Below are 113374 nucleotides of genomic sequence, written 5' to 3'. Positions count from 1 at the left end.
AGGAAAACGCGGGCTCGTCGGAGTCCCCGGAGGTATCCAGGAGGGGTTCCGGCTGCGGCTCCGGGCTTTTGGCGCGGGCCGGTGTTTCGTCTTTCACAGCAGGTCACTTCCGTCGAATGTCCGCGCCGGGCAGGGGTCAGCAGGCGCGCTTTATCTGTTGACGAGCCTACCGTCCGCGCCTTCTGCTGGGCGAGGAACCACCCCGGACGGATTACAACGATTCAGGCAGCGATTTCCTGGTAGCCCGCGTCCTCACGCCGCAGGTCCCCGCGTTCTCCGGCCAGGTAAGCCGGCCTGCCCCACCTCAGCACGTAGAACCAGTACGCGGCCAGGACTGCGGCGCCGATGGCGATCTTGGCCCACACGGGCAACGCGCTGGGGGTGACGAATCCTTCCACCAGGCCGGAGACAAACAGCACCAGCACCAGGCCCAGTGCCACGGTGATCAGGGACCGGCCTTCCTCGGCCACCGCCCTCCCCCTGGTACGCGGGCCTGGCGAAACCATTGCCCAGAAGATCCGGAGGCCGGCGGCGCAGGCGATGAAGACCGCCGTGAGTTCCATCAGTCCGTGCGGCAGGATGTAGCTGAAGAAAACGTCGCTCTTGCCGGCAGCCGCAAAAATCCCGGCGGCAATTCCCACGCCCTGGGCGTTGCCGAACAGGATCATCGGAACCCAGAAGCCCGTGATCCCCAGGGCCACAGCCTGGGCACTGATCCAGGCGTTGTTGGTCCATACGGCGCCTGCGAAGGACGCAGCGGGGTTCTCGGAATAGTAATTGATGAAGTCTTCCTCGACGTACTGCCGCGCCGCCGCCTCCGAGGCTACTGCCCGCAGCGCTTCCGGGGACGTGCCGATCCACAGGGCATACGCCGCACCGATGAGGGTGAACGCCGTGCCGCAGGCAAGCGTCAGCCAGGTCAACCGGTAGAACGCGGCCGGAAGAGCCACCACGAAAAACCGCGCCAGGTCCGCCATGGGGTTGGACCGGGCACCGGTGAAGCGCGTCCTGGCCTGCGCAAGGGTGGCGGACAGCGAGGCGGAGAGCCCGCTTTCGGGCGCAACCGAGCGGATCAGGGAGAGGTGCGCGGACGTGGACTGGTACAGGGTCAGCAGTTCATCAGCCTCGCGGCCGCTGAGCCTGCCCTTGGAGGCAAGCTCGTGCAGCCGTGCCCACTTGTCCGCGTTGACGGCGGAGAAGGCGTCAATATCCACGGGACCAGCCTAGCGCCACCGCACTAGACTGTGAGCGACCACACCGGAAGCCTGGAGGAACGGGAAAGATCTGTGAGTTCGATTGTCACCGGCGAGGCCGTGGTGCTGGAACTGCGGCCGGCCTCCTTTGCTGCCCGTGCCCTTGGCCTGCTCCTTGATGTTGCCTTCAACGCCATCCTGCTGGTGGCGATCCTGTTTGGTTTGGCCGCTGCCGGTGAGGACCTGGACCAGGCGGCCGCGCGCGCCCTGGCCCTGGTGGGCGTGGTCTTTTGCCTGGTGATTGTTCCGGTGGCTGTTGAAACGCTGAGCCGCGGCCTGTCACTGGGGAAGCTGGCCACCGGCCTCCGGGTGGTCCGGGAGGACGGCGGGGCCATCCGTTTCCGGCATGCGGTAATCCGCGGGCTGACCGGATTCCTGGAGATCTACCTGACCTTCGGCGGGATTGCGCTGACTGTTGCGCTCTTCAACGACAAGTCGCGCCGGCTCGGTGACCTGATGGCCGGAACCTACGCGGTCCGTACGCGCGTCCCGGTGGAGCAGCCGGTTCCGGTCTTCGTTCCGCCACGGCTGAAGGGGTGGGCTGCCGCTGCTGATATTGGAAGGATTCCCGATGCGGCCGCGCGCCGGGCCACGCAGTTCCTCCGCCAGGCCGGGAGGATGGCTCCCCTGTCCCGTTCGGAAATGGCCGCGTCCATCGCCACGGAACTGTCCGCCCACGTGGCTCCGCCCCCGCCGCCCGGGACCGGGCCGGACGACTACCTTGCCGCCGTCGTCGCTGAACGCCGCAACCGGGAGCTGACCCGGCTGGCGCAGTCGCGCCGGCGGAACACCGAGACGGGCGAGCGGCTGCAGCGGCTGCCATTCGGCAGCTGACCGCTAGTTGTCGTACTCACTCCACGGAATGTTCCAGTCTCCGAACCCGTCGTCGTGGGCGGCGTAGTCGCCCTCTGTGTTCACGATCTGCACTACATCCCCGGTGCCCATGTTGTCGAAGACCCAGGCAGCGCCGTCGGGAGCGAAACCGATGCAGCCGTGGGAGACGTTCGCGTTCCCAATGAAGGGGAACGCCGACGGCAGGGCCTGGTGGATGTAGGCGCCGCTGAGGGTGAGGCGGATGGTGTATTCCACGTCTACGTCGCCGTAGTAGGCCGGATCGTCGGGCTTCAGGCCGATGCTTGAGGCCCGGAAGTGGTCAAAGCGTTTCTTTTCCATCAGCACGCCGTAGCCGCGGGCTGACGGGAAGCGCTTGTCCCCCATGCTCACTGGCAGGGTCTTGACCACCTGGTCGTTGACGCTCAGCGTGAAGGTGTGGGCGGCGGCGTCGGCAACCGCCACCTTCTTGTCGCCGATGGAGACGTTGACCTTCTTGTTGAAGTTGGCAATCTGGCCGTTGCCCAAGTCCACCCCGAAAAGCTTCATGTCCATGCTGATGGTGGAGTTGGCGGCCCAGAAGTTCTCTGGCCGGTACCGGACCATGGTGTCGCTGTACCAGTGGAACGCACCAACCTGGCCGGCACTGCTGGTGATGGTGATGGCCTTTTCCACGGCGTCGCGGTTGACCACGGGCTCGCTGAAGATGACCTGCAGCGGCTGCCCGACACCGACCTTCATGCCATCAAGCGGGTAGATGGCGGCGTCCGCCTCATGCGTGCTGGATACGGTGCTGAAGGACTGCGTTGTGCTTGTTTCGCGCCCTGCTCCGTCCTTGACGACGTACGTGTAGCTGTAGTCGGTGTTGAATTTGAGCGGTCCGGACGCGGACCAGCCGGTGCCCTCGGCGTCGATGCGGCCCTCGACGATTTCACCCGAAGTGCTGGTGAGGGTGACCCGCTCGATGGTGCCGTTGGTGACCTTCAGCGATACCGGGGCTGCCGGGTTCACCTGCTTCGCACCGTCGGCCGGCGTGGCGTCGGACTTGACGGGAGGAACAACGGGCGCGGCGATGCCCGGGGAGGTCCTGACGGCGGATCCGGCCTCGGATTCGATGGCACCGCGGGCAATGCCCGGCGCAACCGCCGCGAAAACGCCGCCCATGGCGGCGAGGACGCATACGGCCACCACGAGGAGGACTTTCTTGAGGGTTCCCGGACGGCGGGACTGGACTTCGGGCTCCATATGTAGATCCTAGGCGCAGAAAGTAACGGCCCGGGCGCGCTGGGCACCCGGGCGCTTTACTTCTTAGTAACGATAATGCTCGGGCTTGTAGGGGCCGGCGACGTCAATGTCCAGGTACTCGGCCTGGTCCTTGCTCAGCTCGGTCAGCTCAACACCCAGGGCATCCAGGTGCAGGCGGGCCACCTTTTCGTCCAGGACCTTGGGCAGCACGTAAACCTGGTTTTCGTATTCGCGTTCGCCCTCGGGCTGGTCCTTCTTGGTCCACAGCTCGATCTGCGCAATGGTCTGGTTGGCGAACGAGTTGCTCATGACGAAGGACGGGTGGCCGGTGGCGTTGCCCAGGTTCAGGAGCCTGCCTTCGGAAAGGACGATGATGGACCGGCTGGCCTCGCCTGTGGCAGGGTCCTCCTCGAAAACCCATTCGTGGACCTGCGGCTTGATTTCGACCTTCTTGATGCCGGGCACCTTCGCAAGCCCGGCCATGTCGATCTCGTTGTCGAAGTGGCCGATGTTGCCCACAATAGCCTTGTTCTTCATGCCCGCCATGTGCTCGGCCATGATGACGTCCTTGTTGCCCGTGGTGGTGATGAAGATGTCGCCCTGGGCAAGGACAGACTCCAGCTTGGCCACCTGGTAGCCATCCATCGCGGCCTGCAGCGCGCAAATGGGATCGATTTCGGTGACGATGACGCGCGAACCCTGGCCGCGCAGCGCTTCCGCTGCGCCCTTGCCGACGTCGCCGTAGCCGCAGACGACGGCGACCTTGCCGCCCATGAGCACGTCCGTGGCGCGGTTGATGCCGTCCGGGAGGGAGTGGCGGATCCCGTACTTGTTGTCGAACTTGCTCTTGGTGACGGAGTCGTTGACGTTGATGGCCGGGAACAGCAGTTTGCCCTGCTCGGCCAGCTGGTACAGGCGGTGGACGCCCGTGGTGGTTTCCTCGCTGACGCCCTTGATCGTGGCGGCAGTCCGGGTCCACTTCTTCGGGTCCGCTTCGAGGGAGCGGCGGAGGACCTCAAGGAAGATTCCGTATTCTTCGGAATCCGTGGGATCGGCGGACGGCACGTTGCCCACTGCCTCGAACTCCACACCCTTGTGGACGAGCATGGTGGCGTCGCCGCCGTCGTCCAGGATCATGTTGGGTCCCAGCTCAGGATTGGACTCGGCGCCCGGCCAGGTGAGGATCTGTTCGGCGGTCCACCAGTACTCCTCGAGGGTTTCGCCCTTCCAGGCGAACACCGGCACACCCTGGGGGTCTTCCACGGTGCCCTTGCCAACCACCACGGCGGCAGCGGCTTCGTCCTGGGTGGAGAAGATGTTGCAGGAAGCCCAGCGGACCTCCGCGCCCAGGGCGGTGAGGGTTTCAATCAACACGGCCGTCTGCACTGTCATGTGCAGCGATCCTGCAATCCGCGCGCCCTTCAGCGGCTGCGTGGGGCCAAACTCCTCGCGCAGCGACATGAGCCCGGGCATCTCGTACTCGGCAAGGCGGATCTGGTGGCGGCCGGCTTCCGCCAGGGAAATGTCGGCAACTTTGTAGTCAAAAGTCATGGATGGTCCTTAATTCGTGCCGGAGGCTGGGTCATGTTGGTCGGATCCTGCCGCGGAGGCTGCTGCCAGCAACTCGGGGGGCAGGAGCAGCGGGATGCCGTCCTCGATGGGATAGCGGGGTTTGATCCCGGATTCCGCAGCGACGGCGGCAACCAGTTCCTCGCCTTCCTGCACCAGGGGCGAACCGGTCACGGGACAACGCAGGACGGACAGCAGTTCGGGACTGATCTTGGGCATTTCTTGGTGCTCCCTGGCGGGCGCGCTCGCGCCGGTAGCGGACTAATGTGCAGCTTCCAGCCTACCGTCACATGGCTGTCAGGAGGGTTCACGCAGGACGCGCAAGTGTCCCCTGCGGGTGCCTTCGGCGCCGGCCGGCGCTTCAAGGGCTGAATGGGGGCCGCGCTGCACCGGCGGCTGCTTCGCCTGGTTGGGCAGGGCAGCAGCATCCCGGACGGCATTGGCAAGGGCGAGCAGGTCGTCCGGGCCGGGCTGCTGGGGGGTGGACGGCATGGCCAGCCGCAGCACCTCCCAGCCCCGCGGGACGGTCAGGGAGCCGGCATGCTGCTCGCACAAATCGTAACAATGCGGCTCGGCGTAGGTGGCGAGCGGACCGAGGACTGCGGTGGAGTCTGCGTAGACGTACGTCAGGGTAGCCACCGCTGACTGGCGGCAGGCAGATCTTGAACACTGACGGATAGCTCCCACGACATCCCAGACTACTCCGTGCCACCACCAAAACAGCGCATTGCCGCCCCGGGCCGACGCGTGCCTGCCGTGCTGGGAATGTATCGCGTAAATGTTCCCCCGGGTTTACAGTCGATGTATGCAGTCATCGAACCAGAAATCAGGTTTTACGGTCCGGTTGGCTGACCCGGATGCCCGCAGGGATTCGGCCGCCGGCTCCTCGGGCAAAAGCTTCGCCATGCGCCGCCGCAACCGCCACGGGCGCGGCCTCCGCGGGGAAGTGATGCTCCCAACCCATCCCGGCTACCGGACCCGCTCGGACCGCTTTGATGACATGGTGATGGATTCCGCCCAACGGCTTCACGACATCTGGGGCAAGACGCTGGATGGGGTCCGCTTCGGCGTCGATGAGATCCCACCGGACCTGGAGCAGCTGGCGGCCAACCCGTCGCCCGTGCCCATGGGCTCCTACACTCCCGCCGCCGGCGGGGAAGGACCCATGATTACGGTGTACCGGCGCGTGGTGGAACAGGCGAGCCCCGGCCCGGAAGAGCTCCAGGACCTGATCCACGACGTCGTGGTGGAGCACACCGCGGAAATGCTCGGAGTGGCTCCGGAGACACTGGACCCGGTTTACCGCCGCCGGTACTGATCCGGCCGCAGCAGCAGTCCGCCCAGCCTAGTGGCTGAGCGTCACGGGCACTGTTTCCTGGCCGGCGGCCGCGGCCAGGAACGCCAAGGTTGAGACGTCGTTCCTGCCGTCCTGCTGGACCAGCACCGCGCCGTAGGCGGCATCGCCGGAGGCGGAAACCACATAGCCCACCACATCAGCGTCCTCGACCTTGGCCGGCACAGCAATGGAAGACGTGGTTCCGCCCGCGATATCGGCGGAGGACGGGGCCCGGACTTTCCCGTCCGAGGTGATGGCGGAATAGGTGATCGTTGCCCTCGCGCCCAGGGCACCGAAGACCAGGCTGCTGTTGGCGCCCTGGGGAACCGGAACCACATGCTGGCTGCCCAGCCGCACTCCGGACGCTGCCCAGGCTACGTCTGACGGCTGGTCCTCCTGGAGCCCGCGGGTGGTCCGCGCCGCGGCGACAAACGAGACATCCGAAGTCGCCGCCACCGTGTACTGCCCGGCGGGAACGCCCGCGAGCGAAACTTCCGTGACGGCGCCGGCCTTTGCCGTGATGACGCCGCCGGAGGGCAGCGCTTTTTGGCCGTCGCGGCCGTAGAGCTTGACCTCCACCACTGCGTCCGACGGGCCCGGAACCGTCAGCTGGAGCGCCGGACCGGCGTCCTCATATCCTGGCTTCCCGGTCAGCTGGGCCACCCCTGCGGGGTCCTGGATGTCCACGCCCGTCATCACCTGGCGCACCGCGGGAGCCGCTCCCGGCCCAATGAAGTCCACTCCCCCGGGGGTGAGTCCGCGCAGGACGCCCTGCTGGATCACGGCCGCGACAGGGCCGCCGGCGCTGCGGACATGGACGCTGAGCTGCGGCTCCCCTGGCGCCAGGCCGGCCAGGACCACGGATCGGGAGGTGCCCGGGGCGACCAGCAGGCCGCGGCTGCCGGGTGCCTGGATCTGCCCTTGGGCGCCGAAGAGTTCCAGGCTTACGGTTGCCGGCGTGGTGGAGGCATTCGTCAGCACCAGGACGGAGGCACGGCCCACGGTTGTGCTGGCCCCTGCAAGCCATTGGTCGTTGGAGGGCTGCTGGCAGTTGGATGCTGCGGTGCCCTGGAGGTCTCCGTCCGTGGCAGTGAACTTCATCGCCGCTGCGGCAGAGGCTTTCTGGTTTGCCAGGGCATCCGCGCTGAGTACGGTGGCCTGCGTTACCGGGCGCGCGGCCACCACTCCAGCGAGGAGTTCCTGGGCGGGGCCGGCAGGTCCGGCCTGGCCGGGTTCCTTTGAGATTTCGACGGCGGTTGTGCCGTCAAGCTGGGACAGCCGGCTGGCGGGCAGCACCCCCGCCGAGCCGAGGACAGCGCCCGTGACAGCGGTGGCGGCCGTAGCTGACACCGGGCTGAATTGGGGATCCGTTCCTGCCTCGGTGCCTTCCAGCAGCCGGGCCGGGCCCGGGCAGACACCCAGGCTTGTCCCGGCAGGGACAGCTACTGCCGGGGCGGCCACCGCGCGGCTGGAATCCGCCTGTGGCAGGAGCGATCCACCCGCCACCACGGCCCCTGCTGCGGCAAGGATCACTGCGGCCGAGGCGAAGCCCACCAGTGCCGCGTTGCGGCTTGGGGTTGAAACACGCTGGGGAGCCGGCTGGTCATTGTCCGAGGTGTGTTCGGCGCCAGTGGCGCCCTGAGCACGGCCGGCGGCTTCCGGCGCTTCAGCGGACGTGGTGTGCTCATGCATTCTGGTGTTCCTTACGCAGGGAGCCCTCGTCCCGTGAAAGGCCGGTCCGTGCCCTCCGGGCGGGCATCGGGATGGCGAGCAAGACCGTCAGGCCAATCACCGTGACCTGCGCAATGGCCGTCCACAGCGCCCAGGGGTTCTCATAGCGGATGGTCAGGTGCCCTCCGGAGGCGGGGAGCGTGAAGGCCTGGGCCCAGCCGGAGGTTGTTGCCGTGAGCCTGCGTCCGTCGATCCAGGCGCTCCAGCCCGGGTCCGCGCGTTCCGCCAGGACCACGAGGCGCCCTTCCGGGCCGGCGTCCACAGGAGCGTCGACATCGGTGTAGCCGGAGGGAACCAGTCCAATGGCAGCACCGCTTGCGTCCACGATCCGTACCCGGTGGGCAACATCCGCAGCTTGCAGTACCGGCTGGTTCAGCGGCGAGATCCGCCAGAGCCATCCCACGTCCGTCTGGCCCACGGCCACAAGTCCGGGTACGGCGTCCATCCTGCTGGCTGTCAGTTGCGCCGCGGTGTCCGCCGACCGGAGCACGAGGAACCCGACGCCCAGCTGTTCGAGGTCGTTCCGCGGGTCCACGCCCTGGCCGGCAACAAGGGTGGCCACCACGCGGCGGACTGCAGCGGCAACGTCATCGTCGTCGCGTACCGATTCTGCCCCCGGCGCGCCGATGATGTTCCGTGCGGACGCAATGGCCGAGAAACTGTCCAAGGTGGTGCCGGCGCCCCGCATCAAGGTTGCATCAAAAGTGCCGTTGTCCCGCGTACTGATCAGCAGGGTGCGGGTCTGCTCCGGACCGGTGCCCCGGTCGATGGCGGTGGCCGGGAGGGTCCGCGGGTTGGCGGGCTCCACCAGGCGGGGGGTTCCCAGCGCATCTGCGGCGTGGGCAACGCCGGTTTCCGTGGTGCCGGCGTCCGCCTGGGCCGTCCCGGCGGCACTGGCAGGACGAAGCAGGTTCTGCGCCGACCATGCCGCCATCCCGGCCAGGGGCCCGGCCAGCAGCAGGACCATGCTGACGGCAGCAACTGCCCGCAGGGCCGTCTTGTGCTTGGTGGTGCCGGCCACGGCTTTGTCGGTGATGGCCAGGAGTTGCTCGGCTCCCAGGATGCCTGCGGCCAGGAGTGCGAAGGCCGCGGCTGAGACGGCCGGGCCCGTGAAGGGGGTCACCAGGGTCTGCGCGTTCAGCCCGGTGGCCACGTGGCCGGCCAGCCAGCCGCAGGCCAGGGCAATGACGCCCGCCACCCAGAAAGACCTGACTGTTTTGGCTCGGTGTCCCGGGAGCAGCAGCCCGGCAACGGCCAGGGCCAGTACCGGGACGGCCAGAAGCAGTGCAAGCAGCAAGGCCCAGGGAAAAGCGCCGCCGGTGAAGTAGGGAAGGCCCGCCAGGCCGCCCAGCGGATCGAACTGCAACGGCTGGCCCAGCAGCTGCTGCCACAAAGGGGCGGCGTCAAAAGCCAGCGGGGGGCCAGGATCAGCCAGCAACGCCCTCGGCCTGTCGAGCACGGACACGCCGAAGGGAATGAACAGGGCTGCGGTGGGCAGCAGGGCCCACCAGACCGTGCGGCCGCGGCGGCCAAGCAGGAGGCCGCAGAGCACGATGACCACGGCGGCCGGGACCAGGAGCGACGGTGCTGATGCAACAACAACCGCCAGCGCAAGGCCCGCGGCCGCGGCAGCCGTCCAGGAGGGCGTGCCGTTGATGCCTGGCCTGACCGGCGGCCTGTCGCCAAGGCGCCTGTCGGCAGGGGCAGGCAGGGTGAAACGGCCGTGCCCTACAGCCGAGCCGGTGGCGCGCAGCAGCGCAAGGACCAGTAAAGGAAGCATGATGTGGGCAACCAGGGCACCGGCCCGGCCCTGGTTAAGCGCCACCTGGAGGGCTGGGGCGGCAGCCCAAAAGACTGCCGCGGCCAGCCGCAGCCGGCGGCGGACCGTCAGCCCGCCCGCAGCGAACCATGCCGTCAGCCCGGACAGCGGAGTTGCGAGCAGCAGGAGCCAGGCGATGGCAGGGTTGGCGTCGCCTCCGCCGAGTACGCCCAGGATCCACAGGACGTATCCAAACGGGTCTCCGCGCCCCGGCAACCCTGCGCCGAGCGTGATCCACCAGCTTGAGGCGTGGTGCCACAGATCCCCGAGGTTGCGGGAAACGGGAATGAGGGCGCCGCCGGAGACGGCGTCGGCGCGGAAAAGTCCCGTAAGGGCAAGCAGGGATGCAACGGAGGCGATGATGACAGTGGCCAGGGCTCCGTTGCCCACCCAGCCGCGTTTTGAGGTGGCTAGTGCCGCGAAGTCGTCCGACGCGTCCCCCGTGGGCTGGTGGGCCAGCGGATCCTGTTCAAGCTCGTCGGTGGGTGAATTGTCCGAGCCGAGCGCTTCCATCAGGGACCGGCGGTGGCTCCAGACTTCGCGCCTGGGGGTTTGGAGCTTGCGGATCACGGACCGGCGGATCCGGCGTGTCCGGCGGGCGCTCCGGCGGGCCTTGGCCACTGCGCGGGGCCTGCCGAGGGCGGCGCAGGTGGCAACCAGCTGGGACAATCCGTGGCCGGGATCCTTTACCAGGATGCTGAGCACCAGCTTGAACAGGCTGCCCAGGAGTGCCCCGGCCCCGTGGACGGGGACCATCCACAGCGGTGAGTGCTTCAGGCGCAGATGGACCTGGGCTTTCCGGGCGGCCGCGGCGTTGCCCAGTGCCTGCGGCCGGTGTGCAACATGGAACATCCTGGCCGAGGGCACCACCACAACACGGTGCCCTGCCAGCCGGTTGCGCCAGCAGAAGTCGACGTCGTCGCCGCTGCCGGGAAGGGCAGGATCAAACCCGCCCAGCTGTTCCCAGATGTCGCGGCGGATCAGCATGCCGGCTGAGTTCACGGCAAAGGTGTCGCTGCGTCCGTCGTACTGCCCCTGGTCCAGTTCGTCAGCGTCGATCAGGGTGAGCCTCTCGGCCCACCGGCTGGTGGAAAGGCCGACGTCGATCAGCTTGCGTCCGGCGTCCCAGTCCAGCTGCTTGCAGCCGGCAACGGTGACCGAGGGCGCGCGTTCGACGGCGCTGAGCAGCTCGGCGAGTGCTTGCGCGGCGGGCGCTGCATCGTCATGGAGCAGCCAGATCCATTCCGCTTTGCCGCCTGCGGTGCCTCCGCGCCACGGCGCCAGTTCGGCCAGGCCGGCCAGTACCGCGGCCCCCATGCCGCCTTTTCCCCGCTGCTGGCTGACCACGTGGGCCGCGCCCAGGGCCCGCTGGAGGAGGGCCTTGGAGTCGTCCCGGGAGCCGGTGTCGACGCCAATGGCGTAGTCCACGGGCCGGGTCTGCTCCGCCAGGGCTGAGAGGGTTCTGGGCAGGTAGGCACTGCCGTTGTGGGCAACCACAACGGCAGTGACATGGACATCCTGGTGAATTAGATTGCTCGCTTCCTAAGCCGCCGGCGCTCGCGCTCGGAAAGGCCTCCCCAGATGCCAAACCGCTCGTCGTTTGCCAAGGCGTACTCCAGGCACTGCGAACGCACGTTGCAGGCCCCGCACACCTTTTTCGCGTCGCGGGTGGAGCCGCCCTTTTCGGGGAAGAATGCCTCGGGGTCAGTCTGGGCGCACAGGGCGTCTGTTTGCCAGCCCAGCTCGCCTTCGTCGTCAAAGTCCTGCTGGAAGGGCAGCCCGATCCATACGGGCTGGGTGGAGCCTGCCGCGGCAAGCTCCATGGGAGGGTCGAGTTCATCCTCCGGCTCGGCGCCGCCGTCCAGCAGGGCCTCATGCGCGGCGAGGAAGGCAGTGGCCTGGTCTTCCAGGACGCCCCCCGCGTTCCTGTTGTATCGCTCGGCGGCATGGGGATCGGCCGGGTCGACGTACCAGTCGCTCGGCACCCCCCGGGCGCGGTATCTTGCCGTAGCCTGACCGGCCACGACGGCATCTTCCTGGATACGCTCTGCTTGCCCCATGGCGACCCTCCTGATGTTGCAGCCCCTGCCTGGATACGTGGCACTCGGTTGTGTGCCGGCATTTACGCAGTTGCCTTTAGTTATCTAATTACACGTGTGTAACTTGGGCGAGTCAAGCCGCTGCCGGATAATAATCACTGTGGATGATGAACAAGGCGTACGCCACGCCCGCTAATTTATTACGGGCGCGCAGCGCTCCCCTCCCGAACCGCGGACCAGGGGTCCCGAACCCCGGGATTTCCGCCAATTGCGGGCAAACTACCCGGAGCGGCAGGAAATAGCAAGCAGGCTGAGTATCTAATGTGAGATATGTCACGTCCAGGTTTTTGCCGCAAGGTGGTGCGTTGGGCTGCGGAGCCGGGGAACCGTGTCCAAGGACCGTCCCCGGTGGCAGGATGTAGCCATGACCAATCCGGCAGCTGACCTCATGGCAACCCTTCGTTCAGGCAACTCCACCGCCCCGCGCCTCACTTGGTACGGCCCCGGCGATGAACGGGTTGAGTTATCCGGCAGGGTGCTGGACAACTGGGTTGCCAAGACCAGCAACCTGCTCCAGGACGAACTGGACGCCGCTCCCGGCATGCGCCTTCGCCTGGAACTGCCGGCGCACTGGAAATCCATGGTCTGGGCACTTGCCGCGTGGCAGCTCGGGCTGCAGACCGTGCTTGACGGCAGCACGGCGGATTACCTCGTCACCGCTGATCCGGAAACAGTTGAAGGGAAGTACGACGCCGTCGTCGCCGTTGCGCTGCCGGCACTGGCCATGCGCTGGCCGGGTGAGCTGGGCGCCGGGTACATCGATTATGCAGCGGACGTCCGCTCCCACGGGGACGTGTTCATGGCCCACGCCGAAGCTGATCCTTCAGGTTGCGCGATTGTGGCCAGCGACGGCCGGCGCCACCTTCACCAGGACCTGCTCGACGGCTTCGCGGTGCCCCATGACGAGGGCGTGCGGCTGCACATTCCTGCCGGGAACGGCCTTGAGGCAGCCCTGGCCAACGCCCTCGGCGCCTGGCGGCGCGATGGCTCGGTGGTGGTCACCCATCCGGACGTACAGCTGACGGAAAAACTGCTCACAGCAGAACGCATCCACGGCAGCTGACCCAGCTGCCGGCCAGGCCGGTACGGCTAGGCCTTGCCCTGGCCTTCGGCCGAGGTTTCCCGTTCGGCCGAGGCGTCCCGCTCGCCGGCGACGGCGTGCTCTTTGTGGTGGTGGTGCAGCTCGATGAGCTCGTGGTCGTGGGAGAACTCCGGCTCCTGGTCCAGTTCCTGGTTGAACACCAGGAACCGGTAGGCGAAGAAACGGACAACAGTGGCCACCAGGATGCCCACCACTCCCGCGAAGAACAGCATGTTCTTGTCCGTCACGCCCATCCCGTACTTGGCGAGGGCGGTGAAGCCGGTGGAGATGCCGATGCCGATGCCGTTGATGAGGACGAACATCAGGAATTCCCGGAGCACATTTGCCTGCCGCCGGTGCCGGAAGGTCCAGAGCCGGTTGGCGATCCAGGAGAAGACCGTGGCCACCGAGGCACCGACAAACCGGGCCTTCGCCTCGCTGTCGGTCATGGGCCCGTGCATAAGGTAGTAGGTGAGGCCGTTGTCGATGACGAACGCAACACCGCCCACAGCTCCGAATTTGGCTACTTCACGCCAAAAAAGGGACGCGAGTCCCCGGATACGGTCTGCAAGTGCGGTAAACATGGCCCTCCATGGCTGTCTGAAATGTGGGCCATCGGGCCAGACGCCCATTTTAGCCCCCAAACCTGCGTGGCAGCCTCCCTAACCTGCGCCGGGGGCTGGCGGCGGCCGAAACACTCTTACCCGCCGGGGACAGGAACGTGGGATACCGGGCTGTCTTCGGTAGGCTGGCCAATGTGACTTTTCCAGTAATAGGCGTGGTGGGCGGCGGCCAGCTTGCCCGCATGATGGCCCCGGCCGCTACCGCACTCGGCTTTGAACTCCGCGTCCTGGCCGAAGGTGATGATGTCTCCGCTGTTTCGGCAGTGCCCTCCTCGCCCGTGGGTGACTACAAGGACCTGCAGACACTCCTGGACTTCGCTGAAGGCCTGGACGTCATGACCTTTGACCATGAGCACGTCCCAACAGCCCACCTTCGTGCCCTGCAGGACGCCGGCGTCAACATCCAGCCCGGACCCGATGCGCTCGTCAATGCCCAGGACAAGCTGGTGATGCGTGCAGCCATCGACAGGCTGGAACTTCCCAACCCCGCCTGGGCCTCCGTGGAGGATGTCCCCGAACTGGTCGGCTTCGGGGAGCGGACCGGCTGGCCGGTTGTCCTGAAGATGCCGCGGGGCGGGTACGACGGCAAGGGCGTCCGCATTGTTGGCTCAGCGGAGGAGGCTGCGGACACAGGGGAATGGTTTGATGCGATGAGTCCCCTCCTCGCCGAGGCAAAGGTCGAGTTTACGCGCGAGCTGTCTGCGTTGGTTGCACGGACGCCGGACGGCGAAGCCCGGGCCTGGCCAGTGGTGCACACCATCCAGGTGGACGGCGTCTGTGACGAGGTCATAGCGCCCGCCCTGGACATCCCCGTGGAGGTTGCCGCGGCAGCGGAAGACGCCGCCCTGCGCATTGCCGGCGAGCTGGGGGTGACCGGCGTGCTGGCCGTCGAGCTCTTCGAGACTCCCGGCACGGGGGCGGGGTTCCTGATCAACGAGCTCGCCATGCGCCCCCACAACACCGGGCACTGGACGCAGGACGGCTCCGTGACAAGCCAGTTCGAGCAGCACCTCCGCGCGGTCCTCAACCTTCCCCTGGGCGCAACCGACATCCTCGCGCCGGTGGTGGTGATGAAGAACTTCCTGGGCGGTGAGAACCAGGACCTGTTTTCGGCCTATCCGCTGGCGCTTGCGAGCGAACCTGCCGCGAAGGTGCACTGCTACGGCAAGTCCGTCCGGCCTGGCCGGAAGATCGGCCACGTGAACCTGGTGGGTTCATCAACCGCTGACGTTGAGTCTGTCCGCCGCCGTGCCACCATGGTGGCCAGCATCATCCGCGATGGGCGGGTGGCGGCGGAGGAAACGCCCAGCACTTTCGAGGAGAACGCATGAGCGCCCAAGCCACCCCAGCCACCGCTTCGGAGACAGCGCCCCTGGTGGGCCTGGTCATGGGGTCCGACTCGGACTGGCCTGTCATGGAAGCCGCTGCCGACGCGCTGGCGGAGTTCGGCATTCCGTTCGAGGCCGACGTCGTGTCCGCCCACCGGATGCCGACGGAAATGATCCGCTACGGGCAGACTGCCCATGAGCGGGGTTTGCGGGTCATCATCGCCGGCGCCGGCGGGGCGGCCCACCTGCCGGGCATGCTGGCCAGCGTTACCCCGCTCCCGGTCATCGGCGTGCCCGTTCCCCTGAAAACCCTGGACGGCATGGATTCATTGCTGTCCATCGTCCAGATGCCGGCCGGAGTTCCAGTGGCCACCGTTTCCATCGCCGGGGCACGCAACGCCGGACTCCTGGCCGTGCGGATGCTGGCGGCCGGCACGGACGAGCTTGCGGCGTCGCTTCGAGCAGACCTGCTTGACTTCGCCGCGGACCTCAACGCCGTCGCTACCCGCAAGGGCGCCAACCTGCGGCAAAAGGTCAGCGAGGTCTTCGCTGAAGGCAACGGCGCCCTGCGGGGCAGCCGCTAGGCGGCGCGTATGTCCAGCAGCAAGCTGCAGCAGTCTGCTCCCGGCGCAATGACGGACCCCGTCCGGTACCCGGCCAGCGCTTCCCCGCCCGTCCGCACCAAGCGGGCTTTTGTGCTTATCCTCCTGACCCTCCTGGTCCCGGGCAGCGCCCAAATCGTGGCCGGCGACCGCAAGCTGGGCCGCGCCGCACTGACCGTGACGCTCTGTGTCTGGGCGGTGCTGGCCCTCACCGTGCTCCTGCTGCTGCTCAACCGGACCCTGCTGATCAACATCATTGCCAACCCCTTCGCTTCCCTGGCGATCGTGATCCTGCTGGTTGCCCTGGCCATCGGATGGGCAGCGCTGTTCATCAACACCCTGCGGCTGATCCGGCCCGTACTGCTGGCACCATCGGTCAGGCCCGCCGTCGTCGTTGCCCTGGTCCTGGCGATGGTGCTGGGCAGCGGCTCGCTCGGCTATGCGGCGTACCTGCTCAACGTCAGCCGCAATGCCATCGGCAGCATTTTCTCGTCCGGACCCGCGATTGATCCTGTGGACGGGCGCTACAACTTCCTGATGATGGGCGGTGACGCCGGTGAAGACCGCACCGGACGGCGCCCGGACAGCCTGTCCGTGCTGAGCGTGGACGCAGAAACCGGGCAGACTGCCATCATTTCCGTCCCGCGCAACCTGCAGAACGCACAGTTCAGCGAGGACTCGCCCATGCGGTCCATCTACCCCGACGGCTATGACTGCGGCGACGAGTGCCTGATCAACGCGATCAACACGGAAGTCACCAATGAGCACGCGGACCTCTACCCCGGAGTGGCCGATCCCGGCGCGCAGGCCACCATGGAGGCGGTTTCCGGAACCCTCGGCATGGAAATCCAGGCCTATGTCCTGGTGGACATGCAGGGATTCTCGTCGCTCATCGACGCCATGGGCGGGATCAGGATCAAGGCCGGCGGCTGGGTACCCATGAGCGGTTATTTCGACGATTTCAGCCAGACCCACGGCATGCCGCTCGGCTGGATCCCGGCAGGCGAGCAGACGCTCGACGGCAACCAGGCGCTGTGGTACGGCCGGTCCCGCGAGTACGTGGATGACTACTCCCGGATCCAGCGCCAGCAGTGCGTGCAGCAGGCCATGCTGAAGCAGCTGGATCCCACCACGCTGCTGGCCAAGTTCGAGGACATCGCCAACGCGGGGACCAAGGTGGTGGAATCGAACATCTCCTCCGCGCAGCTGGGCAGCTTCGTGGACCTTGCCATCAAGGCGAGGGGCCACGACGTCAAGCGGCTGACCATCGGACCGCCCGACTTCGACGCCTCCTTCTCCACGGTTCCGGACTTCGACCAGATCCATCAGCGCGTGGACCAGCTGCTGGCATCGGCCTCCGCCCGGGGCGCCCAGTCAGCAGGAACTCCCGACGACGCCATCGCCGTCCCGAAGGCGGGTGCCGGGCGCATCCAGGCCGCCGGGGCCTCCCCCGCCGCCCTGCTGGCCGGCAGCAGTACAGCGCCGCAGCCCTCGCCGTCGGACTTCACGCCGGTGACCACAACGCCCGACGGTGAACCGATCACCGCAGAGCTGCTGAACCAGCTAAAGCGCAATGGCGATGAAGAGGCCATCCGCCAGCTGGTGGCCACCAACGGCCAGTGCGCCCCGCTCTAGCAACCCACGAAGGAACGGAACGGTTTTTGTACCAGATTGACAACGTCCTGCGGGACTACGCCTGGGGTTCGACGACGGCCATCGCCGCCTTGCTGGGGCGCCCGGAGTCCGGCGGCCCCGAAGCTGAACTATGGATCGGCGCGCACCCCGATTCGCCCTCGGTCGCCAGCGTCCCTGAGGACGGCTCGGCGACCACGGCCCTGGACGCCCTGATCGCGCGCGATCCGGAACATTTCCTGGGGGCGGACTCCGTTGCCCGCTTCGGTCCGCGGCTACCGTTCCTGGCCAAGATCCTGGCAGCAGCCCAGCCGCTGTCCCTGCAGGTCCATCCGAGCCTTGAACAGGCGAGGGCGGGCTTTGCGCGGGAAAACGCCCAGTGCCTCGCCCCGGACGCTGCCAACCGGAACTACCGGGACGACAACCACAAGCCGGAAATGATTCTCGCCCTGACGCCGTTTGAGGCGCTGTGCGGTTTCCGTCCGGCAGCCCGGACGGTGGAGATCCTGCGCCACGTGGCCGCCGCCTTCGGCTCCGTGGAGGGCGAGGCGCCCGCGCTGGTCAATGCCCTGCTTGCGGACCTCCAGTCAGGCGACGAGGGCGCGGGCCTGCGCAAGGCCTTCGAGCGCCTGATCAGCGGCGGCCAGTCCGTGGCTGATGATACGGCGCTGGTGGTGGCGGCGCTCCTCTCCGGGGCGCCCCTTGCCCCGTATGAGGCCGAGCTCAATACGGTGATCAGCCTGAATGAAAAGTACCCCGGCGATCCCGGGGTCCTGATCTCCCTGCTGCTGAACCGCATCTCGCTGGCACCGGGTGAGGCGGTCTACCTGCCAGCCGGCAACGTCCACGCGTACCTGCACGGCCTGGGCGTTGAGGTGATGGCATCCTCGGACAACGTCCTGCGCGGCGGCCTCACGCCCAAGTTCGTGGATGTGCCCGAACTCCTGCGGACCGTTGACTTCCAGCCCGTCGCCGTGCCCATGCTCGCTGCCGAACGGACAGTCCTGGACCAGGAACTGTTCCGCCCGCCGTTCGAGGAATTCCAGCTGCAGCGCATCGTGCTCCCACCCGACGCGGGACCCGTTCCGCTGGCACAGTCCGGCGCGGCAGTGGTGATAGTCGTGGCCGGGGACATTTACCTGGATTCGCCCAAGGGCGACCTGCAGCTCTCCCGCGGCGGCAGCGCCTTCCTGGCCGCCGCCGAGGCTCCGGTCAACGTCCACCCGGTGGCCGGGAGCACTGAGCCTGCGCTTGCTTTCGCCGTGACCACGGGCCTTTCGCCGTCCGCCGCCGGCAGCTAGCGGCTCCGCCAGCAACAGTAAAGGGCGACGGCGGCACCCCACTCGGGTGACGCCGTCGCCCTTTATCCTGGCTGGCTGCGCGTTGCGACGGCTGCGTTAGCTGCCCGGGCGCAGCTTCCGGAGCACGGGGCGGGCCTTGCCGGCAGCAGCCTTCAGCAGCCGCCGGCCGGTCTGCAGCCCGCGGCGCGCCAGCGGCATGGCCTGGGCATAGGCGGGGTAGAACGGCGAGAGCGGCTTCTCCCAGGTGCCCAGGAGCATGTTCTCGTGCTTGGCGAACTGCTTCTTGAAGTCCGAGATGCCGTCGTTGAGCAGGCCGTTAAAGTCGTAGCGGGAGCAGCCGTCCTCCCGCATTGCCTGCAGCGCCGCCCACTTCACGCCGTAGTTGACCCGCTGCTTCTGCCCCTCGGCGGAAACGCCGCCGTAGAGCTCGAAGGCGGTGGAGGCGCTCCTGGCGAGCCAGACGAACGCCAGCAGCTGCTCGCCGTCGAACGCCCCGATGATTGGCGAGCCGTCCCCCATGTTCCTGAAGATGTCCCGGTAGTACTGGTCCTCGTGGATCCCGAATCCGGCACGCTCCGCCGTCTCGTGGTAGATCGCCAGCACCTGCTCAAGCTCCGCGTCGTTCTTCACCTTGCGGAACTCCACGTCGCTGCGCATGGCCTTGCGGATGTTGGCGCGGGTGGACTTGGACATGTCCGCCATGAGTTCGTCATCAGTCCGGGTGAGGTCAAGGATCAGGGTCCGCGGGATCAGCACCGTATTGCTGGAGGGCCGGAAGCCTGCGGCCGCCACAGCACCGGCGAAGACGGAATCCTGGTCCCAGTCAGGTTCGATGCTCAGGGCCACTCCGCGGTGGCGGGCGGCGGCATGCCCGGCCAGGCTGTTGAGGACCGCTTGGGCATTCTCCGGCGCACACATGGGGCCACGGGGAATGTACACCAGCGCACGGAACGGAAGGGGCAGGCGCCGGACCAGCAGCTGTGCGCAGCCAATGGTGTTTCCGCCCTCATTGATGAGCACCCGGTCCACGGACCAGCCGTGCATTGCCTTGGTCTCGCCCCACCCCCAGAGCTGTTGCGGATGTCCCTGGAACCGGTCAACGTGGTCATCCCAGAGGGCGCGGTCAGTACAGGGCACAACAGCAGGAATCATGGCTTCAACCCTATACCAACGCCTTAACGGGAGAGCCCGGAGTGCGCTGTGCACTCCGGGCTCTCGGGCGGGGCCGGGCTGGACGTCAGCTCTTGCGGGCGTACCCTTCCCACTTGTCGGCGCGGTGCTCGCCGTCCACGAAACGGATGGTGCCGGACTTGGAACGCATCACGATGGACTGCGTGAGGACCCTGTCCTTGGAGTACCGCACGCCCTTGAGCAGGTCGCCGTCGGTGATGCCGGTGGCCGCGAAGTAGCAGTTGTCGCTGGAGACGAGGTCGTTGGTGGACAGGACCCGATCAAGGTCGTGGCCGGCGTCGATGGCCTTCTGCTTCTCTTCGTCGCTGGTGGGCCAGAGCCGGCCCTGGATCACGCCGCCGAGGGACTTGATGGCGCAGGCCGCAACGATGCCTTCGGGGGTGCCGCCAATGCCCATCAGCGCGTCAACGCCGGTGCCGGACCGGGCAGCGGCGATGGCGCCTGCAACGTCGCCGTCCATGATGAACTTCGTGCGCGCGCCTGCCTCGCGGATTTCCTCCACCAGCGGCTTGTGGCGGTCGCGGTCAAGGATCATGACGTTGAGCTGGTTGACCTTGACGCCCTTGGCCTTGGCGATCAGGTGCAGGTTCTGCTTGACCGGGAGGCGGAGGTCCACCATGTCCGCGGCTTCCGGCCCGGTGACCAGCTTCTCCATGTAGAACACGGCGGAGGGGTCGAACATGGAACCTCGCTCGGCGACGGCAAGGACGGCCAGGGCGTTGTTGATGCCCAGCGCGGTCAGCCTGGTGCCGTCGATGGGGTCAACGGCGACGTCGCATTCGGGGCCGGTACCGTCGCCAACGCGTTCGCCGTTGAACAGCATGGGGGCTTCGTCTTTTTCGCCTTCGCCGATGACCACAACGCCATTGAAGTGGACGGTCTGCAGGAAGGAGCGCATGGCGTCGACGGCGGCGCCGTCGGCCTTGTTCTTGTCTCCGAAGCCAACCCAGTGGCCGCCGGCAATGGCAGCGGCTTCGGTCACGCGGACAAGCTCGAGGGCAAGGTTGCGGTCCGGCTCATCGTTGCCCACTGCAAGGGACGGGGAGAGCGTGGAGTACTTCTGGGTCATGGACGCTGGTGACACGTGAACCTCTTCTTCGAGTGGCGATCATTGAACCCACCCAGCCGGTGCAGCAGGGCGGTGATTCCTCTGATACCGATCATAGTCGCGGCACCGCCTGCCCGGCGGCGGATGACGCAACGGCGCAATGTGCCAGCAGGCCGATCCAGCGGGCCGACGGCGGCCAAATGGAAGTTGGCTGCCGGCATGGGCGACTATAGAGGGGTGAATGACATGCAGGAAAAGACCACTCCCACTCCCGAGCCGCACGGATCCGGAGGCAGCAGCGGATCCGGCGCCACGGCAGGGCAGGGGCAGGTTAAGCCCGTCATTCCGGCCGCAGCCGCCAAACGCGCCAACGCCTCGGTGCTTGGCATGGTCATCGCCTTGGTGGTGAGCATTGCCGCGTTCCTCCCCATCATCCTCATGAATCCGCTCCCCAAGAGCGACGGCTACCGCCCGAACATCGACGTGGCGGCCAGCGCGCGGAACGCCACTGATGTGGCGGGATTCACACCGGTGGCGCCGGATACCGGCAACGCTTTCCGGCCGAACTACGCCCGGTGGGAAGCCGGAACCGGAAGTGGTGTCCCCACGTGGGAAGTCGGCTACCTGACGCCCAAGGAGTCCTTCATCGGCCTGGTCCAGACCCGGAGCGCCAATCCCACCTGGCTCCTGCAGCAAACCAGGAACGCACCCGTCACCGGCTCCCGGAACGCCGGCGGGCAGGACTGGCAGCTTCGGGACACCGGAAAGGGCGAAAAGTCCCTGGTGCTGGATTACCGCGGCACTACCGTTGTCCTGTCCGGGGAGGCCCCACTGGACGAGTTCGCCGCCCTGGCGGACGCCGTCGTCGTGGCCCTGGAAAGCAACCCGGCTGTCACAGTTTCACCCTCCGCCGCCGCCGCCCCGTAAGGTAGGCGCGTGGCTACCTATCTGACTCCCGCACTCGCCTGGCGCCGTCTGCGCGAAGGAAACGAACGCTTCGTCAACGGCGAGACCTCCCATCCCAACCAGGACGCCTCACGGCGGTCCTCCCTCGTGGAGAACCAGCACCCCTTCGCCGTGATCTTTGGCTGCTCCGATTCGCGGCTGGCCGCCGAGATCATCTTCGACGTGGGGCTTGGCGACGTCTTCGTCGTCAGGACGGCCGGCCAGGTCATTGACGACGCCGTCCTGGGGTCGCTGGAGTACAGCGTGGCAGTGCTGGGGGTGCCCTTGATCGTGATCCTGGGGCACGACAGCTGCGGCGCCGTCAGCGCCACGAAGTCCGCGGTGGAAACCGGTGAGATGCCGGCAGGCTTCATCCGGGACCTGGTGGAGCGGATCACCCCGTCGGTCCTCACTTCCCTGCGCAACGACGAAACCGAGGTCAACGACATGGTGGTGGAGCACGTCAAGCAGACCTCGCAGCGCCTCGTGGACAGCTCCCGTGTGATTTCCGACGCAATCGGCTCCGGCCGGACCGCGGTGATCGGCCTTTCGTACAGCCTTGCCGAAGGCCGCGCAAACCTTGTTTCCGGAATCGGTGAGCACTAGGAACTCCGCAAAACTCCCGTGGCCCGGGGGCTCGTAGCAAGCAGTTCACGGTTTTCGATGCGGCGCCCGTGCGTCCTAAGCTAGCCCCATGACTTCCACTGAAGAGTTCCGCATTGAACATGACACGATGGGCGAAGTCCGCGTCCCCGTGAACGCACTGTACCGCGCGCAGACGCAGCGGGCAGTGGAGAACTTCCCCATTTCCGGCAAGACCCTGGAACGTGCGCACATTGAAGCACTGGCCCGGGTCAAGAAGGCTGCCGCCCAGGCCAACGCTGAACTGGGTGTGCTCGACGGCGAGCTGGCCAAGGCGATCGCAGGCGCAGCCGATGAGGTTGCCGCCGGCAAGTACGACGGCGACTTCCCCATCGACGTCTTCCAGACGGGCTCCGGCACGTCCTCCAACATGAACACCAACGAGGTCATCGCCGAGCTTGCCTCGCGTGCCCTCAAGGCCGCCGGCAGCGACAAGGTTGTCCACCCGAACGACCACGTCAACGCCTCGCAGTCCTCCAACGACGTGTTCCCCACGTCCGTCCACGTAGCTGCCACCTCAGCGCTGATCAACGACCTCATCCCGGCCCTCGGCTACCTGGCCGAGTCCTTGGAGCGCAAGGCTGTTGAGTTCAAGGACGTGGTCAAGTCCGGCCGCACCCACCTTATGGATGCCACCCCGGTGACCCTCGGCCAGGAGTTCGGCGGCTACGCCGCGCAGGTCCGCTACGGCATCGAGCGCATCAACGCCTCGCTCCCCCGCGTCGCCGAGGTTCCGCTCGGCGGCACGGCCGTGGGCACCGGCATCAACACCCCGGCCGGCTTCCCGGAGCGCGTCATCGAACTGCTGGCAACGGACACCGGGCTTCCGCTCACCGAGGCCCGCGACCACTTCGAGGCGCAGGCCAACCGCGACGGCCTGATCGAGGCGTCCAGCCAGCTGCGCAACATCGCCATCTCCTTCATGAAGATCAACAACGATCTCCGCTGGATGGGCTCCGGCCCCAACACGGGCCTGGGCGAGATCGCCATCCCGGACCTGCAGCCCGGATCCTCGATCATGCCCGGCAAGGTCAACCCCGTGATCTGCGAGGCGTCCATCATGGTCTGCGCGCAGGTCATCGGCAACGACACCGCCATCGCCTGGTCCGGCACCAACGGCGCCTTCGAGCTGAACGTCGGCATCCCCGTCATGGCCGCCAACCTGCTGGAATCCATCCGCCTGCTGGCCAACACCAGCCGGGTCATGGCGGACAAGATGATCGACGGCATCACCGCCAACGTGGAGCGCGCACGCTTCCTGGCCGAGGCTTCCCCGTCCATCGTCACCCCCCTGAACAAGTACATCGGTTACGAGAACGCGGCCAAGATCGCCAAGACGGCCGTAGCCGAGGGCCTCACTGTGCGCCAGGCCACCGAGAAGCTGGGCTTCGTCGGTGACGGCGAGGGCCAGGTCTCCGAAGCGGATCTGGACAAGGCACTGGACGTCACCACCATGACGGCCCCTGCCCACAAGGCCAAGTAAACAGCCCAGGCCCCACGCTAAAGCACGACGGCGGCCGGTACCTTTTGCAGGAAAGGTACCGGCCGTCGTCGTCCCCAGCACGGCGGGACTCAGGGTTCGAAGTGGGCTGCTTCCGCCGGAGCCAGGGCACGGCGGATGCTGGTGAGGTGACCGGCCATGAGCTCAGGCAGTTCATCAATGCCGAACCAGCCGACGGCAACGGATTCGTCGTCGTTCACCCTGGCGGTTCCGGACACGTAGCGGCAGAGGAACACCACGTCCAGGAACTCGCACACGTCGCCGTTCGGGTAGGTGAAGGGGCCAACCGCCCCTACGGAAACAACTCGCTCGGGTTCGGCCACCACCGCCGTTTCCTCGAAGATCTCCCGCACCAGGCCGCGTGCCGGCTGCTCCCCGGGCTCCAGCATCCCGCTGACCAGTGCCCATTGACGGTTGTCCGCCCGCTGCGCGAGCAGGACGCGGCCCAAAGCGTCCACCACCACGCCGCGGACCCCCGGGACCCAGAGGGGATCGTTCCCGATTTTCTTACGGAGTTTCAGGACATAGTCAGGCGCTGGCATGCCGCCAGCCTACCGAACTGCCGGGCAGGATCAGGCCGGAAGCAGCATGGCCGCAGCAGTTCCGGCGAGCATAAACGGCCCGAACGGGATGGAGGACTTCAACGTCCCCCTGCGTGCAGCCAGGAGCATGATGGACCACAAGCCGCCCAGCAGGAAAGCCAGGAAGGTACCGGCAAACAGGTGGCCCCAGCCGAGGTAGCCGAGGTACATGCCCAGGACTCCTGCAAGTTTTACGTCGCCGAATCCCATTCCGGGTGGATAGGCCGCCCGGAGGATGAAGTAGAAGAGCCACAGGATGGCGGCTCCCGCCACCACCCGGAGCACCGGAAGCGCCAGGAGGCCCGCGGGGAATCCGGGAGGGCCTGGGTCCGCGCCGGTACCGGTTCCGGGAAAGGCCGACGCCGCGAGGAGGAGCACACCGGCAACGGCGTAGGACGGGAAGACGATCCGGTTTGGCAGGAGGTGGTGGCGGACGTCAATGACCGTGAGCCGCACGGCCATCACCGCGAAGTAGGCGCAGGCAGCCAGCACCAGCCAGAAGGCCAGCGGGGTATGCTGCCACAGTTCGCCCAGTCGTTGGATCACCCTCGGATGCTACTGGATTTCCGCTCCCCGGCAGTACTGGCCGCGCGTAAACTGTGGATATGGCGACGTGGGAATCCCGGCACCGGCCGGATCCGGGCAGTAGTGCTGCCCCCACAGAACTCGCAGGGATGTTCCGGGACCTGTGCCGCTCCTCCCCCTGGAAGTGGCAGTCGTTGCGCTTTGAATACTGGGACGAGCCCTTCGCGGAGGCTCCCAGTCCCGCAGCTCCGCTTGTCCGCGCGTGGCTGCGCCGCCCCGGGGCACTCCGCCTCGAAAGCCCGGACGGACTGGTCCTCCACAGCACCACCGGAATCAATGATTCCAGGGACGGCTTTTACACCAGCTCCACCCGGAAATCGTGGCTCCTCCCGCCCCACCTGGTGACGCCCGTCTATGACGACCTGGGCCTGGTGCGCCGCCGTCCGGAGGCAGCCTACGGCGAGCCGGGATTCGGCAACGGCCGCTTCTCCGCAGCCCTGGACCCGGTGGAACTCGCAGGCAACGCCCCCGTGCCCCTTGAGTTCCCGGGCAGCAACGCCGTAGAGATCCACGAGGTTGGCCGCCGGGAGCATGAGGGCCGGCCCGCTCTTGAAGCTGTTGTGTCCCCCACCGCCGCCTACCACCCCGTGGATCCCGCCGCTCCGCTGTGCCTGCCGGGCCGTACCCGGATTCGCGTGGACCTTGGGACAGGGGTCTGCGTCTCCAGCCGCTCCCTGGAGTCCGACACGGACCAGTACGGGCACTGGCTGCGGATCATCGCCGTCGACGAATACATGCTGGACGACCTGTTCCTTGCCCAGTCCATGAACCTCACCGACGTCCGCCGCCACATCAGCTGGGATGTCTCAGCCTGACCGTGACATGCCAGGCTGCGGTCCTTCGGCTAGGCTTCGCTGATGATTCCACTGAACGACGTCTGGCCGCTTTTCGGCCTGCGGCTGACCACACCACGCCTTGAACTCCGCCCCATCCGGGACGAGGACATCCCGGCGGCCGTCGAAGCCGCCCGCAGCCGCATCCACGAGCCCGGCCTGAACCCGTTCAGCACCCCTTGGACCGAACTTCCTGCCGATGAACTCGGCCCGAACATGGCCCGCTGGTACTGGCGCTGCCGCGGTGAATTCACACCCGAATCCTGGACCCTGCTGCTCGGCATTTGGCACGAGGGCGGGTTCATCGGCTGCCAGGACATCGGTGCCAAGGACTTCGCCGCGCTCAAGACCGTCTCCACCGGGTCGTGGCTGAAGCAGTCCGTACAGGGCCGCGGCCTCGGCAAGGAGATGCGTGCCGCCGTCGTCCTTTACGCCTTCGACTGGCTGGGCGCCGAAGTAGCCGAGTCCGAAGCGGCCCTTTGGAACGAATCTTCCATCGGCGTCTCCCGCTCCCTCGGCTACGACCTGAACGGCGTGACCCGCAAAGCGTGGGGCCCCAAGGTTGAGACCGTCCAGCACGTCCGTCTCACCCCGGAGACGTTCAAACGCCCCGACTGGGAGCTGCGGGTAGAAGGCCACGAAGCAGCAGTGAAGTTCCTCAAGGCCACCTGAGTCCGTTTCCTCGGCTGGGTTCGTTCGGGGGCCGTGGCCCGGCAAACCGGCCACGGCCCCCTTGCTTAGGCGGCTTATCCTTCGAGCAGTTCTGTCACCAGTGCTGCGATCGGCGAGCGTTCGGAGCGGGTCAGGGTGATGTGGCCGAAGAGCGGGTGTCCTTTCAGGGTTTCGACGACGGCGGCGATGCCGTCGTGGCGTCCGACGCGGAGGTTGTCGCGCTGGGCGACGTCGTGGGTCAGGACGATCTTCGAGTTCTGGCCCATGCGGCTCATGACGGTGAGCAGGACGTTCTTTTCCAGGGACTGGGCTTCGTCGACGATCACGAAGGCGTCGTGGAGGGAGCGTCCGCGGATATGGGTGAGGGGCATGACCTCGAGCATGCCGCGGTCCATGACCTCCTCCACTACTTCCTGGCTGACCAGTGCGCCGAGGGTGTCGAAAACCGCCTGTGCCCAAGGGTTCATTTTTTCGGACTCGGAGCCGGGCAGGTAGCCCAGTTCCTGGCCGCCCACGGCGTAGAGGGGACGGAACACGATGACCTTGCGGTGCTCGCGGCGTTCCAGCACCGCTTCCAGGCCCGCGCACAGGGCAAGTGCGGACTTGCCGGTGCCTGCCCTGCCGCCGATGGAGACAATGCCGACGGCGGGATCCATCAGCATGTCGATGGCCAGCCGCTGCTCCGCGGACCGTCCGTGGAGCCCGAACACGTCGCGGTCACCCCTGACGAGCCGGACCTGCTTGTCTGCGCCCACCCGGCCCAGCGCGGAACCGCGGTTGGACAGCAGCACCAACCCGGTGTTGACCGGCATCTCTGCGGCGGCGGGAATGAAGACGGGCTCATGGCCGTACAGCGTGGAGATCTCCTGTTCACCGACCTCAACTTCGGCGACGCCGGTCCAGCCTGAATCCTTCACCAGCTCGTTGCGGTATTCGTCGGCCGTGAGGCCCATGGCGGAGGCCTTGACGCGCATCGGAAGATCCTTGGACACCACGGTGACGTTGCGGCCCTCATTGGCGAGGTTCTTCGCCACTGCGAGGATCCGGCTGTCATTGTCACCGCTGCGGAATCCCAGCGGAAGGACGTCCGAGGAGATGTGGTTGAGCTCCACCATCAGGGAGCCGCCGTCCTCACCGATGGGGATGGGCTGGTTGAGTCCGCCGTGCTTGACCCGGAGGTCGTCCAGGAGCCGGAGCGCCTTCCGGGCGAAGTAGCCCAGTTCCGGATCGTGCCGTTTAGCTTCGAGTTCCGTGATGACCACCACCGGCACAATCACCTCGTGTTCCGCAAAGCGGAGCAGCGCACGGGGGTCGGAGAGCAGGACGGAGGTGTCAATGACGAAGGTGTTAATGGTGGCTTCCCTTCCGGAGACAGCAAAACCGGCCGCAGCATTTTCTGCCGCACCGGTTTGTGTGGTGGCTCGCATGGCGCGAGAGGTAGCTTTCTCTCCCTGGTCGAAAAGGACCTCGGGCAGTTGTTCAGAAGTAGCCACATCGACTCCAGCCCCGGGCGCCAGCCCGGATTTGTTATTGGTGAGGCGGCTCGGCCACGAGGCCGGGTCCGGCCTCCCATACAACCGGTGCGATGCTTCGCTCCATGTACTGGCCTCCCCGATCAGCCGGCGGTTTTGCCTGCTGATGGATATAACGTAAATCCACGCCAAGTAATTTCCGCAACCATTACGCGGCGATTCCTGTTGCGGGACTGTGAACTCGTAATTAACCGGACATGTCAGGAGCCGAAGCGGCGCTGCCGGCCAGCGTAATCGCGGAGGGCGCGCAGGAAGTCCACCTTGCGGAATGCGGGCCACAGGGCCTCACAGAAGTAGAACTCGCTGTAGGCGCTCTGCCACATCAGGAAGCCCGAGAGCCGCTGCTCACCCGACGTGCGGATCACGAGGTCCGGGTCCGGCTGGCCGCGGGTGTAAAGGAACCGGGAAATGTCGTCCACGCAGAGGTCGTCCGCCAGTTGCGAGATGTCCGCTCCCCGGGCTACGGCGTCGTGGAGGAGCTCGCGTACGGCGTCGACGATCTCCCGGCGGCCGCCGTAACCCACGGCCACGTTGACGTGGATCTTCTCCTTGACGGGCGTCCGCGCGGTCAGTTTGTTGAGCCGTTCCGCCAGATAGTCCGGAAGGAGCTCCGGCGCGCCCATTGCGTGGACGGAGATGTTGGCGTCCTCGTCCAGGCGGTCAAGGGTGTTGGCGATAATGCCCATAAGCAGGTCCAGTTCCTCACTGGACCTGTTCATGTTGTCCGTGGACAGCATGTACAGGGTGACCACCTTGACCCCAAGCTCCTGGCACCAGCCAAGGAACTCGTGGATCTTGTCTGCGCCCGCCTGGTGGCCCTGGCTGGTTGGCGCATTGAACTGCTTCGCCCAGCGGCGGTTGCCGTCCACCATCACGCCGATGTGGCGGGGTATCCGGTCGCGGGGAAGGTCCTTGAGCAGCCTGCGCTCGTAGAAGCCGTAGAGGAACCCGGGCAGCTCCACGCGCTCACTCACCTGACTTCCTTGCTCTACCTACTTGCCACATCCTAGGCTACCGTCCGAAGCGGCCAGGACCTGCCGGCGTTCGCTGCAACACCCTCCAGCGCCCTACCTACTCACCGGTAACTTACTGCGCCGTAGGTTATTCTGGGAGCATGAACAGCGACACCCCGGACGCCCCGCGGACGCCGCACCGCAAAGAGAGCAGCAGCGCGGAGGCCGGCCACGAAACGAGCGCGGTGGACGAGGCCGCCGTCCGGCTGGCCGAGCTCCTGATGATCAAGCCGAAATGGCGGGGCTGGATACACACAGTCACCGCGCCGCTCGCCCTGATGGCTGGAATCGTATTGGTGGTGCTTGCCCCCACGACGGACCGCAAAATCACGTCCGCCGTTTACGCGGCCACGGGCGTCCTCCTGTTCGGAGTGAGCGCGGTGTACCATCGCGGCAACTGGTCGCCCCGGGTGAAGATCGTCCTCAAGCGCCTGGACCACACGAACATCATGCTGGTGATCGCCGGCAGCTACACGCCGCTGGCCTGGACCCTGCTGGAGCCGCCCCAGGCGGTCCTCCTGCTGTGGGTCATCTGGTCCGGGGCCATCCTCGGGGTACTGTTCCGGCTGCTGTGGACGGATGCCCCGCGCTGGCTCTACGTACCCATCTACATCGCCCTGGGCTGCGGCGCACTCTTCTACCTGCCGCAGTTCTTCCAGGCGAGCATTCCGGCCGCTGTCCTCATCTGCGTGGGCGGCATCCTGTACATCACTGGCGCTGTGTTCTACGCGCTGAAAAAGCCGAACATCAGCTACCACCACTTTGGCTTCCACGAGCTGTTCCACGCCTTGACCGTGGTGGCTTTCGCGGCGCACTTCACGGCCATAGCCATGGCTGTCCTCAGCTAGCCGGCCGCCCCTGGCGGAACCGGGGGCGGCTACCCGCGCCGCGGCAGGTGCCGCTGTGTCAGTGGCGCTGGTCCCCCTGCACGGGCCCGGTCCCGCCGTCGGACGTTCCATGTACGGTGCCAGGCCCCTGCCCGCCGGACGCACGCTCGGCGGCGTCCGCCGCCTCCACGTCGGCAGCGGCCGCGGCCGCCAGCCGGTCCTCCTCCGCCTGCGCGCGGTACCGCACCCTCCGGATGCGGCGCACCATGTCCACGATCAGCAAGGTGGTGGCGATGACGAAGAAGGCCGTCATGATGAACCCCCACAGCCCCGGGGTTACCTGGTCCTCGGAGATCCCCTCACGCAGCGTGGGCGAAGGCAAGGGCGTAGGGGTGGTGGCCAAAGTGAGGAGCAGATAATGCACGGTTGTATACCTTCTGTGGTGCGGGTGGCAGCGGCCGCGGCCGGGACGGCGAGGCGCCGGGCCCTATTCTTCTAGGCGGCAAGCTTCTACAGGATGTGTCTTCGACGGATGTTTTCTTTTGTAAGACGCATCTTCTACGGGGCATAGAAATTGCCGGTTGCTTCTATCTTAGCCCCGCGAACAGGTCCCGCTCGGGGAGCTCCGAGGGAACCCTGGAGTGGATCAGGGAGTAGTCCTCCCACGGCCAGGCCCGGCGCTGCATCTCGGGCGAGACGGCAAAAAAGAACCCCAGCGGGTCCACCTGGGTCCGGTGGGCCCGGAGGGCGTCGTCGCGTACTTCGAAGAAATCCCCGCAGTCCACCTGGGTGGTGGTGGGATGGGTGGCGGGAGGCGGAGTGTGGCCCTCGGCGTCCGATTCCAGCCAGGCTGCCAGTCTTTCAGCGTACGGAGACTGGAGGCCGGCCTCCTCCAGGGCAAAATGCAGCGCCCGGAACCGCTCCGGACTGAATGCCCTGTCGTAGTAGAGCTTGCTGGGTTCCCAGGGCTCACCTGCGTCCGGGTAGCGGGAGCCGTCACCGGCGGATTCGTAAGCTTCCACTGCCACCCGGTGGGCCATGATGTGGTCCGGATGGGGGTACCCGCCGTTTTCGTCGTAGCTGAGGATGACGTGCGGCTTGAAGGACCGGACCAGCCGCACCAGGGGTGCCGCAGCGTGGTGCAGGGGCAGAGTGGCGAACGACCCGGCGGGAAGGGGCGGAAGCGGGTCACCTTCGGGCAGGCCCGAGTCCACGAAGCCCAGCCACCGCTGCCTGATGCCCAGGATGGCCGCTGCCCGTTCCATTTCCAGGCGCCTGGCGCCTGCCATGTCCCGCTTGGGGTGCGGTTCACCCTCGACTGCAGGGTTCTGGATGTCCCCCCGGGAGCCGTCGGTGCACGTGGCTACCAGGACGTCGACGCCCGACGCGGCGTATTTGGCCATCGTCGCAGCGCCCTTGCTGGACTCATCGTCCGGGTGGGCGTGGACTGCGAGCAGCCGTAGCGGCGCCGGTGAGGTGCTGGACGCTGTCATCGAAGGACGGCTCCTTGTTCTTTTCTGCTGCCTGTGGGCGCTGGACGGATTACTTGGGCGGGCGGACGCTGACCCGGGGCTGGGGCCAGCAGGCCTCCGCCCGGAAAGGGCACTAAACTGGTCTGGTGACTTCCCCGGACCAGCCGGCCCAATCCGCGCCCGCAGACACTAGCCTAGCCAATCGCTATGGTGCTAAAAAGCGCACGCTCAAGCCCGGCGCCAGGCGCGCCATCGGCGGGGCGGCGCTGGCCGCAGGAATCGGGTTCCTGGCCTGGGTTTCCACCTCCCAGTCCCTGTCCGACGTCTCGTTCAAGGACATCGGCTACAGCACCACCGACGCCACGCTTGCGGAGGTCGACTTCCAGGTGACGCGGGAGCCCGGAACCGCCGTCAAGTGTGCGGTCAAAGCACTTGATGCCAAGTTCGCGGTGGTGGGGTGGAAGGTCGTGGACATTCCGCCCGCACAGGCCAACGGAACAGCCGACGGCGGCCGCACAGTCGCGCAGCGGGTGGCCGTACGCACGGAATCGCTTTCCGTCTCCGGCGTTGTGGACAGCTGCTGGGCTGCCGGCGCGTAAGCCAGGGCCCGGAAAAGACGGCCGGAGCATGTGACGTGCACCGCTTCCTTGTTGGGTTAACTCCAAGGGATTGACTACAATGGAGGCATACCTTTACCCCGCTGAGCTGGTTACTGTTCCACAAGTGGCCACCGTGGCGGGGTCTTTTGCATGTAGGACCACTAGAGGAGAAGTCCGTGTCTACCACCAACAGCGCAGCTGCAGCCTGGCTCACCCAGGAAGCTTTTGACCGCCTGAAGGCAGAGCTGGACCACCTTTCCGGCGCTGGCCGGGCAGAGATCGTCCAGAAGATTGAAGCAGCCCGGCAAGAGGGTGACCTCAAGGAGAACGGCGGCTACCATGCAGCCAAGGAGGAGCAGGGCAAGATCGAGGCCCGCATCCGCCAGCTGACAGCGCTGCTCCGCGACGCCCACGTCGGCGCGGCCCCCGCGGACGACGGAATTGTGGAGCCCGGCATGATCGTCGTCGCCAGGATCGCCGGAGACGAAGAAACTTTCCTGCTCGGTTCCCGCGAAATCGCCGGCGATTCCGATCTTGACGTGTTTAGCGAAAAGTCGCCCCTGGGGGCCGCCATTCTTGGACACAAGGAAGGCGAAACCCTGAGCTACGTGGCACCCAACGGCAAGGACATCAAGGTGGAGATCCTCTCCGCCAAGCCTTACGCTGCATAGCCGTCCTGTTTCGAGGAAACGCCGGCCGCCCCGCAAGGGACGGCCGGCGTTCCGCTTTTAAGCGGCAGGAACCTAGGGCGGGCCCATGACCCGGGTGCGGCGGCGAAGCAGCAGGGCGGCCACCACTCCCCCGGCCGCCCCGCCGAGGTGCGCCTGCCACGAGATCGATCCCGCCACGATGGGCAGGATCCCCAGCAGGATGCTCCCGTATCCCATGAAGAGGACCACGGCCAGGAGGATCTGCCGCCAGCTGCGGTTAATGAATCCCCGGACCAGGAGGAAGGCAAACAGGCCGAAGACCAGGCCTGACGCGCCCACGGTGATGCCGCCGTCGCCAATCAGCCAAACGGTGAGGCCTGAGCCCAGCCAGCTGAAGGCCAGGGCAGTCAGGAATACCCGGAGGCCCGAGAGGAACACCAGGAAACCGAAGATGATCAGCGGCAGGCTGTTGGAGAGGAGATGGTTCAGGTTCGCGTGCAGGAGCGGGAAGGTGAAGATGTCCAGCAGCCCGTCGGCGCTCCTGGGCCGGAGTCCGAACGTCGCGTTGAGCGAGCGCAGCATCACCATGTTGAAGAGTTCGATGACAAAGAGGAGCACCACGAAGCTGCCCAGTACCAGCAGCCCGCCCTTGGCCCGGGCAGCAACCGTCCGCCGCTGCCCGAAGCTTCCGTTTCCCGTCAGTCCGGCCACGGAGCGTCCTAGTGCACCACAATGGGCTGGAAGCCCTCGGCACGGAGGGCGCTGAGCACCTGTTCCCCATGCTCGTGGCCCTTGGTTTCCAGGTTCACCGTGATGGACACGTCCCCCATGCTGATGGAGCCGCCCACCCGGGTGTGGTCCAGGCCGGTGACGTTGGCATCGTTCTCCGCGATGATCCTGGCGATGGTGGCCAGGGAACCGGGGCGGTCATCGAGCATCATGCGGACGGTCATGTAGCGCCCGGCCGCGGAAAGTCCCCGCTGGATGACCTTGAGCATAAGCATGGGGTCGATGTTGCCGCCGGAAAGGACCACCACCGTGGTTCCCGGGTTCTCGATCTTGCCATCCATCAGCGCTGCCACGCCAACCGCTCCGGCCGGCTCCACCACCATCTTGGCCCGCTCCAGCAGGAAGATCAGCGCACGCGCCAGGGAGTCTTCGCTGACCGTCACCACATCATCCACAAGTTCGCGGATGATGCTGAAGGGCAGCTGCCCGGGCCGGCCGACGGCGATGCCGTCAGCCATGGTGGAGACCTTCTTCAAGGGCACCAGGGCATCGGCGGCGAGGGACGGAGGATAGGCGGCGGCATTTTCGGCCTGCACCCCGATGATGCGGATGTTCCGCCCCAGTTCCTTGGCCCTGGCCTTGATGGCGACGGCGACCCCGGCCAGGAGCCCGCCGCCGCCGACGCCCATGAGGATGGTGTCCACGGTGGGAACCTGCTCGAGGATTTCCAGGCCGAGTGTGCCCTGGCCCGCGACGACGTCCACGTTGTCGAAGGGGTGGACAAAAACGGTTCCCGTCTCGTTGCTGTAGCGCTGGGCCTCCGCGAGCGCCTCATCCACGTTGTGGCCGTGCAGGATTACTTCGGCGCCATGGCTGCGGGTGGCGGCCAGCTTGGGCAGCGCTACGCCGAGCGGCATGTAGATGCGGGCCTTGATGCCCAGGCTCTTGGCCGCAACGGCTACCCCCTGGGCGTGGTTGCCTGCCGAAGCGGCCACCACTCCGCGCTTCTTTTCCTCGGGGGAAAGCCTTGCCATGCGCACGTACGCGCCGCGGACCTTGAACGATCCGGCCCGCTGGAGGTTTTCGCACTTGAAGTAGACATTCCCGCCAACCATGGCCCCAAGGGCGCGGGATGATTCCACCGGTGTCCGCGCAATAATCCCGTCGAGCAGCTTCTGCGCCTCCAGGACATCGTCCAGCGTGACGGGAAGGGTTTCAAGGATGTTCACGGACTATTCTCCTCTGGATTCGGCCCCGGCGCCCCCATCCGCAGCGGGAGGGGCATCAGGTTGTTCTGCTGTTGTGCCGGCGGCGGCGCCCTTGCCGCGTTTGAGTGCTGCGGGCGGCTGGACATCCCGGATGGTGTTGTCCACTCCGGCGCCCGCCGTCAAAGGCTCTCCGGTCAATGCCGGCACTTGTTCATGTTCCCACGTTCTGGCGGCGATGTAGCGAATGGCAGTGTTTGCGACGGCGAGGATGGGCACCGAGAAGAGGGCGCCCGGGATGCCGGCAAGGTAGGACCCCGCGGCCACCGAAAGGATTACCGCCACCGGGTGCAGGGCCACGGCCTTGCCCATGACGAGCGGCTGGAGGATGTGGCTTTCCAGCTGCTGGACGAGCAGCACGATGCCGAGCATGATCAGGGCGTTGATGGGGCCGTTCGCCACCAGGGCAAGGAGGACTGCGATTGCGCCGGTCACCAGGGCGCCCACGATCGGGATGAAGGAACCGATGAAGACGAGCACGCTCAAGGGAAGCGCCAGGGGGACGCCGATGATCGCGGCGCCCACGCCGATGCCCACAGCGTCAACGAACGCAACAAACATCTGGATCCGTGCGTAGCTGACCATTGATGCCCAGCCCTTGCGCCCGGCCCCGAACGTTGCCGCCCTGGCCTTCCTGGGGAGCAAACGGACCAGGAACGCCCAGATCCGGTCCCCCTCCAACAGGAAGAAAATCAGGATGAACAGCGCCAGGATGAGGCCGGCGGCAAAGTGCCCCGCCGTACTCCCGAAGGACAGGGCCCCGCTGACAATGCTGCTGGTGTTGCTTTGCAGGGCGGCGGTGGCCTCCTTCAGGTACTGGTCCATCTGGTCCGCCGTGACATGGAGCGGCCCGTCAGCCAGCCAGTCCTGGATCTGCTTGACGCCGGTGAGCGCCTCGGACCAGAGTTCGCCGAACCCCGCGACCAACTGCCTGCCCACCAACGCCAGGGACCCTGCGATCAGGCCGATGAAGCCCAGCACGGTGATGGCAACAGCCAGCCCGGACGGCAGCCGCTGTTTCTTGAGCCATCCCACCACCGGACTCAGGAGTCCCGCCAGCAGGGCAGCCACCATCACCGGGATGATCAGGAAGCTGATCCTGCTCAGCAGCCAGACCAGCGCACCTCCCACCAGGAGGATCAGGCCCACTCGCCAGGCCCAGGACGCCGCGATCCGCACGCCGTAGGGTATGTCCCGGTCCAGTTCACGGTCCGCAAGGACCCTCAGGGGCTGGTTCGTGGCAGGCAGTTGCCGGCCTGGCGAAGGGCTGGGGGAGGTAGCGGCATCCTCTGCTGGCGTCATAGCCTAATACTTCCCCAGCCGCGGCCTATTCGGAAACCGCTACCCTTCGCTGCCCGGAGTGTAGTCAATCCCCCACTCGATGGTGAAGGATTCACCGGGGTCCAGCCAGCGCAGGCCATCACCGGAGTTGAAGGCGTTGGCCGGCCCGGTCATCGGTTCAACGGCCACCGCCCGGCTGCGTCCCGGGTACTCCGTGCTGACGAAGACGTGGACATACTGGCATGCTTCGTCCTGCCAAAGGCTCACCTGCCGGCCGTCCGTTGCCGCGAGCGTGTGGCGCGCTTTCCCCGCTTCGAAGTGCAGGCCCGTCAACGCCACGTCCACCGCGAGCGCCGCGATGTTCAACCCCGCCCGAAAGTCTGTATCCCCCTGCACCGGTGCGGTGCTGCGCGGGATGAGGCGTTCGTCGGCAACCAGGCGCGTGCCAGCAGCAACGGTCAGCACCAGCTCCTCGACGGGCGTATCGCCGAGCCGCAGATAAGGATGGGCGCCCAGGACGAAGGGCGCGGGCTCCTTGGCATCATTGAGCAGGGTTTGGCGGACCACCAGCCCCAGGTCCTCCCCGAGCTGGTACTGCACGCGGTGCCGCACCAGGAAGGGGTACCCGTGCTGCGGAAAGATGGTGGCCTCCAGGGTGACGGAGTGCTCCGACTCGTCCACAAGGGCATAGGCCGAATTGCGCAGCAGTCCGTGGCTGGCGTTATTCCTGGCCACCTCGGTGATGTCCAGTTGCTGCTTTTTCCCGTTCAGGAACCACTTGCCGTCCTCGACGCGGTTGGCCCAAGGAGCCAGGGTGATGCCTGCGGCGCCCGGTGCGATCTGGTCGTCGCCGTAAGTCTCGGTCAGGAGCGTTCCTCCCCTGGTGAAAGACCGCAGGCCGGCGGCAAGCTCGGTGACCACGGCCAGGGCATCGCCCCGGCGGAGCTCATACTGCCTGCCGGTGGCACAGCCCCGCAGGGCGGGCGCGCTGTTGGATTCATGGGGAGAACTGGAAGTCATGGGCAACACCGTACCCCGGCCGGACCCCTGCCGGCAGCACCCGCTGATGTTAGATTTTGTTGTTAACTATTCTTTTTTGATCGAACGTGTCACACTTTTTTGCATGACAGCTATCACGAGCACCAGGCTCTCCGACGGCAGGGAGCTCATCTATTTCGACGACGCCGCGACTCCCAAGCCGCGCTCCGCCGAATTCACCACGGACCACCGAGGACTCCCCCCGCGGGGAGAACCGGGCGAGATCCGCTACGACGCGCTGGCGGACGAATGGGTTGCCGTCGCGGCGCACCGGCAGACCCGCACCCACCTCCCGCCTGCGGACCAGTGCCCTATCTGCCCCACCACCCCCAGCAACCCTTCTGAAATTCCGGCCTCAGACTACGACGTTGTGGTGTTTGAAAACCGCTTCCCTTCGCTGGGCCCTGCGCTGGGACCGATACCGGACGAGCCATCCTGGGGTACCAAGGGGCCGGCGTACGGGCGCTGTGAGGTAGTGGCGTTCACCCCCTTACACACCGGATCCTTCAGCGAACTGGGCGAGGAGCGGTCCCGCACCGTCATCGAAGCCTGGGCGCAGCGCACGGAGGCCCTGAGCGCGCTGCCCGGAATCAAACAGGTCTTCCCATTCGAAAACCGCGGCGCGGACATCGGCGTAACACTCCACCACCCCCACGGCCAGATCTACGCCTACCCGTACATCACCCCGCGCGCAGGCGTCCTCGGGGCCGCGGCACGAAGGTTCTACGATGCGAAGGGCGGCACCGCCACCCTCACCGGCTCCCTGCTGCGTTCCGAGCGGGAAGACGGCAGCAGGATGGTCCTGGAAGGGGAGAACTTCAGCGCGTATGTCCCCTTCGCCGCCCGGTGGCCGCTCGAAATCCACCTGGTGCCCCACCGCCAGGTCCCGGACCTGGCGGCGCTGAGCGGTGAGGAGAAGGACGAACTCGCTTCCGTCTACCTCGACCTCCTCCGGCGGGTGGACGGCCTCTACCCCACGCCCACCCCGTACATTTCCGCCTGGCACCAGGCTCCCCTGGATCCGGTGCTGCGGCCCGCCGGCTACCTCCACCTCCAGCTGACCTCCCCCCGGCGGGCGGCCGATAAGCTGAAGTACCTGGCAGGATCGGAGGCGGCCATGGGCGCCTTCATCAATGACACCACCCCGGAAAGCGTGGCCGAGCGTCTCCGCGCGGTGACCCTTCCGCCTTCCACGACCCCCGCTGTCCCGGCAGCTGCACCTGAAGGAGCCCACGCTTGAACTCCGCACCAGATCCCCTGACCGCGAGCGCACCTGCCGGGACCGAGGACCTGGCGGCACGGTTTTCGCGGGAGTTCGGCAGCGCTCCAGACGGAATCTGGCAGGCCCCGGGGCGGGTCAACCTTATCGGCGAGCACACAGACTACAACGAAGGCTTCGTCCTGCCCTTCGCCATCGACCGCACTGCCCGGGTGGCCATCAGGGTCCGCCCCGATTCCTCGGTGCGCCTTCTCTCCACCTACGGCGACCAGGGCCTGGTGAGCACCACGCTGGATTCGTTGGAGCCGGGCTCAGCCAAAGGATGGACCAAGTACCCCCTCGGCGTGATGTGGGCCCTGAAGGAACGTGGCGTCACTGTCCCGGGCGTTGACCTGCTGCTGGACTCAAACGTCCCCCTGGGTGCGGGGCTGTCCTCCTCCCACGCGATCGAATGTGCTGTCATCTCGGCGCTGAACGACCTGGCCGGGGCGGGACTGGAGGCCCAGGAAATGGTGCTGGCCACACAGCGTGCCGAAAACGAATTTGTCGGCGCTCCCACGGGGATCATGGACCAGTCCGCCTCGCTCCGCGGGTCGGAGGGCCACGCAGTCTTCCTGGACTGCCGGGACCAGAACGTACGCCTGGTTCCCTTCGAGACGCGGCCGGCGGACCTGGTGATGCTCGTGATCGACACCAAGGTCTCGCACTCGCATGCCGACGGCGGTTACGCCTCCCGGCGCGCATCCTGCGAACTCGGCGCGGAGGTGCTGGGGGTCAAGGCGCTCCGTGACGTGCAGATGGGCGACCTGGAGGAAGCCAGCGGCCTCCTGGATGAAGTCACGTTCCGCCGCGTACGCCACGTGGTCACGGAAAACGACCGCGTGCTCCAGACCGTGGAGCTCCTCGCAAACCAAGGGCCTGCCGCGATCGGTCCCCTGCTGGACGCCAGCCACGCGTCCATGCGGGACGACTTTGAGATCTCCTGCCCCGAACTGGACCTGGCAGTGGATGCATCCCGCGCCGGCGGCGCCATCGGTGCCCGGATGACCGGGGGCGGGTTTGGCGGAGCGGCCATCGCACTCACTCCCGTGGCACTGGAGCAAAGGGTGCGTGACGCCGTCGCCACGGCATTCGCGGATGCCGGCTATAAGGCGCCGGACATCTTCACGGTCTCACCCGCGGCCGGGGCCCGGCGCATCGCCTAGCACCTGCCGGAGTGCGGTTAACAGTTGAGGGCCCCACCGGATGGTGGGGCCCTCAACTGTCAGGAACGTACGACGGCGGCAGCCGCCTGGTGCGTTATTCGTCCCCGCGCAGGATGGCCAGCAGGCGGATGATTTCGACGTAGAGCCATACCAGCGTGACCGTCAGGCCGAATGCGGCCGTCCAGGAGAAGCGCTGGGGAGCGCCGCTGCGGACACCCTCCTCGATGCTGGTGAAGTCCATGACCAGTGAGAATGCCGCGAGGCCGATGGCCAGGATGCCGATGACGACGCCGATGATGCCGCTTCGCAGCCCGAAGGGTTCCGTGGTCAGGCCCGTCATCATCATGACGAGGTTCACCACGGAGAACAGTGCGTAACCAACCAAGGCGATCATGAAGAACTTCATGGCCTTTGGTGTGGCGCGTACCTTGCCGCTCTTGAAAAGGAGGAGCGTCACGGCGAAAACGGACAGCGTGCCGACGACAGCCTGGAGCCCCACTCCCGGGTACATGGTGTCCAGGACGCGGGTGAGCCCGCCCAGGAAGAGGCCTTCAAGGCCTGCATAGGCAAGGATCAGCGCCGGTGACGGCTGCTTCTTGAAGGTGTTGACCAGCGCAAGGACGAACCCGCCGAGCGCACCGACGATCATCAGCATCGAGGCCAGCCCCAAACTGACAGTCAACGTGACAGCCGCACCCAGCACAACAAAGCCCAGGCAGGCAGCCGTCTTGACGATGACGTCGTCGAACGTCATCCTGCCGGTGTCCGCCGGACCCGCAGCAGGCTGGCTGTACATCTGCCGCAACTGCTCGTCGGTCATGGGCTGCTGTCCGTAGCCCTGCTGGCCGTAAGGGGCCTGGCCATACGGCTGCTGGCCGTACGATGCCTGCCCGTACGGCTGCTGGCCGTAGGGCGCGTGTCCGTAAGGAGCCTGCGGGACAGGCGGTGCCTGGGTGGCTCCACGGAAGTTCTTTCCGTTGAAGATCGGGTTGCCGCCAAGTGCCATTACTGGATTCCTCCGTTGGGGATGTGTTGAAACCTTAAGGTTTACGGTACCAATTCTCACGTAATTGCACCTCTGAAAGTTCCCCGCCCCCAGGCCGGCCACGGAGTTGTTATCCGATCGCTACCATCGGCGCCTGAACCGCGGCATACCGCGCACCGTCAGCGCTGTAGCATAAGCCAAGCAGGGTGACGGACCTCACACACGTGGCGGGGTGCCGGCACGGCACCATCCTATCCCTGTATCCGTTCGCAGCGGCTGCAATGGCGCAGCCGAGACCGCCCCCCAAGTGGAGGTTTTTCAATTTGAGAAGTACACCCCAAGGCCGGCCGGCCGGAGGACGCCGCGGGTTGCTGAGATTAATGGGAGCCATTAGCGCATCCATCCTGGCGATCCTTCTCGTGGCAGCACCGGCATCGCAGGCCACTTCCCCGTCTCCGACACCATCCCCGTCGAACCAGACATTCCAAAACAACATCAGCGGATTCCTCCGTGATGACACCCGCGCACCCCTGGCGGATGTGACCATCACGGCCAAGAAGGACGGCTTCACCGGTACGGCCAAGTCGTCCGCGAACGGAGCCTGGAACATCGGGGTGCCCGATCAGGGCACCTACACCGTTGAGCTGGACGAATCGACCCTTCCCGAGGGGATCAAGCTGGCTGAAGGCCAGGAAAACCCACGCCAGGTCACCTTCAGCCAGACCTCGAACCTGTCGGTCATCTTCGCCTTTGGCAAGGGCATCGTGGTGCAGCAACAGGACTTCGGCCAAAACCTGCTCAACCGCCTCGTGGCCGGCCTGAGCTTCGGCCTTCTCCTTGCCCTCGCCTCGGTGGGTCTTTCCCTGATTTTCGGTACCACCGGCCTGACCAACTTCGCCCACGGCGAGATGGTCACGTTGGGTGCAGTGCTCGTGTTTGCCTTCAATGCCGTCGGCCTTCCCTTCTGGCTGGCGATCATCCTGTCCCTCCTGGGCGGCGGCCTGTTCGGATATGCCCAGGACAGGGGGCTGTGGCGGCCACTGCGCCGGCGCGGCACCGGCCTGGTGCCCATGATGATCGTCAGCATCGGCCTTGCCCTCGCTGTCCGGTACGTCATCCAGTTCTACTTCGGCGGCGCCACCCAGCAACTGCCGTTCGCGCAGAGCCCCGAAATCCAGCTGGGGCCGGTATCCATCTCGCCCAACAATCTCTGGTCCCTCGGAATCAGTGCGGTGGTGATCGCCCTGATCGGCATCGTGCTGCTGAAGACCAGGCTTGGCAAGGCAACCCGTGCAGTAGCCGACAACCCCGCCCTTGCAGCCGCCTCAGGCATCGACGTCGACTCCGTCATCCGGATCGTCTGGATCACGGGCGGCATGCTGGCCTCCCTGGGCGGGATCCTGTGGGCCTACTACCGTCCAGGCGTCACCTTCGACATGGGCTCGGCCATCCTCCTGCTGATCTTCGCCGGCGTCACCCTCGGCGGCCTCGGTACGGTCTTTGGCGCCCTGATCGGTTCCGTCATCGTAGGTATCTTCGTGGAGCTGACCACCGTGTTCGGCCTCGCTGCGGACCTTAAGTACGTAGGTGCCCTGTTCATCATGATCGTTGTCCTATTGTTCCGGCCGCAGGGAATCCTGGGCCGGCGCGAGCGCGTGGGTTAGGAGACAGCCATGGACTTTGGATTCATTCTTGCCAGCGCTGCCGGTGAAATTTTCAGCCCGACGACGGCGGCTTACGCCCTTGCTGCGCTCGGCCTCGCCGTACACTTCGGTTACTCCGGCCTGCTGAACTTCGGCCAGGCCGGCTTCATGGCGGTGGGAGCCTACGGCTTCGCAATCTCCACCCTCACCTTCGGCGTCCCCTTCTTTGTGGGACTGCTGATCGCCATCATTGCCTCGGCGATTTTTGCCCTGCTTCTCGGTATTCCCACCCTGCGGCTCCGGGCAGACTACCTCGCCATCGTGACCATCGCAGCGGCGGAAATTGTCCGGTATATCGTCACCACCAACCAGCTCACCTCGGTGACTGGATCAGCCAACGGGCTGGCGGCCTTCGAAGGCGGGTTCTACGCCATGAACCCGTTCCCCGATGGCTCCTACTTCGGCATGAACAACCGTGACTTCTTCATCCGCGTGGTGGGCTGGGCACTGGTTGCCCTCTGCTGCACCCTGGTATGGCTGCTGATGCGCAGCCCGTGGGGACGCGTCCTCAAGGGCATCCGCGAGGACGAGAACGCTGTCCGTTCGCTGGGCAAGAACGTTTATGCCTACAAGATGCAGGCGCTCATTATCGGTGGCGTCCTCGGCGCACTCGCCGGCATGGTCTTCACCCTCCCCCGCGGAGCGGTGCAGCCGGCCAACTACGGCACGGAGCTGACGTTCTTCCTCTATACGTGCCTCCTGCTGGGAGGCCTTGGCACCGTGCTCGGACCGGTCATCGGCGCCATGATCTTCTGGGTTGTCCTGTCCCTGACCCAGGGCATCCTGTACGGCCTGATCGAGTCGGGGGCCATCACGTGGCTGAATACGGTCCAGGCCGGGCAGCTGCGCTACATCCTGGTTGGCGTCGCCCTGATGCTGCTGATGATCTTCAGGCCCCAGGGCGTCTTTGGAAACAAGAAGGAGCTGGCGTTCGCATGAGCATGCACAGCGAAGAACCCGCAGCCGCCAGTGAGGCTGGCGTGGACTACATGACCGACACCCGGCCCATCGCGGCGGGTGAAGCAGCACCCGGCTGCAAGAAGCGTGATCCTATCGTCGTGGCGGAGAACGTGACGCGCAGTTTCGGCGGTATCAACGCCGTGGATGTCGAGTACCTCGAAATCCCCCGCCACAAGATCACGGCGCTCATCGGCCCCAACGGCGCAGGCAAAACCACCCTCTTCAACCTGCTCACCGGCTTTGATACGCCGAACACCGGCAAGTGGCAGTTCGAAGGCAAGAGCCTGGCCGGAGTGTCCCCCTACAAGGTGGCGCGGATGGGCATGGTGCGCACCTTCCAGCTCACCAAGGTCATGGGCAAGCTGACCGTCATGGAAAACATGCGCCTCGGCGCTGCCAACCAGCCCGGCGAACGGCTTTCCAAAGCGCTGTTCAAGGGCATGTGGGGCGGGCGGGAGAAACAGATCACCGACGAAGCCAACGTCCTGCTGGAGAAGTTCAAGCTCGACGCCAAAAAGGACGACTACGCGGCGTCACTCTCCGGCGGCCAGCGCAAGCTCCTGGAGATGGCCCGGTCCCTCATGGTGCGGCCCAAGCTGGTGATGCTTGACGAACCCATGGCAGGCGTGAACCCGGCCCTCACCCAGTCGTTGCTGGACCACATCAAGAACCTCAAAGCCGAAGGCATGACCGTCCTGTTTGTGGAACACGACATGCACATGGTCCGCCACATCGCCGACTGGGTGGTGGTCATGGCCGAGGGAAAGGTTGTTGCGGAAGGCCCGCCCGGTGAAGTGATGAAGAACCCCGCAGTCATCGACGCCTACCTGGGCGCACACCACGACGTCGACCTCGGTGACTCCGAAGGCCTCAAGGAGCTGGCAGCAGAACTTGTGGCGGACGAGGAATCGATCGTCGGAACCGAAAATGCGGGCATCATCTCGCTCGACGTTGTGGCCAAGGAAGCGGACGAGGACCGCCCGGACGGGCCCCACGGCCGCCACGGCAGCACGGACACAGGCAACACAGGGAAGGACAGCCAATGAGCAGCACCAGCGCGGCACCGGCCGCACAGCCCGTGAGTGACAGCGGGTCCGTCGTCAAGGTCACCGACCTTGTTGCGGGCTACCTGCCGGGAGTGAACATCCTCAACGGCTGCAGCATCGAGGCCCGCAAAGGCGAACTGATTGGCATCATCGGCCCTAACGGTGCCGGCAAGTCCACCCTCCTGAAGGCCATGTTCGGCCTGGTGAAGATCCATTCGGGCACGGTGGTGGTCCGCGGCCAGGACATCACCGGGCTGAAGGCGAACAAGCTTGTCAGCCGGGGCGTGGGCTTCGTCCCGCAAACCAACAACGTGTTCGCCACGCTGACCATCGAGGAAAATCTTCAGATGGGCATGTTCCAGCGGCCCAAGGATTTCGCCGAACGGTTCGACTTCGTGGCCGGCCTCTTCCCGGAACTTGCCAAGCGGCGCTCGCAGCGTGCCGGCTCGCTCTCCGGCGGCGAACGCCAGATGGTGGCCATGGGCCGCGCCCTGATGATGGATCCTGCCGTGCTGCTGCTTGATGAGCCGTCCGCAGGCCTCTCCCCCGTCAAGCAGGACGAGACCTTCCTGCGCGTCCACGAGATCAACCGCGCAGGCGTCTCGGTGATCATGGTGGAACAGAACGCCCGGCGCTGCCTGCAGATCTGCGACCGCGCCTACGTCCTGGACCAGGGCCGGGACGCCTACACCGGCACCGGCCGCGAGCTCATGAAGGATCCGAAGGTGATCCAGCTCTACCTCGGAACCCTGGCGGACACCGTCGAGTAATTCCCACCGCCACACAAAGGAGCCCCCGTCCAACAGGACGGGGGCTCCTTTGTGTGTCAGGAACGGCTGTTAGAGCTTGCCGAACTCTTCCTTGACTGCCTTGTACTTGTTGTCATCCTGGTACTCGTAGATGCCGATGTAGGCTTCCGTCGGGTCTCCGGCGTCCGAGAAGGTCACAGGACCGGACTGGCCGTCGTAGTCAGCGTCCTTGCCCTCCCTGATCAACGTGACGCAGGCGGCGTAGGACGTGCACTTCTCGCCGCCCTCGGAGACTTCCTTGAGCTTGGCCGCAATATCCACGCCCTTGGTGCTCTTCGCCGACTCGGCTGCCAGCGAGATGAGGTTCACGGCGTCATAGGACTCGCCCGCGTAGCTGTAGTCCTTGAGTGCCGGATCGACGGCCAGCAGCTTCTTCTTGAAGTTCTCCTGGGCGAACGTGCCCGGGATGGTGCCCCGCGCCCCCTTGAGGGTGCCCGGCTGGAAGTCCTTGCTGTAGTCGGACGTGTTGCCGTCCACCAGGAACATCTGCGTGGGCTTGACGCCCTTGCCCGTCATCAGCGGGACGATGCTCTTGGCCTGGTCAAAGGTGATCAGGGCAATGGCATCGGGCTTTGCCGCGATGACCTTGTCCACCTGGCTGCTGAACTGCGTGTCACCCTCGTTGAAGAGTTCCTCCGCCACAACCTGTCCGCCTGCCGCTTCAAAGGCCGACTTGATGTTCTTGGCCAGCCCGGTGCCGTACGCGTCGTTCAGGACGATCATGCCCACAGTCTGCGCGCCGCAGGTGGCCATGTAGTTGCCAAGCACCTTGCCCTGGAGAACGTCGGACGGCGCTGTACGCCAGTACAGGCCCTTGTCATCCCAGGTGGTGAAGTCCGGTGAGGTGTTGGCCGGTGAGAACTGGATAACGCCCGCGCCGGTGATCTGGTTGATGACCGTCTTGGATACGCCCGAGGATGCTGCACCGATAATGGCGCTGACGCCCTGGCCCAGCAACGCGGACGTGGACTGCGTGGCGATGTCCGTCTTGGTGTCACCGGAATCGCGGTGGATCACTTCGACCGGCTTGCCCAGGACGCCGCCAGCCTTGTTGACTTCCTCGATGCCGAGGTTGACGCCGGCGATTTCGGGCGGGCCAAGGAAGGCCAGCGAGCCGGTGGTGGGAAGGAGCGAGCCGATCCGCAGCGGAGATTCAGTAGTGCCGGTTGACGGCGGCACGGAAGGGGTCTCGGCAGGCTGGCTGGCGGCCGCGCCTCCGCCGCCCTCAACTGCCGGACACGCGATTCCAGCTGCAGATCCGGTGGCGGAAGATTCGGTTGCCGTAGGTGTGGACGAACCGCCGCATGCCGTTGCCATGAAGGCAACGCCGATGCCAAGCGCTGTCAGCTTGGCAACGCGGGTTCCCGCCTGGGGGAATAAAGTCATTTACGAGCTCCTCGATCTAAAGGTGCGAACGGCCTTTGACACGAAAAAACCAGGTGTTCCTGATTTAGTTTTCAAGCTAATGCATATACACAGGGAAGATAAGTGACTGAGGTCACATCCTTATAACAGTAGTTGCATATGTGGAATTAAACGCCGGAAGCCGTCCGCTGCGTGCGGACGGCTTCCGTTCCCCGGGCCCTGGACCTGCTCTTGTACCCCAGGTGGGACTCGAACCCACAACACGCGGATTTTAAGTCCGCTGCCTCTGCCAATTGGGCTACTGGGGCGCCCGGTCAATGGTATCCCGTCAAACGAGCGAGAACGGTGCTGCGTACCGGAAGGTGCCGTGGATTCCGCCGGGCCAGAGTGCCAGCGGCAGCAGCTGGAAGTGGCCTCCCCACGATTCCTCGGGCGGCAGGACCCCCAGCGAGCTGGCGGGGACAAACCCAAACCGGGAGTAATACGCGGGGCTGCCCAGGAGGGCGATGCCGCTCTCCCCCGCAGCGTTCGCCCGGCCGATGGTCTCCTTCATGAGCGCCGAACCAATCCCGTGCCGCTGGAGCCGCGGCGTGACCGCAAGGGGGCCCAGCCCCAGAAGCGGGTGCTCGCCCACCCAGCCCCGGGTGCTGATAACGTGGCCCACCACCTCACCGTCCTGGACCGCCACCACACTGAACTCGGGCAAGTACTCCTCGGACTCGAAGAGCCCGCGCAGCACCCGTACTTCCACCGGCTCGCCCTCCACGGGCAACCCCGTCACCGGCGAGACGGCAAAGGCATCGGCGGTGAGGGCCAGGATAGCGTCCCGGTCCGACGGTGTTTCGCCCCGCAGCACCAGCTCCGGCGGTGTCTGCGTCGGAGCCTGCCGGCTTTGCGCGGAAAGCCCGGCAAGGACCTCCAGGGCACGGGGAGCATCCGCGACCGGCACCAGCAGGTGGTCATGGTGGAAGCCGGCCAGGACGTTGCAGCTGATCCTGGCTTCGGTCAGCGCCTTGCTCACAGCGGCGGTGAGGCCCACCGCCTCCAGTGCGGAATGCACCTCGAGGGTGATCCACGCCCCCACGAAGTCGTAGGACAGGCCTTCCTTGTCCGCTACCGCCCGGGGCAGCACCACCGTGAGGCCTTCCGCTTCGCGGACTGCCGCCTCGATACCCTCCACCAGTGCCCTGCCGTAGGGCCACAGCACGTACACGTACTCGCCGTCGCGCTGTACCGGGTGCAACCCGGCCAGCAGTGCCTCGAGGTTCTTTTCGCCCGTCATGGTGCCAGTCTAGGAGTCCGGCCGCGCCGTTGGCGGGAAGTGCCGGCACGCCCGGACGCATCCTGCCGGCCACACGCAAACGGCGGCTGCCCCCTCGAAGGGGACAGCCGCCGTCGGACGCTACTGAGCAGGGCGCGGCGCAGGCATTACTTGGCCTTGGCAGCAACCGCTTCCTTGGCGTCGGCAGCGGCTGGTGCCGCTGCCGAGGAACCGGACCCGGTGGACACCGGTGCGGGCTCCGGAGCGGGTGCAGGAGCAGCCGCCGGCCTGGGTGCCGGGGTGGCTGCTGCCACGAAGGCGCCGCGCGGGTTGTCCAGGTCCAGCAGCTGCGTGGTGTCGCGGCCTGCGAAGAAGGCGAGGATCCAGTTGAGGATCACACGGAACTTGCGCTCGAACGTGGGCATGGCCAGGCCGTGGTAGCCGCGGTGCGCAAGCCAGGCGAGTCCGCCCTTGAGGCCGATGCTGCCAACCAGGTTGATGTTGGCAACGCCCTTCCACTCGCCGAAGCCGGCTACGGCGCCCAGGTTCTTGTGCTTGTAGTCCTTGAGCGGCTTGTCCCAGCGGGAGGCCCACAGGTTCTTGGCGAGGCGCTTGGCCTGGCGGAGGGCGTGCTGGGCGTTGGGGACGCAGGTGCCGTCCGGGAGGCCCTTGCCGGTGAGGTCCGGAACGGCGGCGACGTCGCCGGCAGCCCAGGCGTTGTCGATAATGCCTTCGTCACCGGCGATGCGCAGGTCCGGGAGGACGCGGACGCGGCCGCGGGGCTCAAGCGGGAAGTCGGTGGAGCGGACCATGGGGTTGGCCTGCACGCCGGCGGTCCACACGAGGGTGTCCGCTTCGAATTCCTGGGCAGGAGTCTTGTCCGGCAGGTTGATGAGCTTGAGGGCGCCTTCAGCGCTGTCCAGCGAGGTGTTCAGGAGCACCTCGATGCCGCGGCTGCGGAGGTGCTCCACAACCCATTCGGCCTGCTTGGCGGTGACCTCGGGCATGATCCGGCCCATGGCTTCAACCAGGACGAAGCGGACTTCCTCCTGCTTGATGCGCGGGTTGTTCCGGACGGCGGCCCGGGCGAGGTCCTCCATCTCGGTGATGCACTCGATGCCGGCGAAGCCGCCGCCCACCACCACGAAGGTGAGGGCCTTGGCGCGGGCAGCGGGATCGGTCATGGTGGACGCCAGTTCGATGCGCTCCAGGACCTTGTTGCGGAGGGCGACAGCTTCCTCGATGGTCTTCAGGCCGATGCCCTTGTCCGCGAGTCCCTTGATGGGGAACGTGCGGGTGATGGCACCTGCGGCCAGGACGACGTCGAAGTACGGAACCTCGAATGGTGCCCCGCCGTCGGCGGGAGCCACCACGGCGGTCCGGTTCTCGTGGTCGATCGAGGTGACGCGGCCCTGGATCAGTTCGGTCTGCTGGAGGTGCTTGCGGTGGGAGACCACAGCGTGGCGGGCCTCGATGTTGCCGCCGGCTACCTCGGGAAGGAAGGGCTGGTAGGTCATGTAGGGCAGTGGATCCACGAGGGTGACGATGCCACCGGCATTCGCGATCTTCTTCTGCAGTTTGAGTGCTACGTACAGGCCGACGTACCCGCCGCCGACGACGAGTACCCTGGGACGGTCCTGGAGCTCTGGGGTGGTTGCCATGGGTTTAAGAATACAGCAGTTTGTGAAAATCTTCACTAACTGGGAGTTCGGCCCGTAATCTGGGTTTTGCCCTTGGGTTCCACCATCTCCACAACGCCGGTTTCCGCTTCCTCACGGAGCAGGGCCGGGTTCCTGGCCGCCCGGCGCAGCTGGACCGCGGCGGCCGCGATGATGGCCACGAACAGCAGGGCAAAACCAATCACGACGGCGGCGCCGATGGCACTGTCACGCTTCGACGGCGCCTCAGCTGCGGGCACGGTGGGTTCGGGCAGCGTAGGAACTGCACTGGGGACGTCGGTGGTGGGCAGCGGCGCGGGAGAAGCCAGGTTTCCCCTGCGGTGGACGCGGATCCATTCCGCGATGGACCCAAGCGGGTTGCCAGTGACTTCCGGAACGTTCTCCTTCAGCGCAGCCTCCGCGTTCAGCACGCCGAAGCCGTACAGCGGATCCTTGCCCGGAGCCCCGGCATCCTTGGCTGTTGACACAATCCGGTTGATCACCTGCTCGGCGCTCATGGCGGGCCACTTGGAGCGGATCAGTGCCGCCACGCCGGAAACGATGGGGGCACTGCCGGAGGTTCCCGCCCATTCGGCGTAACCGCCGCCCGGAAGGCCGCCCAGCAGGTTCTCCGCGGGCGCGGCCACGCCAATACTGATGCCCTGGGAGGACGCGTCGACACTGGCCACGCCCTTGCGGTCCAGGCCGGCCACCGTGAGGACGCCGGGGATGGTGGCCGGAGCCCCCACCTGGATGTTGCCGCCCACCCGGTTCCCGGCGGCCGCAACGATGACCACGTCCTTCTGCTCGGCGTAAAGGAACGCCGCATCCCAGCTTTGCGGCCACTGGGGAGTGGTGCTGCCGAGCGAGATGTTGATGACCTTTGCCCCGTTGTCCACCGCCCAGCGGACTGCCTCCGGGATCTGGTCCTGGTCGCTCTTCCCCGAGGGGTTGGTGGAGCCCAGCCAGGTGGAGACGGACAGGAGCTCAGCTTCGGGGGCCACTCCTACGATTCCCTCCGGGGGCAGGCCGGCGGGGCCCGGCGTCGGACTGGGGCTGGCGCTGGCCGGCTGGTGGCCGCGCCCGGCAAGCATGGTGGCCACCAGGGTGCCGTGTTCCGGCTTGACGCCCACGCTCTTCTGTCCGTCCGGCTGGCCCGAGCCGGAGGCGTCGTAGCCGCCGGTCACTGCGCCCTTCAAGTCCGGGTGCTGCGCGTCAATGCCGCTGTCGATGATGGCCACCTTCACCCCGGCGCCCTTGGAAACTTCCCAAGCCTTGGTAATGCCCGATTCAGGCAGCCAGTACTGCTTGTCCCGCCACTCATCCGCGTGCGCCGCAGGGGCCGCGAGAAGGCCGGTAAACAGGCAGCAGGCAGCCAGGATCAGGGCCAGCACCGCAGCTGCGGCACGGCGGAAGGGGGATGTTGCCGGTGGAATGAAGTGCCGCATCCGCTCAGCCGATGCTCAGGGCAATGCCGTCGAGGATGTCGTGCTCACTGGCGGTTGCCGTGGCGACGCGGCCGCCGGTCAGCTCCCCCAGCTGTTCGAGGATGCGCCGCCACACAAGCCCGCCGGCTCCGATCACGTCAACCCGCCCCGGGTGCATGTAGGGCAGCGCGGCCCGCTCCGACCTCGTCATTTGCAGGAGGCCGGTGGAGGCCTCCCGGACGGTTTCCAGGGGCAGTTCAGTGCCGTGGATTGCATCAGGCGAGTACTCGGCCAGTCCCAGCGCGTGCGCGGTGATGGTGGTGATGGATCCGGCCACGCCGACGACGGCGGTGGCACGTTCCAGCGGCACGTCGCGGCGGGCGCGGGCGATGGCTGCGTCCACGTCCGCTTCAGCGTCCGCTATCTGTTGGGGAGTGGGGGGATCGTCCTGGAGGTGCCGTTCCGTGAGGCGGACGCAACCGATGTCCACGGACTTCGCGGCGGTGACTCCCGCAGCGGTGCCCAGGACGAACTCGGTGCTGCCGCCGCCCAGGTCCACCACCAGCACTTCGTGTCCGTCCAGGATGGGCAGCACGCTGCTGGCACCGGCGAAGGACAGTGCGGCTTCCTCGTCGCCGGAGATTACCTCCGGTTCCACGCCAAGCAGGTCGCGGATACCGTCCACGAAGACCTGCCGGTTGCGTGCGTCGCGGCTGGCTGAGGTAGCAACAAACCGGACCTTGGCGGCGCCATGTTCGCGGATCAGTGCAGCATAGTCAGCTGTTGCCGCAAAAGTGCGCGCCAGCGCCTCCGGTGCCAGCTCGCCCGTTGCGTCCACTCCCTGGCCCAGCCGCACCACGCGCATTTCCCGCCACACGTCCTTGAGCGACGTGGCGCCGTTGGTCCGTTCAACGTCGGCAATCAGGAGGCGGATGGAATTGGTGCCGCAGTCAATGGCCGCCACGCGTGTCACTCCGCGGCTCCTGCCGTGTTGGCGGATTTCCGCACGGGGGCCGGCCGGCCCACAATGTCCGGCAGGCCCTGCGGCCCGTGGCGGCTCAGGTCCCTCGAAGGTGCCTCACCCGCGGTGTCCCAGGCGCCGTCGCAGTAGCACCTGTCCGCCGTCCACCATTCACTGATGGCGGCCAGCGCCTGGTCCCCGAGCGGGTTGATGCCGGGCCCCGCGGCCAGGGAGTGCCCCACCAGGACGTGCAGGCATTTGACGCGCGTGGGCATGCCTCCGGCGGAGATTCCGTCGATCTCGGGGACAGCGCCGATGCCGGACCGCTCCCCGATCGCGTTGCGGGCCGCGAGGTAATCTTCGTGGGCGGCGCGGTAGGCTGCGGACAGCTCTTCATCGCCGGCAAGCTGGTCGTTCATCTCATTCATGACGCCTGCCGCTTCGAGCCGCGACACCGCCGAGGTGATGACCGGGTGCGTCAGGTAGAAGGTGGTGGGAAACGGGGTCCCGTTGCTGAGCCGGGGAGCCGTGGCGGCCACGAGCGGATTGCCGCAGATGCAGCGGGCAGGAATTTCCACCACATCACGGACCGGCCGCCCCAACTGGCGGCTCAGGACTTCAAGGTCGTGCGCTGATGGTTGGCGGGATTCGTCCCGGGCGGCTGCCGTGTTGTGTTCCACTGTGGCGGGCCGTCCTTCCTTTTGCGGTTCAGTCTGTAGCCGCGCGCGTGATGGACTCCCACAGGGAATCCACCCACGGCAGATCGGCGGGGTCTTGTGCTGCTGCGCCGGCCTGGCTGCTGGTTTCTCCGGCCGGCAGATCGCTGCCGAAGACCCAGTAGCCGGTTTCTCCCGGCATAACCATGTTAATGCGGTCCCGGGCCTGCTGCTTCACGTAGTTGGGGTCCTGCCAGCGGGAGACCTGCTGGCGCAGGGTGTCGCCTTCCGCCTGGCGGGCAGCGATATCGGCGTTCAGCGCGTCGATCTCGGCCTTTTTGTCGAAGAAGATCTTGACTGTGGGCGCCAGCATGATGGTGATGGCAATCATCACCACGGCAAGGGCGAGCATCCGGCCGGAGAAGGCCTTGGCCGGTACCGGCTGCTGGTCTTCGTCGTCTGCGGGACCAGCCGGGCCTGCCTTGTCGGCGGTGGCGCTGCTCCCCTTGCGGCTTGCCTGTTCGGTTCCCTTGCGGGATGCCTGTTCCCGGCGTCCGGCTGGGGGATTGGCCGGTTGTGCGCTGCCAGGCTGTGGGCCCGCAGCCCCGCCGGCCTTGATGTCCTTGCCCGGGCCGAAGTCCGCCCGGATGACGTCCGCGCCCCCGGAAGCTTCCTTTGTGGAACGTGATGGGGCGACCTTGGGAACTTTGGGACGGCGGGTAGCCATGACACTCCTGAAACGCGCAGCCTGCCGGGGCCGCCACTATCTGGGCTGGAACAAGTGCTGCCGAAACAGCAACGGTGGCTATGGTCTTTCAACCATAGCCACCGTTGTTTGCTTTACGCGGCTACTAGCCCTTGAAACGCGGGAAGGCGCTGCGGCCGGCGTAGCGGGCGGCGTCGTCGAGTTCCTCTTCGATGCGCAGCAGCTGGTTGTACTTGGCCACGCGCTCGGAGCGGGCCGGGGCGCCGGTCTTGATCTGGCCGGCGTTGGTGGCCACCGAGATGTCGGCGATGGTGGTGTCCTCGGTTTCGCCGGAGCGGTGCGAGGTGATGGTGGTGTAGCCGGCGCGCTGGGCCAGGCTGACGGCGTCCAGCGTTTCGGTCAGGGAGCCGATCTGGTTGACCTTCACCAGCAGCGAGTTGGCGGTCTTGGTGTCGATGCCGCGCTGCAGGATGGAGGGGTTGGTGACGAAGAGGTCGTCGCCCACCAGCTGGACCTTGTCGCCGATGGAATCGGTCAGGGTCTTCCAGCCGTCCCAGTCGTTCTCGTCCAGCGGGTCCTCGATGGAGACCAGCGGGTAGTCCGCCACGAGCTCGGCGTAGTAGGCACTCATCTCGGCGGACGTCAGGGCCTTGCCCTCGAACTGGTAGGCGCCGTCGGTGAAGAACTCGGAGGAGGCAACGTCTAGGGCCAGTGCAATGTCCTTGCCCGGGGTGTAGCCGGCGTTCTTGATGGCTTCCTGGATCAGGTCCAGGGCCGCGCGGTTGGACGGCAGGTTCGGCGCGAAGCCGCCTTCGTCGCCCAAGCCGGTGGCGAGGCCCTTTTCCTTCAGGACGGACTTGAGGGCATGGTAGACCTCAACGCCCCAGCGCAGGCCCTCGGAGAAGGTCTCGGCACCCAGCGGGACAACCATGAATTCCTGGATGTCGACGTCGGAATCCGCGTGGGAGCCGCCGTTGAGGATGTTCATGAGCGGCACGGGCAGGACGTGCGCGTTCGGTCCGCCGAGGTACTTGTAGAGGGGCAGGTCCGCGGAGGCGGCGGCTGCGTTGGCGACGGCCAGGGAAACACCCAGGATGGCGTTGGCGCCCAGCTTGCCCTTGTTCGGGGTGCCGTCCAGGTCCAGCATGGCCTGGTCGATGCTGCGCTGGTCGGTGGCGTCGAAGCCGGTCAGGGCCGGAGCGATCTGGTCGATGATCGCGTCAACAGCCTTCTGGACGCCCTTGCCGAGGTAACGGCCCTTGTCGCCGTCGCGCAGTTCAACAGCCTCGTGCTCGCCGGTGGAAGCACCGGAGGGGACTGCGGCGCGGCCGATCTGGCCGTCGGAGAGCAGGACCTCAACTTCTACGGTCGGGTTGCCGCGGGAATCGAGGATTTCGCGGGCGTGGATGGCATCGATAAGCGCCATGAATTTGCTCCTTATGGGCGATTAACGGGGGGATCTTGCAGAAAGACTCGACGTACTCGTCACAGACCAGCGTAGTCGAGAGTGGTGCGGGTTACGGAAAACTATCCAGCCCCCGGACGTCATGATGGTGCGGCTACCCCTGGTGGTTGCGCCGGGGCCACGCGCTGCTGGTAACGCCGGACCGCGCCCCGGAGGGCGCGCTCGGCATCGAATCCGCCTGCGTGGGCGGAATTTACGACGGCGAGCAGCATCTCGCCGAGTTCTTCTTCCGTTTCCGGAATGGGAGCGGTGGGCGGCAAGGCTGCCCCGGCCCTGGCCGCGCGGTCGATCGACTTTTGCGCCCGGGCCAGCGCGGGGAGCGCCTGGGGAATGCCCTCGAACGGATCCCGCCGCTCCGGACGCTCCGCCCGCTTCACGGCATCCCACTTCTGCACGATCTCCCGCACCGTGGCGGGAAAGGTGTCCTGCAGCGAGCCGTCAGGGCGGAACACGTGCGGGTTGCGCCGGACCATCTTGGCACCCAGGCCGCGTGCGACGTCGTCGAACGTGAAGGCGCCGCGTTCCTCGGCGAGCCGGGCGTGCAGCACCACCTGGAGCAGGACGTCGCCCAGCTCGCCCTGGAGCTCGGCATCGGAGTCCTTCTCCCCGGGCACGCCGGCCTCGATGGTCTCTGCCACCTCGAACGCTTCTTCCAGCAGGTATTCCACCAGGGAAGCATGGGTCAGGGCACCCATCCAGGGGCAGTGCTCGCGGAGTTGCGCTATGACCGTCACCAGTCTCTCCGCGGGTGTTTCAGCCAAGGTTCGCGTAGGTGTCGTTGATGTACTCCACCAGCGCTTCCTTCTCCTCGAGCGGCAGGAAGGCAGCTTCGGCTGCGTTGAGGGTCAGCTCCAGCAGGTCATCGAGGTCGTAGTCGAAGGTTTCCACCAGCAGTTCAAACTCGTCCGTCAGGGTGACGCCGCTCATCAGCCGGTTGTCGGTGTTGATGGTGACGTTGAAGCCCAGCTGGTAGAGCATGTCCAGGGGGTGGCTTTCGATGCCCTCGCCGAATCCGGCGATCGCACCCGTCTGGAGGTTGGAGGAGGGGCAGATTTCCAGGGCGATGCCGCGGTCGCGGATCCAGCTGGAGAGGTCGCCCAGGGTGACCAGGCCGATCGTGTCCTCTGCGTCGTCGTCGAACTCCACCATGATGTCCTCGGCAAGCCGGACGCCGTGGCCGAGCCGCAGGGCGCGGCCGTCCACCAGGGCGGACTGGATGCTTTCCAGCCCTGCTGCCTCGCCGGCGTGCACGGTGGCCGGGAAGTTCTGCTGCGCCAGGTAGGTGAAGGCGTCCCGGAAGCGGGAGGGCAGGAAGCCGTCCTCGGCTCCGGCGATGTCGAAGCCGACGGCGCCCTTGTTGCGGTGGCGGACGGCGAGCTCGGCGATTTCCTGGCCGCGGTCTGCGTGGCGCATTGCGGTGATGAGCTGGCCCACCTGGATCTCGCGTCCGCTCTCCCCTACGGCTTCGACGCCTGCTTCAAGCCCTTCCTGCACCGCCTCCACGGCCTGGTCCAGCGTGAGGCCCTTCTGGAGGTGCTGCTCAGGGGCCCACCGCACTTCTCCGTACACCACGCCGTCGTCGGCGAGGTCCTCTACGAACTCCTTGGCCACCCGGTACAGGCCTTCGTGGGTCTGCATGACGGCCACCGTGTGGTCAAACGTTTCGAGGTAGCGGACCAGCGAACCGGAGTTTGCGGACTCCCGGAACCATTCGCCCAGCGCCACGGGATCGGTGGAAGGAAGCGTGTGGCCAACGGCTTCGGCCAGCTCGATGATGGTGGCCGGACGCAGTCCTCCGTCCAGGTGGTCGTGGAGGGAGACCTTGGGCAGGTTCTTCAGGTCGAAATCGATGGCAGGGGCAGCGTCAACAATGGGCTCAGTCACGTTCCCACCTTAGGGTGGGCAGGAGTTCAAAGCCAGCCGCTAATTCGCGGCAGGTTTGCCGTCCCGGGCCGCGGGAGCGAGGATGGCGGAGCTGCCGTTGGCCGGTTCCCGGGCGCCGGAAGGACCGCCGTCAAGCCACTCATCAACCTCTTCGGCGTCGTTCCGGGCCAGGTGCTTGTGCCACCAGCGCAGGACATGGTCGATGACGATTCCGAGCACGATGGCGAACACCACTGCTATGCCCGCGCTGAGCAGCGGGTTGTGGTGGAGCCAGGGGAAGGAACTGGCCAGCAGGCCGATGCCGATCGAGTAGCCCACCCAGGTGATGCAGGCGAAGGCGTCCAGCAGGAAGAAACGGCGGTGGGCGAAGCCCGTACTCCCGGCAACGTAGTTGACGGCCACCCGGCCCCACGGGATGTAGCGGGCAGTAAAAATCAGCACGGCGCCGCGTTTTTCCAGCTCGTAGCGGGCCCAGCCGAAGGCCTTCTGGACCTTGGGGCGGCGCATCCACTTCCACCGGTCAAGGCCGATCCGCCGGCCGAGCATAAACGCCATGTTGTCCCCGGCGATGGCCCCCACCAGGGCCGTCAGGCCAAGGATCCAAAGATTGGGTTCACCGCTGTGCCGGGAAAAGGCCGCCAGCGCCACGATCAGGGTCTCGCTGGGGACCACCATCGCGAAGCCGTCAACGAAAAAGAACACGAGCAGTATGGGGTAAATCCACCACTGACCAGCTGCATGGAGCACGGCCTCATTAATAAACTCCACGCGGGTCTTGCTCCTATGCAAAATGGCGTAGCCGTAGGTGACGCAGCCAAAGGCGGAAATCGTTACTTAGTGTCCCACGGCCAAGGCGCGATTCGCTACGCCCTGGCCTTTACGGAACAACGCTTCAGCTACGCTTCCGGTTCCTTCATCCGCTCCACCATCGGAGGCCTCCGGCGCAGGCGGTTGATGACCATGTCCACCACGATCCCCAGGGCAACGGCGCAAACAATGGCGATGGCTGCGCCCAAGAGGTGGTTGTCCTCGAACCACTGCCCGAAAAACAGCCCGATCCCCACGGAGTACCCGGCCCAGAGAGTCGCCGAAAGAACGGTGAGGCCGATGAAACGCAGGTGGGGATAATGCGTGAAGCCCGCTGTGAGGTTCACTGCCACCCTGCCGATCGGAACGAACCGGGCCACGAGGATGAGCGAGGCCGGGCGCTTCCGCAGTTCCCGGCCGGCCCACCGGAAGGCGCTCTGCATCCGGGAGTTCCGCATCCATCCCCATCTCCTGGTGCCAACCTTGCGGCCGATCAGGTAGGCGATGTTGTCCCCCGAAAAGGCCCCCAGCGCCGCCACCAGCATCAGGACCCAGGGGTTGGGAACGTCGGCGGTGGCGGCAACAGCTGCGAGGCCCACCACCACCGATTCGCTGGGGATGGGCGGAAAGAAGCCGTCAATGACGCAGCAGGCCAGCACCAGGACCAACACCCAGGGCTGCCCGGCTGCGGCGAGGATGAAGTCATTGATGGCCTGCATGGATCACTATGCTATTCGGTCGATGACCAGCCGCTGCGCGGGCCGGGATCCCTCGGGCGCAATGACCACCGCATGCTCCAGCGCCTCCCTGGCCCGCGCGAACCGTTCGGGCGTGTCAGTGAGCAGGGTCATCAGGGGCTCACCGGCCCGGACCACGGCGCCGGGCTTGGCATGCATGCGGACGCCGGCGCCCGCCTGCACGGCGTCCTCCTTGCGGGCACGTCCGGCTCCCAGGCGCCAGGCTGCCACACCCACGGCCAGGGCATCCAGTTCCACGAGCACCCCGTCCGCGGGGGCGTAGACAACCTCGGACTCACGGGCCACCGGGAGCTTGGCCCGCGGGTCGCCGCCCTGGGCCTCGATCATGCGGTTCCAGACGTCCATGGCGCGGCCGTCCTTGAGGGCGGCGGCCGGATCGGCGCCGGACACTCCTGCGGAGGCGAGCATTTCCTCGGCGAGCCTGACAGTCAGCTCCACCACGTCCTCCGGGCCGCCGCCGGCCAGCACCTCCACGGATTCTTCGACCTCGATGGCGTTGCCCGCGGTCAGACCCAGCGGGGTGTCCATGTTGGTCAGCAGTGCCACGGTGTTCACTCCCGCGTCCTTGCCGAGCGCCACCATGGTCTCGGCAAGCTCGCGGGCCCTGGCCTCATCCTTCATGAACGCGCCACTGCCCACCTTGACGTCCAGGACCAGTGACCCGGTCCCCTCCGCAATCTTCTTGCTCATGATGGAGGAGGCAATCAAGGGAATGGCTTCAACCGTGCCGGTGACGTCCCGCAGCGCGTAAAGCTTCCTGTCCGCCGGGGCCAGCCCCGCGCCCGCCGCGCAGATGACGGCACCGACGTCCTGGAGCTGGGCCAGGATCTCGTCATTGGAAAGGTTCGCGCGCCAGCCCGGGATGGATTCGAGCTTGTCCAGGGTGCCGCCGGTGTGGCCAAGGCCCCGGCCGGAGAGCTGCGGAACGGCAACCCCGAAGACCGCAACCAAAGGCGCGAGCGGCAGGGTGATCTTGTCCCCCACCCCGCCGGTGGAGTGCTTGTCCGACGTGTACTTCAGGCCGCCGTCGGGTCTGCGGAGGCTGGAGAAGTCCATCCGTTCACCGGAGGCGATCATGGCGGCCGTCCACCGGGCGATCTCGGTGCGGTCCATGCCGTTGAGCAGGATGGCCATGTTCAGGGCCGCCATTTGCTCGTCCGCGATGGCGCCGCGGGTGTAGGCGTCGATGGTCCAGTCGATCTGCTCCGGGCTGAGGGTGCCCTTGTCCCGTTTGATGCGGATGATGTCGACGGCGTCGAACGGTTCGGCAATGTTGTCCACTGCGCGGGTCTCTGTCACCTTGTGAGTCACTGTGCTTCCTTCAGGTGTTCGGGACCGAAGGCGTCGGGCAACACCTGGTCCATGGACTTGATGCCTTGGGTGGTCATGAGCTCCATGCCCGGGCCGCGGAACTCGTACAGCAACTGGCGGCAGCGGCCGCAGGGCATGAGGACATTGCCGCTTCCATCCACGCAGTAAAAGGCGCGCAGCAGCCCGCCGCCGGTCATGTGCAGGTTGCCCACCAGTGCGCACTCGGCGCAGAGGGTGAGGCCGTAGCTGGCATTCTCAACATTGCAGCCGCTCACGACGCGGCCATCCTGGGTCAGTGCCGCCGCGCCCACCGGGAACTTCGAGTAGGGAACGTAGGCGTGGCGCATGGCGGCGACGGCGGCGGCTTCCAGCACGGCCCAGTCGATCGCCTGTGCCGTGCCTGCGCTCGTAGTGCTGTCCACGCCGTCAGCCCTTGACATAGGGGATGCCGCTGGCCGCCGGCCCCCGGGATCTGCCCACCAGCCCGGCCACGGCAAGGACTGTCACCAGGTACGGGAGCATGGCCATGAACTGGCTTGGAACGGGTGTGCCGATGATCGTGACGATGCTCTGGAGGTTGTCCGCGAACCCGAAGAGGAGGGCTGCGAAGAAGGCTCCGATCGGGTTCCACCGGCCGAAGATCAGGGCCGCCAGGGCTATGAAGCCGCGGCCGCCGGAGATCTCTTTGGTAAAGCTGTCGATGGCCACCAGGGTGAAGAACGAACCGCCGATGCCGGCAACCGCCCCGCCAAGGGTGACGTTCCAGAACCTGGTGGCATTCACGTTGATGCCCAGGGTGTCGGCGGCCTGCGGGTGTTCGCCGACGGCCCGCACCCGGAGGCCCCAGCGCGTCTTGAACAGGCCCACCCACACCACCAGGACGGCGATGTACATGAGGTAGCCCACCAGGGACTGCCGGAAGAGGATGGGGCCGATGACGGGGATGCTGGACAGGACGGGAATTTCGATGATGTCCAGCCCCGGCGGCGAGTTGAACTGCGCCTTGTTCGCCTGCATGACCGTGCTGAAGAGGAACCCGGTCACGCCCGAAACCAGCACATTCAGGACAACGCCCACGATGATCTGGTTCACCAGGTACTTGATGCTGAACAGTGCCAGCACCATGGATACCACCGCGCCGGCCACAGCGGCTGCCAGCAGGCCGATGAACGGGTTCTGGGTCATGCTGGCCACAATGGCGGCGGTGAAGGCGCCGCCCAGCAGCTGGCCCTCGATGGCGATATTGACCACACCCACCCGTTCGCAGAGGACACCGGACAGTGATCCGAACACGAGCGGAACGGCGAGGGTCACCGAGCCGGCGATGAGGCCCGCCAGGGAGATGTTCGGGGTGCGGGCGCCGCCCACCACCCAAATGAGGAACGCGGCCACGAACAGGACGATGAACGTCACCGTCAGCCAGCCCGGGGCCGGCATGCCCTTGGTCTTGAGGTACACCGCATAGGCGGCGAGCCCCAGCAGGAGGATGGACAGCACGATGCCTCCGGCGGCCGCGTTGACCGCGAGGGCTGGCAGCTGGAAGAAGTCCTCCCCCGTGGAGATGCCAAAACTGGCGGTCTGGTTGGGGGCCATGAGGCCAAAGAACACCAGGGCGATCAGGCCGAAGGCCGCGAGCATCGCCGGCGTCCGCCAGGTGACGGGCTTGGTGGAGACGGCGGAACCTGCCTTCGTTGAGGCGTCCTTCGGCTGCGGCTTTCCGGAGCGGGGCGAGGAAACTGTTGTGCTCATGCTGCACCTCCGGTGGTTGCTGCCTTGTGGGACTTGGCGGCCTTGGCCGGCTTCCTGCGCCGCGGATTGAGGCCGAACACGGCCCTGACGAGGGGCGGTGCTGCGATAAAGAGCACGATCAGGGACTGGACCACCAGGACGATGTCGATGGGCGTGCCGGTCTGGATCTGCATCTGGACTGCCCCCGCGCGGAAGGCGCCGAACAGCAGGCCGGCAGCGAAGGTGCCCCACGGCGTCGAACGCCCCAGCAGGGCCACTGTGATGGCATCAAAGCCATAGGTGGCGGCAACGCCGTCGGTGAGGACCTTCTCGGTGCCCGCCACCTGCGCGACGCCGGACATGCCCGCCAGCCCGCCGGCGAGGGCCATCACCAGGATGGTGGAGCGGGACACGTTGATGCCCGCCGTCTGCGCCGCCTTGGGGTTTGCCCCAACTGCGCGGAACTCGAAGCCGACGGTGGAGCGGTTCAGGAGCCACCAGACCAGGACGGTGGCGGCGATGGCCAGGAGGAAGCCGAGGTGGAGCCGGTACTGGGTGCCGAAGATCTGCGGGTAGACCGCTGTGGGGTCCAGGATGGGCGAGATGGGGTTCGACTCCCCCGGCCGCTGGAACGCCGGTGTGTTCAGCAGGTACCGCAGGAAGTACAGCGCGATGTAGTTGAACATGATGGTCAGGATGACCTCGTGGGCCCCGGTGCGGGCTTTGAGGAGCCCGACCAGCCCGCCCCAGAAGGCCGCGCCGATGATCCCGGCCACCAGGACCAGGAGCAGGTGCAGGCCCATCGGCAGGTCGAGCGCGAAACCAATCCAGGCGGCCAGGATGCCTGCCACGATGATCTGGCCCTGGGCGCCGATGTTGAACAGCCCGGCGCGGAAGGCCAGTGCCACGCCCAGGCCCGCCGTGATGAGCGGGGTGGCGATGGTGAGGGTCTCCATGAACGGCGCGAATTGGGCCGCAAGGCTGTTGCCGCGGGGGTTGAAGACCGAGCCCTGGAACAAGGCGACGTAGGACCGCGTGGCCGCGTTCCAGACGGCGGAGAGGAAGTCGGTGGGCCGCGCGAAGAGGTATGTGGAGGTGGTGGCCACCTGCTTGTCCGTGCTGGCGATGAGCAGCCCGCCGATAATGAGGGCCAGCAGGACCGCCAGGACGGAGACCATGCCGCTGCCGGTGAAGATTTTCCGGAGCACAGTATCGGGACCGCCGGGGATCTTCCCGCTTTGCGCGGTGGCGGGAACAGCGGAAGGTCCCATGGCACCGCCGGCGGTATCAACGGATACGACGGCGGCCGTCCGGTCATCCGTCGCGGCGGGCTCCTGCGCTTCGGGGCCGGGCTCGCCGGCGGCGTGTTTGGGGGAATGCGTGTCAGACATGGTCGCCTCCTTCGGCGTCGGATGCGGAAGCCGTGGTGGCGGCGGAACTGTGTTCACTGCCTGTTGGCGCGGGATGTTCCTCCGGCGGGATGCCGGCCATCATGAGGCCCAGGACGTCTCGGCTGGTTCCGGCCGGAACCACGCCCACCAGTTTGCCCTTGTAGAGCACGGCAATCCTGTCGGCCAGTTCCATCACCTCGTCAAGCTCCGTGGAGACGATCATGACGGGCGTTCCGTGGTCGCGTTCAGCCACGATCCGCTTGTGCAGGAATTCGATGGATCCCACGTCCACGCCACGGGTGGGCTGGGAAGCGATAAACAGGCGCAGCGGACGGGACAGTTCGCGGGCCATCACCACCTTCTGCTGGTTGCCGCCGGAAAGCGTTCCGGCAGCAAGGGCTCCTGAAGGGGTCCGGACATCGAATTCCTCGATCCGGGTATTGGCGTTTTCCAGCACCTTGGCCGGGCTCATGCTGATGCCTTTGGCAAAGGGGGCTTGATCGTACCGGTCCAAAATCAGGTTCTCGGCAATCGAAAAAGTGCCGATAAGGCCGTCAACGGAGCGGTCCTCGGGCACGAAGCCCACGCCTGCGTTCAGCACCTCCTTGACGCTGCGGCCCACGAGCTCCTGCCCATCCAGCAGGATGGAACCGTGCACCCGGTCCTGCAGGCCCAGGATCGCCTCCGTCAGCTCGGTCTGGCCATTCCCCTGGACGCCGGCAATTGCCAGGATCTCGCCCCGGGCTATCTCAAAACTCAGGCCGTCCACTACGTACTGGCCGTTGGGGGCGATGACGGTGAGGTCCCGGACCTCGAAAGTCTTCTCCTTCGGCTGGGCCGGCGCCTTATCCAGTTTGAGGTTGACTGCACGGCCCACCATCATGGAGGCCAGTTCGGTAGGGGACGCCGCAGGGTCAGCGGTGCCGACCACTTTGCCGCGGCGGATCACCGTGATGGTGTCAGAGACTGCCTTCACTTCCCGCAGCTTGTGGGAAATGAAGACGATGGACGTTCCGCCGGACTTGAGCTGGCGCATGATGTCCAGCAGCTCGTCCGTTTCCTGCGGTGTCAGGACGGCGGTGGGTTCGTCCAGGATGAGGACCTTGGCGTTGCGGACCAGTGCCTTGATGATTTCCACGCGCTGCTGCACGCCCACCGGCAGGTCCTCCACCAGGGCGTCCGGGTCCACGTCGAAACCGTACTGGTCCGAGATCTCCTTGATCCGGCGGCGCGTTTCGTCCAGGTTGAGGAAGCCGGCCGCCTTGGTGGGCTCGGCGCCGAGCGCCACGTTCTCGGCGACGGTGAAGACAGGGACCAGCATGAAGTGCTGGTGCACCATCCCGATGCCCGCCGCCATGGCGTCCCCCGGCCCGCGGAAGGAAACAGGTTTGCCGTCAACAAGGATCTCGCCCTCGGACGGCTCGTAAAGCCCGTACAGCACATTCATGAGGGTGGATTTCCCCGCCCCGTTCTCACCCAGCAGGCAGTGGATCTGTCCGGGCTCCACCACCACGTCGATGTGGTCGTTGGCCACCAGGGTGCCAAAGCGTTTAGTAATCCCTCTGAGTTCAAGTTTCAAAACTCTGACCAATCTCGATGCGTCCGGTGATCGACCGGACGGGACATGTGGCTGCAGCACCAAGCCTAGTGGGTGCAGTGATGGGAAAGGCAGGCTGCGGCCCGGTAGGGGCAGCCAGCAAAAAGCGCCACCGCCCGGCCAGTCGGTAACCGGCCGGGGGTGGCGCTCAGGCGGGGGTCAGGCCTTGGGGCTTGCCGCGGACTCGACCTTCAGCTTGCCGTCGATGATGTCCTTCTTGATCTGGTCCAGCTCGGACTTCAGTTCGGCCGGGACCTGGGAGTCGAGGTCGTGGAACGGCGCCAGCTGGACGCCCTCGTTGGCCAGGGTGCCAACGTACGGCGTGTTGCTGAACTTGCCTTCCTTGTCCTCCTTGACGACTGCCTCCACGGCGTCGCCCATCTGCTTCATGACTGAGGAGAGCATGATGTCCTTGTAGTCAGGCGCCGTGAGGAAGCCGTCGGAGTCAACCCAGATCAGCTTGACGTCCTTGCCGGCGGCCTTGGCTTCCTTGAGTGCGGAGCCCGCGCCCTTGCCGACCGGACCGGCCACGGGCATCACGATGTCCGCGCCCTGGTCCAGGAAGTTCTGGGTCAGCTGCTTGCCGACGTCCTGCTTCTCGAAGTCGCCGGTGAAGCTGCCGTCCTGGGCTTCCTTGTTCCAGCCAAGGAGCTTGACGTCCTTGCCCTTCTTTTCGTTGTAGTACTTCACGCCGTCAGCGTAGCCGTCCATGAAGATGGTGACGGTGGGGAGCTTGATGCCGCCGAACGTGGCAACCGTCCCGGTCTTGGTGGTCCCTGCGGCGAGGTAGCCGGCAAGGAAGGCTGCCTGGGCGGTGTCGTAGATGATCGGCTTGACGTTGCTGATGGGCGTCGCGTAGCCGAAGTCGATGATGGCGAAGTGGCTGTCCGGGTTGGCCATGGCCTGTGCCTTGGTGGCGTCGCCCAGCAGGAAGCCCACAGTGACGGTGAGGTCGCATCCTGCGGTGACCATCGCGCGGAGGTTGGGTTCGAAGTCGTTGTTGGTCTTGGACTCCACCTGGTTGACCTTGATGCCCAGGTCCTTCTCGGCCTTCTTGAGGCCCTCGTAGGAGGACTGGTTGAAGGACTGGTCATCGAATCCGCCGGAGTCGGACACGATGCAGCCGGTGTAGTCGCTGGCCCCGGCCGTCGAGCCGCTGCCCGCCTCGGGGGGCGCACCACAACCGGCCAGCACGAGCGCGGTGGCGCCCATCGTGGCCAGTCCCGCAACTGAACCGCGCTTGAAACCTGCACGCAGTGAGTTCTTCAATTTTCCTCCAGGATGAAGAGAGTGGCGCTACGGCTCGAATTCAATGAGTGTCCGTTTCTGCACTGAAATTCTGTTTTCACTGAGGGCACGCAGCGCTGCGCCGGAGCGCACTGATGCCACCCACTTTAGTGGCCTGCGCCACGTCCCATCAGCACGGCCGCAGGCTATCCCGAAGATTGTTTACAAGTTGTTACCAACCAGTAGGGGCACCGCCCCCAAGCGGCACCCCCACTGGTGTTTCAGGGCCGCCGGTTGTGGCGGCACCTGGCTAAAGGCGGACCAGCATCTTCCCGGTGTTCGCCCCGTCCAGGAGGTCCATGAACGCCTGCGGGGCGTTCTCCAGCCCGTCCACGATCGTCTCGTCATAGCGGACGGTGCCGTCAGCCAGCCAGCCCGCCATCTTTCCCGCGAACTCCGCGGCATGCTGCCGCTGGCCGCCCACCAGGAAGCCCTTGAGCGTGAGCTGCTTGCCGATGGCCAGCATCAGGTTGCGGGGCGCAGGCGTCGGTTCGGTGGAGTTGTACTGGGCAATGGCCCCGCACATTGCCACGCGCCCGCCCACGTTGAGGACGGCCAATGCCGCCTCGAGGTGCTCGCCGCCCACGTTGTCGAAATAGACGTCGATGCCGCCGGGGCCGGCGGCCTTTTCGAGCTGGCCGCGTACGGGCCCGTCGTGGTAATCGAAGGCTGCGTCGAAGCCCAGCTCGAGGAGCCGAGCCACTTTGGCCGGCGAACCTGCCGAGCCGATGACGCGGGAGGCTCCCATTGCCTTTGCTATCTGGCCTACGAGCGAACCGACGGCTCCTGCTGCGCCGGAGACAAAGACCGCGTCTCCCGGGCTGAACCCGGCTACTTTGAGCAACCCTGCGTAGGCGGTGAGTCCGGTCATGCCCAGCGCACCGAGGAAGGCCGACGCCGGCGCCAGGTCCGTGCGGACAGTTTTCGTGGCGGCCGCGTCCACCACCGCATAGTCGCGCCACCCAAGGGAATGCACGACGACGTCCCCCTCCTTGAGCCCGCCGGAACGGGACGCGACCACCTCACCCACCGCGCCGCCGTCGAGCGCTTTATCCAGGGCGAAGGGCGCTGAATAGGACTTCACGTCATTCATGCGCCCACGCATGTACGGGTCGACGGACATGAACAGGTTCCGCACCAGGACCTCGCCGTCACGGAGTTCGGGCAGCCGCGCTTCAGCCAGTCGGAAGTTCCCCGGCACGGGCCGGCCCACCGGGCGGGAGGCGAGCTGGATTTCGCGGGCTGTTGCGGGAAGGCTCATACGGCGAACTCCAGGATCTTGATGTCAACGGTGATGTTGCCGCGGGTGGCGTTGGAGTAGGGGCAGATTTCGTGCGCCTTGGCCACCAGCTCCCCGGCGGCTGCCAGGTCCATGGCAGGGAGCGCCACTTCCAGTTCAGCGGCGAGCCCGAAGCCGGCGCCGTCCAGCTGGCCCAGGTGCACTTTGGCGGCAACGGCGGAATCGGTCAGGTCGGCGCGTTCCTTGCGGCCCACCAGCCGGAGTGCCGAGTGGAAGCACGCGGCGTAGCCGGCGGCGAAGAGCTGCTCCGGGTTGGTGCCCTGGCCCGTTCCGCCGAGCTCCACGGGGCTGGCGAGGCTGACGTCAAGCTTGCCGTCGCTGGAGCGCGCGGTGCCGTCGCGCCCTTCGCCCGAGGCAAGGGCCTGGGCAGTGTAAAGAGTCTTCACGGTAAATCCGTCCTTGTAGGGGTGGGAGAAATGTCGACGATGCGTCAGTGGGCCGCATGGAGGGCGGCGGTGAGCTTGCCGAGCGTCCGGCGCAGCTGCTCGAGCTCCGCGGCGGAAAGTCCGGCGGCATCCGCCAGCCGCTGCGGGATGGCTGCCGCGGGGCCGCTCAGGCTGCGGCCCGCGGTGGTCAGGTGGATGGCTACGCGCCGTTCATCCTCGCCCGAGCGGCGGCGCTCCACCAGCCCCAGGGCTTCCAGCCGCTTCAGCAGCGGCGAAAGGGTGCCGGAGTCCAAACCGAGTTCCTCGCCGATTTCCTTCACGCCGCGCGGTTCGTTCTCCCAGAGCACCAGCATTACCAGGTACTGCGGATAGGTCAGGCCCAGTTCCTCAAGGACCGGACGGTAGACGGCGGTGGCGGCCTTGGAGGCGGAATAGAGCGCGAAGCAAACCTGGCGGTCCAGCCGCGGGGCATCAGTCATGGTTCAACCATAGGGCGCAAGTAAGTTGTGCACAACTTACTTGTGCCCTCAGCCGCCCTCGAAGGGCGCAGGAGGTACGACGGCGGCGTCCGCCCCTCGGATTACAGGTCGCGGATGGTGCGCAGCGCCGCTGCGGTAAGAACCCGGATGCCCAGGCCGAGGGCCCGCTCGTCCACGATGTAGTCGCCGCGGTGGAGGTCGTATTCCTCGCCGCCGGGCGTCTTGGTGCCCAGGCGCATCATGGCTCCGGGAAGTTCGGCCAGGAACCAGGCGAAGTCCTCCCCGCCCATGGACTGCGGCGTCAGCACCACGGCGCTTTCCCCGATTTCGGCGCGGGCAGCCGCCTCGATGATGGCGGTCTCATGCTCGGAGTTCACCACCGGCGGCACTCCCCTGGTGTGTTCCAGGCGCACGTCCACGCCGTAGGGCGCAGCCACCTGGTGGACAACCTCGTCAAGGAGCTCTCCGGCTTCATGCCACGCCTCGCGGTCCAGGCACCGCATGGTTCCTGCCATGTAGCCGGTGCCGGGAATCGCATTGGGTGCTGAACCTGCGGAGATCTGTCCCCACACCACGGACACGCCGCTGCGGACATCCACGCGGCGGGAGAGGACGGCGGGCACGTTCACCGCAATCTGGGCGAGCGCGAACACCAGTTCCTCGGTCAGGTGCGGGCGCGACGTGTGGCCGCCGCGGCCGGAAAGTTCGATCCGGATGGTGTCCGAGGCGGACGTGATGGCGCCGATGCGCGTCCCGATTTTGCCCACGTCGATCCGGGGATCGCAGTGCAGGGCGAGGATCCGCGGCACGCCGTCCAGCACGCCCTGCTCGATGCAGGAGTGGGCGCCGCCGGGCATGGTTTCCTCGGCCGGCTGGAAGATGATGCGGACAGTGGCGCCCAGCGGCTCGTCCTGGTGCATCCGGTGCAGCACCAGGGCGATGCCCAGCATAGTGGTGGTGTGGACGTCGTGGCCGCAGGCGTGGGTTACGCCGTGGTTCTTCGAGGCGAACGGCAGGCCGGTCTCCTCGATGATGGGCAGGGCGTCGATGTCGCCGCGCAGGGCGGTGGCGATGGGCCCTTCGCCCACATCTACGGTGAGTCCGGTCCCCTCCAGGCGGCGGGGGGTGAGGCCGGCAGCCTCAAGCCGCTCAGCAAGCTTGTCGGTGGTGCGGAATTCCTTGAAGGAGAGTTCCGGGTGCGCGTGCAGGTCCCTGCGGAAGTCGATCAGTTCCGGCAGGAGCGGCTCGAGCCACGGAGCCACCAGGGCGGTGGGCTCGGCTTCAGTAGTGTAATTGCGCACTGCTTCACTCTAGCGAGGGTGGCGGCATTAGCGGCCATCACGGTCGCCGCGTTACATCAGAGGACGTCTGTATCGCCGCTGGCCTTGAGGGCGTCAACGGCGGCCTTGACCCGCTGGGAGTTGGCCATGGTGGTCACCAGCAGCGCGTCCGGCGTGTCCACGATGACCACGTCCTGGATCCCGATCAGGGCGATCACCCGCTTGGTGTCGGTCACAACCACGCCGCTGGAGTTTTCCGTGAAGACGCGCGCGCCTTCGCCCAGCACCGTGACGTCGTCAACCTCCTTGGCACTGTTGAGCCGGCCCACGGAGGCGAAGTCGCCGACGTCATCCCAGCGGAAGGAACCAGGTACGACGGCGACGTCCCCGGCTTCGGCGGCAGGCTCGGCCACCGCGTAGTCGATGGCGATCTTCGGCAGGGTGGGCCAGACGCGGGCGGTGACCTCGTCACGCTCAGGGGTGTCCCAGGCCCGTGCGATTTCCTGCAGACCGCGGAACAGCTCCGGCTGGTTGGCTTCCAGGTGCTTGAGCAGCAGGGCCACGGGTGCCACGAACATGCCCGCGTTCCAGACGTAATTGCCGCTGTCCACGTACTGCTGTGCTACCTGCTCGTCCGGCTTTTCAACGAACTCCACCACGTCCTGGGCGCTCGGAGCGCCTTCAATGTGGAGGGCCTGGCCGGAGCGGATGTAACCGAACCCGGTGGACGGGTGGGTGGGCTTGATGCCGATGGTCACGATCTTGCCGGCGGCGGCGGTGTGGATTGCCTCGCGGACTGCCTGCTGGAACAGGTTGTCCGGGCTGATGACCTGGTCCGCGGCGAAGGAACCCATGATGGTGTCCGTGTCACGCTCGTGCAGGATCGCCGCGGCAAGGCCGATTGCGGCGGCGGAATCCTTCGGCTCCGATTCGAGGACGAGATCCGAATCCCCGACCTCCGGAAGCTGGCGGCACACGGCTTCCCTGTGGGCCTTCCCGGTGACTACCAGCACCTTGCTCCCGGCGAGCGGGTGCAGCCGGTCGTAGGTGGCACGCAGCAGCGTGCTGCCCGAGCCGGTGAGGTCGTGAAGGAACTTGGGAGCTGCGGCGCGTGACAGGGGCCAGAGGCGGGTCCCCACGCCGCCGGCCGGGATCACCGCGATAAAGCGGTCAAGGGGTGATGCCGGGCTTGTCACTTTGTCTGTACTCATCACCGCCTACTTTAGCGGAACGGGCCCTGGGCCCTCCGTCGGGCGGTTTCGGCCCAAGGAGGGCGGCAGTATGGCAGGCTCCCGGCGCCGGTCCGCGGCGAGTGTGTCCTTTGTCTCAAAATTTCGTGGGTTCCGCGCCACTGCTGGTCACCAAGGAACTCCTAAATTGAATAAGCTGTCAGCGAAGCCTAGATTTAGGCCTGAGCTACGAGTGCTCTCGCAGCAGGCGTTCCCCCCGCGTGGATCTCATGCCAGCGCCGCTGTGTTGCAGGGAGGTTTATCAGTGCCGACAAAACCAGCTGGCACCTTGTACCGCGGCCGTGAAGGCATGTGGTCTTGGGTAGGACACCGTATTACCGGTGTAGTGATCTTTTTCTTCTTGTTGGTCCACGTATTGGACACCTCCTTGGTGCGCGTGTCTCCCGAGGCCTACACCACCGTGATCGGTGCCTACAAGAACCCCCTCATGGCCCTGGGCGAGACCGGCCTTGTCGCCGCCATCGTCTTCCACGCCTTTAACGGCCTGCGGATCATCGCGGTTGACTTCTGGAAGAAGGGTGCCAAGTACCAGCGGCAGATGCTGTGGGCAGTCCTGGCCCTCTGGCTTGTCACCATGGTCGCCTTCGCCATCCGCCACCTGTCCCTCGCCCTGGGAGGTCACTAAGCCATGAGTGCAACCATTGAAAATCCACGTAGTGGACAAATGAGCGGGCGGATCGCCCCGCAGTACCGCCGCCATGGCGGGAGCAAGGGAAACTTCGAGATGATCGCGTGGCTCTTCATGCGGCTCTCCGGCGTGGTCCTTGTGGTCCTGATCTTCGGGCACCTCTTTGTGAACCTCCTGGTCGGCGAGGGCATCCACGCCATCGACTTCGGTTTTGTGGCCGGCAAGTGGGCCGATCCGTTCTGGCAGTTCTGGGACCTCGCCATGCTGTGGCTGGCCATGCTGCACGGAACCAACGGCGTGCGCACCATCATCAACGACTACGCCGAAAAGGACTCGACCCGCCGCTGGCTGAAGACGGTCCTCTACTCGGCCACCGTCGTCATCATTGTCCTGGGCACCCTGGTGATCTTCACCTTCAACCCTTGCCCCGTCGTCGACGGTGTGCCCCTGCCTGGCGGATTCTGCCCTGCCTAGCACCGGCACCACCCCGGGCCCGCGGGTACAACCGCGGGCCCTGTTTTGCGGCGCAGGCAACGCCGGCCCGTTGTTTTATAGCGAATTTTGAGAGAAAGAGCATCTGGTATGCAGGTCCATAAGTACGACGTCGTCATCGTCGGTGCCGGTGGCGCTGGCATGCGCGCCGCGATCGAATCCGGTCAGCGCGCCCGCACAGCAGTACTGACCAAGCTCTACCCCACCCGCTCGCACACCGGTGCGGCGCAGGGTGGCATGTGTGCGGCCCTTGCCAACGTCGAGGAAGACAACTGGGAATGGCACACCTTTGACACCGTTAAGGGCGGCGACTACCTGGTTGACCAGGACGCCGCCGAGGTCATGGCCAAGGAAGCCATCGACGCCGTGCTTGACCTCGAAAAGATGGGCCTGCCGTTCAACCGCACGCCCGAAGGCCGGATTGACCAGCGCCGGTTCGGCGGGCACACCCGCGACCACGGCAAGGCCCCCGTCCGCCGCGCCTGCTACGCCGCGGACCGCACCGGCCACATGATCCTGCAGACCCTGTACCAGAACTGCGTCAAGCACAACGTCGAGTTCTACAACGAGTACTATGTCCTGGACCTGCTGACTGTCGAGGAGGACGCTGTCCGCGCGGACGGTACCCCCTACAAGCAGAAGCGTGTTGCCGGCGTCGTGTCCTATGACCTCGCTTCCGGCGAGCTGCACGTCTTCCAGGCCAAGTCCGTGGTGTTCGCCTCCGGCGGCGCCGGCAAGGTCTTCAAGACCACCTCCAACGCGCACACCTTGACCGGTGACGGCATGGGCATCGCCTTCCGCCGCGGCATCCCCCTGGAGGACATGGAGTTCTTCCAGTTCCACCCCACCGGCCTGGCCGGCCTGGGCATCCTCCTCTCCGAGGCCGCCCGCGGCGAAGGTGCCATCCTGCGCAACTCCGAGGGTGAGCGCTTCATGGAGCGCTACGCCCCCACCATCAAGGACCTGGCGCCCCGCGACATTGTTGCCCGCTCCATGGCCAACGAGGTCCGCGAAGGCCGCGGCTGCGGCCCGAACAAGGACTATGTCCTCCTGGACCTGACGCACCTGGAGCCGGCGCACATTGACGCCAAGCTTCCGGACATCACCGAGTTCGCCCGCACGTACCTCGGCGTTGAGCCCTACACAGAGCCCGTTCCGGTGTTCCCCACGGCGCACTACGCCATGGGCGGCATCCCCACCAACATCACTACCGAGGTCCTGCAGGACAACGACACCGTGGTCCCCGGCCTGTATGCAGCCGGCGAGGTTGCGTGCGTATCTGTCCACGGCTCGAACCGCCTGGGCACCAACTCGCTGCTGGACATCAACGTGTTCGGCAAGCGCGCCGGCATCGCCGCGGCTGAGTACGCCAAGACGGCTGATTTTGTGGAACTGCCGGAGAACCCGCTGGCCTACACCACCGAACTGCTGGATATTGCCCGCAACGGCACCGGCGACGAAAAAGTGGCTGTGATCCGCAAGGAACTCCAGGACACCATGGACGCCAACATGCAGGTGTTCCGCACCGCGGAGACGCTGAACCAGGTGCTCCGCGACATCGCTTCCTTCGAGGAGCGGTACAAGCGGATCAACGTCCAGGACAAGGGCAAGCGCTTCAACCTTGACCTGCTCGAGGCCGTTGAGCTCGGCTTCCTCCTGGAGCTGGCCAAGGTCATGACCGTGGCCGCCCTCTACCGCGAGGAATCCCGCGGCGGACACTTCCGCGAGGACTTCCCGGACCGCAACGACGAAAAATTCATGAAGCACTCCATGGCGTACAAGGATGACCACGCCCCGGCGGACGGATCGGCTGAGTCAATTGCCGGCATCCGCCTGGCCACCAAGCCGGTCGTCTTTACCCGCTACGAGCCGATGGTGAGGAAGTACTAAGATGTCAGCTGAACTTGCTGAGCCAGCCTCAAAGATCGAACTGCCTGCCGGCGTCGGCGGTGGCGGCGAGATCCCCACGTTCGATGTGCACCTGCGCGTCCGCCGGTACAACCCGGAGGTTTCCGAGGAAGCCACCTGGGACGACTTCCACCTGACCATGTACGGCACGGACCGTGTGCTGGATGCCCTGCACAAGGTCAAATGGGAAACGGACGGCACCCTCTCCTTCCGCCGCTCCTGCGCGCACGGTGTGTGCGGGTCGGATGCCATGCGCATCAACGGCCGCAACCGCTTGGCCTGCAAAACACTCCTCAAGGACCTGGACACGTCCAAGCCCATCACGGTGGAGCCCATCAAGGGCCTGCCGGTGGAGAAGGACCTCATCGTGGACATGGAGCCGTTCTTCCAGTCCTACCGCGAGGTCATGCCGTTCCTCATCAACAAGGGGCACGAGCCCACCCGCGAACGCCTGCAGTCCGCCGAGGACCGGGAGCGTTTCGATGACACCACCAAGTGCATCCTCTGTGCTGCGTGCACGTCCTCCTGCCCGGTCTTCTGGACCGACGGCCAGTACTTCGGGCCGGCCGCGATCGTCAACGCGCACCGCTTCATCTTCGATTCCCGTGATGACGCCGGCGACATGCGCCTGGAGATCCTCAACGACAAGGAAGGCGTGTGGCGCTGCCGCACCACCTTCAACTGCTCCGAAGCATGCCCCCGTGGCATCCAGGTGACCCAGGCAATCGCCGAGGTCAAGCAGGCCATTCTCTCCCGCAAGATCTGACAAAGGATTGAGCGGACGACGGCGCCGTCCCCCACTTAAGGGGAACGGCGCCGTCGTTGTTTCGCGGTTTAGGCGCACAGAAGAAAGGGGACGCCATGTCCCGCTCCGAAAAAGTCAGCTTTGAAGGCTCCACCGGCGAGATGCTCTCGGGAATCATCGATGTTCCGGAGGGGCCCGTCAAGGGCTGGGGAGTTTTCTCGCACGGTTTCACGCTGGGAAAGGACAGCCCGTCCGCGTCCCGGATGTGCAAGGCGTTGGCGGACAGCGGCGTGGGCATGCTCCGGTTCGATAACCTCGGCCTGGGCGGTTCCGCAGGCGAGTGGTCCGCCGGCTCGTTCAGCCACAAGGTGGCGGACACCGTCAGGGCGGCTGAGTTCATGCGGAGCCAGGGGAAGCAGATTTCCCTGCTGGTGGGACACTCCTTCGGCGGCGCGGCCGTCCTGGCTGCCGCACGGGAGATTCCCGAGCTCGACGCCGTCGCTACCGTTGGGGCGCCCTTCTCGCCGAAGCACGTGGCGCACGTGTTCGATGCGGCCCTGGATAAGATCCTGAGTGAGGGCAGTGCCGAGGTGGACCTCGGCGGGAAGCGGGTGGAGATCCGCAAGCACTTCGTGGAGGACCTGGAAAAAGCGGACCTGACGGACTGCATCAAGCAGCTGCACAAGCCGCTGATGGTGTTGCACTCCCCCACGGACAACACCGTGGGAATCGAAAACGCCAGTACGATCTTCCAGACAGCCCGCCACCCGCGGAACTTCGTCTCCCTCGAAGGCAGCGACCATCTGCTCACGGGCAAAGGCCAAGCGGCGCGGGCCGCACGCATCATTGCTGCCTGGGCCGACCAATACCTCGACGCCGGGCAATAGCCGGGGCACCGGCATCGGCATGCGCGGGCACCTTCCCTGGCTGGACCTGGCGGGCGCCCCACGTGCCCTTGTCATGGCCCGTGGAGGCGGTGTGCAGGTCCGCCTCCCGGACGGCCGCCCAGCCGGCTGAAACCAGGTAGGCCTGGCTCACCAGGTTGAACCAGATCAGCAGGCCGATGATGATGGCGAACGGCGCCAGGATGGGATTCCGCCCTGCCCCGGCCAGCAGTTCGGTGCTGAACACCTGGAGGACCGTGGTGCCCACCGCAGCCAGGATGGTTCCCTCCAGCAGGGCGCGGCGGGAAAGTTTCAGGCCGGCCGCCAGCCGGAACATGATGAGGGCAGTCACCCAGTTCAGGACCAGCGGCACTGCGATCTTGATCGATGTGGTGAGCGGGCCGGCAACAGCGTCATCGAGCCGCAGGAAGTCGGTGACCCAGCCGGCGGCGGTTCCAAACACCAGGGAGGCTCCGGCGCTGATCACCAGGGCCACGCCCAGCAGCACCAGGGTGCCCGCATCCCGGAGTTTGAGGAGGATGGGGTTGACCAGCAGCGGCGGCAGTTCCAGCACGCCGCGCAGCCCGTCCCGAAGTCCGGCAATCCAGCCCAGGGACGTGATGACCGTGACCACGGCGCCTATCAGGGCTGTCCAGCCAAGCCCGTCCGGGTTCAGCAGGTCCTGGGGGTCAACCAGCCCTTCGCCCCCATTTACCTTGAGGAGGCCCGGCGCACTTTGGGCAACACTGCCAATGATCGTGTCCAGGAGGGCGGGCTGTCCGCGCAGTACCAGGCCGGCAATGGAGAAGCCGGTGGTGAGGAGGCCGGTAATGGAGAAGAACATGTTGAAGCCGATGCCGGCGCTCATCAGCGGACCGTGCTGGAGCGTGTAGTGCCGGAAGGCGCGCATGGGACGAAGGGCGTTAAGGAGGGCAAGGAGCCACTGGACCATGGCCACCAGGCTGGGCACGGGCCCTTTGCCAGCCCTCCGTGCCTTGTTCCACTCCATCCTTTTCTGGATCACCGCGAGCTTCAGGCGGGCGTGGTCCGTGGGGAGGGGCTGGTGTTCAGTCTGTTTCGCCTGGTGCCGGGACGGGGTCCGTGAGTCAGGTGCCGCCGTCGTTGTCAGTTTGGGTCCCAAAGTCCAGCTCTTCCCGTAGCTGCCAGATGCCGTCGGCATCGTGCTCGTAAAGTCCCATGCTAACCACGGGGAAGGTGGCCCTGTAGTTCCGCAGCACCGTTTCGGCTTCGTCGAGGCTTTCCGGCGGCACATCGTGGGCGATGGTGACGTGCGGGTGGTAGGCAAACGGCAACTCGCGGTGCAGGGGACCCTGCTGGAGCTTTTCGTGCAGGTGGACGCAGTCTTCGAAGCCGTCCTCGACGTTGATGAAGACCACCGGCGAGACCGGACGGAAGGTTCCGGTTCCGGCGATGGTGACCTTGAAGGGCCTCTGCTGGCGCGCCACCTCGCGGACGTGCTCGCGGGTGGCCTCCCAATCCTTGGTAGGGGTAGTGGTTACCAGCGTGATGTGGGCCGGAACGACGCCGGCCAGGGGATCACCGAAAGACGCCCGCCAACGCTGCAGCTCCTCCGCGATTTCGGCGGGAAAGCCAAGGATGACGCCCACGCTGATGTCCTCCGTGCGGGACGGGCGGCCACGCGGGACAACGCGACGGTCCGCTGGGTCTCCGTGGGGGTTGGCGGGTGTCCCCGCCGTCCGGCGGGGGGAACGGGTGCCTTCCCTTGCGGTGACTTTGCTGGACGACATAACGCTAGTGGACTCCGGCGAGGCTGAGGGACGGCAGGAAACCCATGCGCTCGTAAACCTGGGCGAGCGTAACCGAGGCAATCTCGCGCGCCCGCTCCGCCCCGTGGGCGAGCAGGCGGTCCAGCTCGGCCGGATCCTCCATCAGTTCGTTGGTGCGGTTCCGCAGCGGTGTAATGAAGTCCACCACCACCTCCGCAAGGTCCACCTTGAGATGGCCGTACATCTTGCCCTGGTACTCGGTCTCGAGCTCGGCCACCGTCTTCCCGGTCAAGGATGAGTAAATGGTGAGCAGGTTGGAGACGCCGGGCTTCTCCTCCGTATCAAACCGTATTTCCGTTCCGGCGTCCGTCACTGCCGATTTGATGCGCTTGGCAGCGATCTTCGGGTCCTCCAGCAGTTGGATGGCCCCGTTGGGTGACTCCCCGGTCTTGGACATCTTGGCGCTGGGGTTCTGCAGGTCGTAGATCTTGGCGCTTTCCTTGACGATGGTCGCCTCCGGGACGGTGAAGGTTGGACCAAAGCGGGTGTTGAAGCGCTGGGCCAGGTTCCGGGTGAGCTCCAGGTGCTGGCGCTGGTCCTCACCCACTGGCACCAGGTCCGTCTGGTACAGCAGGATGTCCGCAGCCATCAGGGTGGGATAGGCAAAAAGCCCCAGGGTGGCGGCGTCAGCACCGGACTTCTGGGTCTTGTCCTTGAACTGGGTCATGCGCGAGGCCTCGCCGAAACCGGTGATGCAGTTCAATGCCCACGCCAGCTGTGCATGTTCGGGCACGTGGGACTGGACGAAGAAGATGCTCTTGTCCGGGTCGATGCCCGCAGCGATGTACTGCGCGGCAACGATCCGGGTGCGTTTGGCAAGCTCGGCCGGATCGAAGTCAACCGTAATGGCGTGCAGGTCCGGGATGAAGAAAACGGCGTCGTACTCAGCCTGCATGTCCACCCAGTTGCGGACGGCGCCGATGTAGTTGCCCAGGTGCAGGGAATCAGCGGTGGGCTTGGCGCCGGAGAGGATGCGCTTCTTGGCGGCGGGCGAAGTGGGGCTAGTCATCTGGGAGGAAACCTTCGGGCTCAGAGCTGGTAATCCACTACCAGCGGGGCGTGGTCGGAGAAGCGGGTGTCCCATGACGCCGCCCGGTCCACCACCGCGGAGATGGCGGAGGCGGCCAGCGCCGGGGTGGCCAGGTGGTAGTCGATGCGCCAGCCGGTGTCATTGTCAAAGGCCTTGCCGCGCTGCGACCACCAGGTGTACGGCCCGTCAACCGGTCCTGCCAGGTTGCGGTGGACATCGTGCCAGCCGATTTCCTCGCCGAAAAACCTGTCGAAGTAAGCGCGTTCTTCGGGCAGGTGGCCCGCCTTCTTGACGTTGCCTTTCGAGTTCCGGATGTCCAGCGGGGTGTGGGCCACGTTGAGGTCACCCACCACCAGGGCATGGTCGCTGTGCTTGGTCAGCTCCGGGAGCCGGGTGCTCATGACATCCAGGAACCGGAATTTGTCATCCTGCTTCGGTGTGCCCACCTCGCCGGAGTGGACGTAGGCGCTTGCCACGGTGAGCTGGACGGGCTGTCCGGCCGCGTCCCGCAGGCGGAAGTCGGCCTCAACCCAGCGGCCGGCCGTGGCGAAGTAGTCGTCGCCGATGCCGTTGCGGGTTTCCAGTGGCTCTTCACGGGATGCGATGGCGACGCCGGCGCGGCCTTTGGCTTCAGCTTCCGCGTGCAGGATGTGCCAGCCTTCGCCCAGCAGCTGGCGCACGATTGCGTCGGGGGCGCGGACTTCCTGCAGGCAGAGGATGTCCACCTCGCGGGGCTCCAGCCACGCCGCCATGCCGTTCTTGAACGCAGCCCGGAGGCCGTTGACGTTGACGGATGCGATGCGAAGGTGGTCCTTGTTCAATGCCGAGCTCACCCGCTCCACTCTAGTCGATGATGGTTCCGGTGACCGGCTCTCCACTGCCGCCCGAGGACTTGATCATGTCCCTGGCGTTGGTGGCCGTAATCTCGATGGTTTCCAGGGCCCGGTGGATGGTGTCCTGGTTGGCGGCGGCACCCTTGGCACGCTCCTCCTCCACCACGCGGACCTGGACCTGGACAATCTTGAAGGAGTGGTCCAGCTTGAGGTCGCGGACTTCCTCAGCCTGGCCTCGCTCGGCCACAACCCGGGTTCCACCCTGGTCTGCCGCGGCGTAGGGGCCGCGCCCTGCAGCGGAGGTGAACGCATTCTGGGCTTCGCTCAGCTTGGCGCCGGCCTTCTTGGCCGCCTTCTGGATGCTGAAGACCACAAAGGACGCAAGTGCCAGCCAGAAGAAGGCGATGACGGCAACTACCCAGCCCACGACGTCGTTCTGGTTGGCCGCGAAGATCACGGCCACGATGAAGGCGGTGACCAGGACCATCAGTCCGGGCCCGCTGATGCGGAACATGGAGAATCCGCCCCTGGCCGGTTTGGAGGATGACTTGGAGCTGCCCAGAGATTGCATGCACCCATTCTCTCAAACCCTGCGGTGTGCTCCCGCCGCCTTCCACCCGCGGCGAACACAGCCCCTCCCCTACTTGGCTGGGTGGGAGCTACTTCAGGAAGAGTTGGCGCAGGCGGAGCGTGGTGAGCAGCATGCCGACGGCGGTCATCACCAGGTAGTAGCCCACGTGGACGGGCGTCGCGGCCGAGAACGAGCCCACGCTGATCTGGCGCAGGAGTTCCACCCCGTGCCACAACGGCATCGCCTGGATGACCCACTGGATGGCCTGCGGGTAGACGCTCAGCGGATAGAACGTGGCGCTGAACAGGAACATGGGCAGCATGAGGAAGGTGATCCAGTCCATCTGCTGGAACGTCTTCATGAAGCTGGTGATTCCCATTCCGATGCTGGCGAAGCCGAAGGCGATGAGTACCGAGGCGGGAATCATCAGCAGCGCCCACGGTGTGGTGATCAGACCCATGACCCCCATGACGGCGGTAAAGCCCGTGGCGTACAGCATCCCGCGCAGGAGGGCCAGGAAGATCTCGCCCAGGGCGATGTCCAGCGGGCCAAGGGAGGTGTACAGCATGCCCTGGTACAGCTTTCCGAAGTTCATCTTGAAGAACACGTTCCAGGTGGAGTCGTACACCGCTCCGTTCATCGCCGAGACGGCAAGCAGGGCCGGGGCGATATAGGCCGCGTAGCTGACAGGCGCCCCGCCGGGCCCTTCCACCTCCCCCACCAGCGCGCCCATGCCGACGCCCATGGAGACCAGGAACAGCACAGGCTCGAAGAAACCGGACAGCATAATCAGCCAGTGGCCGCCCAGCGTCGCCTTCAGTCCCCGCGAGATCACCGCCCGGGCATTGCGCGAATACAGGGCGCCGAAGGTCCTGGTCCTGGCCTGCTCCACAGCATTCGGTGCCGTACCTGCACCCGCGGCGCGGCTCATTGCGCCATCCTCGCCGCGAACCGGCGACGCGTCAGGATCCAGCCCAGTACCGCCAGGCCCGCCAGGACCGCAATATGGACAAGGGTGAGGACCAGCGGCTCCTTGTACCCGTAGCTGAGCACCCGGCCAAGTTCGGTGCCGTGCCAGATCGGCGAAATCCAGCCGACCCAGCGAACGGCCAGCGGGAGGGTCTCCAAGGGGAAGAACGTGCCGGAGAACAGGAACAGCGGCATCACAACGAGCCGCATTACAAGGGCGAACTGCCCCTTGTCCTCCGTCAGCGAAGCCGAGTAGGCCATCAGCGGCAGCCCGAAGGACAGCCCGGCCAGGGTGGCCGCTAGGATGCCGGCCCACGCCCAGCCCGACGGGGCGGCACCAAACAGGGCCACAACCCCGAAGTAGATCGCCGACTGCACGAGCAGGCGCAGCGTTACCGCCATGATGTGTCCGGCCGCGATCTGGCCGGGCGTCAGCGGCGAGGCGTGCGGGCCGTAATACGTCCGGCGCCACTTGAACCCGGCCATCACAGGGAAGGTGAATTCGTTGGCCGCCGTCATAACGGCGGCAGAGACGAGCAGTGCCGGCGCAATAAAGGCCAGGTAGCTCCCGCCGCCGAATGCCGCAGCATCGCCGCTGTCCACCAGCGTTGCCAGGCCCACCCCCATGGCAAACAGGTAGGCCACGGGCTGGCCGACGCTGTACATCAGGATTGACCAGCCGTAGCTCTTCATTACCCGGAGCACCTGCTCCGCATAATAGAACGCCCCCCAGCGCCGGGCCTTGGCTGCCGCCACTTCGGGGCTGTGGGCCCGCAAAGCCCCCGCGGACGCCCCCTCAGTCAACGAGGCTCCGGCCCGTGAGCCGCAGGAACACGTCCTCCAGCGAGGACCTGCGCACCAGCGAGGTCAGCGGGCGCAGCCCGCGGGACGCCACCTGCTCAAGGGCGGACTCGCCGTCGTGCGCGTAAATCAGCACGCGGTCCGGGAGGACCTCCAGCCGCTCCCCGATGCCCTCCAGTTCCGCGGCGATGGTGGTGTTCCGCTCGGAGCCGAACCGCAGCTCAACCACCTCCCGGGTGGAGTGCTCACGGATCAGCTGGGCCGGCGATCCTTCGGCCATGATCCGGCCCTTGTCCACCACGATCAGGCGGTCACAGAGCTGCTCCGCCTCGTCCATGTAGTGGGTGGTCAGGATCAGCGTGACGCCCTGCTCCTTGAGCCGGAACAGGCGGTCCCAGAGGATGTGCCGGGCCTGCGGGTCCAGCCCGGTGGTGGGCTCGTCCAGCAGCAGGATCCGGGGTTCGTTGATGAGCGAGCGGGCAATGGTCAGGCGCCGCTTCATCCCTCCGGAGAGGGCATCCACCTTGGATTTCGCCTTGTCCGTCAGCTGCGCGAATTCCAGCAGTTCGTCGGCCTTCGGCTTCAGGTAGCTCATGGGCAGGCCGAAGTAACGGCCGTAGACCAGGAGGTTGTCGCGGACCCGGAGTTCCTCATCCAGGTTGTCCTGCTGCGGGACCACGCCCAGGTGCGCCCGCACTTCCGGCCCGTGCGAGTCCGGGTCCAGGCCCAGGATGCGAAGGTTCCCGGAGGTGCGGCGCGTGACTCCGCCGATCATCTTCATGGTGGTGGATTTGCCGGCGCCGTTCGGGCCCAGCAGGCCAAAGGACTCCCCGGCCGGGACGCTGAAGGAGATTCCGTCCACGGCAACCACGTCCCCGTAGGTCTTGGTCAGGTTCTCCGCCGTAATGACCGTGCGGTGGGCTTCGTTGCGCGGCCCGGCTGCTGGCTGGGCTGTGCCGGCGGCTGTTCCCGGCGGCACGGTGGCTTTGTTGTGCACCCTCCGCAGACTAGTAGAGGGGCGGGGCAGGTGGAAGGGGACTGCCACTTTCTGCGCTTAAAGTCCGACGGCGGCACGGCGCCTTTTGTGCGAAGGTGCCGGGCCGCCGTCGGGCGTGTGCGAGGGGAACTAGTGTGTGGCTCCCGAGCCGCTGTCCTGTGCCACCTGGCGCTCCGCGGCTTCCACCACGTTGGTCATCAGCAGCGCCACGGTCATGGGACCGACGCCCCCGGGGTTCGGTGAAATCCAGCCGGCTACCTCAGCCGCGGCGGGGTCGATGTCGCCGTAAACCCGGCTCTTGCCCGTCTCGGGATCGGTTTCCCGGGTGACGCCGACGTCCAGCACGGCCGCGCCGGGCTTCACGTCGGAGGCCTTGACGATGTGCTTGGCACCCGCCGCACCCACAATGACGTCTGCCTGCCGGAGCAGCTCAGAGAGGTTCTGGGTGCCGGTGTGCGTGAGGGTCACCGTGGCGTTGACGGCGCGCCGGGTGAGCAGCAGGCCGATCGAGCGGCCGATGGTGACGCCGCGGCCCACCACCACAACATGCTTGCCCTTGAGGCTGTAGCCGTTGCGCTCCAGGAGCTCGATGACGCCGCGGGGCGTGCACGGCAGCGGCGAGGTGATCTCGCCGTTGACGTTGAGCACCAGCTTGCCAAGGTTGGTGGGGTGCAGTCCATCGGCATCCTTGGCGGGGTCGATACGCTCCAGGATCGCATCGGTGTCCAGGTGCTTGGGCAGCGGCAGCTGGACGATGTAGCCGTGGCAGGCGGGGTCCGCATTGAGTTCGTCAATGAGTGCCTCTACCTGCGCCTGGGTGGCATCGGCCGGAAGTTCGCGCTGGATCGAGTTCATCCCGATCTCCGCGGACTGCTTGTGCTTCATGGACACATACAGCTGGGAGGCCGGATCCGCGCCCACAAGGACGGTGGCGATGCCGGGCGTGACGCCCTTGGCCTTGAGTACTGCCACGCGTTCGGCCAGCTCGGCCTTGATGGCGGCGGCGGCAAGCTTGCCGTCGAGGACCTTCGCGGTCTGGGTGGTTTCAGTCATGGGTCACCACTGCTCGTGCTGCGGGTACAGCGGGAAGTCGGCGGCCAGTTTGTCCACGCGGGCCTGCAGGGACTCGATGTCCGCGCCGGTGCCGGCCTTCAGTGCGGTGGCGATGATCTCGGCGACCTCGGTGAATTCCTCGGCGCCGAAGCCGCGGGTGGCCAGGGCCGGGGTGCCGATGCGGAGGCCGGAAGTGACCATCGGGGGGCGGGGGTCGAACGGAACGGCGTTGCGGTTCACGGTGATGCCCACGGAGTGCAGGAGGTCCTCCGCCTGCTGGCCGTCAAGCTGGGAGTTGCGGAGGTCAACGAGGACCAGGTGCACGTCGGTGCCGCCCGTGAGGACGGAGACACCGGCATCGGCGACGTCGGCCTGGTTCAGGCGGTCGGCGATGATCTTGGCGCCTTCCAGGACGCGCTCCTGGCGTTCCTTGAACTCCTGGGTGCCGGCAATCTTGAAGGCCACGGCCTTGGCGGCGATGACATGCATCAGCGGGCCGCCCTGCTGGCCCGGGAAGACGTTGGAGTTGAGCTTCTTGGCCCACTCCTGCTTGGCCAGGATCACGCCGGAACGCGGACCGGCGAGGGTCTTGTGCACCGTGGAGGTGACGACGTCGGAGTGCGGCACCGGGCTCGGGTGCAGTCCGGCGGCAACCAGTCCGGCGAAGTGCGCCATGTCCGTCCACAGGAGGGCCCCCACCTCGTCGGCGATGGAGCGGAAGGCAGCGAAGTCCAGGTGGCGCGGGTAGGCGGACCAGCCGGCGATGATGACCTGGGGCTTCTCGGCGATGGCCTGCTCGCGGAGCTTGTCCATGTCGATGCGGAAGTTGTCTTCCTCCACCTGGTAGGCAGCCACGTTGTACAGCTTGCCGGAGAAGTTCAGCTTCATGCCGTGGGTCAGGTGGCCGCCGTGGGCCAGGGAGAGGCCCAGGATCTTGTCGCCGGGGGTGATCATGGCGGAGAGGGCAGCGGCGTTGGCCTGGGCACCGGAGTGCGGCTGGACGTTGGCGTACTCGGCGCCGAACAGGGCCTTGACCCTGTCAATGGCCAACTGCTCGGCAATGTCCACGTATTCGCAGCCGCCGTAGTAGCGGCGGCCCGGGTAGCCCTCGGCGTACTTGTTGGTGAGGACGGAGCCCTGGGCTTCCATCACGGCGCGGGGTGCGAAGTTTTCGGAGGCAATCATTTCCAGGGTGCCGCGCTGGCGGCCGAGTTCCTGGTCCAGGACTGCTGCGATTTCGGGGTCAAGCTCAGCCAGCGGCTGGTTGCTGACGGCGGTGGTTGAGGTGGCTGTAGTAGTCACGAAAAACTCCTGGCTAGGCATACGGGCACTGCTAAGGTCAGGCTACCGGCTGGCGCACCTTCACACCGCCTCGATGACAGGGCGTGAACGCGCACGGCATGGCGCTGCGGTACTGACGGGGTGCAGCCCCAATTCCGGCAAGACATGACCCTCGGCCCAGGCGTACGATCCGTGGTCTTCGTGATTGCCGCTCCCTGGTGGTTAGCCACCCAACGCCAGTTGCGACCCCCTCAGCGTACCAAACCAGGGCCGTGCCGCGCGGGTAGGCTTGTACGCGTGAGTGAAGAGCAGCTGAACCAAGCCTACGTAGTAACCCTGTCCTGCCCGGACCGCCCCGGAATCGTCCATGCGGTGGCCGGCGCCCTGCTGGTGGCGGGCTGCAATATTACGGATTCGCAACAGTACGGCAGCCCTGCAACGGGCAACTTCTTCATGCGGGTAGAGGTGACCACGGCGGCCGCCAAGTCTGTGCTGCGCGCTGCCCTTGAGCCTGTGGCCGAGGCATTCGGGATGCAGTGGAGCCTCAACACCGTGGGCCAGAAGGTGCGCACCCTGGTCATGGCCAGCACCTCCGCCCACTGCCTCAACGACATCCTGTTCCAGCAGCGTTCCGGGACGCTGCCCATCGAGATCCCCGCCATCGTCTCAAACCACCAGGACCTGGCCGGACTCGCGCAGTTCTACGGGATCCCGTTCCACTACATCCCCGTCACCCCGGACACCAAGGCCCAGGCGGAGGACAAGCTCCGTGCCATCATGGCCGAGCATGACATCGAGCTCACCGTCCTGGCCCGTTACATGCAGATCCTCTCCGATGAGCTCTGCACGGAGCTGACCGGCAAGGCCATCAACATCCACCACTCCTTCCTGCCGTCCTTCAAGGGCGCCAAGCCGTACCACCAGGCCCACGCCCGCGGCGTTAAGCTCATCGGCGCCACCGCCCACTACGTGACGGCAGCGCTGGATGAGGGCCCCATCATCGAACAGGAAGTCATCCGCGTGGACCATGCCCGGACGCCGGAGCAGTTCGTCCAGATGGGCCGGGACGTGGAGGGCCGCACGCTGGTCCAGGCCGTGCAGTGGCACGCGGAGCACCGCGTGCTCCTGGACGGCAACCGGACCGTCGTCTTTAACTGACGGCCGTCCCCAAACGGAACGGGGAACGCGGGATGGAACCGGCCACCGGGGATGCCGAGCGGCGTCTCGCCGACTTCTACAACCGCCGCGCCGCCTCCGGGGCCGACCACCCGCCGTCGCACAACCGCGTGGAGCAACGCGACCGCTTTATTGCGCTGCTGAAGTCCGAGGGGCGGCATTCGGTCCTGGAGGTCGGGACGGGGACCGGACTTGACGGCTTGAAGTTCGTTGAGGCCGGCATCCACTACACAGGGGTGGACCTCGCCGAAGGGCAGGTCCGTCGGGCCAGGGGGCGGGGCCTTGACGTCTCCGTGGCCAGCGCCCGGGCCCTGCCGTTTCCCGACGGCGCCTTCCCAGCCCTGTGGACGATGAGCACGCTGCTGCACATCCCTGCCAGTGACATCGATACCGTCCTGGCCGAGCTTGTCCGCGTCAGCGCGCCTGGCGCGCCGATCGCCGTCGGCCTCTGGTCCGGTGAGGATGAGGAGGTGCTGAACCCTGAGGACGACGACGGCGAGCCCCGCTTTTTCAGCCGCCGCAGCGACGCCACGGTCCGGGAAGTCTTTGGCCGCCACGGCAGGATCGAGGACTTTGTCACGTGGCCGGAGGGAACCGGTGCCGAGTCGGGCCCCGGCGCCGGGCGCTGGACGCAGCACTACCAGTTCCTGGTCCTGCGCACCCCCTCCTCCCCCAACTGAGTAGCGCTAAGTGTCGTTTTGGACCCTCAAAACGACACTTAGCGCTACCTAGTTGGGGTGGGAAGGTGCGGGAGTCACATTGGGGCACCCAGGCCGCCGCGCGCAGGGGTGTCCTAGGCTTGGCGCATGGCTCCTCTTTACCCTTTCGCCGGAAACACCCCGGCTGTCCACGAATCCGCCTTCGTCGCTCCGACCGCGTCGATCATCGGCAACGCCACCCTCGCCCAGGATTCCAGCGCCTTCTACGGTGTTTCCGTCCGGGCTGACACGGCCGCCATCACAGTGGGCGCCGGCAGCAACCTGCAGGACAACGTGGTGCTGCACGCGGACCCCGGCTTCCCCTGCACGGTGGGCGAACGCGTGAGCGTGGGGCACGCCGCCGTCGTGCATGGCTGCACTGTGGAGGACGACTGCCTGATCGGGATGGGAGCGACAGTCCTTAACGGCGCGGTGATCGGCGCCGGCTCGCTGGTGGCGGCCGGCGCCGTGGTGCTCGAAGGCACCGTGGTGCCGCCCCGCTCGCTCGTGGCGGGCGTCCCGGGCAAGGTGCGCCGCGAACTCACCGATGAGGAGTACGACGGCGTCCGGTCCAATGCGGCGCGCTATGTCGAGTTGGCCATGGCGCACCGGGAGCTGCACAGCTAATCCAGCGGCATTGGCCCGATCGCGTCCAGCAGCTCGCCCGGCCCCGGGTTGCCCGGGGCCGACGCGCCGCCCAAATGGTTCACCACACCCCAGACTGCGTTGAGGCCGGTGGTCACTGCGCCTTCCGCCCACCCGGCAGTGAAGGACACGTCGTCGCCGGCCAGGAAGATGCCCCGCTGGGATTCGGGCAGCTTGTCCTGCTTGAAGTGCGTGAACAGCCTCTGCTGGTACCGATAATGCCCGGGCAGGTTCGCCTTGAACGCGCCCATGAAGTTGGGATCCGCCTCCCAGGAAACGGTGATGGGCTGGCCCACGATGTGGCCGGCGATGTCCACGCCCGGGTAGATCTGCTCGAGCGAATGCAGCATCAGTTCCACGCGCTCGTCGGCATCCAGGGCCAGCCACTTCAGCGCGTCGTCGTTCCAGGTGTAGGAGAGCAGGATGACGGCGGGCTTGTCCGGGCCGTTGTCCAGCAGGTAGGTGGCGCGGTTGAGCCGGTCCGTGAGGGTCATCGAGAGGACCTCGTTGCCGGTGTCCGGATCGATGTCCTTCCAGAACGGCCGGTCCACCATGACGAAGGTCTTGGAGGACTGCATGTAGTGCGAGCGCTCGATCGCCGTCCACAGCTCCGCCGGGAACAGCGCCTCCTCCGTGTGGATGCGCGTGGACAGCAGCCAGGACTGGCACGTGGCCACCACTGCGGCGTACGTTGCTTCGCGGCCCCACCGTTCGCGGATCCGGAGGTTGCCGTCGGCATCGCGGCTGATCTTCCCCACGGCGCCGCGCGGCGAACCTGCGTGCAGCGAGGAAAGTGACGTTCCTTCCGGCCAGTGCACCATGCCCGACGGCGCGTGCTGCCACAGTGCCTCGGGCAGCCGCTGGGCTCCCCCGCGGATGAGGCGGTGCTGGTCGTCCGCGTCCGTGTAGACCACGCGGAGGATCTCCAGGATGGAGTTCGGGAAGTCCGTGTCCCAGCCGCCGGTGCCGAAGCCAACCTGGCCAAAGGCCTCCCGGTGTGCGAACCCCGCTTTCTTGAAGGACTCGCTGGCGGCGATGAACCCGTAGAAGGTCTGCTCGTCCATCAGCGGCAGCAGGTCGTTCCAGAGCTCCTTGATCCGGGCCGTGTCGCGGGCGCGGATGGCTTCCTGCATCTCCACAAACGTGGCGCCGTCGTTCACGGCGGCCTTCCATGCATCGGCCACTTCCCTGAAGAACGGCGGGAGGTCGCCGGGCTTTTCGGCATAGTGCTTCTTGCCGGCCAGCTCGATCACGGTGCTGGACGTTGCCGGGGACAGCGGGTTGGGGAACTCCTCGGTGTCCAGGCCCAGCAGGTCCACATAGTGGTAGAACGCCTTGCCGGATTCCGGGAACCGCATGCCGCCGAGGTCCGCCACTACTCCGGGCGCCGCGGGGAATGAGGCGGTGCGGAGGCGCCCGCCGATCTGGTCCGCCTCATAAACCACGGGCCGCAGCCCCAGTTTCATGAGTTCGTATGCCGTGACCAGGCCGGAGAGTCCGGCCCCGATGACGGCCACTTCGGTCCCCAGCAGTTCCGGCGGGACAGACCCCAGGCCGTCCGGGTGGGCAAGGTAATGGTCGTAGCTGAACGGGAAGTCCGGGTTCAGCATGGTGATGGGGCCGGCCGCGGCACCGTCAGCTGTAGGGCCGGCGGCCCGGGTGGCGGTAGTGCTGGAGGGGTCTGAGGCCGGCAGTTCGGTGGCGATGGTCATGGAAGTTCTGCCTTCGACGGTTCGAGGGTGTGCTGTGGTGAAAATTGCGGTCCGGAAAGTCCACGGTATTCCTCGTTGCTGAGGGCCGCCACCCGCGAGTTCCGGCGGCCGTAGCCGAAGTAGGCGGCAATGCCCACCAGCATCCAGAGGGCAAAGACCACCCAGGTGTCCGTACCGAGGTTGGCCATCAGGTAGGCGCACATCGCGGCCCCGAGGATGGGCGTGAGGGGGAAGAGCGGCACGCGGAAGGTCCGCTCCAGCTCCGGCCGGGTGCGGCGGAGGTAGATCACGGCGACGTTCACCAGGGCGAAGGCGAACAGTGTGCCGATACTGGTGGCGTCCGCGAGCGCGCCGAGCGGCACAAGCCCGGCGGTGAGTGCGACGGCGGCACCCACCAGGAGCGTGCCGGCCACGGGAGTGCCGGTGCGGCGGGAAACGCGTCCGAAGATTTTCGGGATGAGGCCGTCGCGGGCCATCGACATCAGGATGCGGGTCTGCCCGTACAGCACGGTGAGGACGATGCTGGCAATGGCCAGGACGGCGCCCACGGCGAAGACCAGGGCAATCCATGGCTGGCCTGTGGTTTCCTCCAGGATCTTCACCAGGGCGGCCTCGGTTCCGTCGAACCAGCCCCAGGGCCGTGCGCCGATGGCTGCCACCGCAACCAGGACGTAGATGGTGGTGACGATCAGCATGGAGAGCATGATGGCGCGGGGCAGGTCGCGCTTGGGGTTGCGGGCCTCCTCGCCTGCGGTGGAGGCGGCATCGAAGCCGATGTAGGAGAAGAACACCCGGGAGGCTGCGGCTGAGACGCCGGCGGCGCCCATCGGCAGCAGCGGCTCGAAGTTCCCGGCGTTGAACGCTGTGAAGGCCACGGCGCAGAAGAACAGGAGGATGCCCACCTTCACCACCACAATGGAGGTGTTGATCCAGGCGCTTTCCTTCGCCCCGCGGACCAGGAGGATGGTGGCGAGCACCACGATGACCATCGCCGGGATGTTGACCAGGCCGCCGTCGCCCGGTGGCTGCGACACCGCATCCGGGAGGACAGTACCGAACACCGCCAGGGTTTCGTTCACGTACTGCCCTGCACCCACGGCGACGGCGGCGACGGACACGGCGTACTCCAGCACCAGGCACCAGCCGCAGATCCACGCCATCCCCTCGCCCATGGTGGCGTAGGTGTAGGAGTAGCTGGAGCCTGCCACCGGGACCATGCCGGCCATCTCCGCGTACGAAACAGCGGACAGCAGCGCCGCCAGGCCGGCGATCGCGAATGAAATCCAGATGGCGGGCCCGGCCAGCGGAACGGATTCGCCCAGGATCACCAGGATGCCGGTGCCGAGGGTTGCGCCCACGGAGATCATGGTCAGCTGCAGCACCCCGAAACTGCGGACCAGGCGGGGGCCGCCGTCGTTCCCGGCTGCCTCGCTGACCATCTGGGCGATGGGTTTGCGGCGCAGCAGCTGCGCGGCCAGCGTTGGGCGGCTGCTTGTTCCGCTGCCGCCGGCCGGTGCGCGGCCGGTGAGTGTAGGCACAGTCATCGTTGACGTCCGTTCGTGTCGGTGATTGGTTGAACTGGTTTCCCCTCCCCCAGCGTAGGGTTGTGAGGAGCATCTCAACGGTGTGCAAAGTGACCTATAGTCTTCACTCATGAGACGCAATGCACCATCCGCCGGTGACCGCCGCGACCAGCTGGACGCCGTGACCCTGGATCAGTTCCTGGCCGCCCTGCCGCGGGAGGTGGTGGTGGTGAACGACGCCGGCAACGGGCAGGCGCCGCTGCGGTGGGTGGAACCCAGCGAACTGGAGGACCCCACGCCGTACCTGCTCGACGGCGAATTTGTCCTGACAGCGGGCCTGCCTTTCCGTGAGGGCGGCGGCAACGCCGCGGCAAGGGCGGATGAGTATGTGCGGGGGCTCGTGGCTGCCGGGGTTGCGGCCTTGGGCTTCGGCCTGGAGCCGTATTACGACGCCGTACCTAACCAGGTGGTGGCAGCCTGCCGGCAGCACGGGCTCACCTTGGTGGAGGTACCGGCCAGCATTCCTTTCGCCGCCTTGGGCCTTGAGTTTTCCAAGCTCCTCGAATCCGGCAACGCGCAGGTGTTCCGCCAGCTGGCAGAAACCAACCGGCACCTCATGAGGGCGGTCCTTTCCGCCCGGCCGGAGCACGAACTGCTGGCTGCACTGATCCAGCGCGTGCCTGTGTGGGCCGTCCTTGTCGGAACAGACGGGCGGGTGCGCGCACGGGCGGGGGCCGCCGTCGGCCTTTCCCAGCTCCAGCCGCTGCTCAAGCGGCTCGTCATGGGCAGCGGGCCGCGCGTCGAGACGGAAACGTTGGAAACCCCAGAAGGCACGGCGCTGGTGTTCGGGCACCCGCTCCGGAGCACCAGGGACGCCACCCTCGGCAGCCTGGTCCTGGGAACAGACAGGCCGCTCACCCCGGCGCAGAACAATGTGGTGTCCTCCGTGGTGGGCCTGCTGGAGCTGCTGGTGCGCCAGCGGACCAGCGGCTCGTTGGCGCCCAGCCAGCTGGCCACAGCCCTGCTCCTGCATCCCGAGAGCCTGTCCGGCGGCGGCCGGGGGTTGGACAGCCTTCAGGACCTGCTGGCCCAAAGCGTTTCGGGAACCAGGCAGGGCCCGGTCCGGGTGGTCCAGGGGGTACGGGCCCAGGCCGCCGCCGCCACCCCCGACGGGCCTGTACGGGAGCTGCTCCAATGGCGGAGGCTTTTCGACACCAAAATGGTGGAGCTCACCGATTACGGGTTCGCGGCCGTGACACGGCTGAAGGTGGATGAGCCCCTGCTGTCCGAGGTGGAACAGCTGGGCTGGCGCCTGGTGGTGGGTGAACCCACCGGGTTGCCGGGCCTCGCCGCCGCGTATCGGCGGGCCAGCGCCCTGCGCCCGCGGGTACTGAATGCCGGAAGGAGCCTCAGGGAAGAGGAGCTGACGTGGTCCGTCACCGGCCTGCTGGGCGGCGATGCAGGCGCCCTGCTGGCCGCGCGGCTCCTCGCGCCCATCCTGGAACTCGGCGGCGAACGCCGGGCGTCGCAGCTCCGGATCCTCCGGTCCTGGCTGGCCGCGCACGGAAGCTGGGACGCCACCGCTAAGGACTTGGGACTGCACCGGAACAGCGTGCGACGGCAGATCAATGCCGTGGCGGAGTTGCTGGGCATGGACCTGGGGCAGGCCCAGGCGCGGGCAGAGCTGTGGATCGCACTCCAGTACGCGGATGACGCTGCACCGGACGGCCTTGCGGAGGACGGCACGTAGCTGTGACCCAGGTTCAGAGGCCCCAATTCGGAGGCCCGGTTCAGAGGCCCCAGGACCGGTAGACGTCCGGGCGGCGTTCATCCAGGTACGGCACCGCCCGCCGCTCCCGGGCGGCGGCACCGGGATCCACCTCGGCATAGAGGAGCTGCGGTTCCCCGCGCGCCTCTGCCAGCAGCCCGCCGTCGGGCCCGGCAACCACGCTGCCGCCCAGGAATTTGCACCCGTCCTCTTCCCCGGAGTGGTTGGCGTAGGCGATGGTGAGCTGGCTCTCGAGCGCCCGCGCACGCAGCAGGACCTGCGGGACGTCGTCGAAGCCGTGCGCCAGCGCGGTGGGGACCAGCAGAAGCTCCGCCCCGCCCGTGGCCGCGGCCCTCACGGACTCGGGAAATTCGACGTCGTAGCAGATCACCAGCGACGTGGGGATTCCATGGAAGTCCACGACGGCGGGGCGCTCCCGCGCGGGGCTGAAGGCCGCACGCTCATGCGGGCCGAACAAGTGCACCTTGCCGTAGCTGAGGAGGCTGTTACCCGCGGCATCCAAAAGCGTGGCACTGATCTGCCACTCCCCTTGGCTGGTGACCCGCGGCAGGCTGTAGACCAGTCCGATGCCGTTGGTCCGCGCGATCGCGGCCAGCCTGTCCTGGAGCGCCGGCAGGAGGGACGGATCCAGTTCCGCACGCACCCGGCGGGGAGCATAGCCCACGGGAAAAAGCTCAGGGGTCACCAGGACTGCCGCGCCACGGGCCGCCGCGGCCTGGGCGGCGGCTGCGATGGTTCGGCAGTTTGCCTCGTTATCAAGGACCGCGGAGTTCGCCTGCAGGACTGCCAGCAGCACTGGTTCCACCTTCCGTCGTCGGGGGCCGCCCGAGTGGGCCCTCCGTCCAGCCTAGCGAGCCGGCCGCCGCGGCCCGGGGTCTGTTTGCACCCCGGGCGGACCGGCGGGGGTCAGATCGTCCTACCCACCCAAGGATGGTCCCAAACTGGACCATGCGTTAACTTCTTGACTACAAGGCCGCCCGTAGGGCAATCTTCTTAGCATGTCCGCAACCACGCGCTCAACGAGGAGCAAGCCGAAAAATCCCGGGTCCCAATCGGCCCTGCGGCAGCTCAACCAACAGCGGATCATCGAAACGCTGATGGTCGGCCCCGCCACCCAGGCTGAGCTCGCCCGGCAGACCGGCCTCTCCACCGCGACCGTTTCCAACATCGTCAAGATCATGCTGGACTCCGGACTGGCGTCCGCCGAGCCCACCACCAGTTCCGGCCGCCGCGCACTGAACGTCAGGCTCAACAGCAACGGGGCCGTGGCCGTCGGCATCGACTTTGGGCGCCGGCATCTGCGGGTGGTCCTGGCCTCGCTCAGTTACCACGTGATCGCCGAGGAATCCGTGATGCTTCCGCTTGGCCACCAGGCCGAAGAGGGAGTCCGGGCGGCAATGGCCCTGCTGGAGAAACTGCTGCGGGAAAGCGGCGTCGAACGCACCGCCGTGGTGGGCGCCGGCGTCGGTATCCCCGGGCCCATTGACCGGCGCACGGGCACCGTGGCACAAGGGGCCATCCTGCCCGAATGGGTAGGGATCAACATTCTCCAATACCTTGAGGAAACCCTGGAAATCCCCGTATTCGTGGACAATGACGCCAATCTCGGCGCTTGGTCCGAGGTTACCTGGGGACACCACTCGGGGGTCAGCAACCTGCTGTTCCTCAAGATTGGCTCGGGCATCGGTGCGGGCCTCATCCTCAACGGCGCCCCCTATTACGGAAACGTGGGAATCACGGGCGAAATCGGCCACGCCACCATCCATGAACAAGGGTTGGTGTGCCGCTGCGGCAACCGGGGCTGCCTGGAAACCATCGCGTCCACCACAACCATGATCGAACTCCTCAGCCGCGGTGAAGACCGGCCACTGACGCCCGCAGACATCGTGCGCAAGGCCCTGGCGCGGGACTCGGCCACACTCCGGGTGGTCGACGACGCGGGCCTGGCCGTAGGCCGGGCGCTGGGCAACGTGGCCAACCTGATCAACCCGGAAGTCATTGTGGTGGGGGGCCCGCTCGCGGGCCTCGGCGACATCCTCCTGGACCCCATCAGGCGGGGACTTGTCAGGCATGCCGTGCCGGTCATTGGCGAGACAACAACACTGGCCATGTCCTCCCTCGGCGACCGCGCGGAGGCGCTGGGAGCTGCCGCACTCGTGTTCCAACATGCCGGAATCCGCGAAACCTAGACCGTTTCGTTACCCGCCGTTTGCGTTAAAGACTTGACGACAACAGCAGTGATCCAGTTTACTTTTGGATCAGACGGCCCTGCGCTTTGCCGGCCGGACAAAGAAGTCATCGCATTGGAGGGTTAGGGCTCATGACGTCCCAGACCACGCAAGCGGAACCGATCATCCTTGAGATGCGGTCCATTACCAAGGAATTCCCCGGCGTTAAAGCGTTGGACAACGTGAACCTGCGGGTAAAGGCCGGGGAAATCCACGCCATCTGCGGCGAAAACGGCGCCGGGAAGTCCACCCTGATGAAAGTGCTCTCGGGCGTCTACCCGTACGGCAGCTACGACGGCGACATCGTCTACCAGGGCCAGGTGCAGCAGTTCCGTGACATCCGGGCCAGCGAACACGCCGGCATCGTGATCATCCACCAGGAACTGGCGCTGATTCCCGAACTGTCCATCATGGAGAACATCTTCCTGGGCAACGAACCCACCAAGCGCGGCGTCATCGACTGGGCCGAAGCCCGGCTGCGGTCCCTGGACCTGCTGGCCAGGGTTGGCCTGCGGGACGACCCCGACACGCCCATCAAGGAGATCGGCGTCGGCAAGCAGCAGCTGGTGGAAATCGCCAAGGCGCTGAACAAGTCCGTGAAGATCCTCATCCTCGACGAACCCACAGCGGCGCTGAACGAGTCCGATTCCCAGCACCTGCTGGACCTGATGCTGGGCCTGAAAGCCAAGGGCATCACCAGCATCATCATTTCCCACAAGCTGAATGAGATCGAGCAGATCGCCGACTCCATCACGATCATCCGTGACGGCAAGTCCATCGAGACGCTGGACGTGAAGGCTGACGGCGTGGACGAGGACCGCATCATCAAGGGCATGGTGGGGCGCACGCTCGAGTCCCGGTTCCCGGACCACACCCCCAAGATCGGCGAGGTCTTCTTCGAGGTCAAGGACTGGAACGTTGCCCACCCGCAGATCCAGGACCGGATGGTCTGCAAGAACTCAAGCTTCTTTGTCCGCCGCGGCGAGATCGTCGGGTTCGCGGGGCTCATGGGCGCCGGCCGCACCGAACTCGCCCGCTCCGTGTTCGGCCGCTCCTACGGCCACTTCGTCTCCGGACACATCTACATGCATGGCAAAGAGGTGGCCCTCAAGAGCGTCCACCAGGCCATCGAGGCCGGCCTCGGCTATGTCACTGAAGACCGCAAAACCCTTGGCCTGAACCTGCTGGACGACATCAAAACGACCACGGTGTCAGCCAACCTGGAGAAGATCAGCAAGCGCAGCGTGGTGGACACGAACAAGGAGTTTGCGGTCGCCGAGGAGTACCGGAAATCCCTGCGGACAAAAGCCCCGTCGGTCCAGGAAGGGGTGGCCAAGCTGTCGGGTGGAAACCAGCAGAAGGTGGTCCTCGCGAAGTGGATGTTCACGGACCCGGAACTGCTGATCCTCGATGAACCCACCCGCGGCATCGACGTCGGGGCCAAATACGAGATCTACGGCATCATCCAGCAGCTGGCCAACCAAGGGAAAGGCGTGATCGTCATTTCCTCTGAACTTCCTGAACTGCTGGGGCTCTCGGACCGCATCTACACCATCTTCGAGGGCGCCATAACGGGCGTCCTCAATAAAGAGGAAGCAAGCCAGGAGAGCCTGATGAAACTGATGACTTCCGCCCGAAAAGCCGCCTAACCCTCTGGAGCCTTCCAGAACCTTCCAGATACGAGGACCGAAAACAATGAACGCGCTCAAGAAACTCTTCGGTGGCGACACCCGCCAGTTCGGGATGATCTTTGCCCTAGTGGCTCTGATAGTTCTCTTCCAGTGGCTTACGGGCGGCATCACCCTCACCCCGGGCAACGTCATCAACCTCTTCAACGGCAACTCCTACATCCTGATCCTGGCCATCGGCATGGTGCTCGTCATCATCGCCGGCCACATCGACCTGTCCGTGGGATCGGTGGCGGCGTTCGTAGGCATGGTGGTGGCCATCGCCATGCGCGACTGGAGCCTCCCCTGGTACCTGGCCATCCTGCTGGGACTGGGCCTCGGCGCCGCAATCGGCGCCTGGCACGGCTGGTGGACCGCCTATGTAGGCATCCCGGCGTTCATCGTGACCCTTGCGGGCATGCTGATCTTCCGCGGTGCGCAACAGTTTGTTGGCCAGTCCAACTCGATTCCCGTTCCCCGGGAGTTCCAGTACATCGGCGCCGGCTATCTGCCCGAAGTCGGGCCGGACACGGGGTTCAACAACCTCACGCTGCTCCTGGGCCTTGCCGCTGTTGCGTTCGTGGTTATCAGTGATGTCCGGCGCCGCCGTACCGCCAAAGCACTCGGCGCGGAGGTCCCGGAGGCGTGGGTCAGCATCCTCAAGCTTGTCCTCATCTGCGGCGCCATCCTCTACGCAACGTACCTGTTCGCCACCGGCCGCCCCGGGACCTCCTTCCCGGTTCCAGGCCTCATCCTCGCCGTCATGGTGCTGATCTACGGCTTCGTCTCCTCCAAGACGGTGGTTGGCCGGCACGTCTACGCAGTCGGCGGCAACCGCCACGCGGCGGAACTCTCCGGCGTGAAGTCGAAGAAGATCAATTTCCTGGTCATGATGAACATGTCCATCATCGCCGGGCTGGCCGGCATGATCTTCGTTGCCCGGTCAACCTCTGCGGGCCCCTCGGACGGCACCGGCTGGGAACTTGACGCCATCGCGGCGGTGTTCATCGGTGGCGCGGCAGTGACCGGCGGCGTCGGCACCGTCATCGGCTCGATCGTCGGAGGCCTGGTCATGGCCGTGCTGAACAATGGCCTGCAGCTTCTGAGCGTTGGCGCCGACTGGCAATCCATGATCAAGGGCCTGGTGCTGCTGGTCGCCGTGGCCATCGATGTGTACAACAAGTCCCAGGGCCGCGCTTCAATCATCGGCTTGATGATGAAGAACTTCAGCCGGCCGTCCAGCGGAACCGGTACGCCGCTGCAGCCGGACGAAGTCACCTCCACCCGAGAAACCATTTCCAGGGAAGCCTGAGCATTTCAGCTTCCTGAACCAATACCCCAAAAGAAAGTGGACACAGAAATGCGAATGTTTGGCAAAGCAGGAAAAGCAGCAGCAGTTGCTGCGATCGCAGCACTGGCGCTGACGGGCTGCGGACGTTCCGAGCCATCCACCTCAGGCGGCGGCTCGACCGGCGGAACCGGCGGCTTCGCGCAGGACTCCGCGATCGGCGTCGCACTTCCCAAGAAGACCAGCGAGAACTGGGTCCTGGCCGAAAAACTGTTCAACGATGGGCTGACCAGTGCCGGTTTCAAGCCCACGGTGCAATTCGCCAACAACGGTGTCGCCGAGCAGCAGAACCAGATCAGCGCCATGATTGCCAAAGGCGCCAAGGTGGTCATTGTCGGTGCCCTTGATGGCTCCCAGCTTGGCACCCAACTCCAGCAGGCCAAGGACGCCGGCGCCACCATCATCGCCTACGACCGCCTGCTGCTGAACACCGAGAATGTGGACTACTACGTGGCCTACGACAACTTCAAGGTGGGCGAGCTCCAGGGCAAGGCCCTGCTGGAAGGCATGAAGGCCAAGAAGCCCAGTGGCCCGTACAACGTTGAGCTCCTGGCAGGGTCCCCCGATGACGCCAATGCGAAGGTCTTCTTCGACGGCGCAATGAGCGTCCTGAAGCCGAAGATCGACGATGGCACGCTGAAGGTACTCTCCGGCCAGACGACGTTTGAGAAGGCTGTCACCCAGGACTGGAAGGCTGAGAACGCCCAGCGCCGGATGGATACGATCCTGACCGGCTCTTACGGCACCGAGTCCCTGGACGGCGTCCTGTCGCCGAACGACACCCTCGCCCGCGCAGTCCTGACCTCCGTCAAGGCCGCCGGCAAGCCGCTCCCCGTGGTTACCGGCCAGGACTCCGAGGTTGAGTCGGTGAAGTCCATCATGGCTGGCGAGCAGTACTCCACCATCAACAAGGACACCCGGAAGCTCGTTGAGCACGCCATCACCATGGTGAAGGACCTCCAGGCCGGCAAGGAACTGGAAATCAACGACAAGGACTCCTACAACAACGGCGTCAAGACTGTTCCCGCCTACCTGCTGGAGCCCGTCATCGTCACCTCTGCAAACGTGAAGACCGCGTACGTCGGCGACCCGGTGCTGGAACCGATCACCAAGTAAGCAACCTTCTCACGGAAAACGCCCGGCCCCCTTTCTAAGGGGGACCGGGCTTTTCTATTGCCCAAAGACCCCCGCGCCCTGTCGCTTTCCGCAGGTCAAGGCCGAACACGCCAACCCGGGAATGAGAGGATGGGCCCATGAGTGCGCCCATCGCGAAGCCGTGGCTGTCCAGCCAGCCAGACCAGGATCCCCGTTCCGCCACCGGAACTCCCCTCCGCTGGGGAATCATCGCCACCGGCGGCATTGCCCGTTCCGTGTCCCAGGACCTGGCTTTGCTCACGGATGCGGAACTGTATGCCGTGAGCTCACGGGCCCAGGACACAGCCGACGCCTTTGCGGTGGCATATGACTTCACGAAAGCCTACGGCGATGACGGCGGCGTGCCCGGCTACCAGCGGCTGCTCGCGGATGAGGAAGTCGACGTTGTCTATGTGGCGACGCCGCATGCGCAGCACTACGAGATTGTGCTTGCGGCGCTCAACGCCGGCAAGCACGTCCTGTGCGAAAAGGCCTTCACCATCAACGCCCGCGAGGCAGCTGAACTCATCGACCTTGCCCGGAGCCGCAAGCTTTTCCTGATGGAGGCGGTCTGGAGCCGCTTCCTGCCGAGCATGCAGCGGGCCTTCGAGATCGCTGCGTCCGGTGAGCTCGGTGAAGTCCACTGGGTGACCGCGGACCTTGGCTTCCCCGCCCCCTACTCCCCCACCTCCCGGCTGTGGGCAAGGCAGGACGGCGGCGGTGCGCTGCTGGACATTACGGTTTATCCGCTGCTGTGGGCATTGGGCACCCTTGGTTTTCCGCAGACAGTGAGTGCCACCGGCTTCATTAACGACGACGGCGTGGACTCCCAGAACGCCCTCACCTTGGGGTACAACCACGGAGCGCAGGTGCAGCTGACGTCCTCACTGCTGGCGCACGGTCCCCGGACCGCTACCGTGGCCGGCAGCCTGGGCTTCCTCCAGAGCGTGGGCTCGATTAACAACCCCGGCGAATTGACGGTGTCCACGGGATGGGACGAACGCCGGACCGAGGCTTTTGACGTGGTGGGCCGGGGCTACGCCTATGAACTGCGGGAAGTGACCCGCTGCATCCAGCAGGGCCTGACCGAGAGCCCCGTCATGCCCCTGGATGACACGCTGAACACCATGCGGCTCTTTGACGGCGTACGTGCGCAGCTCGGGGTCAGCTATCCGAACGACCAGCACTGAACAGCCGGACTCCGGCCTGTGATCGGCTTGTTAAGCCCATGACCGGTCCCTGCCCTGCTGTGATACCTGCGACCAGAAGTTTTTGACTTTGTCGAGTTGTTTTAGCAGACCCTAGACTTCATGCAACATTCGGTCTTAGGCTGTAGCCATCGTCGAATGCATCAGTACTGGGGGTGGTACGCATGGCTGGTAATCGCTCGCCGTGGCGTGCCCTTCGGCCAGTGCTCCTTGCCGGAGCCGCCACGCTGACCTGGCTGACGTTTTCCACCTCCACGGCTTCGGCCGATACCCTTCCGGACACAACTACCCTGTTGGGGGGCGTCACCAATTCTGTTTCAGCGGTGACGGAAAAGCTGCCCGTTCCCGTGGCTCCGGCACACGCGGCGCCCACGCCTGCACCGGTCTCCTCACCTGGCCTGCTGACACCCCTCGTGGGAGAGGTCTCAGGGGTTGCAGACCAGATCGTCTCGACGGTGCCTGTCGTGAACCATGTGGTCCCGGCCGGGGCGGTATCGGTCATTTCGATTCCTATTGCGCACGTCGCGGACGCGGCAACGGCGGAAGTGGCGGAGGCGGTAATTCCACCTGTCGCCGAAGCCCTTCCGGTGCTTGAACCTGTGCTGCAGCCTGTTTCCGGCCTGGTGACGGGCTCGGCACCGCTGCACGTTGACCTTCCCGGCCTGCCCTTGGTAGGTGGGGAACTGGATGGTCCAGCCACCGCAAGTGTTCCGGCAGGTTCGGACGCCGCACCCGGCGAAGCCATCCCCACGGCGAATACTTCAGCTGTTCCGCTTGTTGCGGCGGCTTCGGGCGCCGAGCCTGGCGATGCCGCCCTGCCGGAGGCTTCTGCGGCTTCATGGGCGTATATTGCCGGGCCAGACACGGCGCGGGAGCAGCCGACGGCGGGCCCCTCGCCAGCCCCCGCCCTGGCTCCTGCCGTACCCGCTTCGGGCACGGGGAGCAGCGCGCCCTCGGCGGGCTCGTCTGGCGCAGCGGCCTGGCTAAGCGCCTTCAATTTTGACCCTGCATCGCCCGGCGCTGTCAGCGCCGGGGATATCACTGAGCACGCCCCTGCACCGGTGTCATTCGACCCCGGTTCCCGTCCTGACTAGTTGAGACCCGTCTGCCCTTTTGCGGCAGAACGCGGCTATAGCGGGTTGCTGACCAAAGCACCCCGACACCTCAACTTTCTTCAGGAGACAACACCATGAGTGCGAACCTTCGCAGGGGGCTGCTTGGCACCCTCTTTGCCGGCGGGCTTTTGGCCCTCGGCTGCACCGCGGCGAACGCCGCGGACACCACCAGCGGATCGGATCTTTCCGCATCTGCCCTCATCTCGGCGGCGGCCGCTGACTCGACGTCGTTGGGCCTGCTGGGTGGCTCAACGCCGTCCGACTCGACGGCCGCCGCCGCCACTGTGGACGCAGCGGTCAACGTCGGAACCGTCACGGGCACCGACAACGGCGCCACCGCCGACCTCGCCGCGGCAGCCGCCGTCGACCTAGGCCTCGGAACCACCGGCACCGACACCACTACTGCCGACGCGGTTGTAGCCGCCGACGCAACCCTCGGCCTCGGAACCGCCACGGGCACCGACAATGCCACCACCACCGACCTCGCCGCGGCAGCCGCCGTCGACCTGGGCCTCGGAACCACCGGCACCGGCACCACCACCGCCGACGCGGTTGTAGTCGCCGACGCAACCCTCGGCCTCGGAACCGCCACGGGCACCGACCTGGCCGCGGCAGCCGCCGTCGACCTGGGCCTCGGAACCACCGGCACCGACACCACCACTGCCGACGCGGTTGTAGCCGCCGACGCAACCCTCGGCCTCGGAACCGCCACGGGCACCGACAACGCCACCACCACCGACCTCGCCGCGGCAGCCGCCGTCGACCTGGGCCTCGGCACCGGTACCACTGCCACCAACGGCAACGACGCAGCCGCAACCGACCTGACCGTCGCTGCGGATGCCGTCATCGACCTCGGGCTCGGAACCACCGGCACTGAGGGCACAAACACTGGCCTCGGCACCGTCCTGGATGCCGTCATCGACCTTGGCACCGGCACCGACACCGGCACCAACGGCACCACCAGCGGACTGGATGCAGTGGTTGGGCTCGGCATCGACCTTGGACTGGGCGGCGTCAGCACCCCCGGAACTGGCAGTCCGGGCACTGCTGACCCCGGCACCGATGGCAGTACCGGAGGCACCGGCACCGTAGATCCCGGAACCAGCACCCCCGGCGTTGGCACGGGTACGGGCTCCGGCACGGGTTCGGCCAACGGAACTGATGCCGGCACCTCAGGCGCCGGCGGAGTCTCAGCAGCACCTGCTGCCGGCTCCACAGCAGTTGGCGGCACAATCGCCGTCGACACCGCCGCGGGCAGCGCCAGCACCCGCAGCACCCCAGCCCAGGGCGGCGCCCCCGCCCTGGCCAAAACGGGCGTGGACGCGTCACTGGTCCCCCTCGCCCTGTTGCTTCTGGTGGCAGGACTCCTGATGTTCCGTAAGCGGAAAGTGTCCTGATACCGAAGCCTCTGACAGTGCCTGCACCACGCGCCTGAAGCGGCAGCAGCAAGCAGGCTGAAGGAAAGGAGGTACCCCAAGAACGAACGCAAGACCTTACACAACATGTCTTCAGCACACATGTCCTTGTGGCCGGTGGTCCGGCAGTGAAAGGCTTCTCTTTCGCAGCCGGACCGTCGGTGTGCCCGGCTGTCAAAGCATCATCGATCCCCGGTTCCACCAACCCGCCCGTATAATTTGAGGTACGACAGTGCCGCAGCGCACCGGGAGGAACGGGTCATGGTGGCGGAATCGCCTAGCTCCATCAAGAATGAAGTGCTCGGCGGACGTTATCGGTTGGGTGAGGTTATTGGCCGCGGCGGTATGTCGTCGGTCTACTGTGCCCGGGACGAAAATCTGGGCCGGGACGTAGCACTTAAGCTTTTCGCACCGCAGGCACCGGATGCCGACGAACTGAAACGCCAGGAAGCAGAAATCCAGCTTCTTGCCACCCTGAACCACCCGGGACTGGTGACACTTTTCGACGCCGGGATCGATACCCGGATACCGGACGAACCCCGCCCGTTCCTGACCATGGAACTCGTGGAGGGCCAGGACCTCAGGAGCCGGATCCGGCACAGCACGGTTCCCCTTGAGGAGTTGGCCGTCATCGGCGCGGGTATCGCCGACGCCTTGGCCTACGTTCACGGACTCGGCATCATCCATCGGGACATCAAGCCCGGCAACATCCTGCTGGTCCAGATACGCCCCGGTGAACCCCTGCGGCCAAAGCTCACAGACTTCGGCATCGCACGGATTGTTGATTCAACCCGGCTGACCGCCACCGGGACCATGGTTGGCACTGCCGCCTACCTCAGTCCCGAGCAGGCATTGGGCCAGCCCCTCGCTCCGTCCACGGACATTTATTCGCTGGGCCTTGTGCTGCTCGAATGCATCAAGGGCACCGTGGAGTACCCGGGCAGCGCGGTGGAATCGGCGGTGGCGCGGCTGCACCGCGCACCTGAAATTCCCGAGGACCTGCCGTCAGAATGGGCCAACCTCATCCGCTCCATGACCGCCATCGAGCCGCTTGAACGGCCGGCGGCCGCCGACATCGAGACTGCCTTGCGCCAGGCTCTGGTGTCGCCCGCGTCAACGCCCGGGGAACTTGCGCCCGAAACGACTCGGGTACTGCCGGCCATGCCGTTCCGCCCTCCCTCCATCACTGCGGAGGAATCGGTGGAGGAGATCCGGGAGGCCGCCGAACCCGGTGCTGCCGCTGCCGGGGATCAAGGACCGGCCCGCCCAGCGGACGCCCTTAACCGCGACCGCGCGAAAGGCATTAAGCCCAGGACCAAACGGTTCTGGCTGGCCGCCATCCTTGCCCTTGTAGTGGTTGTGGCCGCCGTAGCGGCAGTGATGATGACCTTGTCTGCCCAGTCCACGCCCGACGTCGTGCCCTATCCCACGGTGACCGGGGTCCTCGGTGAGCATCTGGAGGAACTCCAGAAGAGCGTGGAGCCGTGAGGTCGCTTTCCAGCCGCGGACGCCAGGCCGTGCTGGGATTTTCGACCGTCCTGCTGGCAGCGGGACTGCTGACCGGCTGTGGCACAGCGGATACGGGACTCCGCCGTGAAGCCGCGCGGCAGCTGCAGGCCCGCGTGCTTGAGGTAACCCAGGCTTCGTCACAGAACAATCCCGTTGCCGCACTGAAGGCACTCGAAGGGCTGGAGGCTGAGCTGGAGGCGGCGCAAGCCGACGGCAGGATCTCGGAAGAGCGGCGCCGCAGCATCACCACGATCGCCACGGCAGTTCGCGCGGACCTTAATGAGGCCATCGCGGCTCAGAAGGCTGCCGCGGACAAGGCCGCCGAAGAGGAACGGATCGCCAAGGAATCAGCGGCTGCCCAGGCCAGCGCCCCGGCCGTCGAAACTCCCGCACCGGCTCCTGCGCCCGCCCCTGAAGGCAGTAACAGCAAGAGGGACAACGCGGGCAAAGGCAAGGGAAACTGACGCGAGTACCTTTAGCGCCGTCACGAGGCTGCGGTGCTCAGGCCTTCCCGCGGGCGGGAGCGGTATCCGGCAGCGCCGCGGCCTTCCCTGTGATCTGGCCCAGGACCGCGGCGAGGGCGGGCCAGGTGCTGTTGCCGCGCCGCGTACGCGCATAGGCACGCAGCCGGACGTCGGGGGTGTTCAACGGAACAAGGGCGACGCCGGCCCGCGGTTCCCGGTCGGCAGGCAGCAGGCCCACGCCCATCCCGGCCAGGATGAGGTCCTCCACCAGTTCAAGGCTGTCCGCTTGGTGCCTCACCCGCGGCTCGAAGTCCCCCATCGATGCGAGCAGCCTGAGGACATCCTCGTCCGCCCTGTTCCGTGAGTTCCCGATCCAGTCGCGGTCCCGGAAGGACGCGAGGACTTCGGGTGCGCTCCCGGCAACAGGTGCGGCCACCTCGGGAACGCCAAGGCTCCAGGGGGTGCTCCACAAGTGGACGGAATCGAAGGCGACGCCGGTGCTGTCCGGGGCCAGGTTGTAGTCGTAGGTCAGGGCCAGGTCCACGGAATCATCGGCAAGCAAAGCGAGGGCTTCTGCAGGCTCGTGCTCCCGGACTTCCAGCTTGATGCCGGGGTGGCTGACGGCAAGCTCCTCGACGATGGGCATCAGGATCTTGCGTACAGCCGTCACGAAGCCGGCAACCCTGACTGTTCCCGCAGGCTCAGCACCCGGGTCCAGCTCCGCAGTGGCAGCATCCACCGCGGCCAGGATGGTCACCGCGTGATCGGCGAGGCGCCGCCCGGCGGGGGTCAGCCGCACGCGCCGGCCGTCAGGTTCCAGCAGCGCGGCGCCGGTTTCCCGCGCGAGCGCGGCGATCTGCTGGGAGACGGTCGACGTCGTGGTGCCCAGTGAATCTGCAACGTTTCGCATGGAGCCCTGCCGGGCCAGCTCAAGCAGGACTTCCAAGCGTCGCGTTTCCATACAGCTATTGTCCATAATTTGCGGACAATATGTGAAGAATTATCACGTGGACGTAGACGGTTGCGGTGGGGTCTACTGGCCCCATGCCATTTCCACAACAACACCTCAGCGGCGCACGATCCGGAACCGCCATGGCCGGAGCCGCCATGTGCTGTGTCCAGTTGGGCCTGGCCGCCTCCGTGGGACTGTCCGATCGCCTCGGCTCCGACGGCGTGGCATGGCTGCGCCTCACGTGGGCGGCACTGATCCTGGTGGCCTTCACGCGCCCGTGGCGCTCCCGGTTCAGCCGCCGTGGTTTGGTCACGTGCGTGCTGCTCGGCCTGGTCACGGCGGGCATGACGCTGATGTTCATGGCGGCCGCCGTCCGGATCCCGCTCGGCACGGCCAGCGCCCTGGAGTTCCTGGGGCCACTTTCCGTGGCGGTCATCCGCGGGCGCAGGGCGGGACGCTGGTGGGCACTTGTTGCCGCCGCCGGGGTGGCAGCCCTGACCGAGCCGTGGCACGGCGCAGCCGACCTCACCGGCGTCCTCTTTGCCCTCGGCGCCGCCGGCTGCTGGGCGGGCTATATCCTCCTGACCCAGCGCGCGGGCGACGAAGTAAACGGCCTCCAAGCACTGGCAGTTTCCATGCCGGTGGCCGCGATGGCGACCACCCTGTTTGTAGGGCCGGCAGCAGTGGCACACCTCGACTGGCAGTTGCTCCTGGTGGGCGCTGGCCTTGCGCTGCTGATGCCCGTGATCCCCTTCAGCCTCGAACTGCTCGCGCTGCGCCGCTTGAAGGCCTCCGCATTCGGAACACTGATGAGCCTGGAGCCTGCCATCGCCGTCGTGATTGGATTCCTGGTCCTGGGGCAGCTGCCCGGCGTGGCCGCCGTCCTGGGCATCGTGCTGGTGGTCGCGGCAGGGATCGGGGTGACGCTTCACGCCGGCAGGGAGAGTCCGGCGGCCTTTGTCGTTGCGGACGACGGCGGTCCGGAGGCGGCAGAGAGGGCGCCTGCCCGTTCCTGAACAGGTGACGAAAAGAGGCGGCGCCCCGGACGTTGAACAGTTCAACTCCGGGGCGCCGCCTCTTTTGCGTCGCGTAGTGCAGGTCCTAGCTCAGGGTAGCCAGGACCTTGTTCAGCGTGGCGGACGGACGCATCACGGCCGAGGCCTTGGCGTCGTCCGGGTGGTAGTAGCCGCCGATGTCCACCGGCGAGCCCTGCACCTCGGCCAGTTCGCCAACGATCGTTTCCTCCTTGGAGGAAAGCTCTCCGGCGACGGAGCTGAAGGAGGCGGCCAGGTCGGCGTCGTCCGTCTGCTTTGCCAGCTCCTCGGCCCAGTAGCGGGCCAGGTAGTAGTGGCTGCCGCGGTTGTCCAGCTCGCCGGCACGGCGGCTCGGGGACTTGTTCTCCAGCAGGAAGGTGCCGGTGGCACGGTCAAGGGTGTCCGCCAGGACCTGGGCGCGCTTGTTGTCCGTGGTGGTGGCCAGGTGCTCGAAGCTGACGGCCAGGGCCAGGAACTCGCCCAGGCTGTCCCAGCGCAGGTGGTTTTCCTTGAGCAGCTGCTGGACGTGCTTCGGGGCGGAGCCGCCGGCGCCGGTTTCGAACAGGCCGCCGCCGTTCATCAGCGGAACAATGGAGAGCATCTTGGCGCTGGTACCCAGTTCAAGGATGGGGAACAGGTCCGTGAGGTAGTCACGGAGGACGTTGCCCGAAACGGAAATGGTGTCCTCGCCCTTGCGGATGCGCTCCAGGGTGAAGGCGATGGCCTTGACCGGGGACATGATCTGGATGTCCAGGCCCTCGGTGTCGTGCTCCTTGAGGTACTCGTTGACCTTGGCGATGAGGTTGGCGTCGTGGGCGCGTTCCTCGTCCAGCCAGAACACGGCCGGAGTCTGGGAGGCGCGGGCCCGGGTGACGGCCAGCTTGACCCAGTCGCGGATGGGCAGGTCCTTGGTTTGGCAGGCGCGCCAGATGTCGCCGACAGAGACCTGGTGCTCGATCAGGACGTTCCCGGAGCCGTCAACGATCTGGACGGTGCCGGCTTCCTGGATTTCGAAGGTCTTGTCGTGGCTGCCGTATTCCTCGGCGGCCTGGGCCATGAGGCCCACGTTCGGCACGGTGCCCATGGTGGTGGGGTCGTAGGCGCCGTTGGCGCGGCAGTCGTCGATGACCACCTGGTAGATGCCGGCGTAGGAGCTGTCCGGCAGCACGGCCAGGGTGTCTGCTTCCTTGCCGTCCGGGCCCCACATGTGGCCGGAGCTGCGGATCATGGCGGGCATGGAGGCGTCCACGATGACGTCGCTGGGGACGTTCAGGGTGGTGATGCCCTTGTCCGAGTCCACCATGGCCAGGGCGGGACCTTCTTCGAGGCCCTTCTTGATCAGGTTCTGCACGCCTTCGCGGACATCCTCCGGCAGGTCCTCCAGGCTGCTCAGGATGGCGGCCAGGCCGTTATTCGGGCTGATGCCGGCGGCGGCGAGCTGCTTGCCGTAGGTCTCAAAGAGCTGGGAGAAGTAGGCCTTCACCACGTGGCCGAAGATGATGGGGTCCGAGACCTTCATCATGGTGGCCTTGAGGTGTGCAGAGAACAGCACGCCCTCTTCCTTGGCGCGTGCAACCTGTGCCTTCAGGAACTCGTCCAGGGCGGCGGCGCGCATCACGGTTCCGTCGATGACCTCGCCGGCCAGGACCGGGAATGCCTTCTTGAGGACCTTCACGGAGCCGTCTTCGCGGACCAGCTGGATGGCGATGGTGCCCTCGGATTCGATGACAACCGACTTCTCATTGGAGCGGAAGTCGTCCTGGCCCATGGTGGCCACGTTGGTCTTGGAGTCCGGGGTCCACGCGCCCATGGAGTGCGGGTTCTGGCGTGCGTAGTTCTTGACGGACAGCGGTGCACGGCGGTCCGAGTTGCCTTCGCGCAGGACCGGGTTCACGGCAGAGCCCTTGATCTTGTCGTACCGCGAGCGGATGGCCGTTTCCTCGTCCGAGGACGGGTTGTCCGGGTAGTCCGGGAGGGCGTAGCCCTGGCCCTGCAGTTCGGCAATGGCTGCCTTGAGCTGCGGGATGGAGGCGCTGATGTTGGGCAGCTTGATGATGTTGGCTTCCGGCGTCTTCGCCAGCTCACCGAGTTCAGCAAGGGCGTCACCGATCTGCTGCTCGGGGGTCAGGTAGTCACCGAAGACGGCGATGATGCGGCCGGCGAGCGAAATGTCGCGGGTCTCCACCTCCACACCTGCTGTCGAGGCGAACGCCTCGACGATGGGCAGGAACGAATAGGTAGCCAGCATCGGCGCTTCGTCGGTGTGGGTGTAGATAATCTTGGACATGCGCGGGCGTCTCCCTGTGGGTCGGCTTGGTTGTGAAAAATTCGGTCTATTTCACCACCTACAACTTACCCGAGGACACGGATTTGAACCCTACCGGGACCGCAGAGTTACCCCCGGCACCCGGAGGATTACAGCGATGGAGAATGTCCGACGGCGGCACGCACCCAGGCGGCAGGCCGCCGTCGCGCTTTTCATCCCGCGGCTGACGCCGACGGCCGTACATGATACGTCACTCCTATTTACATACCTGTCATATGACGATAAATTCGCAAGGTCAGTCAAGGCCCTCCGGGGGCCATTTCCCCGTTCAGACAGGACAACAATGACACGCACCAGGTCTCTGGCTTCCGGCATCCTGAGCCTCTCGGCCGCTGCCGTTCTGGCACTTACCTCCGCCGGCGGGGCCACCGCTGCACCCACTGCGACCGAGGATGACAAGAATCCCTCCGTGACCAGTGCGATCCTTGAGACTACCGGCGTGGCCGATTACTGGACCGCTGACCGGATGCGCAGCGCAATTCCTGGCGACGTCCTCGCCGGCAAAGCACTTGAACGGGGCAACCGCTCGAGTGACGCCACGGTGGAAAAGGGCAACGACACCAAGGTCAAAGCCACCAAGGGCAGGGCCACGATCGCCCAAAGCGAAACCCCGGTGAGCCACATCGGCAAGGTGTTCTTCACCATGGGCGGCGCAAACTACGTCTGCTCCGGCAACGCCGTGTCCTCGCCCAACAAGAGCACCGTCTCCACGGCAGGCCATTGCGTGAACGAGGGTCCCGGCGCGAACGCCACCAACTTCGTCTTCGTCCCGGCCTACCAGAACGGCGCTGCCCCCTACGGCAAGTGGACGGCCAAGGCCCTCTACTCCCCCACCGCGTGGAGCAAGAACGGTGACATGGCCTACGACACCGGCTTCGCCGTCATGAACCCGTTGAACGGCCAGACCCTCACTGCAGTGGTGGGCGGGTCCGGCGTTGCCTTCAACCAAGCGTACGGCCTCACTTACAAGTCCTTCGGCTACCCTGCGGCAGCGCCCTTTAACGGCGAGACGCTCAAGAGCTGCACCGGCACAGCCAGCAAGGACCCCTTCAACCCGCAGTTTGGAACCCAGGGCATCCCTTGCGACATGACCGGCGGTTCCTCCGGCGGCCCGTGGTTCATCGGCACCTCGTCTTCCGGCGTCCAGAACTCCGTCAACAGCTACGGCTACAGCCGCTCAGCCGTGATGTACGGCCCCTACTGGGGAGCCGTCATCCAGAAGACTTACGCCAGTGCCTCAACGTCCTAAGGACGTTCCCGGCCCCGATTTCGTCAGCCACGCGGACCTGGACCAGACGCACCAGGAGATCCTCGAGTACTGGACAGCGCAGCGGATGGCGGAGGCCAAGCCCCGGGAGCTGCGCCTTCCGGAACCCGGACCGCCTCCAGCCGACCAGGACTAAGCCAGCAGAACAACGACGGCGCCCGTCCCCTTCTTGAGTTTTAGCGGTCGTTGCAACACCCATAGATGCTCCTATAGACGTCAAATCTGAGCTAGTGGCGTGGCGCACCATTAGGTCAAGGGAAGTAGGACACCCGAGGGACGAGGTAGGGACCGAAGCCTGCAGGCTTCGGTCCCTACCTTGCTTGGACTCGTTTAGTTGGATTGGCCCTCGGTGCCGACTATGTCTTCCTGCCGGCGGCCTAAAACTAGGTCCGCCAGTACCGCTGTCCTGATCAAAGACTGCTGACTAAGAACCAAACGAGCAACAGAAAGAGTACTGCGAGCCCATTATGCGCTTCGCAGTACTCTTTCGTGAATATCTTATCTTCCCTTCTTTTCCGCACCCTTGATTTGCTCGTCGGTGGGTACGGATAGGGTAAATACACCTATCTTTTGTTTTCCATCTACGGCAAATAGGTCAATGGTCCATGACCTGCCGGCGTGTGCTTTCTGCCATGCGATTACTTCACTTGGATTCTTAAACTCCGGCTGATAGTGAAGATCCTTAGCGAATACGTAGCCTTTTGTCCCGTCATCGCCAACGGCTGAAATTAGGTCTGGCTCTGTTTCCCTGGAGATGGCCTCCGCGGCCGAACCGAATGTCAGTCCAGATTCGTTGCGCTCGTACTCCGGTGCTGGCGCTGAGTTCAGATTGGACGACGCACCCTGCACCGCCACGGCTGCGGTAGCCCCGAGTGAAAGAGAAGCGATGATTCCAAGGGCGAACATAAAGCGTGAGATCTTGAATTTCATGGTCATACCCCCGGGATATTTTCGGTACGTGGAGCGTAATAGTAGCTGTAGCCGCCGCCGTTGTACGAGGCTGTGACTGCATATCCGTAGTAGTAGCTGGGCAATGCGCAGCCGCTTCCTTGCGTTGGAACTGAAAGCCCGCTGGATGCCACGTCGTTATAGTAGAAGCCGGACTCCTTGCATAGCTCCCCAGTTGCCAAAAAGAGCCTTGCATTGACCTGCATGTAGCCAACCGGAACTGTGCCCGACCCGTTCTTGAAGATCCCTCCAACCGCATACGTCCGATCAGTCGCGAAAACTCCTGAATAGTTGCCGTAGTTGTAGCCGTAGACGGGACCGTAGTAGCCGTATCCGCTGTACCCGGCGTTTGCAGCGTTTGCACCAATAAACCCCATAAAGCCTACGACGAACGCTGTGAACGTAGAAATAGTTAGTCTTCGTGCAGAAGTATTCAAAATCTTCCCCCCGGCCGATTTAACCCACGAATGTGATGGTTAGAAGCTACATCTAGAGTCAACGGAGGGCAAGCGCTTTGTAAAGATGATTTATTTAACGACCGCTTATGAATTCTCCCACGACTGTTTCACCTTCTTTGTCGTAGACGGGGATCGGCTTGCCGCGATGCTCATCGATCCACGCCATGGCTTCCTCGGGGCTGCTGAACTTCTTTCCCTCGACGTTCCCGTTCGCTTCGTTCAGATCTTTTTTGTATACGTAGCCTGATTGTCCTGATGTCGCGGCAACCGCAATGAGGTCAGGCTCACCAAAATCATTGATAACGCCGTAGGTTTCACCTTTAGCGTTGCGTTCCCACGGAAGAATTTCTTCGTTCACGTACTTGGCGGTGATCTTCCACTGAGTTTCCGGTTCAGTAGTGATGCTTATATGGTCCAAGCCAGGAGTGTACGGCACGCTGTAGATCGAGTCGCTAAGCGCACCGCCGAGGTCTGCGGTGGTACAAGATGAAGTGGCCCCATCGGGATAGATGAAGCTGCCAGGAGTGAGGCAGGTTAGTTGCAGCTGGACGGCGGTAGTTCCCTCAGGCGGAGCCCCCAAATCCATAGTGGCGCTGCCTTTGTAGGTGGCCTCAACTGCCGCCCCCAGAGGAGTGACTTTTTCTCCGCCGGGCAAGACAAATAGGCCGGCAGCCGCAGCACCAATACCAGCGAGACCCACAACTCCCGTGACCGTGCCCGTGCCCCAGAGCAGGGCGCGGCGCCGGTTCTTCGAGCGGGCGGTTTGTTCGACCCGTGTTGCGAGTTCTTCCTTGAGTGCTTTGCTGAAGCGTTCGTCGAATTTGAGGCCACTCATTGGGTCTTTCCTTCCAGTGCTGGAACTTGAGTGTGGGCGATGGCTAGTTTCATGCGCTGACGGGCTCTGTGCATGCGGCTCTTGGCAGCGGAAGGAGTTATTTCTAAGACCTCCGCGGCAGTGGCTATTGGGTACTCCTCGAAGACCACCAGGGATATTAGTAGCTGGTCTTGACGATTGAGCGAACACAGTGCATCGGCGAGTTCCTTGTCAAGAGTGTCCTGGGGGCTATAGACGAGAAACTCCTCACTCGCATCAGGTGCGTCACTCATTCGGGGGAGGGACTGGATCAGCCTCTGGTGCCTGCGAATCGCACGATTGCTATTACGCGTCAGGTTCGTCGTCGCAACCAATAACCAAGGAAGAACTGAACCATCAACGAGGCGCACCCGGTGCCGCAGTCGCCACAACTCTAGGAATGCCGTGGCGGTAATGTCCTCAGCGTTCTGGCGATGTCCCGCAAGACGATACGCATGGCGAAAGACACGATCTCGGTGACGGTCAAACAGCGAAGTGAAGGCCGCTCCGTCGCCGCTGACACTGCTCTTCCACAGCTGATGTTCGTCGTGGTTAAAGTTCCCCATACCCTGTATTGTCCGGGACCTGCCGGAAAGGTTTCTCTCTGGGAGAAGTATTTTTTTGAATAGCAAAAGGAGGGGTCTGCACTGTCAGAACCTGGTATTTCGCTGAAGGCAGCCATGGGTGAGAAGTGCGCCTTTTTGCAGACTTTCGCTAGTGCCAGTTCGGTCGATCAGCCATTGACGGTAGGTAGAGGCGAGGAGGTCATTACGGATGAGGCCTCGTTCCAAGCGGGAAATGATGGAGGGCCAGTGGCCAAGTTCACGGGCTGCGGTTGTGATGGTACAGCCGAGTGCCGTGCGCCTCTGGCGCAGATCCGAGTTGTCGGGGGCTGCTTGGGGGTTGGTGATCTGGCGGTAGATTTCCCGTGCTGCGTAGCGTTTGAGGCAGCGCATGATTTCCCGTTTGCTCTTGCCCTCCGCGGTGCGTTTGGCCACGTAGTTCTTTGTCCGTTGGCATGAGGCCATGCGGACCAGGACGACCTGATAGAGGGCGTGGTTGGCGTTGCGGTCGCCGCCTCTACTGAGCCGGTGGCGGGTTGTCTTGCCGGATGAGGCTGGTACCGGGGCGACCCCGACCAGCGAAGCGAACTGGGCTTCGTTCTCCAGGCGGTCCGGGTTGTCGCCGACGGTGACCAGGAGTTGGCTGGCTACTTCGGTTCCGACACCTGGAAGGTCGCAGAGCATCGGAGCATAGCTATCGAGGATTTCCTTGAGTGCTGAGTCAGCAGACGCGATTTCTATTCCTAGCGCGTGGCACCGGGCTGCCAACGCCTTGAGCGTCAAAAGGGTCACGTACTCGGGGTCGGCCGTGTGTCCAGAAGGCCTGGTTCGCTGCAAAGCGGCGATCAAAGCGGCGGTGGGTAGCGCCCGGTATTTGGCCCGGACTTTGTCCGGGGCCGAAACGAGGAGGGCCTTAATCTGGTTGATGGCTGCTGTGCGGGCCTTGACTGCTGATGCGCGCCCGGAACGTAGGATCCGCAGGCATTCAACGGGACCGTCCTTGGCCTTAGGAATCGCCGTCGTCCGTCCCTCGAGTACCGACTTGGCGGCCTGGTAGGCATCCAGCGGGTCGGACTTTCCCTTGAGTCGCCGCGCGGCCCGGTTTGGGCGGTTAACCTCCAGCACGTTCATCCCTTCACCCCGGAGGGTTCTGGCGAGCTCGGCACCGTAAGATCCGGTTCCTTCGACCCCGACGGCCATGACGGTTCCGTAGGAGCTGATGAAGTCCAGAATTTTCCGGTATCCGGATCCCACGGCCAGGAATTCCCTGTCCGCGAGCGGTTTGCCATGTTCATTGATGACGGCCACGTGGTGTGTGTCGGAGTGGGTGTCGATACCCGCGATGACATTCGTTGTTTCGGTTGCCAAGATGGAAATTGCCCCTCAGTCGAGATCCATGCTGATTGATCGGGCGCGGGCCAGGTGGGCAGACAAAACGGTAATGGGACTGGTCGTATCAGGCTCCTATGAGGTCATGTCCGCCTGGCTCGACACCCCTTTAAACGGACCTTGAGCCGGCGGACAGATCGTCGGAAAGACAGTGCCGCCAAGCACGTCAAGTTTTGGCTGGGTCACGCCGGCTCAAGGACTGTTCCAGTATTACC

108 protein-coding genes and 1 tRNA gene (1 of these 109 cut by a window edge) are annotated in these 113374 nt (G+C 65.8%); 42 read left to right on the top strand and 67 right to left on the bottom strand.

Going from position 1 to position 113374, the window contains the following annotated elements; all coding sequences use genetic code 11:
• Together FHJ30_RS06775 and FHJ30_RS06770 are read right to left on the bottom strand one after the other, a co-directional pair.
• Positions 1-97: the 5' end (the start) of a TIGR01906 family membrane protein gene (locus tag FHJ30_RS06775; RefSeq protein ID WP_139028537.1), read on the bottom strand. The gene continues 1073 nt to the left of window position 1, outside the view; 97 of the gene's 1170 nt are visible here — the first part of the coding sequence; the start codon lies at positions 95-97; the stop codon falls past the left edge of the window.
• A 124-nt stretch (positions 98-221) separates the two neighbouring features.
• Positions 222-1214, bottom strand: a complete 993-nt coding sequence (locus FHJ30_RS06770; RefSeq protein ID WP_171058951.1) for a stage II sporulation protein M — start codon at positions 1212-1214, stop codon at positions 222-224.
• 72 nt (positions 1215-1286) lie between these two features.
• Here FHJ30_RS06770 and FHJ30_RS06765 point away from each other — a divergent pair, with 72 nt between their 5' ends.
• A complete protein-coding gene (locus FHJ30_RS06765) occupies positions 1287-2087 on the top strand; it encodes an RDD family protein (RefSeq protein WP_139028536.1) in 801 nt (266 codons plus the stop codon).
• A gap of 3 nt (positions 2088-2090) precedes the next feature.
• On the opposite strand, the gene FHJ30_RS06760 is transcribed toward FHJ30_RS06765, so the two are convergent.
• The 4 genes from FHJ30_RS06760 to FHJ30_RS06745 all read right to left on the bottom strand — a co-directional run bounded on the left by FHJ30_RS06760 (position 2091) and on the right by FHJ30_RS06745 (position 5585).
• Positions 2091-3329: an Ig-like domain-containing protein gene (locus tag FHJ30_RS06760; protein WP_139028535.1), complete on the bottom strand. Its 1239-nt coding sequence runs from the start codon at positions 3327-3329 to the stop codon at positions 2091-2093.
• A gap of 63 nt (positions 3330-3392) precedes the next feature.
• Positions 3393-4880: an adenosylhomocysteinase gene (gene ahcY, locus FHJ30_RS06755; protein ID WP_139028534.1), complete on the bottom strand. Its 1488-nt coding sequence runs from the start codon at positions 4878-4880 to the stop codon at positions 3393-3395.
• A gap of 9 nt (positions 4881-4889) precedes the next feature.
• Positions 4890-5117 carry a Trm112 family protein gene (locus FHJ30_RS06750; RefSeq protein ID WP_139028533.1) on the bottom strand — a complete coding sequence of 76 codons (228 nt, stop codon included), beginning with the start codon at positions 5115-5117 and terminating at the stop codon, positions 4890-4892.
• A 78-nt stretch (positions 5118-5195) separates the two neighbouring features.
• Positions 5196-5585 carry a DUF3499 domain-containing protein gene (locus FHJ30_RS06745; RefSeq protein ID WP_139028532.1) on the bottom strand — a complete coding sequence of 130 codons (390 nt, stop codon included), beginning with the start codon at positions 5583-5585 and terminating at the stop codon, positions 5196-5198.
• 118 nt (positions 5586-5703) lie between these two features.
• On the opposite strand from FHJ30_RS06745, the gene FHJ30_RS06740 reads away from it, so the two are divergent.
• Positions 5704-6216 carry a metallopeptidase family protein gene (locus FHJ30_RS06740; RefSeq protein WP_139028531.1) on the top strand — a complete coding sequence of 171 codons (513 nt, stop codon included), beginning with the start codon at positions 5704-5706 and terminating at the stop codon, positions 6214-6216.
• 27 nt (positions 6217-6243) lie between these two features.
• On the opposite strand, the gene FHJ30_RS06735 is transcribed toward FHJ30_RS06740, so the two are convergent.
• The 3 genes from FHJ30_RS06735 to FHJ30_RS06725 are packed head-to-tail and all read right to left on the bottom strand — an operon-like array spanning position 6244 to position 11844.
• Positions 6244-7926 carry a DUF5719 family protein gene (locus tag FHJ30_RS06735; protein WP_139028530.1) on the bottom strand — a complete coding sequence of 561 codons (1683 nt, stop codon included), beginning with the start codon at positions 7924-7926 and terminating at the stop codon, positions 6244-6246.
• Entirely contained in the window at positions 7919-11281 is a 3363-nt protein-coding gene (locus FHJ30_RS06730; protein WP_139028529.1) for a glycosyltransferase family 2 protein, read from the bottom strand. The genes FHJ30_RS06735 and FHJ30_RS06730 overlap by 8 nt, the downstream gene beginning before the upstream one ends.
• Before the next feature lie 29 nt (positions 11282-11310).
• Positions 11311-11844: a WhiB family transcriptional regulator gene (locus FHJ30_RS06725; RefSeq protein ID WP_139028528.1), complete on the bottom strand. Its 534-nt coding sequence runs from the start codon at positions 11842-11844 to the stop codon at positions 11311-11313.
• A 403-nt stretch (positions 11845-12247) separates the two neighbouring features.
• Between FHJ30_RS06725 and FHJ30_RS06720 the strand changes: the two genes are divergently transcribed.
• Positions 12248-12946 (top strand): TIGR03089 family protein, encoded by a 699-nt coding sequence (locus FHJ30_RS06720; RefSeq protein WP_139028527.1) that lies wholly within the window; start codon positions 12248-12250, stop codon positions 12944-12946.
• A 26-nt stretch (positions 12947-12972) separates the two neighbouring features.
• On the opposite strand, the gene FHJ30_RS06715 is transcribed toward FHJ30_RS06720, so the two are convergent.
• A complete protein-coding gene (locus FHJ30_RS06715; RefSeq protein WP_139028526.1) occupies positions 12973-13548 on the bottom strand; it encodes a GtrA family protein in 576 nt (191 codons plus the stop codon).
• 173 nt (positions 13549-13721) lie between these two features.
• Between FHJ30_RS06715 and FHJ30_RS06710 the strand changes: the two genes are divergently transcribed.
• From FHJ30_RS06710 to manA, 4 genes are read left to right on the top strand one after another with little or no spacing between them, the layout of a single operon-like run.
• The gene (locus tag FHJ30_RS06710; protein ID WP_139028525.1) at positions 13722-14918 is read left to right on the top strand and encodes a 5-(carboxyamino)imidazole ribonucleotide synthase; all 1197 of its coding nucleotides are present in this window, start codon (positions 13722-13724) and stop codon (positions 14916-14918) included.
• Complete coding sequence (purE, locus tag FHJ30_RS06705; RefSeq protein WP_139028524.1) at positions 14915-15499, top strand: 5-(carboxyamino)imidazole ribonucleotide mutase; 585 nt, start codon at positions 14915-14917, stop codon at positions 15497-15499. Before FHJ30_RS06710 ends, purE begins: the two co-directional genes overlap by 4 nt.
• Positions 15500-15508: 9 nt before the next feature.
• Positions 15509-17152: an LCP family protein gene (locus FHJ30_RS06700; RefSeq protein ID WP_139028523.1), complete on the top strand. Its 1644-nt coding sequence runs from the start codon at positions 15509-15511 to the stop codon at positions 17150-17152.
• A gap of 26 nt (positions 17153-17178) precedes the next feature.
• Entirely contained in the window at positions 17179-18450 is a 1272-nt protein-coding gene (gene manA, locus FHJ30_RS06695) for a mannose-6-phosphate isomerase, class I (protein ID WP_139028522.1), read from the top strand.
• Positions 18451-18546: 96 nt separating this feature from the next.
• On the opposite strand, the gene FHJ30_RS06690 is transcribed toward manA, so the two are convergent.
• Together FHJ30_RS06690 and glpX are read right to left on the bottom strand one after the other, a co-directional pair.
• Positions 18547-19602 (bottom strand): peptidoglycan bridge formation glycyltransferase FemA/FemB family protein, encoded by a 1056-nt coding sequence (locus tag FHJ30_RS06690; protein ID WP_139028521.1) that lies wholly within the window; start codon positions 19600-19602, stop codon positions 18547-18549.
• A gap of 85 nt (positions 19603-19687) precedes the next feature.
• Positions 19688-20710, bottom strand: coding sequence for a class II fructose-bisphosphatase (gene glpX, locus FHJ30_RS06685; protein ID WP_171058962.1), 1023 nt, complete (start codon positions 20708-20710; stop codon positions 19688-19690).
• A gap of 225 nt (positions 20711-20935) precedes the next feature.
• On the opposite strand from glpX, the gene FHJ30_RS06680 reads away from it, so the two are divergent.
• The 3 genes from FHJ30_RS06680 to FHJ30_RS06670 all read left to right on the top strand — a co-directional run bounded on the left by FHJ30_RS06680 (position 20936) and on the right by FHJ30_RS06670 (position 23759).
• A complete protein-coding gene (locus FHJ30_RS06680; RefSeq protein ID WP_139028784.1) occupies positions 20936-21616 on the top strand; it encodes a DUF4245 domain-containing protein in 681 nt (226 codons plus the stop codon).
• A 9-nt stretch (positions 21617-21625) separates the two neighbouring features.
• Entirely contained in the window at positions 21626-22240 is a 615-nt protein-coding gene (locus tag FHJ30_RS06675) for a carbonic anhydrase (protein WP_139028519.1), read from the top strand.
• A gap of 88 nt (positions 22241-22328) precedes the next feature.
• Positions 22329-23759 (top strand): class II fumarate hydratase, encoded by a 1431-nt coding sequence (locus FHJ30_RS06670; protein ID WP_139028518.1) that lies wholly within the window; start codon positions 22329-22331, stop codon positions 23757-23759.
• A gap of 89 nt (positions 23760-23848) precedes the next feature.
• Here FHJ30_RS06670 and FHJ30_RS06665 read toward each other — a convergent pair whose 3' ends face one another.
• Positions 23849-24319, bottom strand: a complete 471-nt coding sequence (locus FHJ30_RS06665) for an NUDIX domain-containing protein (RefSeq protein ID WP_139028517.1) — start codon at positions 24317-24319, stop codon at positions 23849-23851.
• Positions 24320-24349: 30 nt separating this feature from the next.
• A complete protein-coding gene (locus FHJ30_RS06660) occupies positions 24350-24904 on the bottom strand; it encodes an A24 family peptidase (RefSeq protein WP_139028516.1) in 555 nt (184 codons plus the stop codon).
• A 59-nt stretch (positions 24905-24963) separates the two neighbouring features.
• On the opposite strand from FHJ30_RS06660, the gene FHJ30_RS06655 reads away from it, so the two are divergent.
• A complete protein-coding gene (locus tag FHJ30_RS06655; RefSeq protein WP_139028515.1) occupies positions 24964-25758 on the top strand; it encodes a hypothetical protein in 795 nt (264 codons plus the stop codon).
• Positions 25759-25800: 42 nt separating this feature from the next.
• Positions 25801-26448: a GNAT family N-acetyltransferase gene (locus FHJ30_RS06650; RefSeq protein WP_139028514.1), complete on the top strand. Its 648-nt coding sequence runs from the start codon at positions 25801-25803 to the stop codon at positions 26446-26448.
• Between the two features lie 74 nt (positions 26449-26522).
• On the opposite strand, the gene FHJ30_RS06645 is transcribed toward FHJ30_RS06650, so the two are convergent.
• Together FHJ30_RS06645 and FHJ30_RS06640 are read right to left on the bottom strand one after the other, a co-directional pair.
• Positions 26523-27941 (bottom strand): PhoH family protein, encoded by a 1419-nt coding sequence (locus FHJ30_RS06645; protein ID WP_139028513.1) that lies wholly within the window; start codon positions 27939-27941, stop codon positions 26523-26525.
• Positions 27942-28180: 239 nt separating this feature from the next.
• Entirely contained in the window at positions 28181-28942 is a 762-nt protein-coding gene (locus tag FHJ30_RS06640) for an isoprenyl transferase (RefSeq protein WP_139028783.1), read from the bottom strand.
• A gap of 152 nt (positions 28943-29094) precedes the next feature.
• Between FHJ30_RS06640 and FHJ30_RS06635 the strand changes: the two genes are divergently transcribed.
• Positions 29095-29841, top strand: a complete 747-nt coding sequence (locus FHJ30_RS06635; RefSeq protein WP_240793622.1) for a hemolysin III family protein — start codon at positions 29095-29097, stop codon at positions 29839-29841.
• 58 nt (positions 29842-29899) lie between these two features.
• Here the strand turns inward: FHJ30_RS06635 and FHJ30_RS06630 are convergent, their stop codons facing one another.
• Both FHJ30_RS06630 and mca read right to left on the bottom strand, forming a co-directional pair.
• The gene (locus FHJ30_RS06630; protein WP_139028512.1) at positions 29900-30244 is read right to left on the bottom strand and encodes a hypothetical protein; all 345 of its coding nucleotides are present in this window, start codon (positions 30242-30244) and stop codon (positions 29900-29902) included.
• A gap of 163 nt (positions 30245-30407) precedes the next feature.
• Positions 30408-31313, bottom strand: coding sequence for a mycothiol conjugate amidase Mca (gene mca, locus FHJ30_RS06625; protein ID WP_139028511.1), 906 nt, complete (start codon positions 31311-31313; stop codon positions 30408-30410).
• 125 nt (positions 31314-31438) lie between these two features.
• On the opposite strand from mca, the gene FHJ30_RS06620 reads away from it, so the two are divergent.
• Both FHJ30_RS06620 and greA read left to right on the top strand, forming a co-directional pair.
• Positions 31439-31891: a DUF4307 domain-containing protein gene (locus tag FHJ30_RS06620; protein ID WP_139028510.1), complete on the top strand. Its 453-nt coding sequence runs from the start codon at positions 31439-31441 to the stop codon at positions 31889-31891.
• A 176-nt stretch (positions 31892-32067) separates the two neighbouring features.
• Positions 32068-32562: a transcription elongation factor GreA gene (gene greA / locus FHJ30_RS06615; protein WP_104997209.1), complete on the top strand. Its 495-nt coding sequence runs from the start codon at positions 32068-32070 to the stop codon at positions 32560-32562.
• A 72-nt stretch (positions 32563-32634) separates the two neighbouring features.
• Here greA and FHJ30_RS06610 read toward each other — a convergent pair whose 3' ends face one another.
• From FHJ30_RS06610 to FHJ30_RS06595, 4 genes are read right to left on the bottom strand one after another with little or no spacing between them, the layout of a single operon-like run.
• Positions 32635-33252, bottom strand: coding sequence for a rhomboid family intramembrane serine protease (locus tag FHJ30_RS06610; RefSeq protein WP_139028509.1), 618 nt, complete (start codon positions 33250-33252; stop codon positions 32635-32637).
• A gap of 8 nt (positions 33253-33260) precedes the next feature.
• On the bottom strand, positions 33261-34499 hold the full coding sequence (gene ilvA, locus FHJ30_RS06605; protein WP_139028508.1) for a threonine ammonia-lyase: 1239 nt from the start codon (positions 34497-34499) through the stop codon (positions 33261-33263).
• Positions 34500-34502: 3 nt separating this feature from the next.
• Positions 34503-35837 carry an AI-2E family transporter gene (locus tag FHJ30_RS06600; RefSeq protein WP_171058948.1) on the bottom strand — a complete coding sequence of 445 codons (1335 nt, stop codon included), beginning with the start codon at positions 35835-35837 and terminating at the stop codon, positions 34503-34505.
• Between the two features lie 39 nt (positions 35838-35876).
• Positions 35877-36836: an aldose 1-epimerase family protein gene (locus tag FHJ30_RS06595; RefSeq protein ID WP_139028507.1), complete on the bottom strand. Its 960-nt coding sequence runs from the start codon at positions 36834-36836 to the stop codon at positions 35877-35879.
• A gap of 103 nt (positions 36837-36939) precedes the next feature.
• On the opposite strand from FHJ30_RS06595, the gene galT reads away from it, so the two are divergent.
• A complete protein-coding gene (galT, locus tag FHJ30_RS06590; protein ID WP_139028506.1) occupies positions 36940-38094 on the top strand; it encodes a galactose-1-phosphate uridylyltransferase in 1155 nt (384 codons plus the stop codon).
• Positions 38091-39278, top strand: a complete 1188-nt coding sequence (gene galK / locus FHJ30_RS06585; RefSeq protein WP_139028505.1) for a galactokinase — start codon at positions 38091-38093, stop codon at positions 39276-39278. Before galT ends, galK begins: the two co-directional genes overlap by 4 nt.
• A 94-nt stretch (positions 39279-39372) precedes the next feature.
• On the opposite strand, the gene FHJ30_RS06580 is transcribed toward galK, so the two are convergent.
• Entirely contained in the window at positions 39373-40284 is a 912-nt protein-coding gene (locus FHJ30_RS06580) for a Bax inhibitor-1/YccA family protein (protein WP_139028504.1), read from the bottom strand.
• Between the two features lie 359 nt (positions 40285-40643).
• Here FHJ30_RS06580 and FHJ30_RS06575 point away from each other — a divergent pair, with 359 nt between their 5' ends.
• Genes FHJ30_RS06575 through FHJ30_RS06560 form a run of 4 tightly spaced genes read left to right on the top strand, consistent with a single transcriptional unit; the run spans position 40644 to position 44742 of the window.
• Positions 40644-41927: a branched-chain amino acid ABC transporter permease gene (locus FHJ30_RS06575; protein ID WP_139028503.1), complete on the top strand. Its 1284-nt coding sequence runs from the start codon at positions 40644-40646 to the stop codon at positions 41925-41927.
• Positions 41928-41936: 9 nt separating this feature from the next.
• The gene (locus tag FHJ30_RS06570) at positions 41937-42905 is read left to right on the top strand and encodes a branched-chain amino acid ABC transporter permease (RefSeq protein WP_139028502.1); all 969 of its coding nucleotides are present in this window, start codon (positions 41937-41939) and stop codon (positions 42903-42905) included.
• Positions 42902-43972, top strand: coding sequence for an ABC transporter ATP-binding protein (locus FHJ30_RS06565; protein ID WP_139028501.1), 1071 nt, complete (start codon positions 42902-42904; stop codon positions 43970-43972). Before FHJ30_RS06570 ends, FHJ30_RS06565 begins: the two co-directional genes overlap by 4 nt.
• Positions 43969-44742: an ABC transporter ATP-binding protein gene (locus tag FHJ30_RS06560; protein WP_139028500.1), complete on the top strand. Its 774-nt coding sequence runs from the start codon at positions 43969-43971 to the stop codon at positions 44740-44742. The genes FHJ30_RS06565 and FHJ30_RS06560 overlap by 4 nt, the downstream gene beginning before the upstream one ends.
• Positions 44743-44811: 69 nt before the next feature.
• Here the strand turns inward: FHJ30_RS06560 and FHJ30_RS06555 are convergent, their stop codons facing one another.
• The 24 genes from FHJ30_RS06555 to FHJ30_RS06440 form a co-directional block, all read right to left on the bottom strand.
• A complete protein-coding gene (locus FHJ30_RS06555) occupies positions 44812-46167 on the bottom strand; it encodes an ABC transporter substrate-binding protein (protein WP_139028499.1) in 1356 nt (451 codons plus the stop codon).
• A 213-nt stretch (positions 46168-46380) separates the two neighbouring features.
• A tRNA-Leu gene (locus tag FHJ30_RS06550) sits at positions 46381-46454 on the bottom strand.
• 20 nt (positions 46455-46474) lie between these two features.
• Positions 46475-47428, bottom strand: a complete 954-nt coding sequence (locus FHJ30_RS06545; RefSeq protein WP_139028498.1) for an N-acetyltransferase — start codon at positions 47426-47428, stop codon at positions 46475-46477.
• Positions 47429-47574: 146 nt separating this feature from the next.
• On the bottom strand, positions 47575-49068 hold the full coding sequence (locus FHJ30_RS06540; RefSeq protein WP_139028497.1) for an NAD(P)/FAD-dependent oxidoreductase: 1494 nt from the start codon (positions 49066-49068) through the stop codon (positions 47575-47577).
• A 35-nt stretch (positions 49069-49103) separates the two neighbouring features.
• Positions 49104-50513, bottom strand: a complete 1410-nt coding sequence (locus tag FHJ30_RS06535) for a S8 family serine peptidase (protein WP_139028496.1) — start codon at positions 50511-50513, stop codon at positions 49104-49106.
• Between the two features lie 4 nt (positions 50514-50517).
• Complete coding sequence (locus FHJ30_RS06530) at positions 50518-51465, bottom strand: Ppx/GppA phosphatase family protein (RefSeq protein WP_139028495.1); 948 nt, start codon at positions 51463-51465, stop codon at positions 50518-50520.
• Positions 51462-52133, bottom strand: a complete 672-nt coding sequence (locus FHJ30_RS06525) for a DUF501 domain-containing protein (RefSeq protein ID WP_139028494.1) — start codon at positions 52131-52133, stop codon at positions 51462-51464. Before FHJ30_RS06525 ends, FHJ30_RS06530 begins: the two co-directional genes overlap by 4 nt.
• A gap of 28 nt (positions 52134-52161) precedes the next feature.
• Positions 52162-52836: a septum formation initiator family protein gene (locus tag FHJ30_RS06520; protein WP_139028493.1), complete on the bottom strand. Its 675-nt coding sequence runs from the start codon at positions 52834-52836 to the stop codon at positions 52162-52164.
• Between the two features lie 124 nt (positions 52837-52960).
• Positions 52961-54241, bottom strand: coding sequence for a phosphopyruvate hydratase (gene eno / locus FHJ30_RS06515; protein ID WP_139028492.1), 1281 nt, complete (start codon positions 54239-54241; stop codon positions 52961-52963).
• 119 nt (positions 54242-54360) lie between these two features.
• Positions 54361-54975 carry a MazG nucleotide pyrophosphohydrolase domain-containing protein gene (locus tag FHJ30_RS06510; RefSeq protein WP_139028780.1) on the bottom strand — a complete coding sequence of 205 codons (615 nt, stop codon included), beginning with the start codon at positions 54973-54975 and terminating at the stop codon, positions 54361-54363.
• 58 nt (positions 54976-55033) lie between these two features.
• Positions 55034-56164: an adenosine deaminase gene (locus tag FHJ30_RS06505; protein WP_139028491.1), complete on the bottom strand. Its 1131-nt coding sequence runs from the start codon at positions 56162-56164 to the stop codon at positions 55034-55036.
• 39 nt (positions 56165-56203) lie between these two features.
• Complete coding sequence (locus FHJ30_RS06500; RefSeq protein WP_139028490.1) at positions 56204-56932, bottom strand: DedA family protein; 729 nt, start codon at positions 56930-56932, stop codon at positions 56204-56206.
• Positions 56933-57060: 128 nt separating this feature from the next.
• The gene (locus tag FHJ30_RS06495) at positions 57061-57690 is read right to left on the bottom strand and encodes a DedA family protein (RefSeq protein WP_139028489.1); all 630 of its coding nucleotides are present in this window, start codon (positions 57688-57690) and stop codon (positions 57061-57063) included.
• Positions 57691-57696: 6 nt separating this feature from the next.
• Complete coding sequence (locus tag FHJ30_RS06490) at positions 57697-59040, bottom strand: thymidine phosphorylase (RefSeq protein ID WP_228405556.1); 1344 nt, start codon at positions 59038-59040, stop codon at positions 57697-57699.
• Entirely contained in the window at positions 59037-59480 is a 444-nt protein-coding gene (locus FHJ30_RS06485; protein ID WP_139028488.1) for a cytidine deaminase, read from the bottom strand. The genes FHJ30_RS06490 and FHJ30_RS06485 overlap by 4 nt, the downstream gene beginning before the upstream one ends.
• The gene (locus FHJ30_RS06480; RefSeq protein WP_139028487.1) at positions 59467-60789 is read right to left on the bottom strand and encodes an ABC transporter permease; all 1323 of its coding nucleotides are present in this window, start codon (positions 60787-60789) and stop codon (positions 59467-59469) included. Before FHJ30_RS06480 ends, FHJ30_RS06485 begins: the two co-directional genes overlap by 14 nt.
• A complete protein-coding gene (locus FHJ30_RS06475; RefSeq protein ID WP_139028486.1) occupies positions 60786-62159 on the bottom strand; it encodes an ABC transporter permease in 1374 nt (457 codons plus the stop codon). Before FHJ30_RS06475 ends, FHJ30_RS06480 begins: the two co-directional genes overlap by 4 nt.
• Positions 62152-63738, bottom strand: coding sequence for an ABC transporter ATP-binding protein (locus tag FHJ30_RS06470; RefSeq protein ID WP_139028485.1), 1587 nt, complete (start codon positions 63736-63738; stop codon positions 62152-62154). Before FHJ30_RS06470 ends, FHJ30_RS06475 begins: the two co-directional genes overlap by 8 nt.
• Positions 63739-63915: 177 nt before the next feature.
• Positions 63916-65025: a BMP family protein gene (locus FHJ30_RS06465; RefSeq protein WP_240793621.1), complete on the bottom strand. Its 1110-nt coding sequence runs from the start codon at positions 65023-65025 to the stop codon at positions 63916-63918.
• A 268-nt stretch (positions 65026-65293) separates the two neighbouring features.
• Complete coding sequence (locus FHJ30_RS06460) at positions 65294-66304, bottom strand: NADP-dependent oxidoreductase (protein WP_139028484.1); 1011 nt, start codon at positions 66302-66304, stop codon at positions 65294-65296.
• Positions 66301-66729, bottom strand: a complete 429-nt coding sequence (locus tag FHJ30_RS06455; RefSeq protein WP_139028483.1) for an organic hydroperoxide resistance protein — start codon at positions 66727-66729, stop codon at positions 66301-66303. The genes FHJ30_RS06460 and FHJ30_RS06455 overlap by 4 nt, the downstream gene beginning before the upstream one ends.
• Before the next feature lie 44 nt (positions 66730-66773).
• Complete coding sequence (locus FHJ30_RS06450) at positions 66774-67208, bottom strand: MarR family winged helix-turn-helix transcriptional regulator (protein WP_139028482.1); 435 nt, start codon at positions 67206-67208, stop codon at positions 66774-66776.
• Between the two features lie 101 nt (positions 67209-67309).
• Entirely contained in the window at positions 67310-68509 is a 1200-nt protein-coding gene (locus FHJ30_RS06445) for an amidohydrolase (RefSeq protein ID WP_139028481.1), read from the bottom strand.
• Positions 68510-68565: 56 nt separating this feature from the next.
• On the bottom strand, positions 68566-69699 hold the full coding sequence (locus FHJ30_RS06440) for a mannose-1-phosphate guanylyltransferase (protein ID WP_139028480.1): 1134 nt from the start codon (positions 69697-69699) through the stop codon (positions 68566-68568).
• A 283-nt stretch (positions 69700-69982) separates the two neighbouring features.
• Here FHJ30_RS06440 and sdhC point away from each other — a divergent pair, with 283 nt between their 5' ends.
• The 5 genes from sdhC to FHJ30_RS06415 all read left to right on the top strand — a co-directional run bounded on the left by sdhC (position 69983) and on the right by FHJ30_RS06415 (position 74398).
• Positions 69983-70363 (top strand): succinate dehydrogenase, cytochrome b556 subunit, encoded by a 381-nt coding sequence (gene sdhC / locus FHJ30_RS06435; protein ID WP_139028479.1) that lies wholly within the window; start codon positions 69983-69985, stop codon positions 70361-70363.
• A 3-nt stretch (positions 70364-70366) separates the two neighbouring features.
• Entirely contained in the window at positions 70367-70840 is a 474-nt protein-coding gene (locus FHJ30_RS06430; RefSeq protein WP_139028478.1) for a succinate dehydrogenase hydrophobic membrane anchor subunit, read from the top strand.
• A gap of 108 nt (positions 70841-70948) precedes the next feature.
• Positions 70949-72748: a succinate dehydrogenase flavoprotein subunit gene (sdhA, locus tag FHJ30_RS06425; RefSeq protein WP_139028477.1), complete on the top strand. Its 1800-nt coding sequence runs from the start codon at positions 70949-70951 to the stop codon at positions 72746-72748.
• Between the two features lies 1 nt (position 72749).
• On the top strand, positions 72750-73532 hold the full coding sequence (locus FHJ30_RS06420) for a succinate dehydrogenase iron-sulfur subunit (protein ID WP_139028476.1): 783 nt from the start codon (positions 72750-72752) through the stop codon (positions 73530-73532).
• A 95-nt stretch (positions 73533-73627) separates the two neighbouring features.
• Complete coding sequence (locus FHJ30_RS06415) at positions 73628-74398, top strand: S9 family peptidase (RefSeq protein WP_139028475.1); 771 nt, start codon at positions 73628-73630, stop codon at positions 74396-74398.
• Here FHJ30_RS06415 and FHJ30_RS06410 read toward each other — a convergent pair.
• From FHJ30_RS06410 to glyA, 10 genes are all read right to left on the bottom strand, one after another.
• Entirely contained in the window at positions 74355-75404 is a 1050-nt protein-coding gene (locus tag FHJ30_RS06410; RefSeq protein ID WP_139028777.1) for a YihY/virulence factor BrkB family protein, read from the bottom strand. The genes FHJ30_RS06415 and FHJ30_RS06410 overlap by 44 nt on opposite strands.
• A 97-nt stretch (positions 75405-75501) precedes the next feature.
• Complete coding sequence (locus FHJ30_RS06405; protein ID WP_228405544.1) at positions 75502-76164, bottom strand: 2'-5' RNA ligase family protein; 663 nt, start codon at positions 76162-76164, stop codon at positions 75502-75504.
• A gap of 4 nt (positions 76165-76168) precedes the next feature.
• Positions 76169-77212: a tryptophan--tRNA ligase gene (gene trpS, locus FHJ30_RS06400; protein WP_139028474.1), complete on the bottom strand. Its 1044-nt coding sequence runs from the start codon at positions 77210-77212 to the stop codon at positions 76169-76171.
• Between the two features lie 20 nt (positions 77213-77232).
• On the bottom strand, positions 77233-78066 hold the full coding sequence (locus FHJ30_RS06395) for an exodeoxyribonuclease III (protein WP_139028473.1): 834 nt from the start codon (positions 78064-78066) through the stop codon (positions 77233-77235).
• Between the two features lie 10 nt (positions 78067-78076).
• Positions 78077-78637 carry a hypothetical protein gene (locus FHJ30_RS06390; RefSeq protein ID WP_139028472.1) on the bottom strand — a complete coding sequence of 187 codons (561 nt, stop codon included), beginning with the start codon at positions 78635-78637 and terminating at the stop codon, positions 78077-78079.
• 88 nt (positions 78638-78725) lie between these two features.
• A complete protein-coding gene (locus FHJ30_RS06385; RefSeq protein ID WP_139028471.1) occupies positions 78726-79568 on the bottom strand; it encodes an ABC transporter permease in 843 nt (280 codons plus the stop codon).
• Entirely contained in the window at positions 79565-80410 is an 846-nt protein-coding gene (locus FHJ30_RS06380) for an ABC transporter permease (RefSeq protein WP_139028470.1), read from the bottom strand. The genes FHJ30_RS06385 and FHJ30_RS06380 overlap by 4 nt, the downstream gene beginning before the upstream one ends.
• Positions 80403-81404, bottom strand: a complete 1002-nt coding sequence (locus FHJ30_RS06375; RefSeq protein WP_370633172.1) for an ABC transporter ATP-binding protein — start codon at positions 81402-81404, stop codon at positions 80403-80405. Before FHJ30_RS06375 ends, FHJ30_RS06380 begins: the two co-directional genes overlap by 8 nt.
• Positions 81405-81533: 129 nt before the next feature.
• On the bottom strand, positions 81534-82457 hold the full coding sequence (locus tag FHJ30_RS06370; protein ID WP_139028469.1) for a bifunctional methylenetetrahydrofolate dehydrogenase/methenyltetrahydrofolate cyclohydrolase: 924 nt from the start codon (positions 82455-82457) through the stop codon (positions 81534-81536).
• 3 nt (positions 82458-82460) lie between these two features.
• Positions 82461-83759 (bottom strand): serine hydroxymethyltransferase, encoded by a 1299-nt coding sequence (glyA, locus tag FHJ30_RS06365; RefSeq protein ID WP_139028468.1) that lies wholly within the window; start codon positions 83757-83759, stop codon positions 82461-82463.
• Positions 83760-84035: 276 nt separating this feature from the next.
• On the opposite strand from glyA, the gene purU reads away from it, so the two are divergent.
• From purU to FHJ30_RS06350, 3 genes are all read left to right on the top strand, one after another.
• Complete coding sequence (purU, locus tag FHJ30_RS06360; RefSeq protein WP_139028467.1) at positions 84036-84896, top strand: formyltetrahydrofolate deformylase; 861 nt, start codon at positions 84036-84038, stop codon at positions 84894-84896.
• 32 nt (positions 84897-84928) lie between these two features.
• The gene (locus tag FHJ30_RS06355; protein WP_139028466.1) at positions 84929-85594 is read left to right on the top strand and encodes a class I SAM-dependent methyltransferase; all 666 of its coding nucleotides are present in this window, start codon (positions 84929-84931) and stop codon (positions 85592-85594) included.
• A gap of 126 nt (positions 85595-85720) precedes the next feature.
• Positions 85721-86239 (top strand): gamma carbonic anhydrase family protein, encoded by a 519-nt coding sequence (locus tag FHJ30_RS06350; protein ID WP_139028465.1) that lies wholly within the window; start codon positions 85721-85723, stop codon positions 86237-86239.
• Here the strand turns inward: FHJ30_RS06350 and FHJ30_RS06345 are convergent.
• Together FHJ30_RS06345 and FHJ30_RS06340 are read right to left on the bottom strand one after the other, a co-directional pair.
• Entirely contained in the window at positions 86236-87969 is a 1734-nt protein-coding gene (locus FHJ30_RS06345) for an NAD(P)/FAD-dependent oxidoreductase (RefSeq protein WP_171058947.1), read from the bottom strand. The two genes, FHJ30_RS06350 and FHJ30_RS06345, sit on opposite strands and share 4 nt — an antisense overlap.
• Positions 87966-89513: an amino acid permease gene (locus FHJ30_RS06340; protein ID WP_139028464.1), complete on the bottom strand. Its 1548-nt coding sequence runs from the start codon at positions 89511-89513 to the stop codon at positions 87966-87968. Before FHJ30_RS06340 ends, FHJ30_RS06345 begins: the two co-directional genes overlap by 4 nt.
• Before the next feature lie 109 nt (positions 89514-89622).
• On the opposite strand from FHJ30_RS06340, the gene FHJ30_RS06335 reads away from it, so the two are divergent.
• Complete coding sequence (locus FHJ30_RS06335) at positions 89623-91242, top strand: PucR family transcriptional regulator (protein ID WP_139028463.1); 1620 nt, start codon at positions 89623-89625, stop codon at positions 91240-91242.
• 40 nt (positions 91243-91282) lie between these two features.
• Here the strand turns inward: FHJ30_RS06335 and FHJ30_RS06330 are convergent, their stop codons facing one another.
• Entirely contained in the window at positions 91283-92077 is a 795-nt protein-coding gene (locus FHJ30_RS06330) for a nitrilase-related carbon-nitrogen hydrolase (RefSeq protein ID WP_139028462.1), read from the bottom strand.
• A 202-nt stretch (positions 92078-92279) separates the two neighbouring features.
• Between FHJ30_RS06330 and FHJ30_RS06325 the strand changes: the two genes are divergently transcribed.
• From FHJ30_RS06325 to FHJ30_RS06285, 9 genes are all read left to right on the top strand, one after another.
• On the top strand, positions 92280-93470 hold the full coding sequence (locus FHJ30_RS06325) for an ROK family transcriptional regulator (protein ID WP_139028461.1): 1191 nt from the start codon (positions 92280-92282) through the stop codon (positions 93468-93470).
• 131 nt (positions 93471-93601) lie between these two features.
• Positions 93602-95158, top strand: coding sequence for a multiple monosaccharide ABC transporter ATP-binding protein (gene mmsA / locus FHJ30_RS06320; RefSeq protein WP_139028460.1), 1557 nt, complete (start codon positions 93602-93604; stop codon positions 95156-95158).
• A 46-nt stretch (positions 95159-95204) separates the two neighbouring features.
• Entirely contained in the window at positions 95205-96488 is a 1284-nt protein-coding gene (gene mmsB / locus FHJ30_RS06315; protein ID WP_139028459.1) for a multiple monosaccharide ABC transporter permease, read from the top strand.
• A 48-nt stretch (positions 96489-96536) separates the two neighbouring features.
• Positions 96537-97640: a sugar-binding protein gene (locus tag FHJ30_RS06310; protein WP_139028458.1), complete on the top strand. Its 1104-nt coding sequence runs from the start codon at positions 96537-96539 to the stop codon at positions 97638-97640.
• Between the two features lie 137 nt (positions 97641-97777).
• Positions 97778-98848: a Gfo/Idh/MocA family protein gene (locus FHJ30_RS06305; RefSeq protein ID WP_139028457.1), complete on the top strand. Its 1071-nt coding sequence runs from the start codon at positions 97778-97780 to the stop codon at positions 98846-98848.
• A gap of 182 nt (positions 98849-99030) precedes the next feature.
• Positions 99031-99960, top strand: a complete 930-nt coding sequence (locus FHJ30_RS06300) for a hypothetical protein (protein ID WP_139028456.1) — start codon at positions 99031-99033, stop codon at positions 99958-99960.
• Positions 99961-100055: 95 nt separating this feature from the next.
• Positions 100056-101378, top strand: coding sequence for a hypothetical protein (locus tag FHJ30_RS06295; RefSeq protein ID WP_139028455.1), 1323 nt, complete (start codon positions 100056-100058; stop codon positions 101376-101378).
• A 279-nt stretch (positions 101379-101657) separates the two neighbouring features.
• Complete coding sequence (locus FHJ30_RS06290) at positions 101658-102884, top strand: serine/threonine-protein kinase (protein WP_139028454.1); 1227 nt, start codon at positions 101658-101660, stop codon at positions 102882-102884.
• Positions 102881-103369 (top strand): hypothetical protein, encoded by a 489-nt coding sequence (locus FHJ30_RS06285; protein ID WP_139028453.1) that lies wholly within the window; start codon positions 102881-102883, stop codon positions 103367-103369. Before FHJ30_RS06290 ends, FHJ30_RS06285 begins: the two co-directional genes overlap by 4 nt.
• A gap of 37 nt (positions 103370-103406) precedes the next feature.
• On the opposite strand, the gene FHJ30_RS06280 is transcribed toward FHJ30_RS06285, so the two are convergent.
• Positions 103407-104330, bottom strand: a complete 924-nt coding sequence (locus FHJ30_RS06280) for a LysR family transcriptional regulator (protein WP_139028452.1) — start codon at positions 104328-104330, stop codon at positions 103407-103409.
• A gap of 83 nt (positions 104331-104413) precedes the next feature.
• Between FHJ30_RS06280 and FHJ30_RS06275 the strand changes: the two genes are divergently transcribed.
• The gene (locus FHJ30_RS06275) at positions 104414-105337 is read left to right on the top strand and encodes a DMT family transporter (RefSeq protein WP_240793620.1); all 924 of its coding nucleotides are present in this window, start codon (positions 104414-104416) and stop codon (positions 105335-105337) included.
• Positions 105338-105422: 85 nt separating this feature from the next.
• On the opposite strand, the gene FHJ30_RS06270 is transcribed toward FHJ30_RS06275, so the two are convergent.
• Entirely contained in the window at positions 105423-107642 is a 2220-nt protein-coding gene (locus tag FHJ30_RS06270) for an NADP-dependent isocitrate dehydrogenase (RefSeq protein ID WP_139028451.1), read from the bottom strand.
• 322 nt (positions 107643-107964) lie between these two features.
• Here FHJ30_RS06270 and FHJ30_RS06265 point away from each other — a divergent pair, with 322 nt between their 5' ends.
• Both FHJ30_RS06265 and FHJ30_RS21325 read left to right on the top strand, forming a co-directional pair.
• A complete protein-coding gene (locus tag FHJ30_RS06265; RefSeq protein ID WP_139028450.1) occupies positions 107965-108930 on the top strand; it encodes a serine protease in 966 nt (321 codons plus the stop codon).
• Positions 108914-109084, top strand: coding sequence for a hypothetical protein (locus FHJ30_RS21325; protein ID WP_171058946.1), 171 nt, complete (start codon positions 108914-108916; stop codon positions 109082-109084). The genes FHJ30_RS06265 and FHJ30_RS21325 overlap by 17 nt, the downstream gene beginning before the upstream one ends.
• A 362-nt stretch (positions 109085-109446) precedes the next feature.
• Here the strand turns inward: FHJ30_RS21325 and FHJ30_RS06260 are convergent, their stop codons facing one another.
• The 5 genes from FHJ30_RS06260 to FHJ30_RS06240 all read right to left on the bottom strand — a co-directional run bounded on the left by FHJ30_RS06260 (position 109447) and on the right by FHJ30_RS06240 (position 113138).
• Complete coding sequence (locus FHJ30_RS06260) at positions 109447-109884, bottom strand: peptidase M56 BlaR1 (RefSeq protein ID WP_139028449.1); 438 nt, start codon at positions 109882-109884, stop codon at positions 109447-109449.
• A complete protein-coding gene (locus FHJ30_RS06255; protein WP_139028448.1) occupies positions 109881-110333 on the bottom strand; it encodes a hypothetical protein in 453 nt (150 codons plus the stop codon). Before FHJ30_RS06255 ends, FHJ30_RS06260 begins: the two co-directional genes overlap by 4 nt.
• A gap of 94 nt (positions 110334-110427) precedes the next feature.
• On the bottom strand, positions 110428-111189 hold the full coding sequence (locus FHJ30_RS06250; RefSeq protein ID WP_139028447.1) for a hypothetical protein: 762 nt from the start codon (positions 111187-111189) through the stop codon (positions 110428-110430).
• A complete protein-coding gene (locus FHJ30_RS06245; protein WP_139028446.1) occupies positions 111186-111773 on the bottom strand; it encodes an RNA polymerase sigma factor in 588 nt (195 codons plus the stop codon). The genes FHJ30_RS06250 and FHJ30_RS06245 overlap by 4 nt, the downstream gene beginning before the upstream one ends.
• An 84-nt stretch (positions 111774-111857) precedes the next feature.
• Positions 111858-113138: an IS110 family transposase gene (locus tag FHJ30_RS06240; RefSeq protein WP_240793619.1), complete on the bottom strand. Its 1281-nt coding sequence runs from the start codon at positions 113136-113138 to the stop codon at positions 111858-111860.
• Between the last annotated feature and the right edge of the window lie 236 nt (positions 113139-113374).

Source organism: Arthrobacter sp. BB-1 (assembly GCF_006151685.1).
GTDB lineage: Bacteria > Actinomycetota > Actinomycetes > Actinomycetales > Micrococcaceae > Arthrobacter.
The sequence above is the reverse complement of the archived record's forward strand: the minus strand, read 5'-3'. Positions and strand labels throughout refer to the sequence as shown.

What these genes read in the sequence shown, in the direction of transcription:
- FHJ30_RS06280 (WP_139028452.1), bottom strand. Translation starts at nt 104,330, where the DNA reads ATGGAAACGCGACGCTTGGAAGTCCTGCTTGAGCTGGCCCGGCAGGGC.
- FHJ30_RS06370 (WP_139028469.1), bottom strand. Translation starts at nt 82,457, where the DNA reads ATGACTGAAACCACCCAGACCGCGAAGGTCCTCGACGGCAAGCTTGCC.
- FHJ30_RS06265 (WP_139028450.1), top strand. Translation starts at nt 107,965, where the DNA reads ATGACACGCACCAGGTCTCTGGCTTCCGGCATCCTGAGCCTCTCGGCC.
- FHJ30_RS06420 (WP_139028476.1), top strand. Translation starts at nt 72,750, where the DNA reads ATGTCAGCTGAACTTGCTGAGCCAGCCTCAAAGATCGAACTGCCTGCC.
- FHJ30_RS06575 (WP_139028503.1), top strand. Translation starts at nt 40,644, where the DNA reads ATGGGAGCCATTAGCGCATCCATCCTGGCGATCCTTCTCGTGGCAGCA.
- FHJ30_RS06485 (WP_139028488.1), bottom strand. Translation starts at nt 59,480, where the DNA reads ATGTCAAGGGCTGACGGCGTGGACAGCACTACGAGCGCAGGCACGGCA.
- FHJ30_RS06440 (WP_139028480.1), bottom strand. Translation starts at nt 69,699, where the DNA reads ATGAGTACAGACAAAGTGACAAGCCCGGCATCACCCCTTGACCGCTTT.
- FHJ30_RS06690 (WP_139028521.1), bottom strand. Translation starts at nt 19,602, where the DNA reads ATGATTCCTGCTGTTGTGCCCTGTACTGACCGCGCCCTCTGGGATGAC.
- FHJ30_RS06635 (WP_240793622.1), top strand. Translation starts at nt 29,095, where the DNA reads ATGAACAGCGACACCCCGGACGCCCCGCGGACGCCGCACCGCAAAGAG.
- FHJ30_RS06495 (WP_139028489.1), bottom strand. Translation starts at nt 57,690, where the DNA reads ATGCAGGCCATCAATGACTTCATCCTCGCCGCAGCCGGGCAGCCCTGG.
- mmsB (WP_139028459.1), top strand. Translation starts at nt 95,205, where the DNA reads ATGAACGCGCTCAAGAAACTCTTCGGTGGCGACACCCGCCAGTTCGGG.
- FHJ30_RS06305 (WP_139028457.1), top strand. Translation starts at nt 97,778, where the DNA reads ATGAGTGCGCCCATCGCGAAGCCGTGGCTGTCCAGCCAGCCAGACCAG.
- FHJ30_RS06355 (WP_139028466.1), top strand. Translation starts at nt 84,929, where the DNA reads ATGGAACCGGCCACCGGGGATGCCGAGCGGCGTCTCGCCGACTTCTAC.
- FHJ30_RS06700 (WP_139028523.1), top strand. Translation starts at nt 15,509, where the DNA reads ATGTCCAGCAGCAAGCTGCAGCAGTCTGCTCCCGGCGCAATGACGGAC.
- galT (WP_139028506.1), top strand. Translation starts at nt 36,940, where the DNA reads ATGACAGCTATCACGAGCACCAGGCTCTCCGACGGCAGGGAGCTCATC.
- glpX (WP_171058962.1), bottom strand. Translation starts at nt 20,710, where the DNA reads ATGACCCAGAAGTACTCCACGCTCTCCCCGTCCCTTGCAGTGGGCAAC.
- FHJ30_RS06665 (WP_139028517.1), bottom strand. Translation starts at nt 24,319, where the DNA reads ATGCCAGCGCCTGACTATGTCCTGAAACTCCGTAAGAAAATCGGGAAC.
- FHJ30_RS06260 (WP_139028449.1), bottom strand. Translation starts at nt 109,884, where the DNA reads ATGACCATGAAATTCAAGATCTCACGCTTTATGTTCGCCCTTGGAATC.
- FHJ30_RS06510 (WP_139028780.1), bottom strand. Translation starts at nt 54,975, where the DNA reads ATGGGTGCCCTGACCCATGCTTCCCTGGTGGAATACCTGCTGGAAGAA.
- FHJ30_RS06245 (WP_139028446.1), bottom strand. Translation starts at nt 111,773, where the DNA reads ATGGGGAACTTTAACCACGACGAACATCAGCTGTGGAAGAGCAGTGTC.
- FHJ30_RS06725 (WP_139028528.1), bottom strand. Translation starts at nt 11,844, where the DNA reads ATGGGGCAAGCAGAGCGTATCCAGGAAGATGCCGTCGTGGCCGGTCAG.
- FHJ30_RS06340 (WP_139028464.1), bottom strand. Translation starts at nt 89,513, where the DNA reads ATGACTGTGCCTACACTCACCGGCCGCGCACCGGCCGGCGGCAGCGGA.
- FHJ30_RS06450 (WP_139028482.1), bottom strand. Translation starts at nt 67,208, where the DNA reads ATGACTGATGCCCCGCGGCTGGACCGCCAGGTTTGCTTCGCGCTCTAT.
- FHJ30_RS06655 (WP_139028515.1), top strand. Translation starts at nt 24,964, where the DNA reads ATGGCGACGTGGGAATCCCGGCACCGGCCGGATCCGGGCAGTAGTGCT.
- FHJ30_RS06460 (WP_139028484.1), bottom strand. Translation starts at nt 66,304, where the DNA reads ATGAGCCTTCCCGCAACAGCCCGCGAAATCCAGCTCGCCTCCCGCCCG.
- FHJ30_RS06325 (WP_139028461.1), top strand. Translation starts at nt 92,280, where the DNA reads ATGTCCGCAACCACGCGCTCAACGAGGAGCAAGCCGAAAAATCCCGGG.
- FHJ30_RS06545 (WP_139028498.1), bottom strand. Translation starts at nt 47,428, where the DNA reads ATGACGGGCGAAAAGAACCTCGAGGCACTGCTGGCCGGGTTGCACCCG.
- FHJ30_RS06555 (WP_139028499.1), bottom strand. Translation starts at nt 46,167, where the DNA reads ATGACTTTATTCCCCCAGGCGGGAACCCGCGTTGCCAAGCTGACAGCG.
- FHJ30_RS06595 (WP_139028507.1), bottom strand. Translation starts at nt 36,836, where the DNA reads ATGACTTCCAGTTCTCCCCATGAATCCAACAGCGCGCCCGCCCTGCGG.
- FHJ30_RS06715 (WP_139028526.1), bottom strand. Translation starts at nt 13,548, where the DNA reads ATGTTTACCGCACTTGCAGACCGTATCCGGGGACTCGCGTCCCTTTTT.
- FHJ30_RS06290 (WP_139028454.1), top strand. Translation starts at nt 101,658, where the DNA reads ATGGTGGCGGAATCGCCTAGCTCCATCAAGAATGAAGTGCTCGGCGGA.
- FHJ30_RS06680 (WP_139028784.1), top strand. Translation starts at nt 20,936, where the DNA reads ATGCAGGAAAAGACCACTCCCACTCCCGAGCCGCACGGATCCGGAGGC.
- trpS (WP_139028474.1), bottom strand. Translation starts at nt 77,212, where the DNA reads ATGACTAGCCCCACTTCGCCCGCCGCCAAGAAGCGCATCCTCTCCGGC.
- mca (WP_139028511.1), bottom strand. Translation starts at nt 31,313, where the DNA reads ATGACAGCGTCCAGCACCTCACCGGCGCCGCTACGGCTGCTCGCAGTC.
- FHJ30_RS06250 (WP_139028447.1), bottom strand. Translation starts at nt 111,189, where the DNA reads ATGAGTGGCCTCAAATTCGACGAACGCTTCAGCAAAGCACTCAAGGAA.
- FHJ30_RS06275 (WP_240793620.1), top strand. Translation starts at nt 104,414, where the DNA reads ATGCCATTTCCACAACAACACCTCAGCGGCGCACGATCCGGAACCGCC.
- FHJ30_RS06520 (WP_139028493.1), bottom strand. Translation starts at nt 52,836, where the DNA reads ATGGCTACCCGCCGTCCCAAAGTTCCCAAGGTCGCCCCATCACGTTCC.
- FHJ30_RS06560 (WP_139028500.1), top strand. Translation starts at nt 43,969, where the DNA reads ATGAGCAGCACCAGCGCGGCACCGGCCGCACAGCCCGTGAGTGACAGC.
- FHJ30_RS06535 (WP_139028496.1), bottom strand. Translation starts at nt 50,513, where the DNA reads ATGCGGCACTTCATTCCACCGGCAACATCCCCCTTCCGCCGTGCCGCA.
- FHJ30_RS06295 (WP_139028455.1), top strand. Translation starts at nt 100,056, where the DNA reads ATGAGTGCGAACCTTCGCAGGGGGCTGCTTGGCACCCTCTTTGCCGGC.
- FHJ30_RS06310 (WP_139028458.1), top strand. Translation starts at nt 96,537, where the DNA reads ATGCGAATGTTTGGCAAAGCAGGAAAAGCAGCAGCAGTTGCTGCGATC.
- eno (WP_139028492.1), bottom strand. Translation starts at nt 54,241, where the DNA reads ATGGCGCTTATCGATGCCATCCACGCCCGCGAAATCCTCGATTCCCGC.
- FHJ30_RS06735 (WP_139028530.1), bottom strand. Translation starts at nt 7,926, where the DNA reads ATGCATGAGCACACCACGTCCGCTGAAGCGCCGGAAGCCGCCGGCCGT.
- FHJ30_RS06580 (WP_139028504.1), bottom strand. Translation starts at nt 40,284, where the DNA reads ATGGCACTTGGCGGCAACCCGATCTTCAACGGAAAGAACTTCCGTGGA.
- FHJ30_RS06385 (WP_139028471.1), bottom strand. Translation starts at nt 79,568, where the DNA reads ATGAGCCGCGCCGCGGGTGCAGGTACGGCACCGAATGCTGTGGAGCAG.
- FHJ30_RS06480 (WP_139028487.1), bottom strand. Translation starts at nt 60,789, where the DNA reads ATGAGCACAACAGTTTCCTCGCCCCGCTCCGGAAAGCCGCAGCCGAAG.
- FHJ30_RS06740 (WP_139028531.1), top strand. Translation starts at nt 5,704, where the DNA reads ATGCAGTCATCGAACCAGAAATCAGGTTTTACGGTCCGGTTGGCTGAC.
- FHJ30_RS06650 (WP_139028514.1), top strand. Translation starts at nt 25,801, where the DNA reads ATGATTCCACTGAACGACGTCTGGCCGCTTTTCGGCCTGCGGCTGACC.
- ahcY (WP_139028534.1), bottom strand. Translation starts at nt 4,880, where the DNA reads ATGACTTTTGACTACAAAGTTGCCGACATTTCCCTGGCGGAAGCCGGC.
- FHJ30_RS06390 (WP_139028472.1), bottom strand. Translation starts at nt 78,637, where the DNA reads ATGCAATCTCTGGGCAGCTCCAAGTCATCCTCCAAACCGGCCAGGGGC.
- FHJ30_RS06345 (WP_171058947.1), bottom strand. Translation starts at nt 87,969, where the DNA reads ATGACCATCGCCACCGAACTGCCGGCCTCAGACCCCTCCAGCACTACC.
- FHJ30_RS06430 (WP_139028478.1), top strand. Translation starts at nt 70,367, where the DNA reads ATGAGTGCAACCATTGAAAATCCACGTAGTGGACAAATGAGCGGGCGG.
- FHJ30_RS06415 (WP_139028475.1), top strand. Translation starts at nt 73,628, where the DNA reads ATGTCCCGCTCCGAAAAAGTCAGCTTTGAAGGCTCCACCGGCGAGATG.
- FHJ30_RS06350 (WP_139028465.1), top strand. Translation starts at nt 85,721, where the DNA reads ATGGCTCCTCTTTACCCTTTCGCCGGAAACACCCCGGCTGTCCACGAA.
- purE (WP_139028524.1), top strand. Translation starts at nt 14,915, where the DNA reads ATGAGCGCCCAAGCCACCCCAGCCACCGCTTCGGAGACAGCGCCCCTG.
- FHJ30_RS06760 (WP_139028535.1), bottom strand. Translation starts at nt 3,329, where the DNA reads ATGGAGCCCGAAGTCCAGTCCCGCCGTCCGGGAACCCTCAAGAAAGTC.
- FHJ30_RS06410 (WP_139028777.1), bottom strand. Translation starts at nt 75,404, where the DNA reads ATGGAGTGGAACAAGGCACGGAGGGCTGGCAAAGGGCCCGTGCCCAGC.
- FHJ30_RS06750 (WP_139028533.1), bottom strand. Translation starts at nt 5,117, where the DNA reads ATGCCCAAGATCAGTCCCGAACTGCTGTCCGTCCTGCGTTGTCCCGTG.
- mmsA (WP_139028460.1), top strand. Translation starts at nt 93,602, where the DNA reads ATGACGTCCCAGACCACGCAAGCGGAACCGATCATCCTTGAGATGCGG.
- FHJ30_RS06270 (WP_139028451.1), bottom strand. Translation starts at nt 107,642, where the DNA reads ATGTCCAAGATTATCTACACCCACACCGACGAAGCGCCGATGCTGGCT.
- FHJ30_RS06300 (WP_139028456.1), top strand. Translation starts at nt 99,031, where the DNA reads ATGGCTGGTAATCGCTCGCCGTGGCGTGCCCTTCGGCCAGTGCTCCTT.
- sdhA (WP_139028477.1), top strand. Translation starts at nt 70,949, where the DNA reads ATGCAGGTCCATAAGTACGACGTCGTCATCGTCGGTGCCGGTGGCGCT.
- FHJ30_RS06670 (WP_139028518.1), top strand. Translation starts at nt 22,329, where the DNA reads ATGACTTCCACTGAAGAGTTCCGCATTGAACATGACACGATGGGCGAA.
- FHJ30_RS06565 (WP_139028501.1), top strand. Translation starts at nt 42,902, where the DNA reads ATGAGCATGCACAGCGAAGAACCCGCAGCCGCCAGTGAGGCTGGCGTG.
- FHJ30_RS06540 (WP_139028497.1), bottom strand. Translation starts at nt 49,068, where the DNA reads ATGGCAACCACCCCAGAGCTCCAGGACCGTCCCAGGGTACTCGTCGTC.
- FHJ30_RS06405 (WP_228405544.1), bottom strand. Translation starts at nt 76,164, where the DNA reads ATGTCGTCCAGCAAAGTCACCGCAAGGGAAGGCACCCGTTCCCCCCGC.
- FHJ30_RS06475 (WP_139028486.1), bottom strand. Translation starts at nt 62,159, where the DNA reads ATGTCTGACACGCATTCCCCCAAACACGCCGCCGGCGAGCCCGGCCCC.
- FHJ30_RS06570 (WP_139028502.1), top strand. Translation starts at nt 41,937, where the DNA reads ATGGACTTTGGATTCATTCTTGCCAGCGCTGCCGGTGAAATTTTCAGC.
- FHJ30_RS06720 (WP_139028527.1), top strand. Translation starts at nt 12,248, where the DNA reads ATGACCAATCCGGCAGCTGACCTCATGGCAACCCTTCGTTCAGGCAAC.
- FHJ30_RS06335 (WP_139028463.1), top strand. Translation starts at nt 89,623, where the DNA reads ATGAGACGCAATGCACCATCCGCCGGTGACCGCCGCGACCAGCTGGAC.
- FHJ30_RS06600 (WP_171058948.1), bottom strand. Translation starts at nt 35,837, where the DNA reads ATGACGCCAGCAGAGGATGCCGCTACCTCCCCCAGCCCTTCGCCAGGC.